General features: G+C 41.9%; 101 protein-coding genes, 1 tRNA gene and 2 pseudogenes (2 of these 104 only partly in view). 38 read left to right on the top strand and 66 right to left on the bottom strand.

From position 1 onward, the window contains the following. Positions 1 to 101, top strand: the 3' portion of a protein-coding gene (locus CYLST_RS22665) for an RtcB family protein (protein ID WP_015210075.1). The gene continues 1,081 nt to the left of window position 1, outside the view; 101 of the gene's 1,182 nt are visible here — the last part of the coding sequence; its start codon lies off the left edge, out of view; it ends in the stop codon at positions 99 to 101. Between the two features lie 42 nt (positions 102 to 143). On the opposite strand, the gene CYLST_RS22660 is transcribed toward CYLST_RS22665, so the two are convergent. From CYLST_RS22660 to CYLST_RS22645, 4 genes are all read right to left on the bottom strand, one after another. Beyond that, entirely contained in the window at positions 144 to 977 is an 834-nt protein-coding gene (locus CYLST_RS22660; protein ID WP_015210074.1) for a FecR family protein, read from the bottom strand. A gap of 57 nt (positions 978 to 1,034) precedes the next feature. Further along, positions 1,035 to 1,424, bottom strand: a complete 390-nt coding sequence (locus CYLST_RS22655) for a hypothetical protein (protein WP_041233225.1) — start codon at positions 1,422 to 1,424, stop codon at positions 1,035 to 1,037. A gap of 261 nt (positions 1,425 to 1,685) precedes the next feature. Next, positions 1,686 to 3,572, bottom strand: coding sequence for a CHASE2 domain-containing protein (locus tag CYLST_RS22650; protein WP_015210073.1), 1,887 nt, complete (start codon positions 3,570 to 3,572; stop codon positions 1,686 to 1,688). Positions 3,573 to 3,715: 143 nt separating this feature from the next. Next, a complete protein-coding gene (locus CYLST_RS22645; RefSeq protein WP_015210072.1) occupies positions 3,716 to 5,032 on the bottom strand; it encodes a dihydrolipoamide acetyltransferase family protein in 1,317 nt (438 codons plus the stop codon). Between the two features lie 480 nt (positions 5,033 to 5,512). Here CYLST_RS22645 and CYLST_RS22640 point away from each other — a divergent pair, with 480 nt between their 5' ends. After that, a complete protein-coding gene (locus CYLST_RS22640; RefSeq protein WP_015210071.1) occupies positions 5,513 to 6,046 on the top strand; it encodes a hypothetical protein in 534 nt (177 codons plus the stop codon). Positions 6,047 to 6,100: 54 nt separating this feature from the next. Here the strand turns inward: CYLST_RS22640 and CYLST_RS22635 are convergent, their stop codons facing one another. Then, entirely contained in the window at positions 6,101 to 6,550 is a 450-nt protein-coding gene (locus CYLST_RS22635; protein ID WP_015210070.1) for a YlqD family protein, read from the bottom strand. Between the two features lie 43 nt (positions 6,551 to 6,593). Further along, positions 6,594 to 8,570, bottom strand: a complete 1,977-nt coding sequence (locus tag CYLST_RS22630) for an AMP-dependent synthetase/ligase (RefSeq protein WP_015210069.1) — start codon at positions 8,568 to 8,570, stop codon at positions 6,594 to 6,596. A gap of 1,176 nt (positions 8,571 to 9,746) precedes the next feature. Here CYLST_RS22630 and CYLST_RS22625 point away from each other — a divergent pair. Continuing rightward, complete coding sequence (locus CYLST_RS22625; RefSeq protein WP_015210067.1) at positions 9,747 to 10,499, top strand: SDR family oxidoreductase; 753 nt, start codon at positions 9,747 to 9,749, stop codon at positions 10,497 to 10,499. Positions 10,500 to 10,558: 59 nt separating this feature from the next. Here CYLST_RS22625 and CYLST_RS22620 read toward each other — a convergent pair whose 3' ends face one another. Continuing rightward, positions 10,559 to 10,948, bottom strand: coding sequence for a CU044_2847 family protein (locus CYLST_RS22620; protein ID WP_015210066.1), 390 nt, complete (start codon positions 10,946 to 10,948; stop codon positions 10,559 to 10,561). A 129-nt stretch (positions 10,949 to 11,077) separates the two neighbouring features. On the opposite strand from CYLST_RS22620, the gene CYLST_RS22615 reads away from it, so the two are divergent. Then, a complete protein-coding gene (locus CYLST_RS22615) occupies positions 11,078 to 13,765 on the top strand; it encodes an nSTAND1 domain-containing NTPase (RefSeq protein WP_015210065.1) in 2,688 nt (895 codons plus the stop codon). Positions 13,766 to 13,773: 8 nt separating this feature from the next. Here the strand turns inward: CYLST_RS22615 and recQ are convergent, their stop codons facing one another. Continuing rightward, positions 13,774 to 15,945 carry a DNA helicase RecQ gene (gene recQ / locus CYLST_RS22610; protein WP_015210064.1) on the bottom strand — a complete coding sequence of 724 codons (2,172 nt, stop codon included), beginning with the start codon at positions 15,943 to 15,945 and terminating at the stop codon, positions 13,774 to 13,776. Positions 15,946 to 16,809: 864 nt separating this feature from the next. Here recQ and CYLST_RS22605 point away from each other — a divergent pair. Together CYLST_RS22605 and CYLST_RS22600 are read left to right on the top strand one after the other, a co-directional pair. Beyond that, complete coding sequence (locus tag CYLST_RS22605; RefSeq protein WP_015210063.1) at positions 16,810 to 17,496, top strand: PEP-CTERM sorting domain-containing protein; 687 nt, start codon at positions 16,810 to 16,812, stop codon at positions 17,494 to 17,496. Between the two features lie 80 nt (positions 17,497 to 17,576). Beyond that, positions 17,577 to 17,858 carry a DUF427 domain-containing protein gene (locus tag CYLST_RS22600; protein WP_015210062.1) on the top strand — a complete coding sequence of 94 codons (282 nt, stop codon included), beginning with the start codon at positions 17,577 to 17,579 and terminating at the stop codon, positions 17,856 to 17,858. A gap of 172 nt (positions 17,859 to 18,030) precedes the next feature. On the opposite strand, the gene CYLST_RS22595 is transcribed toward CYLST_RS22600, so the two are convergent. After that, complete coding sequence (locus tag CYLST_RS22595; protein WP_015210061.1) at positions 18,031 to 18,462, bottom strand: TOBE domain-containing protein; 432 nt, start codon at positions 18,460 to 18,462, stop codon at positions 18,031 to 18,033. 99 nt (positions 18,463 to 18,561) lie between these two features. Here CYLST_RS22595 and modA point away from each other — a divergent pair, with 99 nt between their 5' ends. The 4 genes from modA to CYLST_RS22575 all read left to right on the top strand — a co-directional run bounded on the left by modA (position 18,562) and on the right by CYLST_RS22575 (position 22,963). Beyond that, the gene (gene modA, locus CYLST_RS22590) at positions 18,562 to 19,359 is read left to right on the top strand and encodes a molybdate ABC transporter substrate-binding protein (RefSeq protein ID WP_015210060.1); all 798 of its coding nucleotides are present in this window, start codon (positions 18,562 to 18,564) and stop codon (positions 19,357 to 19,359) included. Positions 19,360 to 19,502: 143 nt separating this feature from the next. Beyond that, positions 19,503 to 21,308: a molybdate ABC transporter permease subunit gene (modB, locus tag CYLST_RS22585; RefSeq protein ID WP_015210059.1), complete on the top strand. Its 1,806-nt coding sequence runs from the start codon at positions 19,503 to 19,505 to the stop codon at positions 21,306 to 21,308. A gap of 169 nt (positions 21,309 to 21,477) precedes the next feature. Continuing rightward, complete coding sequence (locus tag CYLST_RS22580; RefSeq protein ID WP_015210058.1) at positions 21,478 to 22,341, top strand: DUF72 domain-containing protein; 864 nt, start codon at positions 21,478 to 21,480, stop codon at positions 22,339 to 22,341. A 181-nt stretch (positions 22,342 to 22,522) separates the two neighbouring features. Next, the gene (locus CYLST_RS22575; RefSeq protein ID WP_015210057.1) at positions 22,523 to 22,963 is read left to right on the top strand and encodes a hypothetical protein; all 441 of its coding nucleotides are present in this window, start codon (positions 22,523 to 22,525) and stop codon (positions 22,961 to 22,963) included. A gap of 153 nt (positions 22,964 to 23,116) precedes the next feature. Here CYLST_RS22575 and CYLST_RS22570 read toward each other — a convergent pair whose 3' ends face one another. From CYLST_RS22570 to CYLST_RS22565, 3 genes and pseudogenes are all read right to left on the bottom strand, one after another. Further along, positions 23,117 to 24,628 carry a hydroxysqualene dehydroxylase gene (locus CYLST_RS22570; RefSeq protein ID WP_015210056.1) on the bottom strand — a complete coding sequence of 504 codons (1,512 nt, stop codon included), beginning with the start codon at positions 24,626 to 24,628 and terminating at the stop codon, positions 23,117 to 23,119. 183 nt (positions 24,629 to 24,811) lie between these two features. Then, positions 24,812 to 24,950, bottom strand: a pseudogene (locus CYLST_RS34795) (IS4 family transposase); the annotation flags it as partial. A gap of 172 nt (positions 24,951 to 25,122) precedes the next feature. After that, a complete protein-coding gene (locus tag CYLST_RS22565; protein WP_015210054.1) occupies positions 25,123 to 26,583 on the bottom strand; it encodes a linear amide C-N hydrolase in 1,461 nt (486 codons plus the stop codon). 637 nt (positions 26,584 to 27,220) lie between these two features. Here CYLST_RS22565 and CYLST_RS22560 point away from each other — a divergent pair. The 4 genes from CYLST_RS22560 (at position 27,221) to CYLST_RS34790 (ending at position 31,550) form a co-directional block, all read left to right on the top strand. Next, positions 27,221 to 28,126, top strand: a complete 906-nt coding sequence (locus CYLST_RS22560; RefSeq protein ID WP_015210053.1) for a class I SAM-dependent methyltransferase — start codon at positions 27,221 to 27,223, stop codon at positions 28,124 to 28,126. A 122-nt stretch (positions 28,127 to 28,248) separates the two neighbouring features. After that, positions 28,249 to 28,653, top strand: a complete 405-nt coding sequence (locus CYLST_RS22555) for a hypothetical protein (RefSeq protein ID WP_015210052.1) — start codon at positions 28,249 to 28,251, stop codon at positions 28,651 to 28,653. A 78-nt stretch (positions 28,654 to 28,731) separates the two neighbouring features. Then, positions 28,732 to 31,311, top strand: a complete 2,580-nt coding sequence (locus CYLST_RS22550; RefSeq protein WP_085960673.1) for a tetratricopeptide repeat protein — start codon at positions 28,732 to 28,734, stop codon at positions 31,309 to 31,311. A 26-nt stretch (positions 31,312 to 31,337) separates the two neighbouring features. Then, complete coding sequence (locus tag CYLST_RS34790) at positions 31,338 to 31,550, top strand: hypothetical protein (RefSeq protein WP_157162629.1); 213 nt, start codon at positions 31,338 to 31,340, stop codon at positions 31,548 to 31,550. Positions 31,551 to 31,848: 298 nt separating this feature from the next. On the opposite strand, the gene CYLST_RS22545 is transcribed toward CYLST_RS34790, so the two are convergent. The 3 genes from CYLST_RS22545 to CYLST_RS22535 form a co-directional block, all read right to left on the bottom strand. Beyond that, on the bottom strand, positions 31,849 to 32,226 hold the full coding sequence (locus tag CYLST_RS22545) for a Crp/Fnr family transcriptional regulator (protein ID WP_015210050.1): 378 nt from the start codon (positions 32,224 to 32,226) through the stop codon (positions 31,849 to 31,851). 355 nt (positions 32,227 to 32,581) lie between these two features. Next, positions 32,582 to 32,654, bottom strand: a tRNA-Arg gene (locus CYLST_RS22540). 33 nt (positions 32,655 to 32,687) lie between these two features. Next, complete coding sequence (locus tag CYLST_RS22535; RefSeq protein WP_041233837.1) at positions 32,688 to 33,893, bottom strand: murein hydrolase activator EnvC family protein; 1,206 nt, start codon at positions 33,891 to 33,893, stop codon at positions 32,688 to 32,690. A gap of 296 nt (positions 33,894 to 34,189) precedes the next feature. Here CYLST_RS22535 and CYLST_RS22530 point away from each other — a divergent pair, with 296 nt between their 5' ends. Then, a complete protein-coding gene (locus tag CYLST_RS22530) occupies positions 34,190 to 34,486 on the top strand; it encodes a hypothetical protein (RefSeq protein ID WP_015210048.1) in 297 nt (98 codons plus the stop codon). Between the two features lie 31 nt (positions 34,487 to 34,517). Here the strand turns inward: CYLST_RS22530 and trmFO are convergent, their stop codons facing one another. Then, complete coding sequence (gene trmFO / locus CYLST_RS22525; protein WP_015210047.1) at positions 34,518 to 35,840, bottom strand: FADH(2)-oxidizing methylenetetrahydrofolate--tRNA-(uracil(54)-C(5))-methyltransferase TrmFO; 1,323 nt, start codon at positions 35,838 to 35,840, stop codon at positions 34,518 to 34,520. A gap of 366 nt (positions 35,841 to 36,206) precedes the next feature. Between trmFO and CYLST_RS22520 the strand changes: the two genes are divergently transcribed. Then, positions 36,207 to 36,935: a phytanoyl-CoA dioxygenase family protein gene (locus tag CYLST_RS22520; RefSeq protein WP_015210046.1), complete on the top strand. Its 729-nt coding sequence runs from the start codon at positions 36,207 to 36,209 to the stop codon at positions 36,933 to 36,935. A 416-nt stretch (positions 36,936 to 37,351) separates the two neighbouring features. On the opposite strand, the gene CYLST_RS22515 is transcribed toward CYLST_RS22520, so the two are convergent. From CYLST_RS22515 to CYLST_RS22480, 8 genes are all read right to left on the bottom strand, one after another. Further along, complete coding sequence (locus tag CYLST_RS22515; RefSeq protein ID WP_015210044.1) at positions 37,352 to 38,026, bottom strand: glutathione S-transferase family protein; 675 nt, start codon at positions 38,024 to 38,026, stop codon at positions 37,352 to 37,354. Positions 38,027 to 38,087: 61 nt separating this feature from the next. Next, positions 38,088 to 38,522: an acyl-CoA thioesterase gene (locus CYLST_RS22510; protein ID WP_015210043.1), complete on the bottom strand. Its 435-nt coding sequence runs from the start codon at positions 38,520 to 38,522 to the stop codon at positions 38,088 to 38,090. A 149-nt stretch (positions 38,523 to 38,671) separates the two neighbouring features. Next, positions 38,672 to 39,259 (bottom strand): TetR/AcrR family transcriptional regulator, encoded by a 588-nt coding sequence (locus tag CYLST_RS22505; protein WP_015210042.1) that lies wholly within the window; start codon positions 39,257 to 39,259, stop codon positions 38,672 to 38,674. Positions 39,260 to 39,364: 105 nt separating this feature from the next. Then, a complete protein-coding gene (locus tag CYLST_RS22500) occupies positions 39,365 to 40,519 on the bottom strand; it encodes an iron-containing alcohol dehydrogenase (RefSeq protein WP_015210041.1) in 1,155 nt (384 codons plus the stop codon). A 148-nt stretch (positions 40,520 to 40,667) separates the two neighbouring features. Beyond that, the gene (locus CYLST_RS22495; protein WP_015210040.1) at positions 40,668 to 41,057 is read right to left on the bottom strand and encodes a type II toxin-antitoxin system VapC family toxin; all 390 of its coding nucleotides are present in this window, start codon (positions 41,055 to 41,057) and stop codon (positions 40,668 to 40,670) included. Beyond that, positions 41,047 to 41,280, bottom strand: coding sequence for a DUF2281 domain-containing protein (locus CYLST_RS22490; protein ID WP_015210039.1), 234 nt, complete (start codon positions 41,278 to 41,280; stop codon positions 41,047 to 41,049). Before CYLST_RS22490 ends, CYLST_RS22495 begins: the two co-directional genes overlap by 11 nt. A 175-nt stretch (positions 41,281 to 41,455) precedes the next feature. Further along, positions 41,456 to 41,764 carry a P-II family nitrogen regulator gene (locus CYLST_RS22485; protein WP_015210038.1) on the bottom strand — a complete coding sequence of 103 codons (309 nt, stop codon included), beginning with the start codon at positions 41,762 to 41,764 and terminating at the stop codon, positions 41,456 to 41,458. Positions 41,765 to 41,768: 4 nt separating this feature from the next. After that, a complete protein-coding gene (locus tag CYLST_RS22480) occupies positions 41,769 to 42,740 on the bottom strand; it encodes a sodium-dependent bicarbonate transport family permease (RefSeq protein WP_015210037.1) in 972 nt (323 codons plus the stop codon). Positions 42,741 to 43,011: 271 nt separating this feature from the next. Between CYLST_RS22480 and ureA the strand changes: the two genes are divergently transcribed. The 7 genes from ureA to ureC all read left to right on the top strand — a co-directional run bounded on the left by ureA (position 43,012) and on the right by ureC (position 48,641). After that, the gene (ureA, locus tag CYLST_RS22475; RefSeq protein WP_015210036.1) at positions 43,012 to 43,341 is read left to right on the top strand and encodes an urease subunit gamma; all 330 of its coding nucleotides are present in this window, start codon (positions 43,012 to 43,014) and stop codon (positions 43,339 to 43,341) included. 56 nt (positions 43,342 to 43,397) lie between these two features. Continuing rightward, entirely contained in the window at positions 43,398 to 43,778 is a 381-nt protein-coding gene (locus CYLST_RS22470) for an urease subunit beta (protein WP_015210035.1), read from the top strand. Positions 43,779 to 43,954: 176 nt separating this feature from the next. Next, positions 43,955 to 44,587, top strand: a complete 633-nt coding sequence (gene ureG / locus CYLST_RS22465) for an urease accessory protein UreG (RefSeq protein ID WP_015210034.1) — start codon at positions 43,955 to 43,957, stop codon at positions 44,585 to 44,587. 10 nt (positions 44,588 to 44,597) lie between these two features. Further along, positions 44,598 to 45,440 (top strand): urease accessory protein UreD, encoded by an 843-nt coding sequence (locus CYLST_RS22460; protein WP_015210033.1) that lies wholly within the window; start codon positions 44,598 to 44,600, stop codon positions 45,438 to 45,440. 197 nt (positions 45,441 to 45,637) lie between these two features. Beyond that, positions 45,638 to 46,153, top strand: a complete 516-nt coding sequence (locus CYLST_RS22455) for an urease accessory protein UreE (RefSeq protein WP_015210032.1) — start codon at positions 45,638 to 45,640, stop codon at positions 46,151 to 46,153. After that, positions 46,153 to 46,851 (top strand): urease accessory protein UreF, encoded by a 699-nt coding sequence (locus CYLST_RS22450; RefSeq protein ID WP_015210031.1) that lies wholly within the window; start codon positions 46,153 to 46,155, stop codon positions 46,849 to 46,851. The genes CYLST_RS22455 and CYLST_RS22450 overlap by 1 nt, the downstream gene beginning before the upstream one ends. 38 nt (positions 46,852 to 46,889) lie before the next feature. Continuing rightward, on the top strand, positions 46,890 to 48,641 hold the full coding sequence (ureC, locus tag CYLST_RS22445) for an urease subunit alpha (protein WP_015210030.1): 1,752 nt from the start codon (positions 46,890 to 46,892) through the stop codon (positions 48,639 to 48,641). A gap of 104 nt (positions 48,642 to 48,745) precedes the next feature. On the opposite strand, the gene CYLST_RS22440 is transcribed toward ureC, so the two are convergent. The 6 genes from CYLST_RS22440 to CYLST_RS22415 all read right to left on the bottom strand — a co-directional run bounded on the left by CYLST_RS22440 (position 48,746) and on the right by CYLST_RS22415 (position 53,595). Beyond that, entirely contained in the window at positions 48,746 to 49,483 is a 738-nt protein-coding gene (locus CYLST_RS22440) for a glutathione peroxidase (protein WP_015210029.1), read from the bottom strand. A gap of 69 nt (positions 49,484 to 49,552) precedes the next feature. Beyond that, the gene (locus CYLST_RS22435; RefSeq protein ID WP_015210028.1) at positions 49,553 to 50,506 is read right to left on the bottom strand and encodes an alpha/beta fold hydrolase; all 954 of its coding nucleotides are present in this window, start codon (positions 50,504 to 50,506) and stop codon (positions 49,553 to 49,555) included. A gap of 22 nt (positions 50,507 to 50,528) precedes the next feature. After that, entirely contained in the window at positions 50,529 to 51,353 is an 825-nt protein-coding gene (locus tag CYLST_RS22430; RefSeq protein ID WP_015210027.1) for an SDR family oxidoreductase, read from the bottom strand. A gap of 170 nt (positions 51,354 to 51,523) precedes the next feature. Continuing rightward, positions 51,524 to 52,009: a glutathione peroxidase gene (locus tag CYLST_RS22425; RefSeq protein ID WP_015210026.1), complete on the bottom strand. Its 486-nt coding sequence runs from the start codon at positions 52,007 to 52,009 to the stop codon at positions 51,524 to 51,526. Positions 52,010 to 52,104: 95 nt separating this feature from the next. Beyond that, a complete protein-coding gene (locus CYLST_RS22420; RefSeq protein WP_015210025.1) occupies positions 52,105 to 52,752 on the bottom strand; it encodes a pentapeptide repeat-containing protein in 648 nt (215 codons plus the stop codon). A 351-nt stretch (positions 52,753 to 53,103) separates the two neighbouring features. Continuing rightward, entirely contained in the window at positions 53,104 to 53,595 is a 492-nt protein-coding gene (locus CYLST_RS22415; RefSeq protein ID WP_015210024.1) for a hypothetical protein, read from the bottom strand. Between the two features lie 514 nt (positions 53,596 to 54,109). On the opposite strand from CYLST_RS22415, the pseudogene CYLST_RS22410 reads away from it, so the two are divergent. Next, positions 54,110 to 54,715, top strand: a pseudogene (locus CYLST_RS22410) (N-acetylneuraminate synthase family protein); the annotation flags it as partial. Here CYLST_RS22410 and CYLST_RS36575 read toward each other — a convergent pair. Next, on the bottom strand, positions 54,642 to 56,072 hold the full coding sequence (locus CYLST_RS36575; RefSeq protein ID WP_015210022.1) for a sensor histidine kinase: 1,431 nt from the start codon (positions 56,070 to 56,072) through the stop codon (positions 54,642 to 54,644). The pseudogene CYLST_RS22410 and the gene CYLST_RS36575 sit on opposite strands and share 74 nt — an antisense overlap. A gap of 916 nt (positions 56,073 to 56,988) precedes the next feature. On the opposite strand from CYLST_RS36575, the gene CYLST_RS22400 reads away from it, so the two are divergent. The 3 genes from CYLST_RS22400 to CYLST_RS22390 all read left to right on the top strand — a co-directional run bounded on the left by CYLST_RS22400 (position 56,989) and on the right by CYLST_RS22390 (position 58,888). Continuing rightward, positions 56,989 to 57,483: a hypothetical protein gene (locus CYLST_RS22400; RefSeq protein WP_041233224.1), complete on the top strand. Its 495-nt coding sequence runs from the start codon at positions 56,989 to 56,991 to the stop codon at positions 57,481 to 57,483. 8 nt (positions 57,484 to 57,491) lie between these two features. Beyond that, complete coding sequence (locus tag CYLST_RS22395; RefSeq protein ID WP_015210020.1) at positions 57,492 to 57,866, top strand: hypothetical protein; 375 nt, start codon at positions 57,492 to 57,494, stop codon at positions 57,864 to 57,866. A 134-nt stretch (positions 57,867 to 58,000) separates the two neighbouring features. Next, on the top strand, positions 58,001 to 58,888 hold the full coding sequence (locus tag CYLST_RS22390) for a protein kinase domain-containing protein (RefSeq protein ID WP_015210019.1): 888 nt from the start codon (positions 58,001 to 58,003) through the stop codon (positions 58,886 to 58,888). Between the two features lie 173 nt (positions 58,889 to 59,061). On the opposite strand, the gene CYLST_RS22385 is transcribed toward CYLST_RS22390, so the two are convergent. From CYLST_RS22385 to ahcY, 4 genes are all read right to left on the bottom strand, one after another. Then, entirely contained in the window at positions 59,062 to 59,391 is a 330-nt protein-coding gene (locus tag CYLST_RS22385) for a XisI protein (protein WP_015210018.1), read from the bottom strand. Further along, complete coding sequence (locus CYLST_RS22380; protein ID WP_245587421.1) at positions 59,379 to 59,711, bottom strand: element excision factor XisH family protein; 333 nt, start codon at positions 59,709 to 59,711, stop codon at positions 59,379 to 59,381. The genes CYLST_RS22385 and CYLST_RS22380 overlap by 13 nt, the downstream gene beginning before the upstream one ends. Beyond that, positions 59,695 to 60,429, bottom strand: coding sequence for a restriction endonuclease (locus tag CYLST_RS22375; RefSeq protein WP_015210016.1), 735 nt, complete (start codon positions 60,427 to 60,429; stop codon positions 59,695 to 59,697). The genes CYLST_RS22380 and CYLST_RS22375 overlap by 17 nt, the downstream gene beginning before the upstream one ends. Positions 60,430 to 60,567: 138 nt before the next feature. Beyond that, positions 60,568 to 61,845, bottom strand: coding sequence for an adenosylhomocysteinase (gene ahcY, locus CYLST_RS22370; RefSeq protein ID WP_015210015.1), 1,278 nt, complete (start codon positions 61,843 to 61,845; stop codon positions 60,568 to 60,570). A 381-nt stretch (positions 61,846 to 62,226) separates the two neighbouring features. Here ahcY and CYLST_RS22365 point away from each other — a divergent pair, with 381 nt between their 5' ends. Further along, positions 62,227 to 63,936 carry a mechanosensitive ion channel family protein gene (locus CYLST_RS22365; protein ID WP_015210014.1) on the top strand — a complete coding sequence of 570 codons (1,710 nt, stop codon included), beginning with the start codon at positions 62,227 to 62,229 and terminating at the stop codon, positions 63,934 to 63,936. Positions 63,937 to 64,095: 159 nt separating this feature from the next. Beyond that, positions 64,096 to 64,359 (top strand): hypothetical protein, encoded by a 264-nt coding sequence (locus CYLST_RS22360; RefSeq protein WP_015210013.1) that lies wholly within the window; start codon positions 64,096 to 64,098, stop codon positions 64,357 to 64,359. Between the two features lie 129 nt (positions 64,360 to 64,488). Here the strand turns inward: CYLST_RS22360 and CYLST_RS22355 are convergent, their stop codons facing one another. After that, the gene (locus tag CYLST_RS22355) at positions 64,489 to 65,640 is read right to left on the bottom strand and encodes a glycosyltransferase (RefSeq protein WP_015210012.1); all 1,152 of its coding nucleotides are present in this window, start codon (positions 65,638 to 65,640) and stop codon (positions 64,489 to 64,491) included. A 299-nt stretch (positions 65,641 to 65,939) separates the two neighbouring features. Beyond that, complete coding sequence (locus CYLST_RS22350) at positions 65,940 to 67,109, bottom strand: glycosyltransferase family 4 protein (protein ID WP_015210011.1); 1,170 nt, start codon at positions 67,107 to 67,109, stop codon at positions 65,940 to 65,942. Positions 67,110 to 68,037: 928 nt separating this feature from the next. Here CYLST_RS22350 and CYLST_RS22345 point away from each other — a divergent pair. Beyond that, complete coding sequence (locus tag CYLST_RS22345) at positions 68,038 to 70,215, top strand: NHL repeat-containing protein (RefSeq protein ID WP_041233831.1); 2,178 nt, start codon at positions 68,038 to 68,040, stop codon at positions 70,213 to 70,215. Positions 70,216 to 70,682: 467 nt separating this feature from the next. Here the strand turns inward: CYLST_RS22345 and CYLST_RS22340 are convergent, their stop codons facing one another. The 14 genes from CYLST_RS22340 to CYLST_RS22275 form a co-directional block, all read right to left on the bottom strand. Beyond that, positions 70,683 to 71,564, bottom strand: a complete 882-nt coding sequence (locus CYLST_RS22340; protein ID WP_015210009.1) for an aspartoacylase — start codon at positions 71,562 to 71,564, stop codon at positions 70,683 to 70,685. Positions 71,565 to 71,974: 410 nt separating this feature from the next. Next, a complete protein-coding gene (locus tag CYLST_RS22335; protein ID WP_015210008.1) occupies positions 71,975 to 73,408 on the bottom strand; it encodes a hypothetical protein in 1,434 nt (477 codons plus the stop codon). Between the two features lie 92 nt (positions 73,409 to 73,500). Further along, a complete protein-coding gene (locus CYLST_RS22330) occupies positions 73,501 to 74,436 on the bottom strand; it encodes a glycosyltransferase family 2 protein (protein WP_015210007.1) in 936 nt (311 codons plus the stop codon). After that, on the bottom strand, positions 74,354 to 75,556 hold the full coding sequence (locus CYLST_RS22325) for a glycosyltransferase family 4 protein (protein ID WP_015210006.1): 1,203 nt from the start codon (positions 75,554 to 75,556) through the stop codon (positions 74,354 to 74,356). The genes CYLST_RS22330 and CYLST_RS22325 overlap by 83 nt, the downstream gene beginning before the upstream one ends. An 80-nt stretch (positions 75,557 to 75,636) precedes the next feature. Then, positions 75,637 to 76,641: a glycosyltransferase family 2 protein gene (locus tag CYLST_RS22320; RefSeq protein ID WP_015210005.1), complete on the bottom strand. Its 1,005-nt coding sequence runs from the start codon at positions 76,639 to 76,641 to the stop codon at positions 75,637 to 75,639. Next, a complete protein-coding gene (locus tag CYLST_RS22315) occupies positions 76,638 to 77,837 on the bottom strand; it encodes a glycosyltransferase (RefSeq protein WP_015210004.1) in 1,200 nt (399 codons plus the stop codon). Before CYLST_RS22315 ends, CYLST_RS22320 begins: the two co-directional genes overlap by 4 nt. 47 nt (positions 77,838 to 77,884) lie before the next feature. Then, a complete protein-coding gene (locus CYLST_RS22310; RefSeq protein ID WP_015210003.1) occupies positions 77,885 to 79,018 on the bottom strand; it encodes a glycosyltransferase family 4 protein in 1,134 nt (377 codons plus the stop codon). 160 nt (positions 79,019 to 79,178) lie between these two features. Further along, entirely contained in the window at positions 79,179 to 80,348 is a 1,170-nt protein-coding gene (locus tag CYLST_RS22305; RefSeq protein ID WP_015210002.1) for a glycosyltransferase family 4 protein, read from the bottom strand. A gap of 5 nt (positions 80,349 to 80,353) precedes the next feature. Further along, a complete protein-coding gene (locus CYLST_RS22300; RefSeq protein WP_157162628.1) occupies positions 80,354 to 81,829 on the bottom strand; it encodes a glycosyltransferase in 1,476 nt (491 codons plus the stop codon). Positions 81,830 to 81,958: 129 nt separating this feature from the next. Then, a complete protein-coding gene (hepA, locus tag CYLST_RS22295; RefSeq protein ID WP_015210000.1) occupies positions 81,959 to 83,809 on the bottom strand; it encodes a heterocyst formation ABC transporter subunit HepA in 1,851 nt (616 codons plus the stop codon). A gap of 303 nt (positions 83,810 to 84,112) precedes the next feature. Further along, positions 84,113 to 84,868 carry a heterocyst development glycosyltransferase HepC gene (gene hepC / locus CYLST_RS22290; RefSeq protein WP_015209999.1) on the bottom strand — a complete coding sequence of 252 codons (756 nt, stop codon included), beginning with the start codon at positions 84,866 to 84,868 and terminating at the stop codon, positions 84,113 to 84,115. A gap of 1,377 nt (positions 84,869 to 86,245) precedes the next feature. Further along, positions 86,246 to 88,474, bottom strand: coding sequence for a GumC family protein (locus CYLST_RS22285; RefSeq protein WP_015209998.1), 2,229 nt, complete (start codon positions 88,472 to 88,474; stop codon positions 86,246 to 86,248). Positions 88,475 to 88,479: 5 nt separating this feature from the next. Further along, entirely contained in the window at positions 88,480 to 89,595 is a 1,116-nt protein-coding gene (locus tag CYLST_RS22280) for a glycosyltransferase (protein ID WP_015209997.1), read from the bottom strand. Between the two features lie 96 nt (positions 89,596 to 89,691). Beyond that, positions 89,692 to 90,042: a Rossmann-fold NAD(P)-binding domain-containing protein gene (locus CYLST_RS22275; protein ID WP_015209996.1), complete on the bottom strand. Its 351-nt coding sequence runs from the start codon at positions 90,040 to 90,042 to the stop codon at positions 89,692 to 89,694. Positions 90,043 to 90,305: 263 nt separating this feature from the next. Here CYLST_RS22275 and CYLST_RS22270 point away from each other — a divergent pair, with 263 nt between their 5' ends. Continuing rightward, on the top strand, positions 90,306 to 90,503 hold the full coding sequence (locus CYLST_RS22270) for a hypothetical protein (protein ID WP_015209994.1): 198 nt from the start codon (positions 90,306 to 90,308) through the stop codon (positions 90,501 to 90,503). Between the two features lie 3 nt (positions 90,504 to 90,506). On the opposite strand, the gene CYLST_RS22265 is transcribed toward CYLST_RS22270, so the two are convergent. The 10 genes from CYLST_RS22265 to CYLST_RS22220 form a co-directional block, all read right to left on the bottom strand. Continuing rightward, the gene (locus tag CYLST_RS22265) at positions 90,507 to 91,820 is read right to left on the bottom strand and encodes an NAD(P)H-dependent oxidoreductase (RefSeq protein WP_015209993.1); all 1,314 of its coding nucleotides are present in this window, start codon (positions 91,818 to 91,820) and stop codon (positions 90,507 to 90,509) included. Positions 91,821 to 91,822: 2 nt separating this feature from the next. Further along, positions 91,823 to 92,368, bottom strand: a complete 546-nt coding sequence (gene rfbC / locus CYLST_RS22260) for a dTDP-4-dehydrorhamnose 3,5-epimerase (RefSeq protein WP_015209992.1) — start codon at positions 92,366 to 92,368, stop codon at positions 91,823 to 91,825. 37 nt (positions 92,369 to 92,405) lie between these two features. Beyond that, positions 92,406 to 93,248 (bottom strand): phytanoyl-CoA dioxygenase family protein, encoded by an 843-nt coding sequence (locus CYLST_RS22255; protein ID WP_015209991.1) that lies wholly within the window; start codon positions 93,246 to 93,248, stop codon positions 92,406 to 92,408. Positions 93,249 to 93,302: 54 nt separating this feature from the next. After that, the gene (locus tag CYLST_RS22250) at positions 93,303 to 94,307 is read right to left on the bottom strand and encodes a glycosyltransferase family 2 protein (protein ID WP_015209990.1); all 1,005 of its coding nucleotides are present in this window, start codon (positions 94,305 to 94,307) and stop codon (positions 93,303 to 93,305) included. Between the two features lie 469 nt (positions 94,308 to 94,776). Then, positions 94,777 to 95,805 (bottom strand): NAD-dependent epimerase/dehydratase family protein, encoded by a 1,029-nt coding sequence (locus CYLST_RS22245; RefSeq protein ID WP_015209989.1) that lies wholly within the window; start codon positions 95,803 to 95,805, stop codon positions 94,777 to 94,779. Between the two features lie 192 nt (positions 95,806 to 95,997). Further along, a complete protein-coding gene (gene lhgO, locus CYLST_RS22240; protein ID WP_015209988.1) occupies positions 95,998 to 97,212 on the bottom strand; it encodes an L-2-hydroxyglutarate oxidase in 1,215 nt (404 codons plus the stop codon). A 60-nt stretch (positions 97,213 to 97,272) separates the two neighbouring features. Further along, positions 97,273 to 98,046 carry a glucose-1-phosphate cytidylyltransferase gene (rfbF, locus tag CYLST_RS22235; RefSeq protein WP_015209987.1) on the bottom strand — a complete coding sequence of 258 codons (774 nt, stop codon included), beginning with the start codon at positions 98,044 to 98,046 and terminating at the stop codon, positions 97,273 to 97,275. A 355-nt stretch (positions 98,047 to 98,401) separates the two neighbouring features. Next, positions 98,402 to 100,600, bottom strand: coding sequence for a tetratricopeptide repeat protein (locus tag CYLST_RS22230; protein ID WP_015209986.1), 2,199 nt, complete (start codon positions 100,598 to 100,600; stop codon positions 98,402 to 98,404). A 59-nt stretch (positions 100,601 to 100,659) separates the two neighbouring features. Beyond that, entirely contained in the window at positions 100,660 to 101,439 is a 780-nt protein-coding gene (locus CYLST_RS22225) for a PP2C family serine/threonine-protein phosphatase (protein ID WP_015209985.1), read from the bottom strand. Positions 101,440 to 101,487: 48 nt separating this feature from the next. After that, the gene (locus tag CYLST_RS22220) at positions 101,488 to 102,162 is read right to left on the bottom strand and encodes a vWA domain-containing protein (protein ID WP_041233223.1); all 675 of its coding nucleotides are present in this window, start codon (positions 102,160 to 102,162) and stop codon (positions 101,488 to 101,490) included. A 609-nt stretch (positions 102,163 to 102,771) separates the two neighbouring features. Between CYLST_RS22220 and CYLST_RS22210 the strand changes: the two genes are divergently transcribed. After that, the gene (locus CYLST_RS22210; RefSeq protein WP_015209982.1) at positions 102,772 to 104,175 is read left to right on the top strand and encodes a response regulator; all 1,404 of its coding nucleotides are present in this window, start codon (positions 102,772 to 102,774) and stop codon (positions 104,173 to 104,175) included. Positions 104,176 to 104,602: 427 nt separating this feature from the next. Here CYLST_RS22210 and CYLST_RS22200 read toward each other — a convergent pair whose 3' ends face one another. Next, the gene (locus CYLST_RS22200; protein ID WP_085960564.1) at positions 104,603 to 105,625 is read right to left on the bottom strand and encodes an IS4 family transposase; all 1,023 of its coding nucleotides are present in this window, start codon (positions 105,623 to 105,625) and stop codon (positions 104,603 to 104,605) included. Between the two features lie 819 nt (positions 105,626 to 106,444). Here CYLST_RS22200 and CYLST_RS22190 point away from each other — a divergent pair. Together CYLST_RS22190 and pheT are read left to right on the top strand one after the other, a co-directional pair. Next, on the top strand, positions 106,445 to 106,912 hold the full coding sequence (locus CYLST_RS22190) for a GNAT family N-acetyltransferase (RefSeq protein ID WP_015209980.1): 468 nt from the start codon (positions 106,445 to 106,447) through the stop codon (positions 106,910 to 106,912). 413 nt (positions 106,913 to 107,325) lie between these two features. Continuing rightward, positions 107,326 to 109,761: a phenylalanine--tRNA ligase subunit beta gene (gene pheT, locus CYLST_RS22185; protein ID WP_015209979.1), complete on the top strand. Its 2,436-nt coding sequence runs from the start codon at positions 107,326 to 107,328 to the stop codon at positions 109,759 to 109,761. 301 nt (positions 109,762 to 110,062) lie between these two features. Here the strand turns inward: pheT and CYLST_RS22180 are convergent, their stop codons facing one another. Then, positions 110,063 to 110,434 carry a DUF5615 family PIN-like protein gene (locus tag CYLST_RS22180; protein ID WP_015209978.1) on the bottom strand — a complete coding sequence of 124 codons (372 nt, stop codon included), beginning with the start codon at positions 110,432 to 110,434 and terminating at the stop codon, positions 110,063 to 110,065. A gap of 3 nt (positions 110,435 to 110,437) precedes the next feature. Next, positions 110,438 to 110,665, bottom strand: a complete 228-nt coding sequence (locus CYLST_RS22175; RefSeq protein ID WP_015209977.1) for a DUF433 domain-containing protein — start codon at positions 110,663 to 110,665, stop codon at positions 110,438 to 110,440. Between CYLST_RS22175 and CYLST_RS33635 the strand changes: the two genes are divergently transcribed. After that, complete coding sequence (locus tag CYLST_RS33635) at positions 110,653 to 110,835, top strand: hypothetical protein (protein WP_157162627.1); 183 nt, start codon at positions 110,653 to 110,655, stop codon at positions 110,833 to 110,835. The two genes, CYLST_RS22175 and CYLST_RS33635, sit on opposite strands and share 13 nt — an antisense overlap. Here CYLST_RS33635 and CYLST_RS33630 read toward each other — a convergent pair. Beyond that, positions 110,819 to 110,956, bottom strand: a complete 138-nt coding sequence (locus tag CYLST_RS33630) for an alpha/beta hydrolase (RefSeq protein WP_172642166.1) — start codon at positions 110,954 to 110,956, stop codon at positions 110,819 to 110,821. The two genes, CYLST_RS33635 and CYLST_RS33630, sit on opposite strands and share 17 nt — an antisense overlap. 291 nt (positions 110,957 to 111,247) lie before the next feature. On the opposite strand from CYLST_RS33630, the gene CYLST_RS22170 reads away from it, so the two are divergent. Continuing rightward, positions 111,248 to 111,517: a YciI family protein gene (locus CYLST_RS22170; RefSeq protein WP_041233220.1), complete on the top strand. Its 270-nt coding sequence runs from the start codon at positions 111,248 to 111,250 to the stop codon at positions 111,515 to 111,517. A 268-nt stretch (positions 111,518 to 111,785) separates the two neighbouring features. Further along, a complete protein-coding gene (locus tag CYLST_RS22165; protein ID WP_015209975.1) occupies positions 111,786 to 112,190 on the top strand; it encodes a hypothetical protein in 405 nt (134 codons plus the stop codon). Positions 112,191 to 112,828: 638 nt separating this feature from the next. On the opposite strand, the gene CYLST_RS22160 is transcribed toward CYLST_RS22165, so the two are convergent. Next, positions 112,829 to 113,017 (bottom strand): hypothetical protein, encoded by a 189-nt coding sequence (locus tag CYLST_RS22160; protein WP_015209974.1) that lies wholly within the window; start codon positions 113,015 to 113,017, stop codon positions 112,829 to 112,831. A gap of 378 nt (positions 113,018 to 113,395) precedes the next feature. On the opposite strand from CYLST_RS22160, the gene CYLST_RS22155 reads away from it, so the two are divergent. Beyond that, on the top strand, positions 113,396 to 115,343 hold the 5' portion of the coding sequence (locus CYLST_RS22155; RefSeq protein ID WP_015209973.1) for a mannose-1-phosphate guanyltransferase. 581 nt of this gene lie beyond the right edge of the window; the window shows 1,948 of its 2,529 coding nt (coding positions 1–1,948); its start codon is at positions 113,396 to 113,398; its stop codon lies off the right edge, out of view.

Raw genomic sequence — 115,343 nt, 5'->3', positions numbered from 1 at the left:
TTCCCGGTGCATATAAACCCATAGAACAGGTGATGGAAAATCAAGCAGATTTGGTTGAAGTTGTGGCAACTCTGAAGCAAGTTCTTTGTGTCAAGGGTTAAATTTATTGGGTGGGCAATGCCCACCTACTGTAAATACCCAACTTAAGGAACTGCCAGTTCATACAATTGCTTTTTTCCTAAGGGAGTGACCACAACAGCTTCTACTCGGCGGTTAGGGAGTAGAGGGACAGTAATGTCAAAATTGCCATTCTTGTCAGTGTTTTGGGGCTGTTTAGCGATCGCCAACAGGTTCACCGGATCAACACTACCGACAATTTGCACAAGGCTAGCTTTGGCTACGAGTTTACGGATGTTCAGCCGAGTATCTTCCCGCAAAGGAACTGGGGTAGAAGGAGGCTCTCCCGGAATCGTCAGATTTTGGAACCCAGCATCTACCAGAACTGTCTGCCCTTGAGCATTGGTAGCTACGCCACCCTTCAAGGTTGCCACGCCCATTTTGCCATTCTGCTGTACACTCACACCAAACTCAGTGCCCCGGACTCCGGCAACCCCGGCAGGGGTGTGAATCTCTAAACGCGAGGCTGAATGAGTGAATGGACGAACTTGCAGACGAACTTGCCCAGTCTTTACCTGAAGTTGCGTTATCCGTTCACCTCCCCTTCCTGTCAAAAGTTTCTGGACATTTACATTTGTATTTTGTGATACATTAATTAGTCCAGTCCCTGTATCTATTGCCAGAACGGCACTAGAATTTTGCTTAGTACTGATGGCATCCCCAACTGCTTGAAGTCGCATGCCGTTACGAGCCGGTTGGGATGTCTGCCCACGGGAATACAGCACTTGCCCAATGGGACGGCGCACCTCTAGCCAGCGATTGACACTGACTTGTAATCGATCATCTGCGGCGGAGGCACGTAAGGTACCGACTAGCCCAAATAGCACAAAAATAAAGTTACAACGCCACCAAGTTTTCATTTTTTAATTTTTAATTGTTTATCAAAATAGTTTCTTCGCAATCCAGTAAATTATTTTCTACTGATTAATCTTGCTGGGGAAATAGACAACTCGCGCATCTAGCTTGTGCGATCGCAACAAAAGAGACAAGCACTCTGCCTCTTGCCTCTTGGAAAATCCTCCAGCATATACATAGGTGCCACGCCTGTGCTGTGTCAGAAATGCGTCGGAAATATAGCTCCTGACAACATTTAACACTTTATCTGATTCGCCAGGAACAACAACCACGTATGGACGGTCTGGCGCGCTGCCAATGACGATCACATCACTCTGCCGGAAACTATTGACGGAGTTGGTAACTTCAGGCAAGCTTTTAGGAATGCAATTGGGTCGCTGCGCCCAAGCCTTGCACAATAAAGTTTCCCCTAAAACAGTTGCAACTATTCCTGTAATCAGATACCTCTTCACCGTCTCACCCAATTGTCACAGTTTTTTCGAGAACCACAGGAATTGTTAAATTTCTGGGTTCTGTAATAATTATATCAACAAACTTCAGTAGAAGTAAGTACTATTATTTATCTACCACAGTTTTGATTGCAAATACGAAATTGTCAGAACTGGCGGTTCTGTGGCAAAAAGTTTTTGAGGATATAAAAACCATCTTGATGGGTTTGGCGAAGGATACCAAAAAACTGGAGAATCCAGGATGTAACATCTAGGCTGATTAAATCAGTACCGCTCAGATGAATCTAGCAATCCGGTGATCGAGTAAATCATTGTTGATTGTTGCCGTCCGCGCAGCTGCAACTGCTGTACTTTTTGGGTATGAAAATGCTGCTTGATCAGCTCAAACGTTGTTTCGCTGACTAAGATGTTATAAGGATTTTCCTCTTTCGTGTTTTTGTTGAGTTGTTCCAAACGAGCCGCAATATTCACAGCATCTCCCAAGACGGAATAATTCAATCTTTGAGAGCCGCCAATGCTGCCAGCAACCAATGGGCCTGTATGAATTCCAATGCCGATGGTAATGGTAGGTTTGCCAAGGCGTTCTAATTCTGCGTTCAATAATACTAATCGTTCCTGCATAGAGATGGCAGCAGAGACGGCATCAATAGCATCTTGCTGAATTTCCTCGGCTCGCGTGTGGGGAAAGGGAATGCCAAAAACAGCCATCACACCATCCCCAATGTATTTATCAACTACTCCATGATGCTCTTGAATGCACTCAGCCATAGCACCCAAATATGAGTTTAACCAGTCGAGCAACTCTCGTGGTTTCATCCCCTCAGAAATCGTGGTAAAGCTGCGAATATCGGTAAATAAAACCGTTGCTACCATTTCTTTAGCATCCAATTGACCGTTTTGGAAAATTTCGTCCCGATGCTGCCAGATCATTGTCGCTGTTTCCTGGGAAACATGACGAGCGAACAAACTCATCAATTGTTGTTTTTCTCTTTGTTCTTGCCACTGAACACTCAGACCGGCCAAGAAAATCGTGCCGATGGGAGCTGCGGTAGGCAACCAGAGATTGTTTAGGAACAGAGCTGACACTGATAAACTGAACCAAGTAACAGGCAGCAGCCCTAGAAGAAGAATTCGTTTGTGAAATTTCAAAGGAGCTAGTATCAGACCCGAACCAATGCCAAAACCGAATAATAGCAAGAGTTCAAATTCCTGGGGTAAGCGTTGCAACAGTCGGTTGTTGAGTAGATTATCGATGATAGCGGCGTGCAGGTAGACACCAGATGTTGGTGGTGTTTGCTCGAATGGAGTTTTTAAGGGATCGTTTGCTCCGGTCGCAGTCAGCCCGACCAGCAAAATTTTGTTCTTTAGTTTGGCTGTATCTACCTTGCCTTGGACAATATCGGCAAAGGAATAGGTGGGGATTCCCCGCTCTCCCTGAGTTGGCGCTACCCAGTTAATCCACACTGATTGTACTGTCTCTCCTGATTGGAGAGGTGGTAAGGCAATGAGCGATTTTGTGGAGTTAGTGGTATCTGCGGTAAAGGTTTGCTGCAAGCTATTGTTGTATGCTTGCAACAACGTCATGCTGAGGGAGGGAACTTGATCGATGTAGAGCCAGTATTGACGCGTTACTCCATCGAGATCGGCATTGCTGGCAATGTGCCCTTTGGCGGTAACGCGATCCAGGACTGGCACTGGACGAAGGGTCTGTTTCTGCAAACTGGGTGCGATCGCTAAGACAACCTGACCGTTGAAAGCCATTGCTTCGGCTAGTTTCGCGTCTTGACTGCTAGGCTCGGTCAGCAGAATATCAAAGCCGATAACTGCTGGAGGAGCGGCAGATAGAGTTTCCAGTAACTGAGTATAGCGATCGCGTGCCAGCGGAAACTGCCCATACTGTCGCAATGTAGCATCGTCAATCGCAATTACGGCAATCCGCGAATCCCAACTCGAATGAGGTAGATAATTGCGCGTGCGGAACAATAAATTAAATCCTAGTAGCTCTAGGGATTGCCAAGCACCTACTTGCCATAATCCTATTGAAAACAGAGCAGTCAATACGTAAGGATTCAGGAAATTGTTTTCTAGAATCGAGCGTCGTGGGTGTTTCAGTATGTCTCGAAGAGATTTTCCCCAGGCTTTAACGGTCATTTCAGGACATTATAGAGGTATTTCTATATTTGGCCGATGACATGGCCATGGAATTTATCATCCCACTTAACGTAAAAAAAGACTTGAAGTCAAAAAACTTCAAGTCTTAAACTAAATTATGCTGAGTTTCTTAACGCTTTCTTTTAAAGTGTCAAAGATTGAGGATTCGTTTCAATCAATTTCGCTAAATCTCTCAAGAATGCCGCAGCATCAGCACCGTAAATAATCCGGTGATCAGCGGTGATATTAACTTGCATTTGTTGTCGCACACCAAATAAACCGTCGGCTGTGGCTACCACTTGCGGGCGGGAGGCGCCGATCGCTAAAATTGAACCTTGTCCAGGTGGCAAAATCGCATCAAACGTATCCACACCAAACATTCCCAAGTTCGACAGAGTAAAAGTGCCGCTGTTATACTCTTGGGGTTGTAGTTGTTTAGCTCTAGCTTTTTCTACCAAAGATTTCCAAGTACGAGATAGAGAATAAATATCGACTATGTCTGCATTCTGCAACACGGGTGTAATTAATCCGCCATCATCCATCGCCACAGCTACAGAAATGTTGATGTCAGAATGATGAACAATTCCCTGGTCTGAGTAGCTAGCATTGAGCAGTGGGTGTTTTTGTAATGTCACCGCCACGGCTTTTGCCAGTAGGGCTGTCATCGTCACCCCTTTGGATTTAATCTGCTTGTAAAGCTTGTCTAGCCCATCGGTGGTAATTGTGTAACCCACACGGAAGACGGGTACAGATAGGCTAGCCACCATACTCCTGACTACTGCATTTTGCAGGGTAGTCAGAGGCACTACCTGACCAGCAACAGAACTGCTGATCGCTGGAGTGGCTGCTGGTGCTGGTGCTGGTGTTGACGGTGCTGGGGGTGCTGGCGGTGCAACTGGGATGACAGTTGGAGTGGGTACTGGTGCCGGGGTAACAGCAGCAGGTGGCTTGTCTTTTTTGACAGTTCCCTCCACGTCCTCGGCGACAATCCGACCGTAGGGGCCACTGCCTTTAAGGGTATTCAAATCAACTTTGAGTTCTTTGGCTAACTTGCGGGCGCGGGGTGAAACTACGACCCGTCCTTCCCGGTGATTAGAACCATTTTGAGAGGCTGGTGTTGCCACTGTTGCGGTGGCAGCGACGGGTGCGGGGGATGAGACAGGGGTTGCAGCGGCGTCTCCTGAGTTGGCTAGGGACTTAGCAGTGGCGATTTCAGCTTCGGTTTCTGCTATAAAGGCGATCGCTGATCCCACAGGGGCGGTTTCACCTGCTGGGACTAAAATATGGGCCAGATATCCCTCATAAAAGGATTCCACATCCATATCTGCCTTATCTGACTCGACAACCACCACTGTTTCGCCTTTTTCCACTTTGTCCCCTGGCGATTTCACCCAGGAGACAATTTTGCCTTCGGTCATGGTGGAACTCAGCGCCGGCATAAATACTTCGTTAATGCTCATAGGGTGGTTTCAGAATCAATAGTTTATGGACTTTAACAGCTTTTGCCAGATCGAATTGTATCTTGGCCCGAGACGTTTAGATTTGAGATTTTATACTTTAGATTGGGGGCGCTCTTGTGTGTGGTACTGTTGACGCTTGCCCAATCGACTGACCGATGAACCCTGGAACCTAAAGACGAACCAAATGTCTACATATATAGCAATCTTCAATGGTTAGTCAATATCCATCATATTGGCTGTTGACTGAAATTGGTAATTGGTAATTGGTAATTGGTAATTGGTAATTGGTAATTGGTAATTGGTAATTGGTAAAAACTAATACCCCTTACCCAGTAAAGAGTCCCCAAGAAAGAGTCCCATGCTCTTACTGTCAATACTGGGATTGCTATATGTAGTATTTATATTCAACACTCTTCTCCAAACACAGGAGATTCTCATAACTATTGGTAATAAACAGGTTTGTAAATTCCCTTTAATTCTATGTCGGCAAAATTAAATTTGTTTTTGATTTTGATACTCAGTATTTTTGCCACTGCTGGTGCTGGAGTTTATATGACCCAACGCCAGCCATCTGCACTGATTGTCGGCATGAAGGAGGCGAAACAGCAACAATTAACTGTGGTGCAGCAGTCTCAGGCTTTTCTAGACTACCCAGAGCGTTCTGATTATAAAACTATACCTCTAGAAAGTATAAATTCTGCTCTCCAAGGCAGCGATCCCGCTACCCTGGCTCTGAATGCCTTTGAGGGTGTGGCATCAGTGGTAGGAACAAGAAAGGTAGAGGTAGTTTATCCCCAACGCAATCAGGCTTCAGTGACGATTACGCAAATCAAGCCGGCTGATGATAAATCAAAATCAGTTGGTGCAATTAAATATCGAGTCGAGATGACAACCTTTGGGCGATCGCTTTTAGTTAGCTCACGCCCAATGTGGCAAATTATCTGGGCTGGCTCCCAGGTACAATGTTGGACCGGGAGTAGCTCTCACAAAAAGTTAACCGAAAAATGTCAGTAGTCAGTAGTCAGTAGTCAGTAGTCAGTTGCTAATGACTAATGACTAATGACTAATTTAGATATCGCCGCGAATTTCTTCTACAATGCCGTCACGTAGAACAATTTCGACCTGCATTTTGCTAATCAGGTTATCACCCGGTTCTACCCGGAAAAAGCCTTCCATTTGAAACTGGTTGACTTCCTGATCCGACTCCAGAAACTGCACTTGCTGAAGGTTTTGCAGCAATTGATTTTTCTGCTCTAAAAATTCACTTTTCTTTTGATTCACCTGAAGTTGAATATTGTCGATTTGTTGGATGGTCTGGGGTCCAGGTGGTTGTAGACTCTGCTTTTGAATTGCGGAGATCGCCCGTTGTCCTTCGATGTCTAGTTGTTGCAGTTGCTGATCAAGTTGGTTGATCTGGGTTTGCAGCTGCTGTTGTACTTCATCTTTCCAGAGGGGAGTGACGATCACTTTGACATTAACGACGCGTTTCAGAAGCAATTGAGGGTTAGAGACATCCATAAAAGGGTTCACGTTCACTCTTAATACTTTGCAGGTGGAATTATCAGGCAAACATTCCGTCAATGGTATCGCGATAGCGTTCCATGACGACGTGTCGCCGGATTTTCAGCGTTTGTGTCATTAAGCCATTTTCCATAGAAAACGGTTCCACAATTAGTTTGAATCGATTAATGCGATCATCTGCTCGATAGCCTGGACGGTTTTGCACTTCTCGATTCAATTCTTGCCGAAATAAATCCTGGATTATTGTACTCTCCAAGTTAATTTTTTGACCGGGTGAGGCAGTAATATTCTCCGACTGAATACTCAAAGTCAGATTTTGACCTTCTGCCCATTTTTCTAAAGCTTCGATATTGGGAACGATGATGGCGCCGATGCAGCGCTGATCTTGTCCCACAAGCATAATCTGATCAACGTAGGGCGATCGCAAACAAGCATCCTCTATTGGCTGCGGCTCGATATTTTCCCCATTGGTCAACACAATCGTATCCTTTGCCCTGCCAGTCAGCACCAAATCATTTTCCGGTGTCAACCAACCCAAATCACCGCTATCAAACCAACCCTCAGCGTCAATTGCTTTCGCTGTCGCTTCCGGATTTTGATAATAGCCTTGCATAATTTGTGGTCCCCTCAGCAGTACCAAGCCTCGCTCTCTAGCTGCTAGAGGCTTTCTGCTTTCAGGATCAACAATTTTAGCTTCTGTGCCGGGAATTGGCTGCCCTGCTGTTCCCCGAAAATTGCGCCAAGGACGACGCGCATGGGTAACAGGAGAAGTTTCCGTCAAGCCATAGCCGACTAAAATCTCCACACCGGTAATTTCAAAAAAGTTATCTATGTGCTTAGGAAGCGCACCACCGCCGCTAATCACATACTTGATTCTTCCTCCCGTTGCTTCCCGTACCTTGGCATAAACCAGCCGTTCTCCCAGTGCGTGGAAGGGAAACAAAGCAGATGCTAGTATCCTCGATGCTAATCGCTCGAATGTTGAGGCATCAAGATGCTCTAAACTCAAATTTTCAGCAATTCGCCCCGCTTTGATGTATTTCTCACTTATACCCAGTAAAAACTTAATCAGGCGTTGCTTGTTTGCTGGCTGTTCACGAAACTGCTTTTGCACACCTTCATAAATCGATTCCCAGAGGCGGGGTACAGCTATCATGAACCGGGGTTTAAATTTTTTCAAATCTGCTTTGACAGAGCGTAAGTTTGTGTAAATTTGCTCACAGCCTTGAGAAAGCAAGAAATACTCACCACTGCGTTCGTAGCTGTGCCAACTGGGAAGGATGCTGAGGACTTTGTCTCCCACTTGCGGTTGCACTACTGCCCCCAGTGCCTTTACTTGGTGCAGCAAATTGCCGTGAGACAGCATTACACCCTTGGGTTTGCCGGTAGTGCCAGAAGTATAAATTAAAGTTGCTAAGGTGTCGTCGTTTTGCTTAACTGGCACAAAATTATGCTTTGCCCCAACTTCCATCAACTGTGAAAAATTCAGCACTTTGATGAATTCGTCAGTCGGTGGGGTTTCATCCGAAAGTAAAATTACCAGTTGAATTGGTAGATCGTTCAGTCCCTGCTGCAGTTTATTGAGTGTCTTTAAATCTTCGACTACTAGCGCAGTACTGTCACTATTGGCAATAATAAACAGCAACTCTTCTCGTTCCGCTTGGGCGCTACGCACTGCATTCACTACCCCAGCCGTCATGATACCTTGATCGGCAATAAACCACCGGGGGCTGTTGTCAGCAATTAGGGAGATGCTATCCCCCTGTTTAAATCCCAAAGCCTGCAACCCAGCGGCAAATTGTTGCATTTGCTCTGCTAACTGAGTATAAGTAACCACTACTTCTGGTTTCGCGTGGGGGTTGCGGAGGGCAACCTGATTACCAAATGCCTTGGCTGTCACGGGCCAAACTTCTGGTAGTGACTCTACATTGGTGTAATCGACCAAACTTTGTATTGCCAGAAGTTCTCTCTTTGTGAAGTTAGATAGCACAGAAGATGCTTTTTGGGTTTTTGACATAATACGTTGCTGAATAAAATTGAAAGTTTTTCCAGTTTATTTCGAGATCGCGCTCAAATAATTGTCTTGAATATCCACATTGCCTACTGTGTATAACAATTGCGCGAATTCAACGGTTATTTTTACAAAAATTTATGATAATATTCATTTATATAAACTGCAAGCAATAGATTGCTTTCTAATCAGTTGCTAAAATTTGGTTTGCAGCTAAACACAGCGACCACCTAATTTCTACAATGGGTGATTACCTATAAGTATAATGGATGCGATCTTCCTGACACTAATCAACACTGTTGCTTGTCTGGCACTCCCCAAGCTTCTATCTATCCTTCTCGCTCCGAAAACCAAATCTCCTGAACCATCGGCAATGGGTTCTGAGTCACAAATAGCCAGAGTCGGAATTACCAGTTTTCCCTACTGTACTGTTTACGCCGTAACTGGTAGTCAATACTGTAAATTCAGCCCTAAATTCTGTGCCAGGTGTTCTCCCAGTTGACCAACTATTGAGAGGCAAAATACAGATTCGATATTTGGGGTTTTCGATGGGAAAATTATAGCCAAAATCTGCTCTCTCTGTAACAGGTAATTGGTAAGTTTAGACTGCCCATTTACCTATTACTGTTTAGCATTAATATTTTTTTACAATTCAATCTAGATATTCTGCTAGAGATCACAATGTGTAAATATATTTATTTCACTTATAACCTGTAAAAGAAATTCAAAAGCTTGGATGTAATCCTTCGCACTAACTATGCGTCAAACTTATAAATAGTCACCACAAATTATTTACCAGGGAGGGCTAAACTATGAGTTTGATAGATGGTATAGTCTTGACGTTGTTAAATACTGTTGCCTGCCTGGCATTACCTAAGCTGCTATCTATAATCATAGCTGCCAAAATTAAAAACACCGCGCAACCGCCAGAGTCTAGCTCTGAAATCCCCAGTTTCTCCTAATATAGCCTGATGAAGGCGATTGTCTTGATGGGGGCAAAACTTGACATCGCCTTCCTTGTGTTAGCATCTAACTTCTTTTTAACCTTGCAGACAGCTTGCCTATTCAGGCATCTGGCTCTCCTAGTCTAGTAGAACCTAGCAAAACTTGCTGCCAAAATTAATGTTTGATACACCACAATAAATAAGATACTTAAAAAGGTCAATTTCAAGGCATTTTAAAATGGCAGAATTTGATAACAAGGTGGCTCTAGTCACAGGTGGCAGTTCTGGCATCGGTAGAGCTGCTGCATTAGCTTTTGCCCAAAAGGGTGCAAAGGTAGTGATTGCAAGTCGCAGAATCAAAGAGAGCGAAGAAACCGTCGCACTGATTCAAGCTATTGGTGGTGAAGCTAAGTTTGTGCAAACTGATATCACTCAAGCAGTTGAAGTGGAAAACTTAATCGCTCAAACAGTTGCTACTTACGGTCGTCTCGACTATGCCTTTAATAATGCGGGTACTGAAGGAATTTTCGGACCTGGCATTGAACAAACAGAGGAAAATTGGAACCATACCATCGATACCAATCTCAAAGGGGTTTGGTTGTCGATGAAGTATCAAATCCCGCAAATGTTGAAGCAAGGTGGAGGCGCAATTGTCAATAACTCATCCATCGCCGGCTTAATTGGCTTTGCCAATATTTCCATTTACGCTGCTAGTAAGCACGGTGTAATTGGTTTGACCAAATCACTAGCCTTAGAACACGCTAAAGACAACATCAGAATTAACGCCGTCTGTCCTGGTACGATTGAGACAGATATGGTAGATCGTGGTTTTGGTGAGGAAGGCAAAATCAAAATCATGGCTTTACATCCCATTGGTCGTTTAGGTAAGTCTGAAGAGATTGCTAGCGCCGTTACCTGGCTTTGTTCAGATGGGGCCAGCTTCGTGACTGGTCAATCTCTAGCCATTGATGGTGGTTTTACCGCGCAGTAGTGCCCCCTAAAGGGGGTACAACAACTGAACCTCTCCTGAAAAGAGAGGTTTAGCAGAGACTAAGGCTTTTTCTGAGATTCGTTATTAAAGCCACACTCTACTGTAATCTTCAGGTTACTTTCCGCAGTACCTTTAGTTACATAAGGAATACCAGCTTCACCACCGATTTTTAAACCAAACTCTAAAGTTACTTTGCGGATATTACCAATTTCAATATCCTTAAAAGCTTGCAAAGATTGAGTCGTATAAGCGCGAATAGTTCCCTGAATAGCTTGGAAATTTTGTGCCATTTGCTGTTTGACAGCAACAGGATTCCATCCTTTAGCATCAAGAGATTCTTCTTCCTCTGTAGCAATTTGACTGTTAACCGAAGGTGCTGCTACTTCTTCGTTAGCCTCAATGTATATAACAGTACCATCTTCTAATTGAAACGGTGCAAGTTGAGTCATAGCTAGAATTTGGTGGGATAGGGATGCTTGAATATTTACCACAAAATTTGGAGAATTTTGTTGCTTATAAATTGAGAAAACAAATCCAAATTGCTAGAATTAAAAATAATTAATATTCAAATTTTTAATATGAGCCGGGATGCTTTAGTAGTCGGAATTAATAGTTACAGCTACGAAGGCTTAAACACTCTGCAAGCACCTGCACAGGATGCAGAAGCCATTGCCCAATTACTGGAAAAGTACGGCGACTTTAAGGTGACTCGGCTACCTGCTGTTAAAAATAAAGAAAATAACACTATTCGGGTTGGTAAACAGGCGAAGGTAGCTCATTCTGATCTCAAAAAAGCTATAGTCCAACTATTTAAACCAGAAGGTCATCCCCCAGATACGGCTCTGCTATATTTTTCAGGACATGGTTTACGGGAAGACATAGGTGTAGAAGAAGGATATTTAGCCACAAGTGATGTGAACCCCTTATCCGGCAATTGGGGATTATCTCTGCAATGGTTGCGTCGCTTACTGCAAGAGAGTTCTGTGCGCCAGCAAATCGTTGTTTTAGATTGCTGCTATAGCGGCGAGGTACTGAATTTTACCGAGGCTGACCCAGGTGATAGAGGTAAAGGACGCGATCGCTGTTTTATTGCCGCATCTCGTGCTTTTGAAGTTGCATACGAGGAAATTGGTAATCAACATAGCCTTTTAACATCGGCATTACTCAAAGGGTTGGAACCAAAATCAGAGCAATGGGTAACTAACTATACTTCAATAGAACTTTTAAGCCAGCAAAATAACAGCTTTCCCCAACGTCCAATTTTTGCTAATTCTGGTGAACCGATTCAGCTTACTCGGAGGGGGACAGCATCAACCAGTGAATCTAGGGTGACATCAGGGCAAACTACCTGTCCTTACAAGGGTTTAGAATATTTTGATTGCACCGAAGAAGATGCAAAATATTTTTATGGGCGCACAGCACTGACTGACCAATTGTTAGAAAAACTACGAGTAGGTAATTTTCTCGCAGTATTAGGGGCTTCCGGCAATGGGAAATCAAGTGTTGTCAGGGCTGGTTTATTGTATGAATTAAAGCAAGGAAGGCGACTATCTGGTAGCGATAGTTGGCAGATTAAGATTTTTCGCCCTGGACAGAACCCGTTGCAAAATTTAGCCCTAACATTTGTGGATGGGGGATTGTCAGATGTTGACCGGGCATCTCAACTAGCTAGGGCAGAAGAATTGGTAAATAGAGGTGCTGATGGGTTAAGGCAATTGATTGACGTTGCTAATACCCAACGAGTCGTACTGGTGGCAGACCAATTTGAAGAAGCTTTTACTCTCTGCCAAGATATTGAAAGAAGAAAGAAATTTTTTGAATGCTTGATGGGTGTCTTGCAACGTCATGACAACAAACTTTGTCTTGTGCTGACCATGCGGGCAGATTTCTTTGGTAAGTGTGCGGAACAAGAATATAGCGGACTAGCACGACATATTCAGGAAAATCTGGTGACAGTTACACCCATGTCCGAGCAAGAATTGAGAGAAGCAATTATTAAACCAGCCAATTTGGCTGACTTAGAAGTTGAACCGGAATTAGTTGAGCAAATTTTAAAGGATGTCCAAAACGCCCCAGGATATCTACCACTGTTGCAATATACTTTGACCGAATTGTGGAATCAGCGGAGTGATAACTGCTTGCGGGTGAACACTTATGCCAAGCTGGGTGGTGTCATGGGGACGCTGGAAAAACGTGCTACTGAGGTGTACGAATCATTTTCAGAATTGCAACAAGCAGCAGTACGGCACATTTTTTTAAGCCTGACTCAGTTGGGAGAAGGTACAGAAGACACTCGCAGACGGGTACTCCAACAGGATTTAATTAATCAAAAATATCCGGCAGAAGTTATTAACGAAGTTGTTCAGCGTTTGGCGGATGAAAAGCTGATTGTGACTACTGATATAGTGGAAAAGGGAGGAACATCTGCAAGAGTGGCAGTAGTTGATGTTGCCCATGAAGCTTTAATTCGCCATTGGGGCTTGTTGAGAAGTTGGTTAGATGCTGACAGAAAGATGTTGCTGCAAATACGGGAAATTGAAGGAGCAGCAGAAAAATGGCGAGATCATCACAAGGCTAAAGGTTATCTGCTGCAAGGTAAACCCTTAGACGACGCTATAGTTTTTCAAAAAAAGGAAGCTGTCAACTTTGGTTTGTCGAATTTAGCTGGTGAGTTGATTAAACAAAGCCGCAGATATAGACAAAATAATCGCCTCCGTTTGCTTGGTTTTGGGTTCGTTCCTTTAGTTATTCTCGCTATATATTTAGGCCGTGTTACCACTAGACAAATCCAAATTAGTCAGCAGTGGGATACGGTTGAGAAAGCTAAAGGACAAGAAAAAAGTCCAGCACGAATCTTAGCACTACAAGAACTGGTAAAACTTGGTGTTGACCTCAATAATATTCCGCTTCAAGGTACTAACCTCTATCGTGTTGACCTGTCTGGTGCCAACCTGTTTGGTGCCAACCTCGAACGTGCCAACCTCGAACGTGCCGCTTTCAAAAGTACCAATCTTTCTGGTACCAATCTTTCTGGTACCAATCTTTCTGGTGCAGTCCTCGCTGGTGCTAACCTCGCTGGTGCTGACCTCGCTGGTGCTAACCTCTATTTTGCCAAACTCTCTGGTGCCGACCTCGCTGGTGCCAAAAATCTAACACCAGAGCAAGTTAAAAACGCTGACGATTGGCAACAAGCTTGCTATGAGCCAGAATTTCGGAATACACTGGGTTTACCACCTGAGAATCCCAAGGATTGTGGTAAATGGTGATATAAGAATTACTTACGATTTTCTCGCCGCCACTTTCCCCTGACTAGGCGAATTTCATCGTAGCTATAATTATCACCAAGATATTCTTTAATTGGCGTCAGCGAGATATCACCAAGAGTTTCTAAAACTTGCCAAATTTTTTGCTGTTTTTCTGGGGGAACTAACAGATTAAAATCTACTTGTTGATTTTTCTGAATTAAATCGGAAAGGTGACGGATAACTGTAGTGGTGCGGATGTCTCGTTGTCTGGCAATTTCGGTGACGCTTAAACCTTGCTGATGTAATTGTAAAGTTTGTAATTCGGTGTATGAAGGTGAATTGTCAGATGGTGAGTGATAAGATGGTAGATATTCTACTTTTTGTTCTGGTAAACCTTGTTCCCGACGATAGGCTTTAATTTCTGCCAGAAACTTCTCGCCATATTGGGCTAATTTGTGACTACCGACGCCCGAAAGTTTGCCGAAATCAATTAAGGTTTGAGGTTGTACCTGAGACATTAATTTCAGGGTAGAATCATGAAAGATGACGTAGGGGGGGACAGATTGCTCGTCAGCCAGTTGTTTGCGGAGCGATCGCAATCTTTGCACCAAAACTTCCGCTTCCGCAGCTTTCGTACTCCCTTCTTCCCAAGTCACCTTTTGCGCTACAGGCACAGCTATCGAGACTGTCCGTTGTCGCTTCATCACTTCCCAACTGAGGGCGTTGAGCTTCAAAACCGAGTAACCATCGGCAGTTTGTTCTAGTAAACCTTGATGTAAAAGCGATCGCCCCAGCATCCGCCATTCGTCTAAAGTTTTATCTTTGCCAATACCGTAGGTAGAAAGCAAATCATGCTCATTTTGGGTAATTTTCTGGTTTTTCCCACCCCGCAACACATCAATAATGTGCAGCATGCCAAATCTTTCTTTACAACGGGCTACACAAGATAAAAACTTCATCGCTTCAATTGTCCAGTCTTGCACTGGTTTAGGATAAAGGCAATTATCACAGTTACCGCAATTCCCCGGAAACCGTTCGCCAAAATAACCTAATTGAATTGTCCGCCGACAATCTGTCCCTTCAGCATAATCAATTACCTGACGTAGTTGTTGTTTAGAAATCAACTGTTCTTGGGGGTCGGTTTTTTGGTTAATACTCCATTCAATAGTTTTAATATCACTAAAACTGAAAAAAAGCGTACATCGAGAAGGTTCATCATCCCTTCCCGCCCTACCTGATTCTTGATAATAACTTTCTAAATTACGCGGTAAATCATAGTGAATTACAAACCGCACATCTGGCTTATTAATTCCCATGCCAAAGGCGATTGTTGCCACCATCACCCGCACATCATCGCGAATAAAACGGGTTTGATTTTTTGAGCGTTCATCATCAGTTAATCCGGCATGATAAGACAAAACAGAAATTTTATCATGTTGCAATTTAAGAGTTAGTTCATCAACTTTTTTACGGGTTAAACAATAAATAATTCCTGAACCTTGATTTTCTCGAATTATTCCTAATAATTCAGCATAAGCAGTTTTAGTTTTAGTCCGAACTTCATAATAAAGGTTTTGGCGGTTAAAGCTGGCGATGTGGATACTTGGTTGCTTTAGCCCTAATTGTTGGATAATATCTGCACGGACGCGATCTGTAGCTGTGGCGGTGAGAGCGAGGGTAGGGACATCAGGATAACGCTTCCGCAGAGATTTCATTTGGCGGTATTCTGGACGAAAGTCGTGTCCCCACTCAGAGACGCAGTGCGCTTCATCGATTGCAAAGGTAGAAATGCCGATTTTTTCTTTAACTAAATCCAGCAGGGGAAGAAATCTTTCACTCAAAAGACGTTCCGGGGCGACGTAGAGGAGTTTAATTTTACCTTGGAGAAGAGCTTCTTCACGCGATCGCACTTTGAAGGCGTTCAGACTACTATTAAGGAAAGTGGCAGAGATGTTATTAGTTCGCAGTGCTTCCACTTGGTCTTGCATCAAAGCAATTAATGGGGAAACCACCACCGTTAAACCTGGTTTGAGGAGTGCAGGTAACTGAAAGCACAGAGATTTACCACCACCGGTCGGCATGATAATCAGTAAATCCCGATTTTGCAGCGCATCTTCGATAATTTGCCGTTGTCCGGGGCGGAATTGGTCATAGCCGAAGTGATATTTCAGCGCTTGTTCGAGTTTGGGATACTGAAGCATAGCGATCGCTTTTTTGGGAAAAATCTGCGAGGGGTAGTTATGAAGATACCAGGATTTTAGCTCACCTTGGGGAATGGGGAACTCTAGCTACAATGATAGACAGGGCTATTTCATTCTCAATAAGTCCAATCAAAACCTCGGAAACCTAACCCCCAAAACCTTTTTGTAACAAATTCAACGGCTCGCCTTTGTCCATATAAGAAAAAAGTATACTGAGTAAGGCTTTCACCAGACTGAAAGCTTCGCGCTTATTTATCCCATCTTGTAAAACATTGCCGAAAGCGGAAGTTGAAGACTCTGATCAAGAAAGGCTAAAACCCTTAGGACTAAGGATGTCTGATTCGTATCAAAATTGATCGAGATCCCCCCTACCCACGCCACTTGCTTTAAGCCGGGAAACCCGTCCAACGCAGTGGCTCCCCTGAACAAGGGGGGCAAAACTTCTCAAAGTCCCCCAAGTCCTGGGGAGCCAGCGCGCAGAACTGTCTTGTCTCCACGCCACAGCGCGAACAAGTCGGCTCCTCCGACGGCAGTCGCTTTATGCCTCTTAACCCTAGTCGAGCGCTGCCTCCCCAACGCAGTGGCTCCCCATGAGCGACTGGCGTGGATTTAGGGGGATCTACTACTGTTTGAGTTGTCACAAATAACTTTTCAGACATCCTCTTAGAGGAATTGAGAACAATAGAGGCTGTATCCCTCTTATACACGCCCTAGGCTCAGTAGTAAATACCGTATACTTTTGTATCTAATAAAATGGTACTATACCTTTAAAATACCGAATTTGGCGCGTTTAAAAACATAGGGCATTTATGCCATTACCTGCCCAATGCGGTTTATATAGAAATGTTTGAGGATATTTAACCAATGAAATTTCTCACTAAAGTCATCACTCTAAGCAGCCTTGCAACTTCCATCATGCTTGTAGCTAATCCTGCTCAAGCGGTGATTATTACTTATACCGATCAAGCAAGTTTTCTTAATGCCATCTACCCTGATTACTATTTAGAGACTTTTGAATCCGTGCCACTCGACACTGCCACTTTAAGCCCCATTAATTTTAGTAATGGAACTTATTCTTATAGTGCTTCAGCAGCGAACGATTTTTTCCCTGCTGGTAGTGGCAGCGATCACTGGTTATCGACCGATGAGTCTACAGATCCTATAATTTTTTCCAATTTTAGTCCTACGATTACGGCAATCGGCGGTTTCTTTTTTGGAAGTGAGATTGACGGCGCTCTAATTCCGGGTATTATAACTGCTTCAGTAAATGAAGGAAGTTCATCTCAATCTATTACAACTAATAGTACCACTAACTTTTTTGGCTTTATTTCTGATGATGGGACTCCTTTAACAAGTTTAGTTGCTTCCACAACAGAAATAAACACCGACGAGTTTGTTTGGCCTACTGTTAATAATTTAATTGTCGGTCAAGCTAGTCAAGCTAGCCAGCCTGTTCCTGAACCTGCGAACATTTTTGGACTCTCAATCGGTATTGGATTTGGATTTATCTTAAAACGTCGATTTACTAAGTCTAATAAGATAATCGGTTAATAGGGTAAATTTAGGGGGATTTCCTTCAAGCTGTAGAAGTGTCAAAATGTGAAGTGTCATGTTTATTCTCAAACTCACTTATGAAAGCAATTTGGAACGGCGCTGTTTTAGCCGAAAGCAACGATACCGTAGTCGTAGAAGGAAATCATTACTTCCCTGCTGACACCGTTAACAGACAATATTTAAGAGAAAGTGACACCCACACCACTTGTTTTTGGAAAGGTGTCGCTAGTTACTACAGTGTTGAAGTTGATGGACAAGTTAACAAAGATGCTGCTTGGTACTATCCCAGCACCAAGGAAAAAGCCAAGAATATTGAAGGTTATATTGGCTTTTGGAAAGGTGTCAAAGTTGAGTCTTAATTTGTTTTAAAAATGATTGTGTAGAGATGTTGCATACAACTTCTCTACCCATTAATTATCTCCAAAAAAGATTGTAGAGACGTTCCATGTAACGTCTCTACAAGGGTTCTGGATGAGGCATATTTAATTTTTACCAGATGTCTATTCCATCAATAACCGCCATATTTATCAACTATTCTCTAGCAATCACAATATCGTTAGATTTAATCACCGCATAAGCTTCTGTTCCCTCAGTCAGTTCTAACTCCTCAGCTGAGACTCTGGTAATCATCGAGGTTAACTCAACTCTGTGAACAATTTCTAGGGTAATCTCCGTATTCACGGCTCCTGTTGTCACTCGTTTGACGATTCCCTTCAGCACATTCCGGGAGCTAACTTTTAAAGGTTTCTTTTCACTACTAGTTTTGCTTTGAGGAATTTCCGCCGCTGACTCCGGTTCGGTTGGTAATGCTATTGGTGGTGACGAGTATTGATTAAGACCACGCACCAGTTCCCGCAAAATCTCAGTTTTGGTGCGATGTGACTGCTGGCAGAACTCTTCCAGAATCTTTCGCTCCTCTTCTGATGTTTGAAATGTGACCCATCCTTGTTCTTTTCGTGGCATAATGTTACCAATTTAATTGGTACATACTTGGTAATCTTGATACAATCCTACCAAGCGTGCATCTTCTAAAGCAGAATTTCATCTAAGCAGAGTTTTTTTATGAAAAGCAGACAAATTTTAGTCTTTTTGGGTATAGTAGTTGCTAACTTGCTTCTAGCGATTGGCTTGCCGTTGGTTACACCTTCTCCTGTATTAGCACAGTCTAATGCCAACATCCTCGTGTCCGCCGCTGCTAGTTTGAAAGAGGCGCTGAGTGAAATTAAGCCTCTCTACCAACAAAGTAAACCGAATGTCAACATTACTTATAATTTTGGCGCTTCTGGTGCTTTGCAGCAACAAATTGAGCAAGGTGCGCCGGCTGATGTTTTTATCTCTGCGGCTAAAAAGCAAGTTGATGCTTTGGAACAAAAAGGACTGTTGGTTGCGGGTACTCGTACCAATCTGGCAAATAACCGTTTGGTGTTGATTGTGCCGAAGAATGTTGTTGGCGTCTCTAGCTTCTACAATTTGACGGATGCGAAAATCAAAAAAATCGCTATTGGTGAACCTAGAAGTGTTCCCGCGGGGCAATATGGTGAGCAGGTTTTAAAGAAGTTGGGTATTTTTAATAAAGTCAAGTCTAAATTGGTTTTAGCTAATAATGTGCGTCAGGTTCTGGCGGTGGTAGAAAGTGGTAATGCTGATGCGGGTTTAGTTTACGCCACCGACGCCAAAATTTCTGACAAGGTAAAAGTTGTAGTTGCGGCTGATGATAAATATCACTCGCCAATTGTCTATCCGGTAGCTGTGATTAAACGTAGTAAAAATGTGGCGGCGGCTAAAGAGTTTGTCCAGTTTTTATCCGGTAGTCAAGCTAAGGCTGTATTGAAAAAATCTGGTTTTATTGTAGCTAAATAGTGTAGAGACCTCACCCTGGTTTTGCTATGCAAAACCTGTCCCTCTCCTTCGTAAGGAGAGGGATTTGAGGCAGGACAAGGTGAGGTTTTGAGCGCTGTAGATGCCGCAATTTCGCAATTAGTTAAATAATCATAATTTGAACAATGCCACTTGATTTATCTCCTTTGTGGATATCGCTGAAAACTGCTTCATTGGCGACATTTATCACTTTTTTTCTGGGGATTGCTGCTGCCTATTGGATGTTGGGATATGGTGGTAAAGGGAAATCGCTGATTGAGGGAATATTTGTCGCGCCGCTGATTTTACCGCCGACGGTTGTGGGTTTTTTATTGCTGCTGCTGTTTGGTAAAAATGGCCCGGTCGGTAAGCTAATGGAGCGTTTTGATTTTTCGATTGTTTTTACTTTGTATGGCGCGGTGATTGCTGCTACAGTTGTGGCTTTTCCTTTGATGTACAAGACGGCTTTGGGAGCTTTTGAACAAATTGATGGGAATTTTCTGCGGGTAGCTAGAACCCTTGGGGCTTCTGAATCAACTATTTTTTGGCAGATTAGTTTACCTTTAGCATTCCCCGGAATTGTGGCGGGAACTACTCTGGCTTTTGCCCGTGCGTTGGGTGAATTTGGCGCTACTTTGATGTTAGCTGGCAATATTCCCGGACAAACTCAAACTATCCCGATGGCGATTTACTTTGCGGTGGAAGCGGGGGAGATGAATGAAGCTTGGTTTTGGGCGATCGCAATTATGACGATTTCCCTATCTGGAATTATAGCTGTAAATTTTTGGCAAGAACTCCGCCGGCAAGGGGGAAAAGGGCGAGAAAGTGGACGGGGTGGTTCGTCTGCAACTTTCCCCCGTCAGCCTTTACCCCTGAACAATGCTGGCTTGATTGTCGAGATTAACAAAAAACTTCCTGGCTTTGAATTGCAAGTATCCTTTAACAGCGATGAGCAACCTTTGGGATTGTTGGGGGGTTCTGGGGCTGGTAAAAGTATGATTTTGCGCTGTATTGCGGGGATTGAAACTCCCACATCTGGGCGAATTGTGTTGAATGGGCGAGTATTGTTTGATGCAGATAAGAAGATTAATTTACCGTCACGCGATCGCCAAATTGGCTTTTTATTGCAGAATTACGCCCTTTTCCCTCACATGACTGTAGCCCAAAACATCGCCTTTGGTTTACCCAAGGGTTTATCTGCTGGTAGTAGGCGATTACAGGTAGAGGAGCAACTTTTCACTGTACAATTGCCAGAATTAGGCGATCGCTATCCGCACCAACTCTCAGGGGGACAACAGCAACGGGTAGCACTGGCTAGGGCTTTAGCTAGTCAACCGCAAGCACTCCTGTTAGATGAGCCATTTTCCGCACTCGATACCCACTTGCGAAGCCAACTAGAACAGCAAATGATGGCAACCCTAACAACTTATCAAGGTGCAACCCTCTTTGTCACCCATAACCTAGAAGAAGCTTATCGACTTTGCCCAAATCTGTTGGTGTTAGATCAGGGAAAAGCCGTTCATTATGGCTCGAAACAAGAAATTTTCCAGCATCCTGCCACCTATAGCGTAGCTCAATTAACAGGCTGTAAGAACTTCTCCCAAGCTATAGCTAAATCATCTGATGAAGTAGAAGCAATCGACTGGGGTTGCACTTTGCAAGTTACAGAACCAATCCCCGAATCTTTATCTTATCTAGGAATTCGCGCCCATCAAATCAGCTTCACAAATGACACAAATCGGGAAAATACCTTTAACTGCTGGCTAGCATCCACCATCGAAACGCCCCACCGAATGACGCTGTTTCTCAAATTGCATTCTCCGCCTACAAATAACCAAGATTACCACCTTCAAGCCGAGGTGTTTAAGGAAAAATGGGCAACCCTCAAAGACCAGCCTTTCCCCTGGTATCTGCGTTTAGATTCTCTACGGTTGATATTGATGGAAGATTAGATTTTTTATAACAGTCGATTTTAGGAAAAAGTTACCACAGATGAACACAAGACATCTGGTGGGAAAGAATGTAGAGACGTTGCATGCAACGTCTCCACAGTGTGCTTGTTGTATCCAAGCAAGAACCAAGTTGTACAATTAAAGAAAACACATCAAAGCGTGCAGTTTTGTGAACTTTTTTATCGGTTGTGCAGTTTGGGCATATAAAGGTTGGGTGGGCGAAATTTATCCCCAAGGCACTCGCACCACAGACTTTCTGCGTGTCTACAGTCGTCGGTTCACCACAGTTGAGGGCAATACCACTTTCTACGCCGTCCCTAATCAAGAAACTGTCAGCCGTTGGGCAAGCGTTACACCCCCAGGCTTTGAATTTTGCTTGAAATTGCCGCGAGATATTACCCATCAAGGCTTACTGCAACCATACATCCCTGATGCTTTAAAATTTCTGGAGGGAATGCGCCCTTTAGGTAAGCATCTTGGGCCGATGTTTGCCCAATTACCACCAAGCTACCCACCAACTTTGCTTGATGATTTAACCGCCTTTTTGTCAGCTTGGCCGCGCACAGATGCACCCCTAGCCCTAGAAGTTCGCCATCGCGACTGGTTCAGAGAACCTCATGCGAGTAATTTGACCGCACTTTTAGAAAAATTAGGCGTGGGCAGGGTGTTGTTAGACTCGCGTCCTGTCTATACTGGAGACGATGACCCCCAATTAGAATCAGAACGGCGTAAACCCAAAGTTCCTGTGCAGTTCAGTGTAACAGCACCTTTCACCCTGATTCGGTTTATCTCTCATCCCAATTTGTCAGTCAATCAGCCGTTTATGGAAGAGTGGGTAACGCAGATACAGCAATGGTTGCAGACGGGTGTGCGAATTTATTTCTTTGTTCATTGTCCAACAGAAGAGCGATCGCCTAGCACAGCCCTTTACTTCCAACAGCTATTAGAACAAAGTGGCGCAGCAATTCCACCTCTACCAAGTCATAACCCCGACCATCCCCCCACTCAACTCAATTTATTTGAAAATTGCTGATATTTCCTGCTGACTTATCTCAAAAAAAGCGATAATAGTTATTGCCATACTTTTCTAAAAAACTTAGTACTTTGTTAAGACAGTTTTAAGGGTTTGTAGTAACCACTAAAGTGCTTAGAAAAATCAGGACTAAAGTCCTTACTACGAACTTGCTTACCATCCATTTAAACAGGAGGTTGATATGAGTCGTCTTCTTTATGAAAACTCAGTCTCATATAAAGGATATCTCATCATTCCCTTTGTTTTTGGCACAGCAGATAATCACGAAATTTATTCGTATAAATTATTGGCAGAAATTGGACATAAAAGCCAATTCCACAAAGCAGACAATCCAGCTAAAGTTTATGGCAGTAGCATCAATAATATAGTTGATATTGCCAAAGAACATATTGAGCAACATTCAGATTTTGTCTCTCAAGGAGATAGCTTTAAATCTCGCTATGTTTACCGCCATAATTTGATTATTGTCTTCCAAGAAGGGGGTAAATATTTTTATGACCACTATCCACCAGAATTGCTAAATAATATTGCAGCGCCCAAATTATTCACATCAGAATATGAATGTCTAAACTGGATTCAGCAAGGACTTCTTGGGCGACACATCAAGCAAAAAGCCAAATAAAGCAATGTCACCCCACCCCCTCCAGGAAACAGCGGGGAGGGGAGACAAAACCTCAAAGAGTCTTAACAGACATCCCTCTCCTTCACAAGGAGAGGGACAGGTTATGCGTAGCAGAACCAGGGTGAGGTTCTTTGCCTACGGCATTTTTGCTGATTACGGCAACCAAAAGTCCGGTAAGATGGATTTGACCAAGTGTCTGGCTGTTTCGTTGAGCGATCGCGCCGCTTGAATATGCACTTCGTCCTCCTCAACTGCTAAAATCTCAGCAGGCGAACCCTTTCCTAAATAAGAAATCACCGAATTTGCCGCCTCCAAACCAGTCACATAAGCCTTTTCTTGCGACCAAGAACCGTGACGGCTAACAATCCAGTCACCACTCATAAACACATTCTCAAAACTCGTCTTTGCAGGCAACATATAACGATAACTACCCGGTGCAAAATGAGTTACCGCATTTGGTAAGCGAATCACACTACTATCTATCACCTTAGCTTCTCGAAACCCTGGTACACAAGTTGCCAAATAACCCTGAACTATCCCCACAATTTCCTCATCACTCAAACCGAGAAACTGATTTGCATGATAGAAATCAGCTTCAATCACCGTTCCCAGTTCATTTTGATATTCATCATGTAAAGCATTCAAATCAAAAAACGTCCAGCCTGTAGTTTCATCAAACCCAAAGCAAGCATTAGAAGGACGAGGAATATCGATTTTGCGGTCAAACCACAGCCGAGTTGCTAAAACATCAATAGCCCCTAAATTGCTCAAATTGCGGAATTCTTCACAGCTTTGTAGACTAGGGCTAGTTGAAACAATTTTTTTCATCCCCGTAACGCTAACTGCAAAAATCACAGCATCAGCATCAAATACTTCATCACCGCAAACAACACCTGTAGCCCGTTGTTGACTATCAACAATTACATCCGTAACTCGGCGCTTGGGTAAAACTTTCGCACCAGCTTCTTCTAAACGTTTTACCCAAGGACGAAATATTTTTTCCCCCACAGTTCCCCGACACCAAACCACATCAAAATCCGGTTGATGAGCAAGAATAAAAAAGTAAAGCATCCCTAAAGTAGCAGCAGCAGAACATTGTTCACCAGGGGCAAATAAACCCACCAATAGCATAGGTTCAAAAGCTTCTTTATAAAGCCGTGCCGAAACACCAAAATCTTTAAACAATTCACGGGCGGTTACAAAATCATAACGTCGCCAAGCCTCATCAGAATTGTCAAAATCAACCACAGCATAAAGCAAAGGTAAAGCGCTGAGACGGTCAACTAATGGCAACCGCTGAAACTGAGTATAAAGAAAAGTTCCCAGCGGCGTAGGAAGTCGCGGTAAATCTTGAAAAATTGGTGATTCAACTTCCAAACCTGCTGGCGAATATTGTGCCGAACGAGTCCAAGTAGTAAAGGGATTAATTCCTAACTCATTAATAAGAGCAAATATATTTCTGTAGGGATACCAGAAGCCATGAATACCCGCTTCTACAGACTTCCCAGCCGCAGTTTGCCACCCCGCCACCAATCCACCAGGATAAGGGCCTGCTTCTAAAAGTGTCACATCATAACCTTGTTTCGCCAAATGGTAGGTAGCCCCTAAACCAGCCCAACCGGCACCCACAACTATCACCCGTTTTTGTTGTGAACCTTCTGTCATCCCAGCCTCTCATTATTGCAGTTTCTTAACCAATGTATCTGAAACAGTCCCCCACCCCCCCATTCGTGAGAAGTTAAGATAATTGCACTAACGTCTGCGAGGGTGCGGCAAAAGGGGATAAATCCAGATTGAAGACTGGCTTTCGCAGCGCTTTAACTACTCCTAAATCTTGATTTTCTTTGGCACGGCATAAAATAACCAAGTAGCCCATACTTAATCGTTTAATCGTGTATAAAGCTTCTTCAATTCTCCATCTTCGGCGATATAAATCGGCCACGACCTATGGTAATAATATTTGTGAATCGAGGATATAAGTCCTATATTTAACCAGTCAAACACTTTGAAGATAATAATAATTAAAGCTCAGGGGAGAAGGCGAGCATTCCTCGTCTCCTCCCCTTATTCCCCATACACGATTATCATTTTTATGGAGAAATTTTTGAGTATTTTAATTGATTGACAAAAAGCGCTTTATCTTAACCCTAGTTTCTTCGTCACGACTTCTGATAGTCAAAATAAAACCATTTATTATCTTCGACCTCAACAAACTCATGATTAACCTTGCCTATCTTTATTCCTTTGTTTAGTTGATCCTCCAGTAGGTCAATCCCTTGATCACCCTTTTTTGTTGGCGACAGCAAAATATCAAGCTTTTTCACTGTCTCTAAATCCTTAAAGAATTCGTCGAGATCAACATATAGTGGACATAAACCCCTAGTTGATTCAAAGAAATAGCGATTTTTCTTATGATCTATAACAGTACGCCACAGTGTAGAAGAAAGGAATGGGTTATTATTTATTCCCTGAATATTTAAAGGCGTTGACAGATTACGAATCAACGAAAAAGCTCTAGCGACACCTTCGTTTTGTGACCACTTATCAACCCATATACTATAAGATTCGGGGTTACCAAGAACTCTGTTAGTCTCATCAATGAATGGTCTTTGATTTTGGTAATTGTTATCGATTTTGTCCATTCTATTGCTGTAGAACGAGGCGCGGAGAAATCGAATATTAGCTCCATTCATTGGCGGAGTCAGCTCAAAACCTGAATTAGACATGAGCTTATCCCAGCTAAAGGATTTATTTTTACCTGCCCAATCAAACTCTCCATCCTCATTTTGAAATCTCTTTAAAAGTTCTAATTGCTCTTCATACAGCGAGTTAGTCATGACAGAGACCGTGTCTTTGCCTTTATCTTTTTTGTCCTGTTGAAAGTGGTACACTACTAATTTAGATTTCTTGGTTTGCTCGTCGGTCACGTATTGTAAGACTGCCGAATTTCCTTGAGAATCTGAAATAGACAAATGTAAAACTATGTTTTTAGTACTTACTTTGAATTTACTGTTTTCTCTGTCTAATGTTGCTAAGGCTATGTCAGAAGTCACAATAAAAAATGGCTCCTCCTTTAACCCATCTACAGCTTCTTGGACGTTTGCATAGTTGTCCAGTACATACTGTGCCAAACCACTAATCGGTAAACGCGGCTTATTGGACTGTTCATCATGCGTGTAGTCAGCTTGTGCTAGAAAAAGCAGATTGGCAACTAAGCCCTCCTCGTTGATGCCATCAGTCGTAGACTTTCCATAATTACATACAACGAGGCTCTTATACTTAGATTCCCATGTTAACGGGTAACCCTCATCACTTTCACCAACACCTGTCCGATAGCTATTTCTAGGTGATGCCCATAAACTTATGGACATATTTGGATCAGCCCAGTCCATGCTACGCATGGTAAAAATTGATTTTGTTTCCTCGTTAGCAACATATATTGCACGGGTACAACCAAGTAATACTACTGGTATTAATCCAAGGTGCAAATCATTCATCGAGTTGCTCAGTGCTTGATGAATATTAAAGCCTTCTTGTGTGAAATCGCAGGCTACTAGTGCGGCAATTCCAACCAATAGAAACGGTATAGCCAATGAAAAACTTCTGATGTAACGTTTCATACATTTGTCACTGTAAATTTATTTACTTGTAATTGTGCTTGGTTTTTTAAATTCAAAGTTGAGTTAAATTCAGGACTTCGTAAATTATCAAATCATAGTAAATTCAGTTAATTTCAGGTATTGGCGTTTTGGTAGCAATCAACATAGCGAATGAAATATAAATGTATCTAAACGTATTACAAAGATCATATCCTTAATTTATCGTTGCTCTTTTAGATGTGCAACACGCCTATAGGAAAACTTGTAACACTTTCGCCAACAGCATCAGCAATCGCGCAGAAACTTACGCTAAGGCTGAAAGCCTTACTGGAAATGAGTTTCAGTCCACAATGCTTACAAAGAAGTATCAGAACGCAAAAGACGCATTCCCAAATTCTTCAAGGACTCAGGTAAATTAAAGTGGTAGCGCCCTAGCATATTGATATGGTCGTGTGCCAAAGGAGATAAGTGAGCCATATCTTGTATCGAGAGAGACTTGTGTGTACACCGTAGTCTGGCAAAGAGCGGATTAGGGGCAGTTATTAGACGGTCTTGATATCAGCAGTCAGCTATGTATACTTGTTAAAAGCGCTTGCTGTTAATGCTGAGTTGAGAGTATAACAGAAGACAGACTTAATTTATCGTCAGGAATAATTTTATGAGTGCAGCCGCCAATGCTCAATATAGTTTGAATAATTTTGAATTGAGAGATGGTATTTATTTTCCCAGCGATTATGCACAGTTAAATGAAACTAAGCACAAGCAAACATGGGACAGAATTGGTAAAACCTACTATGGTTCCCAAAAAATTGAGAAAGTTACGGAAGCATCGCCCATCAAACAAGATTACACTCTGTTAGGTGGCAGACCTGGCGGCACTTGGGATAAGTTTCCTCAAAATAAATCTGTTGATTCTATTTTAGAGCTTGGTTGTGGTTATGGTCGCGCTCCTTTGCATCTCTCTATAGATAAAAATCTCCGTTGTCAGAAATATTATGGAATTGATATTTCTGAACCTTTGTTGCGGCGGTTAGTCAAGGTTAAGCAAGAATATAATTTTTTCCCTGATGCGGAATTTAACTTAATTTGCAATTCTGCGGAAATTTTGCCTTTAGCAGATAATTCTATAGATTTGGTCATTTCTAACTGCGTTTTTATGCATATTCCAGATGCCCAGTTAAGAAACCTGATGGCAGAAATAGCTCGCGTTCTCAAACCCGGTGGAATTTTCGTTTTCAATCATTCTTTTCATAACAAAGATTGTCCTTCGCACCTTGTCCATAATTTTATCAGAAATATCAACGTATTTAGCAAAAACCCTGTTTATCTCAAGCAATATTCAGCGGCTGAAATTGACGAAATGTTAGCGACTGCGGGAATGAAGGCGAAGTGTCCACAATACACTGTGGAACCAACGAAAGAATATGCAATTTTTCCGGAAATAATCAAAGCGATTCCGGTGCCGTTTGCTAAATCAATTAATAGAAGTTTGAAGCCATCATCAGATGCTGAAAGAGCCAAGTTGGCTTATGGTTTTAGCGCCTACAGCACTCATTTGGAATAATTCAGTTTGTAGTAAGCACTTCAGTGCTTTCCGGTGCAGTTAAAGGTAAAAGCGCTGAAGCGCTTACTACGAACAAGGTAGAATAGATACCAGTAAAGTCCCCATTTTAACTAAATTATAATATGGAACCTGTTTCACTGACAGCATCTGCGATAGCGAAGCGCTGCTGCGAAGCGCAGATCGCCACTTTGGTCATTACCAAAGCCATTGAAAAAACTGGGGAAATCTTGGGGGAAAAGACTTTAGAGGCTGGTGGTAAGTTATTTTCTCTGTTGAAGCGCAAGCAACCAGAGACAGCGAAAGCCATAGAACAGGCACAAACCCAACCTCTAGATTACGGCCAAGCCGTGCTGATTGGGCAACAAGTTGAGGAAGCAGCGAAAAAAGACCCAGAAATTGCTCAAGCGGTGGAAACTGTAGCCACTGAAGCACAACCGCAATTAACTAAAACGATTATTGAAAATTGGCAAGGGATAAATATTAAAGGTGGAAATAATACTATTTCTGGTAATACTCTTAACTTCTGACTACAGACGCCTGAACGGGAACAGGTAAAGTCAAATTCCCACACTGGAATACCGCAAAACCTGCGCCGCAGTGGTGTAATTAAATTTGTCGGACGTGATGAAGCACTCGCAAACCTACACCAGCAGTTACAGCAGACAGAACGAGTAGCGATAACTGCTGTCGCTGGGATGAGTGGTGTAGGTAAAACAGAATTAGCGCTGCAATATGCGTTGCATCATTGGGAGCAAAGTACATATCCTGGCGGTGTTTGCTGGTTGCGGGTGCGGAATGAAGATGTGGGAATTCAGATTTTGCAGTTTGCGAGACAAGAGTTAGGTTTACAGTTACCAGAAGATTTAGATTTACCAGCTAAGATTAATTACTGCTGGCGACAATGGCCAGAGGGTGAAGTGCTGGTGGTGCTGGATGATGTTTCAACATATCAGCAAGTCGAAGCATATTTACCGCCAAGTTTGCCAAAGTTTAAGTTTAAAGTTCTCATCACCACTAGGGTTAAGTGGTTAGGCGAATCTTTTCAGCAGTTATCTTTAAAAGTTTTGGATGAAACACCAGCTTTAGATTTGCTGGTTTCTTATCTTGGGGATGAACGAATCAAGAGAGAAATAGAAGAAGCGAAACAACTTTGTGCAGACTTAGGATTTTTGCCTTTGGGTTTAGAGTTGGTGGGACGATATTTAAAACGCAAAAATAACTTGTCTCTGGCCCAAATGCGGGAAAGGTTAGGTTTAAAACATCGTTCACTCACAGAAACATCCCCAGAGATGACAGCAAAGCGGGGTGTACAAGCAGCATTTGAGTTGAGTTGGCAAGAATTAGACAAGCAAGCGCAACAATTAGCTTGTCTGCTGAGTGTTTTTGCTTTAGCGCCTATCCCTTGGAATTTGGTAGAACAGTGTCTAGCTGATGTAGAAGCAGAAGATTTAGAAGATTTGCGAGATGATTTTTTAGTGAATTTGAGTTTGCTGGAGGATATTGGTGGAGAAAGTTATCAACTACATCAACTAATTCGAGAATTTATGCGCGGTAAACGAGAAGAATTAACTGATGCTGATGAACTAAAGCGCGATTTTTGTCGAGTTGTGGTAGCAGTAGCGCAGGAAATTCCTCAAACACCCACTCAAGAACAAATCGCCTCATTCACCCTTGATATTCCTCACCTTGGTGAAGCTGCAACCGTTCAACAAAATTCGTTAAGTGATGAAGATTTAATCTGGCCTTTTGTTGGCTTAGGTAGATTATATGAAGGACAAGGAGCATATCAGCAAGCCTTACCTTGGCGTGAACAATGTTTATCAATTGCTAGAAAACGCTTGGGAGAATCACACCCCTCTGTCGCATCTAGCCTGAATAATTTAGCTGGACTCTACAAATCTCAAGGAAGGTACAGTGAAGCTGAACCTTTGTACATCCAAGCTTTAGAATTGAGTAAACGGCTGCTAGGAGAATCACACCCCGATATCGCAACTAGCCTAAATAATCTGGCTGGACTCTACTATTCTCAAGGAAAATACAGCGAAGCCGAAGTTTTGTATATCCAAACTTTGGAATTGAGTAAACGCCTGCTGGGAGAATCTCACCCCGATGTCGCATCTAGCCTAAATAATTTGGCTGCACTCTACACTTCTCAAGGAAAGTACAGTGAAGCCAAACCTTTGTACATCCAAGCTTTAGAATTAAGAAAACGGCTGCTGGGAGAATCACACCCCGACGTCGCAACTAGCCTAAATAATCTGGCTGGACTTTACGAATTCCAAGGAAAGTACAGTGAAGCTGAATTTTTGTACATTCAAGCTTTAGAATTGAGAAAACGCTTGCTGGGAGAATCACACCCCGATGTTGCATCTAGCCTGAATAATATGGCTGCACTCTACACTTCTCAAGGAAAATACAGCGAAGCCGAAGTTTTGTATATCCAAGCTTTAGAATTGAGTAAACGCCTGCTGGGAGAATCACACCCCAATGTCGCAGCTAGCCTGAATAATCTGGCATTACTCTACTATTTTCAAGGAAAGTATAGTGAAGCCGAACCTTTGTATATCCAAGCTTTGAAATTGAGTAAACGCTTGCTGGGAGAATCACACCCCGATGTTGCAACTAGCTTGAATAATCTGGCTTTTCTCTATAATTCTCAAGGAAAATACAGTGACGCCGAACCTTTGTTTATCCAAGCCTTAGAATTGAGAAAATCCCTGCTGGGAGAATCACACCCCAATATCGCAGCTAGTCTGAATAATCTGGCTAGACTCTACTATTCTCAAGGAAGGTACAGCGAAGCCGAACCTTTGTACATCCAAGCTTTGAAATTGATTAAACGCCTGCTGGTAGAAGCACACCCCGATGTTGCAACTAGCCTGAATAATTTGGCATTACTCTACAATTCTCAAGGAAGGTACAGCGAAGCCGAACCTTTGTACATCCAAGCTTTGGAATTGAAAAAACGACTGCTGGGAGAATCACACCCCTCAGTCGCAACTAGCCTAAATAATTTGGCTGGACTCTACTATTTTCAAGGAAAGTACAGTGAAGCCAAACTTTTGTACATCCAAGCTTTAGAGATTGCTGAACTACGGCTAGGGATAAATCATCCTAATACTATTACCTTCCGTAAAAGCCTGCAATATTTGCGCGATACTCATCAGCCTGATGGCAATCTTTAGATAAATAAATCATAGCAAAGTAGAGTGTGTTGTCGCGTAGTGTAACGCATCGCTATCTTAAGCTTATCGAACACCCAACAAAAGTAACGCATCGCTATCTTAAGCTTATCGAACACCCAACAAAAGCAACGCATCGCTATCTTAAGCTTATCGAACACCCAACAAAAGCAACGCATCGCTATCTTAAGCTTATCGAACGCCCAACAAAAGCAACGCATCGTTATTTTAAGCTTATCTAACACTTAACAAAAGTAACGCATCGCTATCTTAAGCTTATCGAACACCCAACAAAAGAGCCAGGGCGAATAGAATTCGCGGCTACACAAACGAAGTCCACCTCCGTGGACTAAGGAAAATTAAGTATTTGAAACCCAGGTGGGTTTTGCCTGTGTAGACGCGGTTTCTAACCGCCTTAAACATCTTTTTCTTCCTTTGTACCTTTGCGCCTTTGCGCGAGACAAAATTATTTTATTCACCCCCTAGACTGGAGGTAGAACCCCCCGGAGGCATTCCCAGCGGTCGGCTGGGAACGAGGTATTATAAACTGGAAAGCTGATGTTCCACACGGCTTAGGCGTTCAGAATAACTCTTCATCACCTTCAGCGCAAAAGTGGGTGTTTCCTGAACAGCAAAGAGAAACGCAGATTCATCAATATAAGCCAGCTTGCAGTCAGTCTTAGCAATAGCGGTATAAGTTCTATTTTTTACCCCCACCAGTACCCCCGCACCAAAAACTTCGCTGGCTGCAATTGTCTCCACAACTTGGTTATTGACAACTACCTCAACCTCTCCTTCCAAAATTCCGTACATCAAATCACCAGGTTGTCCTTCTTCAAAGATAATGTCACCTGCCGAAAAGGCTTTAGGTCCTGGTTGTTTTTGAAAGATACTCAGCGTTACTACAGGACTTAACATAAGATTAGCCCCAAAATTCCTTATTTGTAGACGAATTATTCCGATAGGCAATAAAAATGCCGATAGAAGTATACTACTTTCGCGGTGGGTGCAAGTTTAAGAATAGGGTTTTCAATTTTACGTATAAATACTAAAAGAAGATTTCCCCGCCTGTGGTGACAACCTTTTAAGGGGGTATCAAGAGAGTTAGAGGATGGTTGAAAAGTCATTAAGTTCACGGAAAGACCTCACCCTGGTTTTGCTGTGCAAAACCTGTCCCTCTCCTTGTGAAGGAGAGGGATGTCCGTTAGGACAGGGTGAGGTTTCCCCCTTTTTTAAGGGGGGTTGGGGGGATTTTTTTCGGTTGTTTAAAAAACGAGCGCGGAGGGATTCGAACCCCCGATCCACAGGACCGGAACCTGTTGCTCTATCCACTGAGCCACGCGCCCATGCACTTTTCTATTATAGCATAGTTTTTGGGATTAGAGAAAATCAGCAGGATTAACAGGTGTACCATTGCGACGCACTTCAAAATGCAGGTGGGGGCCTGTGGAAAAACCTGTGGAACCGACAGCAGCGATCGCTTGTCCCCGTTGTACAGATTGTCCTTCAGAAACGTACAACTCGCTGCTGTGTGCATAAAGTGTCGTCATGCCTCTGCCGTGATTGATAATTACAGCCCTGCCATAACCACCATACCAGCCGGCAAAAATCACTGTTCCTGAATCTGCTGCCCGAATTGTACTACCATAACCAGCAGCAAAATCCAACCCTGAATGAAAGCGACGATAACCGAGAATGGGATGAACCCGCCAACCAAAGGAACTGCTAGTGGATGCGTCGCTGGGATATGCAAACGCCCCAGTTCCGCGAATTATCACGCTTTTGCTGCCGGTTTTGGCTTGCGCTTCTGCTTCTTCTCTAGCTTTGGCTTCGGCTACCTTTTGTTGAATCACAACTTCCAGACTTTGGGAATCTTTATCTAGTTGGTTTTGCGCTGCTGTCAACGCGAGGCGATCGCTATTTAGGCGTTGAATCAATTCGGCTTGTAACTCTCCCTGAGTTTGATAATCGGCTTTTTGCACCAATAATTGCTGCCTAATCAAGGCAATTTCGTTTTTTTGCCCTTCCACATCAGTTTTCTGCTGAGTTAACAAGTTTGCTTGTTCAGTCAGTTTCACCAAAATCTTTTGATCTGCCTGATAAACCAACTTCAACTGATGACGACGGCTGATAAAATCACTGATATCTTGGCTTTGCAGCAAAACAGCCCATCCTTGAGAAGCTGGCGATCGCTGAATAAAGCGCAAACGTGCCACCGTTGCTATTTGCCGTTCTTGATATAAACTTTCCGCCGTCACTAAATCAGCTTCTAACTGCTGGAGGCGTGCATTAGCTAGGCGTAAGCGTAACTCGCTGTCTTGAATCTGGCTATTAGTCGTTTGCAGATTTTGCTGGATACCTGTGAAGTTCTTTTGCGCTTCTTGTTGCAGATTAGTTAAGCGATCGCGTTCCTTAACTACATTCTGCCGCTGCTGCTTAATTTGTTGCTGCTGTTGTCGCAGATTATCAACTGAAGCTGGAGCAGCATATACTGGCGATATTGTCAAGTTCAAGCACAGAATGCAGCACAATGCCAGATGCAACCAGTAAAAAATTCTCTTTTTTCCTAAAAATGGCGCTCTCATGCTGAGAGATTGACTAAAGCGATGGTCAAAAACACCATAAGGATTATTCCCAAAATCCGATTCACCCACTCAAACACACAAAATATCAAAGAAAGCCTGCCAAGTTGTAACACAAACAGTCCTGCTATGTCAGCACTGAGCAGATATATGAGACTTCTGGTGGAAAAGAATGTAGAGACGTTGCATGCAAAGTCTCTACAGGGGTTCTATGTCTTATATTCATCACGTGTAAATCTCGTGGTGCATCTGTGGTTCGATTTCCATAAAATTGACTTTTGCAAGAGGTAAATCAGCGGATGAATACACGTATTGGCATTCTGGTAATTTCGGTGATTACACCAGGTTTAATCGTGCTGGCTATATCGCTTTACTACTTTGGCACAGATTACAAAGCACTGATAAAAGCTGAAAGTTATGTAAAAGAGTTAGCAGAGGCAACAAATACCAATGAGAGAAAGTTAGAGTTTGCCTATCATCGCGCTTTAGCCCATCGGATCAATGTATTTGCCGATGGCACTTGGGGATTGCTGGGGGGTGCGATCGCGGCGTTGGGCATACATGGAATAGTCACGATCAAGGAGAAGGACATTTAGAGAAAATTCGTAAATCCTTCTCCTCATCCAGCTAAACGGCTAAATTGGCTGTTTTCCAACTTGCCAAATCAGCCAAAGAGCGATCGCGATATTTTCCGTATTTTTCGGGTTTACTTTTGGTTCTCACACCCAAATCTGGCACAATCCCAAAATTAGGCGGCATTGGTTGGAAATGCTTAGGCGAAGCTGAACTGATGAACTCAAACAGCGCCCCCATCATTGTTGTCGGTGGCAGACTCAATGGTTCTTTGCCCAAAGCTAGCCGTGCAGCATTAATTCCCGCCAAGCAGCCACCCGCAGCCGCTGCGGTGTAGCCTTCAGTGCCAATCAACTGCCCAGCAGCTAACAAAGTCGGACGCTGCTTAAATTGCAGAGTTGTAGACATCAGCTGCGGTGCATTCAGAAAAGTATTGCGGTGCATCACACCTAACCGCACAAATTCGGCATTTTCCAAACCGGGAATTAACTGAAATATGCGTTTTTGCTCACCCCAACGCAGATTAGTTTGAAATCCTACCATATTCCAAAGTTGACCGGCTTTGTCTTCTTGGCGCAGCTGAATCACAGCATAAGGACGCTCTCCCGTGCGGCTGTCAGACAATCCTACTGGCTTCAAGGGGCCATAACGCATGGTATCTTCTCCCCGATGCGCCAGTTCTTCTATGGGCAGACAGGCTTCAAAAAATTTCGCCGTTTCCCGTTCAAAACCCTTAAGTTCAATTTGTTCAGCTTTGCAGAGTTCTTCCCGAAAGTGCAGATATTGCTCTTTATTCATCGGGCAATTGAGATAAGCCGCTTCGCCTTTATCATAGCGAGAAGCCATGAAAGCAATATCCTGATTGATCGATTCACCGACAATAATCGGGCTAGCAGCATCAAAAAAGCTGAGATATTCCATCCCGGTGAAGCGGCGTAAATCTTCTGCTAAGTCGGGACTGGTTAAAGGGCCACTTGCCAAAACCACAATTCCTTCGGGAACAGTCGGTACTTCTCCCCGGCGAAATTCAACTAGAGGATGGCTGGAAAGTGTTTCTGTCAAATCTTGGCCAAATTGTCCTCTATCCACCGCTAACGCCCCACCAGCGGGGACTGCGTGTTCATCAGCTTTGGCAATGACGATGGAATTAAGCTGGCGTAGTTCTTCATGTAATAATCCTGCCGCGCGATCGCTTGCCATTGCCCCAAAAGAATTACTACAGACTAATTCTGCCAAATGTTCTGTATGGTGAGCGGGGCTAAAACGTTTAGGGCGCATTTCATGGAGAATTACCGGCACTCCAGCTTGGGCTATTTGCCACGCTGCTTCTGTCCCAGCTAATCCACCTCCAATCACTTGTATCGGTTGTTGTTCCATATTTCAATACTTAGTCTCACCGAATTTTACTTTGCTGGGACTGCTTACCACCAATGATAGATGAAATTTTTCTCCGTGGTATGGAAAATACTACACTTATGTAAAAGCTGATTACTGAGCTACAATTTTTTTACCTTTCTTAAATTATCAGGTAACTCTATTCAATCGAGGGCAGACCAACAGCAGCTTATATCCTAATGTAGAAAAATTGGTTGGCGATCGCCTCAAGGGTGACTTCACCGCTTTAAAAAACAGAATATCCCAGTGGTTTATCACAAGATAAGGAAAAGGCTATCCTGCAAATGTGGCAGCCATTGGCTGGTTCGGACGGACAAAGTTGAAATTTCTCATCAAGCAACAATTTCCATGACTGAGTTTGAACGTTATCTATTTGACTTACAAGGCTTCTTGATAATTGAAAATGCACTCAACATTGACCAAATTGCAGCCCTTCAGGCAATACTAGATCAGCAGATTGTCCGCAAAAATGACTCAGAAGCATCATTTTTGCGTTTCGATAGTCTGCTGCCTTGGGGCAAGCCTTTCCGAGAGTTAATAGATCAACCCCGCATCACTCCCTATTTATCAGAATTGCTGGGAGAGCAATTTCGCCTAGATCATGACTATGTTCACATCATCCGTCAAGGTATTGGCCCCATTGGCTGCCATCTGCATGGAGGTGGAACTCCCTATGATCCTTGCCAGTATTACCTGTTCAAAAATGGCAGAATCTATAATGGCTTAACTGCCGTTGCTTACGAGCTAAATGATGTGCATCCGGGAGAAGGGGGATTTGGCTGCGTTCCTGGTAGCCACAAGAGTAATCTGCCTTTCCCAAAAGAATGGTTTGACCTCCAGTCTCCTAGTGCTTGTGTACAGGCGGTAACTGTCAAGGCAGGAAGTGCCATTATATTTACTGAAGCTTTAACTCACGGTACTCTTCCCTGGCGAGGTGAAAATGAGCGCCGGACACTGTTTTATAAATATTCCCCTCAGCCATCTGCTTGGGCAAGGTATTACTATAATTCTGACGATTACCCCGATTTGACTGCATCTCAACGGCAAATTCTCCAGAAGCCTGGAGTTTATCCATGAACTACTTTTTTGGGCGGGGCTATTTCGTTCTAGACATAACCCACCCTGAACTGATAGCGAAGCGTGGCGTTAGCCATAAGACATCTCCAAACATTAAATATGCGTCATCCAGAACCCTCGTAGAGACGTTACATGGAACGTCTCTACATTCTTTGTCGGAGATATCTATAGTTTTGGGCTAATAACTAAAGTCCGTTAAAACGCACTGTAAACTTTCCTTCAATCGTCTTTAGACGACTTTTACTATTAGACTCAGAATTGATTCTGAGGCGGTTGTTGAGAAGGAAATAGCCCTACTATTTTGGGCGTTGCTGAAATCAAGGATGAATAAAGGATATTTGCGAAATTAAAACCCCTTTTGTAGAGGCAATTCATCAATTGTCTCTACAGCAATGATCCTCACAATCAGCAACGCCCTATTTTGCAGTTTTTCCCCGACTAAACTCACGTCTACGCAACTTCACCAAAACTCTTACTCGCCGCTTGAATTGTGCAAAATCTTCATCGCTCAATTTAGTTTTCTGCCATACTGGACGCTGCATCAAGCGCTGAGACCATTTATTTATCTCAGGGTAATCATCAAGAGTAAAACCCAAATTAGGTAAAGAAAGCACAGCATTGCCAGCAACAATATCTGCTAGGGTTAACTGTTCGCTACCAAAGTAAGGTGAGTTACCCAATAACTCTGTAAAAAATTTCAGTACTGTATCGATATGCTGCTTTGCTTTGGCAAATTGTGGCGAGTTTTCACTTTCACAAATTAGAGAAATTACTTGAGGAAATAATTCATTAGCTGTGAGCATTTGCACCATTTTAACTGTTGCTAATGCCTGAGGTTCTTGAGGTAACAATGCAGGTTTCGGGTGCTTGGCTTCTAAATAGTCTAGAATTGCCAAACATTCTACCAAACGAAAACCATTATCGATGACAACCGGAATATGGTGAAACGGATTAATTGCTAAAAAGTCTGGTTTTAATTGGTCTCCATCCAAGTTCATTAAAATTGGTTCAAAGGGAATCTCTTTTTCAAGTAAGGTTATCCATACACGGCGAGCATTGGGCGAAATGGGATTGTAGTAGAATTTCAGCATGGGTAATTCTTTGTAAAGTTAATTGAACGGAAATAAAATGCTAGTGAACTACTCAATTTTTCTAAATAACTTGCTGAGACTCAGCATATTTATTCTGCATTTTCATTGGAATAGGAACAGGGCGACCGTTTTCTAAACTGACAAATGCACCTTTTTGAATAGCTATCGCTGCCAATTTGTTGTTAGATAAAATTTCGGCTTGCACAGTCCACTTTAGTTGCCCTAATTTACTTAGCCATAAACGCCCAATTACTTTGTCGTTCAGCTTAATTGGTTGTTTATATTCAATTTGAGTACCTGCCAAAATCGGTGCATATCCCTGCTCTAGTTGTTGCCCAAGTTGCCAGTGTTCATCTAAAAACTTTAGGCGTAAATCCTCTAGCCATCTGATATAAACAATGTTGCTGACAATCCCCACAAAATCAATATCGTATGTCCTGACAGGTATGACTAATTCTATTTCTAATGGTCTGTGTAAGTTGTTAGTTACTAACATGATTGCTCCTGTGCAGGCAAAATATAAGACCGTTCGGTCTGTTAATTGGTAAAAAATTAAGCTGATTCAAACTTGGGAAGGTATACAGATAAAATCACGAACTGCTTTTATTGCTTATTTGATAATTAGCAGACATATAAAACCTGAAACTAAAGGTGAGTTTTTATATACTCATTTAGGTGATTAACTGCTCTTTCCATGTGAATTGTATCTCCATATAACTTGCTCATCATCATCGCTCCTTCTAGGGTGGCAATCATGATAGTTGCAACTTGATCAGCATCGACATCAGGGCGAATTTCACCTTGATCAATTCCTTTGTTAATAATTAAACAAATTAGATGCCGCCAAGAGTTCATCGCTTGTTGAGCAAGTTCTCGCAGTGCAGGATGAGTATCATCACTTTCAACAGCAGTATTTAACAGTGGACACCCTCCTTTAATCGGTGGATTATCTACAAAGCTACGAAATACATCAATGATTCCTAAAAGGCGTTCAACTGCATGGCGTTTGCTTCGCAATACTGCTCTAGTATGCTGACTGACACTGGCAACTGCAAACTCAAAAGCCTGTAGTGCTAACTCATCTTTGTTTTTGAAGTGATTGTAAATTCCTCCTTTCTGTAATCCAGTTACACGCATAATGTCAGAAATTGACGCTCCTGCATATCCCTGTTGGTTAAACAGTTCAGCCGCTTGTTGAAGAATTCTAGTTTTTGTTTCGTCACCTTTAGACATTGAAGTGTTACCGACCGATTGGTCTGATTGAGATTAGCATGATCAATAATTTACAGTCAAGGGTTTTGTAAGGGTCAGGCGAGACGCCTGACCTACAGTGAATTCCTAGGCACAGAGAGCTAAAATCTGCTCGACTACTTGAGGATTAACATCTTCGTATTCGCCTAAAGCTGTCATACCATGCTTTTCTAAATTCTTGATGATTGCTGGAATGCTATCGAGTCCAACACCATAGTCAGATAAACGAGTGCGGACACCTACAGACTCAAAGAAGTTGCGAGTTTTAGCGATCGCATCATTAACCCGTTGTTCTTGATCGCCATCGACGATGCCCCAAACCCTTTCAGCATACTGTAGCAGCTTTTGCCATTTGCGATCGCGTCTAATGGTCAGGGTGCTAGGTAACACAACCGCCAAAGTTTGAGCATGATCTAACCCATGCAACGCCGTCAACTCATGGCCAATCATGTGCGTTGTCCAATCTTGGGGTACACCTGCACCAATTAGACCATTTAGCGCCATCGTTGCCGACCACACCAAATTTGCCCGCGCATCATAATCTTGAGGATTAGCCAAGGTTTTTGGCCCTTCTTCTATCAGGGTTTTCAGTATTGACTCCGCCATCCGGTCTTGCAGTGGCGCATTTGCTGGATAAGTCAAATACTGTTCCATCACATGAGTGTAAGCATCAACAATGCCGTTGCCAATTTGCCTTGGAGGTAGGGAGTAAGTTGTCTCCGGGTCGAGAACAGAGAAGCGAGGAAACACCTGGGAACTAGCGAAAAATAACTTATCTTTGGTTTCCCACTTGGTAACAACCGAGCCGTCATTCATTTCCGAACCGGTAGCTGGGAGGGTCAACACCGCACCGAAGGGTAAAGCCGCAGTCACAGGTGCGTTCTTTGCCAAGATATCCCAAGGGTCGCCTTCAAAGAACACCGCAGCAGCAATAAATTTAGTCCCATCAACAACAGAACCGCCACCTACAGCTAATAGAAAATCGATACCTTCTTTCCGGATTAACTCAACTGCTTTTAAGAGAGTTTCTAGATGAGGATTTGGTTCAATTCCGCCAAACTCAAAGACATTCCGGCCAGCTAACGCCGATTTTACTTGGTCATAGACGCCATTGGCTTTGATGCTACCGCCGCCGTAGGTGATGAGAATTTTGGCATCTGCCGGAATTTCCGCAGCAATATTGGCGATTTGACCTTTACCAAACAGGATTTTAACTGGATTGTAAAAAGCAAAGTTTTTCATGATTGATTTACACAAGGGTATAAGTTTTCGCCTTGAGTATTTTAATCAGTTTTCCGTTGATGGGAGAAAAATGCTGTCAGGTTCTGGGGTGAGGGGCGGTTTTGTGCGATGGCGCACTCTATTGAGAGAATATAAATTAGGCTTCACCTTACCAACTTACCAAGAACAACCCGTCAATTTCGCTGAAGTGCTTATCCCGTGATACTAAAGTTAATTCATACTGCTTGGTAACAGCAGCAATCCAAATATCATTCTCAGGAATTGGTCGTCCCTTCTCTCTGAGAAAATTTTTGATTTCCCCATATTGCTGGGCTGTAACTAGGTCACACTCAAGTACAGAAGTTTTAGCAACAAATTCCTCTATGCGTGTTAAGTTAGCTGTCACTCGTCTAGACTTATAGACACCATAGTAAAGTTCACCCACCACAGTACTGGATACAAACACCTGTTCAGTTTGCGCTATGTTTTCCTGAACTGATGTATCCCTCTGAAACAGAGCAATAATGATATTAGTGTCTAACAAAAACCTACCATTCATCTAAATCAACCTTACCGCAGTCTGCCTCAATTGCCTTTGCCATCAGTTCTAAGTCATCTGCTCTAATCGACCCAGCAAATTGCAACAGTTGTTTACCTGGGACACCTACAGGCTTTTTTGGAGTCTTCTGGGTTAAAGACTCTACTAAATCCAGCACTTGAGTTAGAGCCTCTTCGGGTAGGAGTTGTATTTTTTCTACAATCTTTTCTTGAATTGATTGCACAGTGGTTTTCCTCTATATCTGTGGATAGGCTAATCAATTATATATACTCAAATTCTTCCGTTGCTCTTAGCTATTGCCTCCATAATTATACTGCAAGCAAAGAATATCGTTGATCAAGCCATTTCCCACCGATAGACTTCAATCTGTTGGGTGATATTAATATTTTCAGGTTTACTTAACTAACACACTTGGTTGTTTCCAGTTCCATGGCATCGGAAATAAAGCAAGTCCCACCAAACTTATTTAGAGTGTTTCTAATATTTACTTCCACCAGCGGTAATTTTTCAGGAGGAAAGAAAGCGATAATATAAATGTTGTCTAGCAATGTCATGGCGAAATCATCGCTGGCTGTTCCCCCCCTACCTTTGCCAGTCACATTCTTAATCACTGTATGTCCTGGTATGCCTGACTTTTCTAAAGACTCTAAAATTTTACCGAGTTCGACATAATTAGCAAAGATTTCTATCCGTTTAACTAACCGCATAATCTCAACTCCAAAATATATTGATGCCGTATAAATAAAGTGGGATACCCACAATAATATTGAAAGGGAATGTCACTGCTAAGGCAGTGGAAACATACAAACTAGGGTTGGCTTCGGGAACAGTTAGCCGCATAGCTGCGGGGACTGCGATGTAAGAAGCACTGGCACACAGCACAGCGAATAAAAGGGTATCCCCCTGAGGCATACCAATAATTTTAGCGATCGCTAGGGCAATCGCGGCGTTGACAATGGGGATGAGGATGGCAAACAAGATCAGAAAAACACCTGTTTTTTGCAAATCTTTGATTCTTTGGGCAGCCAGCAGTCCCATATCTAACAAAAAGAACGTGAGGACGCCGTAAAACATATCCTGTGTAAAGGGTTTCAACACCACCCAACCATGTTCTCCAGTCAGGAGTCCCATCACCAGGCTACCAATTAGCAGAAACACGGAACTATTGAGGAAAGCTTCTCGTAAAACTTCTGACCAAACAAACTCTCGCTTACCTTCATTAGCCGTGAAGACATTTACCAAGATCAGACCGATGATAATTGCTGGAGATTCCATCAAGGCCAGGGCTGCTACCATATAGCCATCAAAGGGTATGCCCAGTTGCGTCAGGAAGGAACTAGCCGTAATAAAGGTCACAGCACTGATTGAACCATAGGTAGATGCGATCGCGGCTGCATTATAAACGTCAAGTTTGATTTTCAGAATAAAGAACGTATAAACGGGGACAATACACGCCATGAAAACGGCTGCCAAAAGACTGAGAATCACTTCCTGACTGATGCCACTTTTAACCAGTTCCACACCGCCCTTAAACCCAATGGCAAATAATAAATAAAGGGAGAATAGCTTAGGGATTGGTGGGGGAATTTCTAGATCCGACTTGACAAAAACCGCCAGCATCCCCATGAAGAATGCCAAGACAGGTGGATTCAAGATGTTAGACACAATCAAGCTGACATCCATTCCGCCACTCCTCTAATGTTTTAATTAAAAAATTCTGTATGAATAAGTGTTGCACAAAAAGTGACAACTGCATCGATAATCATATACTGTTGTCGGTGGTCAGGCTAAAAAAGACACAGCTATGTAAAGGTATGTAATCTATAAATCAGGCTGAATTCAGGCAGATCTCAACATATTTGGCTTTCAAAGTGCCTACCTACTTAAGATTTTCAGCAATCGAACTTAAAACTTGAAGTTTGTCAAATCCAAGTGAAATTCAGGCAAGACGTCTATGCAATTATCTCCTCAAGAAAAAGATAAACTTCTGATTTTTACTGCTGCTTTAGTAGCAGAAAGACGCAGGAACAAAGGCTTAAGGCTGAATTATCCCGAAGCAATAGCCTATATCTCTGCGGCGATTTTAGAAGGGGCAAGAGAAGGAAAAACCGTAGAAGAATTGATGAGTTATGGCAAGACTCTCTTGGGAAGAGAAGATGTGATGGAAGGCATTCCGGAAATGATTCATGAAGTGCAAGTAGAAGCTACCTTTCCCGACGGGACGAAATTAGTCACCGTACACGAACCAATTTGTAAATCAATTGTTCCCTTAGTACGTTCTTAGTTTGGCAACTTAAAGAAAGCTCTATCCATCCAAAAACAAAAAAAATTGAATTAACCATGATTCCAGGCGAAATAATTACTCAACCCGGCGACATCGAACTCAATCAAGGGCGAGACATGATCAAAATTGTCGTGGCGAATAAAGGCGATCGCCCGATTCAAGTTGGTTCTCATTTCCACTTTTATGAAGTTAATTCTGATCTAGAATTTTCTCACGTAAAGTATGAACAAGGAGATAGAAAACTCGATAAAATTATTCGCTACAGCGATAACGATCCTACCCTAGGCAGACGTTTAAATATTCCCGCCGGGACAGCCGTTAGATTTGAACCGATGGATGAAGATGCAACACAAGTTGAGTTAATTCCCTTCGCTGGTGAGCGCAAAATTTATGGTTTTAATGGATTAGTTAACAACCAATTAAGTAGTGCATCGTAAATAATTAAAAGTTTGTAGTGAGGACTTTAGTCCTCAACACAGGACTAAAGTCCTTACTACGAGCTAAGTTAATTTTTCTACATTCCTTAACAAAGTTTGATCTATTTTCGCCTACTTACTTAGACACTAATTCAACATTTAGCCGTTGATCATAAACTCAGACAAGGAAATTAACTATGGCAAAATCAGTAGCTAGACTGGGAGTTGGAGGCCCGGTAGGTAGTGGGAAAACAGCGCTGCTAGAATGCATCGTCCCCTTGTTAATGAACCAAGGCATTGAAGTCGCAGTTGTCACTAATGACTTACTCACAACTGAAGATGCAGACCGTCTGAAAAGTCGCGGATTTCTGCCCCCTGAAAGGATTATTGGCGTGGAAACGGGTAGCTGTCCACATACAGCGATTCGCGAAGACCCCACGATGAACCTGCTAGCGGTGAAGGATCTAGAACTGCTTTATCCTCAATTAGACATCATTTTTATTGAAAGTGGAGGTGACAATCTGGCCTCTACCTTTAGCTATGACTTGGTAGACTCCTATATTTTTGTGATTGATGTCGGTGCGGGAGATGATATCCCCCGCAAAAAAGGCCCTGGCTTTGCACAAGCTGATTTAGTGGTAATCAATAAGATTGATATTGCTCCTTATGTAGGTGCTGACTTGGATTTAATCCGTCAACAAGCCCCTTTATACCGCCGGGGGAAACCGATTGCCTATACTAATTGCAAGACGGGAGAGGGATTAAATCAAGTGGTGAATTTCATTTTGGAGACTGTTCTGTTTCGCAGTCCGGACGCTATAGCCAGCTAGGAGGTTGTTATTGGTTGTTACCTTGGAAACTTTCAAACAAACCAAAAACTTAGAGCTAAAACTGGAGTGCGACCGCGACGGTCAGACGATAGTTACTCATCAGTATACAGCCTATCCCTTGGGCATCTCTCGCACCTTCCGCCATCAGCCAGAGAATACCCGGCAGGCTCACCTTTATATTACTAGTAGCTCTCCAGGGTTACTCGCAAATGACGAGCTAAATATTTCCTTACAACTCACTGCTGAAACTCAGCTTCACCTCACAGACCAATCTGCGACCAAAGTGCATCCTATGCCTATTGCTGGCTCAAAAGCGATCGCACATTATGATATCGAACTTCAAGCAGGAGCAAGTTTAGAGTTTGTCCCCGAACCGATCATTCTCTTTAGAGATGCCACTTTAGAGCAAACGCTCAACATCAAGTGTCATCCCACCGCCAAACTATTTTATAGCGAAATAATTGTACCGGGAAGGCTAGCCCGTGGGGAATTTTATGAATTTAACCACTATTTCAGTCGTCTACAAGTTACTTCTTTAGAAAACAAGCTCTGGTTTACCGATGCTATGCGTTTAGAAGGAAAACTCAATCCTTTCAAAAACAGCGATTTATTTGCTAGAGCATCTATCTTGTGCAATGTGATAATAATTCAACCAGAAGCAGACCTGGCGTTACTCAGTGCCAGCTTAGAAGACATAGAAGCCGCTAATTGCCATAGTACAACTGTAGCCACCTCCATTTTACCCAATCACAAAGGCTTATTAATTAGAGCCATAGCCACTGGAACTGGGGGACTCAAAGACTATTTGCAGTACGCCTTAAATTGTGTACGCCGTCTAGGTCATCAACCTTAATTATCTGATATCCCTCTTCCAAGAAACCAGATAAAAGAGAATAATTCCCTAAATTTAAAATCCAATGTAAAACTAGTAACCTCTCACCTTCCTTTCTTTACCTTGGCGTTCTACAGCCCTACGGGCATCGCTGCGCGCGGGCGTCTTGGCGATTAGTTAAAACAATAAACTTTTCACGAATCAAATAAAATTGCTATATGACTGAATTAGCAAAAACTTACCTTGGAAATTTAAAAGAGAATGCTAGCTTATTTCAAAGGATAGAAAAAGAACATTTTTTAGAAGTTTATCTCAAGCCAACCGATAGCCCCAAAGGACGAATCCACACTTGCTCCACTTCAGGAATTGATATCGGGATTATTAAAAGCCGAGATTGGCAATTGCGAGAAGGAGATGTTTTTGCGACAGAAGAGAGTAACTTATTACTAATTCATTTGCAAGAGCAAAAAGTGATGGTACTGACTTTTAACGCACCAGAGAGCGATCATCGCGCAATTGACCTAATTCATTTAGGTCACGTGCTCGGTAATCACCACTGGCCGATCCTCGTCAAAGGTCATCAGATATACATCGAGCTAGCAGCAGAAGCAGAAGTAATAGAAACCACCATCCGCCATTTTCAGATTCCTGGACTACAAATCGACTATGAATGGCGATCGCCTCACGAACAGCTTAACTTTTCCCAACACACCGAACAGCACCATCACCACTGATGAGTCAATCTCCGATTAGTCAACAACTCGCTTTCATGCAACTGTCCGATTCTTTTTTCCCCTCTGGTTCTTATACCCTATCTCACGGACTAGAATCTTTGGTGCAATTCGGTCAACTGCGCGATGCCAAAGACTTACAAATTTTTCTGCAACTACTATTGCAAAACAAAGTAGGGCCAACGGATGCAGTGGCTTTAATCCATGCCTATCGAGGAAGTGCGATGGCAGATTTAGAAGCAGTGCGAGAGGCAGATGCTCAACTATTTGCCCAAAACTTAGTCGAAAAAACTCGTGAAACCGGGCGTAAAAGCGGACGCGCCTTGCTGATGGTTGCTAGTACAACTTGGCCAGATGCTCAATTAGAAACCCTAAATCGAGAAGCGGCTGAAGGTATAATTAACTGCTTACATCCGATTATATTTGCTGTAGTTGCTAGGGCAGCAGGGTTGGAAGAACGGGATACAGTGCTAGCTTTTTTCCATAGTTTTGTGACGGGTTTATTGGGGGCTGCCATTCGCTTGAGCGTTATCGGACATCTCCAAGCGCAACAAGTCCTGCTCCAACTAGCACCAGATATTGAAGCAGCCTACTTGAGGGCGGCTGCTTTGAGATTAGACCAAATGTGGTCTTGTACACCGATGATTGATATTGCCCAAATGCGACATCAAAAATTGGATCATCGGTTATTTGCCAGTTAGTATTTTGCAATTTTTTAAGTTGTTGAGGCGGAAAAAATATGAGTTATCGGATGAATCGACGGAACTATGCAGCCATGTTTGGCCCTACCGTTGGCGATCGCGTTCGACTTGCAGATACAGAGTTATTTATTGAAGTAGAACAAGACTTCACCACCTATGGCGAAGAAGTTAAATTCGGTGGCGGTAAGGTGATTCGGGATGGGATGGGACAGTCTCCCTTAATCAATGGCACCGATATCTTAGGGAATTCTCCCAAGATTGGCGATGGTGTCAACCAAGCCGTAGATGTAGTCATTACCAACGCCTTGATTCTTGATTGGTGGGGCATCGTCAAAGCCGATATTGGCATTAGAAACGGCAAAATATTCAAAATTGGCAAAGCCGGCAATCCCTACACCCAAGACGGCGTAGATATCATCATTGGCCCAGGCACCGAAGTGATAGCGGGAGAAGGCAGAATTGTCACAGCCGGGGCCATTGATACCCACATTCACTTTATTTGTCCCCAGCAAATCGAAACTGCGATCGCCTCTGGAACTACAACCATGCTTGGCGGCGGTACAGGCCCAGCCGCTGGAACTACCGCCACCACTTGCACCCCTGGCCCTTGGAACATTCACCGGATGTTACAAGCAGCCGACGCCTTCCCCATCAACATCGGGTTTTTTGGCAAAGGCAATACCAGCAAACCCGAAGCCTTAATCGAACAAATTGAAGCTGGTGCTATGGGTTTAAAGCTACACGAAGATTGGGGATCTACTCCAGCTGCGATTGATAACTGCCTGAGTGTGGCCGAGGATTATGACGTACAAGTGGCGATTCACACCGACACCCTCAACGAAGCGGGGTTTGTCGAAGACACCATTAAAGCTTTTAAAGAACGAGTGATTCACACCTTCCATACCGAAGGCGCTGGCGGCGGTCATGCCCCTGATATACTCAGAGTCTGTAGCTATAATTACGTTCTACCAGCTTCGACGAATCCCACCCGTCCCTACACCATTAACACTCTGGCAGAACACAAAGATATGTTGATGGTGTGCCATCACCTCGACCCGAACATTGAGGAAGATGTCAAATTTGCCGATTCGAGAATACGCCCCCAAACAATTGCCGCTGAAGATATATTGCAGGATATGGGCGTGATTAGCATCATGTCTTCTGATTCCCAGGCCATGGGCAGAGTCGGGGAAGTGATTATTCGCACTTGGCAAACCGCCCATAAGATGAAAGTCCAAAGAGGCCCCCTTAATTCTGATGGTGCAAATAACGACAACTTGAGAGCCAAGCGCTACATCGCTAAATACACCATTAACCCAGCGATCGCTCATGGAATTGCCAACCATGTCGGTTCTGTCGAAGTCGGGAAGTTAGCCGATTTGTGTTTGTGGAAACCAGCCTTTTTTGGAGTCAAGCCAGAGCTTGTGATTAAGGGAGGAATGATCGCTTGGGGACAAATGGGCGATCCCAACGCCAGTATTTCCACCCCCGAACCCGTTCACATGCGTCCGATGTTTGGCTCTTTTGGCGGGGCAATTGGGGCAAATTCAATTACTTTTGTTTCCCAAGAAGCTTTGAATAGAGAAGTGCCTAAACATCTTGGCTTAACTACTCGCACAGAGGCAGTTGCTAATACACGCAGTATCAGGAAAGCAGATATGAAACATAATGACGCTACCCCCCTAATTGAAGTCGATGCCGAGACTTATGAAGTCAGGGTGGAAGGAAAATTGATCACCTGTGAACCTGCTAGCTATTTGCCCATGGCCCAGCGTTATTTCTTGTTTTAAAATAACGCGAGTTCGACAAATTCTGAGAGACATCCCTCTCCTTGTGAAGGAGAGGGACAGGTTTTGCACCGCAGAACCAGGGTGAGGTTCCGTTAAATCAACACCTATTTTTTAGCAGCCAGGTAGGCTGTTAGCGCCTCAGAACCCCCAATTAATTCACCATCAACGAAGACTTGGGGAACTGTAGTTGCACCTGTAACCGCCCGTAAAGAGCGTGTAGTGACATCCTTACCCAAAACTATTTCTTCGTAATCTATGCCACGTTCTTTCAGCAAAGCCTTAGCACGGGCACAGAAGGGACAACCCACTTTGGTAAACAGAGAAACAAGTTTGGGCTTAACTGCTGCGGGGTTAATAAATTTGAGCATAGTTTCGGCATCGGACACCTTAAAGGGGTCTCCTGGTTCTTCAGGCTCAATGAACATATTGACAACTACACTGTCTCTCACCAGCATTGAGTAGCGCCAGGAGCGTTTACCAAAGCCCAAGTCTGACTTATCCACCAACATTCCCATCCCTTCAGTAAATTCACCATTACCATCGGGAATGAGCGTGATATTTGATGCTTCTTGATCTTTTGCCCATTCGTTCATCACAAAGGCATCATTAACAGAAATACAGATAATGTCATTGACGCCATTTTCTTTAAAAACATTCGCCAATTCGTTGTAGCCAGGGAGATGAGTTGATGAACAAGTCGGAGTAAAAGCACCTGGTAAGGAGAAAACAACAACTGTTTTATCAGCAAATAGCTCATCAGTTGTCACATCTACCCACTTGTCATTTTGACGAGTACGAAAGGTAACATTAGGCACTTTTTGCCCACGGCGATTCGATAACATAAAATTTAGCTCCTGAAGAAATCAATCCAGTCTTACTATGACGCGAGAACTGTTCTGAATGCCAGTTGGCTAAGTTTTTTTAATGATGAATGGAGCGATGGGCGAAGCCCCACCATAGGCGATCGCATCAACAAAAGCAGCTGTTGATTCATAAGGTAAAACATTCCGCCCAGTTATTTTCGTCCCCCGTCCCTGCGGTAGAGTCGCGAGGTATTCAGCTAAGGTGTCATCTGGTTTGGCTTTTTTACCTTCTTTGCTGATACTTGAGGCTGTTTCCCCCATAACTACCAGTGTCGGTTGCTTAATCGATGCGATCGCACTAGTGTAATCTCGTTGCCAAAACCTAGCTAAAAAAGAAAATACCGCATGGCGACTGGCGATATTTTTAGCCCCGGTAACCAAAACATTTAACCATTCTTCATCGACAGCATCACTGGAAGCAAATAATCTTTCAGTCGAGAAAGAACGCAAAAATTTTCGCGTCCGCGCATAACGATAAAAAGCATTTCCTAAAGGCGAATTAAGCAAGCTCCAAATTAATTTTTGCTGCCTTTCTGGCGCTTGCTTCGTAATCACTGACCAAGTAGGAGGACCTGAGAGTACAAGACCAGCAATCAAATTAGATTCCAATTGCACCAATTCAATTGCTACCGGAAATAGAGCACCTTGCACCACTAAAATTACAGGTTTTTGCACCACTGTTTGTAAAAAGTGTTGCAACTGTTTTGCCCAATCAGTTGGAGTGTAAGCCCGACGTGGCATATCACTTTCACCGCATCCCATTAAATCAGGGTTATAAATGGGATTTAGGTGATTTGTGAGATACCATTCACGGCAAAACCGCTGCCAAAATTGCCGCGATAAACCCACACCAATAGGATGAATTAACAGCAAGGGGATGCTTTCTGGTATTGAATTTATGGGTTGATGAAGTTCATAAGCACAGCGATAGTTTTGCCAAGTATAAAACTGGGTAGAAGATGCCGCCGCATCTGGTGTATTAGTTAAAGTGGAAGGTCGCATAATTCAAGCTGCTAAATATCTGCTAAAAAATCATCTGAGGATGAATAAACTGGTATCCTGCATCTTTTAGCTTTTGATTCGATACCCAGGTATTATATGGACGGAGAATTTTATTATTCGTATCCCATATAACATTAGGCAAATCATGTTTTGTAAACACCGTATCCAGTAATTCTCGACTGGTGAGGTGTGCATCATCCACCAAGTTATAAATACCTTGAAAACGTTGGTGACGGGCAAACTCTATAGCACCAACAATATCATCCAAGTGAACCCAATTTGTGACATCCTCACCATTACCGGGACGGGTTGTACCAGCGGCTCGACCAAATATTTTCACCAGTTCCCTACCAGGGCCATAAATTCCCCCCAAACGCAAGATACAAACACGGAGATTTTCATTAGCTGCTGAGAGCAAAATTTCCTCAGTTTTTAGGAGAATATGGGCATTAATATTAGGAGGTGCTGGCGGTGTTTCTTCATCTACCCAAACACCATTTCTATCCCCATAAACCGAATAACTTCCCGTATAGATTAATTGGCTAATCCGGGGAAACTGCGGCAAAATGGAAACTAAACTTTTGGCAGTATGCAGATAAGTTTCTTCATAGACATTCGCACCCTTTGCACTCACACTTAACAGGACAACATCTTGATTTTGTAAAACAGATTTTAGTCCTTCTAGGTTATTCCCTTCGGTAACTATAACTTTTTGAGCTACTGCTTGGAGTGCTGGGACACGTTCAGGGGTTGTTGTGGTTGCACTGATAACAAGATTTAACTTTTGCTGCCAATATTGAGCAACTGTATAACCGACATAACCACAACCAATGATTGCAACATTCATAACAATTCTGACACAAATAAATTAAATTACTCCCCAGATTTAAGAGGCGATAGTACAAGAATTTTCAACTAATGACTATCGCTACGCTTCGAGCCAAAATTCTAAATTAAAAATTCAAAATGAAATAAACTCTTTTGAAATTTGAATTTTGAATTTCCCCTAGGGGTTGACTATTTTGCTAATTCTTCTTCAATTATGGCAATTAATTCTGGTGAATCTGGCTGGACACTGCTCTTAAATCGAGCTATGACTTCGCCCTGCTTGTTGACTAAAAATTTTTCAAAGTTCCAAGCAACTTCAACTGTTGGCTCAACTGCATTGGTAAGTCGAGCATAAAGGGGATGCTGCTGGGAACCTTTAGCATGAACTTTATCAAACATGGAAAAGGAAGCGCTAAACTTGCTCGTGCAAAATTGCACAATCTCTTCATTGCTTCCTGGTTCTTGTGCTCCAAAATCATTGCAGGGGAAGCCTAAAATGCGTAACCCTGCTTGCCGGTACTTTTGGTTTAACTTTTCTAGTCCCTCATATTGAGGGGTATAACCGCAGTAGGAAGCCACATTCACAATTAAGAGTACCTTGCCAGTGTACTCGTTTAGCTGCTTATCCTCACCGTTGATTGTCTTGACGGTGATGTCAGATATTGTGCTACTCATGTTGAAACTGAATATTTAGGTAATATTGCCAAGTTTCGCATATTGCAGGTACCGCCAACTCGGTTTTTTCGCCATTTTGCCAACTAGGGTTGAGTTCACTGATGAATTGCGCCATCAGGCATAATTGCTCCAGCCAAGTTAGCGCCAATCAGTTTCACCAGCAGGCGATCGCCTGAACGAATCCGCGCCCCCGTCAAGTCAGCCCCCCGCAAGTCGGCACCACTGAGATCGGCGCCAATCAAATTAGCAGAGCGTAAATTCACTTCTCTCATGTCAGCCAAAAGCAGATTAGCTCTAAACAAATTTGCTTCTGACAAATCCGCGCCTCTGAGATTAACTTTGTGCATAAAAGTATCGCTGAGATCTGCACCTCTCAAGTTGGCATAACTCAGATTTCTGCCAGATAAATCTTTATTGCTCAAGTTTGCTCGACTGTAGTCTTTGCCACTCAAGTCTTGGTTTTGCTTGGGCGGTGGAGAGTTTGTTGGCGTTGGTGTTTTTTGCGGCGGCGTCGTTGAGCTATGTGTTGTTTGATGCTTGATTTTTAAAGAGCGCAATTTTTCGCGAGCTTCATTAATTGCTTTGAGTTTGTCTTGTGCTTTCTGTTGTAAGCGGAGATTGTCTTTGGGAATGCGATCGGGGTGCCAAACAAAAACTAAATCTTTGTAAGCCTGGTTAACTTCTTCAAGTGTTGCCCCAGGCTCTAATTCCAAGACTCTATAGTACCGCTCCAGCTCGCTCATACAATATTTTGGTGGACAATCAAATTAATTATGAGTGATGCAGCCATCTATCGGCTTAATCATTGATATAATTCCTGTTTTATTGGGCTATTTCAGCTAAAATTAACTTTGTTTTCCGATAATTTGCCATAAATTTGGCAAGTTGGCTGGCTGAGTGGTAGCTGTTACTAAATTATAGTCAAATTTTATACTATTTTTTGTGGTGCAACAATTTTACACTGTGCAGACAAAATCAAACCAGCCAGTATGAGGAAACCACAAGGAAGGCACAGATGATTAGCAATCCCTGGAGATTTTGTGTCGAGGCGCTGTAGAACTTGGCTGGATACATATGATTAATTATTCTCCCCTTCACCTAATTAGGCCACTTCTCCAGCGAGTTATGGCTCTCAAATATGCTGTAACTGGAATTTGATAAATTTCAATAAATATCCAAATAATAATGGCTAAATGCGCCAAAAAAGTGAGTATTGTCCAGATATATGGCATCCAGGTAATAGGAGCGTTGGGAGTTGGCGGAAAATAGTAAGCTGTGATGCCAATTAAAGTAGTGGGAAGGATAATAAAAGCAATTGCTGCTAGCCCGTAACCCCAACCTAAGTCTACGCCTTCCAATTGGGCTTCTGTCCAATTAAAGCCAGTCCAACGCCAAATTAAAGGAGGTTGTCTAGAAGGCAGCTTGATTTGCTGTTGTTCTAGATTGACGGTAAAAATCTCTTGGCAAAAGTCACAAGACATAGCCTCCATCAATGGCATGGGGGAAATTTTTCCAACCCGACAAACTGGGCAAGAGTAAACTCCATGTTGGTCGAGACGTGTGGCTAAAATTTTGGAAATGGGCATAATTAAGACTGGTACTTCTAACAAGTTGATCGATTCAATAATGATTTGGAAAAAATTATTAATTGTCAGCTATTTCACCATTCATCTTGATATCCTTGCCGTTACCAATTACCTCATGGGGACTGTTTGAGGGGTAAAAGACAGACAAGGCGACAAGGTAAGGGGAAATTATGGATCAAGTCTCTTTCAAGTCTCCTCCAATTGCCCAATATGCAATCTCCACACCCCTAAGCCCCACTGTGCCGAACGTGGGGGCCGCGATTTCCCCAATCCCCAATACTGCGTAGTCTACGCAAACAGGTAAAAAGTCTTGATTTTGACATTTGTAATGAGTCTATCGTTTTTTTGGCTGTTGTGGGGCTATTGACAACGTTGACTCTTGCTAGGGAATGGGGGAGGCAGGATTAGAAATTTTGGCTAGGGTGCAATGGTGCGTATGTTGCCGAGGCTGGCTGAAAGGATGGTTGGGCAACAGCACCCGCTCCCACGATGGCGCTTTGCGCCCGCTTTCCAGCGATCGCATTACAATATCCCTGTAGTCACCGAAGTCATGTCAATTTCCCAAATTGAACTAGTCGCCGCCCATGCTGATATGCTGCAAATTGGCAGTCGCAATATGCAAAACTTCGATTTGCTCAAAGCCTTGGGACAAGCGGGAAAGCCGATTTTGCTCAAGCGTGGTTTAGCAGCGACAATTGAAGAATTCGTGATGGCGGCTGAATATATCCTCAGCCACGGAAATCCTGATGTGGTGTTGTGCGAAAGAGGTATTCGCAGCTTCGACGATTACACCCGCAATGTGCTGGATTTAGGAGATGTGGCGGCTCTCAAGCAAATCACTCACTTACCTGTGATTGTCGATCCTTCCCATGCTGTGGGTAAACGGGAACTGGTGGCTCCTGTGGCGCGAGCTGCTGTGGCTTGTGGCGCTGATGGGTTAATTATAGAGTGTCACCCTGAGCCAGAAAAATCTGTTTCTGATGCTGCTGCCTATACCTCCCCTACTGTGCAACCATTAATTACAAATCAAACGCACCTTCCACAGCTTAGTTATTCTCTTTATCACAAGGAATTTCAATCCAAAACTCCGTACCTTTCCCCGGCTTTGATAAATACTTAAAGACACCACCATGCTTATTAACCACAATCTGATAACTGATAGAAAGTCCTAAACCTGTACCCTTTCCTATTGGCTTAGTCGTAAAAAACGGGTCAAATATCCGTTTACGAATAGCCTCAGGAATACCCAATCCATTATCAGCAATCCGCACCACAACATAACCTGAGGAAGAATATACAGTACGAATCCGAATTTTCAACTCAGTCTTTTGCTCAGACTTGTTGACTAATGACTCCTCTAAAGCATCAATAGCATTACTCAAGATATTCATGAAAACTTGATTCAGATGTCCAGGATAGCAATTGACTAATGGGAGAGCGCCATACTCTTTAATAACTTGAATACCAGAATGCACTCCTTTAGCCTCCAGTCGATGCTGCAAAATTAATAGAGCGCTATCAATCCCTGTATGAATATCAACAGATTTCTTCTCGGCTTCATCTAACCGGGAAAAGTTACGCAACGACAGCACCATTTGCCGGATGCGATTAGTACCCAATTTCATAGAAGATAAGATTTTGGCAAGGTCTTCAGCCAGATAAGAAAAATCAATAGCTTCAGATTTTTGTTGAATCTCAGAATTTGGTTCCGGATAGTGTAGTTGATAAAGATGTACTAAATCGAGCAAATCTTGAACATCATCGCCAACATGATTGAGATTGCCGTAAATAAAATTGATCGGATTATTAATTTCATGGGCTATGCCAGCAACTAGCTGTCCTAGACTGGACATTTTCTCCCCATGAATCAGTTTTGCTTGAGTATGCTTTAACTTCTGTAGGGTGTGGGTAAGATTCTGATTACTCCGGCGTAAATTTTCTTCCACTTGCTGACGCTGGATAATATTGTTTTCTAAATTAACTAAATTAATTCTTAGTTCCATTTGTGTGATTACTTGACGACCTAACCTCCGTAGCGCTTCAATTTGTTCTGGACTGAGATTTCGAGGAATAGTGTCAATTGCGCATAAAGTACCGAGGGCAAAACCATCCGCTGTTACTAGAGGTGTTCCTGCATAAAAGCGAATCTTGGGGTTAGTAGTTACCAATGGGTTATCAACAAACCGCTCATCTTCTAGTGTATTTGTAACAATCAGCGGCTCATGCGGTTGCAAAATAGCATGGGCGCAGAAAGCCAACTCTTTAGGGGTTTCTGTCGCTTCTAAGCCGAATCTTGATTTGAACCATTGCCGATTTGCGTCCACTAAGCTAACTAGGGCGATGGGAGTACCGCAAATATACGCTGCCAAGGCAGTTAGATCATCAAATCCCTTTTCCGCCGCAGTATCAAGAATTTTATAACTATCGAGTGCTTTTAGCCTATCTGTTTCGTTGGGGGGTAAAGGTGCGATTTTCATAGAGTTAATATTAGTTTTTGATTGAATTACTTATCTGGAATTACAATATAATCAATCCCTATGTAACAATTATACCCTGAGAGGTGTATCTCAAATTGCTACTGGTAGATATGCGAATTATGAAGATGTGTTTAGTAAGGTTTTGAAGTTGCTTAGGGTTATTTCGTTATAAACATAACCCGCTGCATTTACAAGTTTTAGAAAAAATCAAATTGGGAATAACATTACAGAAGTCTTATTAGGTTCTGAATGGTTAAAGTTTTTGCGTTTGGTGCTGGATTTTCAAGAGGGTATTTTGACTTTGGGGTGAAGATTTTTATTTCACGCAAAGACACAAAGAAAAAACGCAAAAATTTAACCTTTGCAGTACAACCTCTCGTTTCGAGTTAAAGCATACCGCCTGAGAATGAATTCTCAGTCTAATAGCAAAAGCATACCGCCTGAGAATGAATTCTCAGTCTAATAGCAAAAGTCGGCTGAAGCCGACTAGAAGAATTTACCGAACTACAATTCATCATAATTTAGTCAGCTTTAGCTAACTTTATATATTAGCCTCAGAATGAATTCTGAGGCGGGTTTGTTGGTAATATCTACATCTCTATATAAATAATGCAAAATCTAACCCAATGCAAATAATATTTTCTGAATGATTTGGCGATAATTATCTAAGGTATCCATTGCAGGATAACCTCTCGTTTTGAGTCGAAGACAAGTAAACAAAGGCGTTGATTTTCTAATAATATTTTACCAATTGGTTCTTGAAAAAGTTCTAATTTTCGTTTCGCGCAAAGGAAAAATGAAAACCGAAACAAAGGTTTTTGTAATGTTACCTATTGACAAATGAGAATGGTTACGTATAATAGTACGTAATATCATCTTCAAATTTAAGTCAGCGTTTCTGGAAAACGCAGGTATCATGTCAATGGCAATTTTTAGCAATGCTTACTCAGATGAGTTGGTTACAGCTACTGAGTTAAATCGTCAACCTGGACGAATTCTAGACAAAGCTTATGAACATCCAATCACAATTACTCGCAATGACCAATCTTTTGCGCTATTGCGTCGTGTAGATATGGCTTATCTTGTGAAAGGGATAACACAAAGTAAGGCTGTTTTTGAGGTGTTATCGGTTGCGTTTCGGTTATTGTTAGGACAAAAAATAGGTTATGAGCATCCTTATGGATGGTTGAGCATATTTGATGCAGATGAATTGCAAGATTTTATTAAAGAGGTAAGTGAGGCTTTTCGCTTAACTGATACTTCTAATGAGGCTTGGGATTTGATTGATGCTATTATTCATGAATGGCATGAAAGTGCGATCGCAATCACCAGTCCTGATCTAGCAGCAGCCTTTAATGATGAGACTGATGAGATACCATTAACACAGCCATCTATTAGCCGTGCTGCTTGAATTTTTGTATGTCAGATAATCCTTCAGAAAATCTATTAACAGATAATGTGGAGCCGCCAGAAGTAAAACTGACGGCTTCTACATTGTCTAATACAAATAGTAATTGGCTGGTAGTTGCTAAGAATAAAAGGGTTAATCGAGAGTGGGAAGCTTTGATGCAACGTTATCCAGAAAACTGCTGTCGTTGTTATGAAGATTTATGTAATGCACCAACTACTAGACAACTCAAGCGTGTTTTTCCCTTAAAGGGTAAAGTTTACAAAGGAGCTTGGGAATATGAAGTTGCCAGCGGGGATAGAGTATTTTATATTCCTGATGAGGAGCAATTAAAGGTTATTGTCTATTATGCGGGGAAACATCCGAAAAAAGCTCCTATACCATAAACATTTGTATTTTTTGAATTTATCTCACGCGAAGGCGCAAAGATGCAAAGGAAGAGAGTTATTGAACAAATGGCCATTGACACATACTAGCCACTTTGTTATATTTTTGATAGTTTTATACATTGTTGTTATTTATGCAAAACCAATATATTTTAAAAAATCCTGATAAAGAAATAAAGTATTATTTAACAGAAGAATTAGGTGAAGGTTGTTTTGGAAAAGTATGGGGAGGAATAGATAGCAACCAAATTCCAGTTGCTATTAAGATTTGTCATTTTACTGATGATAAAAGTCTGCAAGTTTGGGCTAATGAAATTTCAAATCAAATAGGCTTTGATCATCAAAACATAGTTAAAATTTATGACTTTTTTATTGATACCGATCCTTATACTAGTACTACTAGGTTAGTAATAGTTATGGAAAAAGCTTTAATGAGTTTAGATAAATATTTGAAAATCCATAAGACTTTTCATCCAAGTCATGTTTGTTGGATAGGTTATAAATTATGCGAAGCTTTAGTTGAAATTCATAAATCTACAGTTATACATAGAGATTTAACTTTAAGAAATATTTTATTATTTCCTGATTATCATGTAAAAATTGCTGATTTTGGAATATCTAAAAAGAAGTCTAATTTATATTCTCCTATTGTATCCAATACTGGTTTTTTTAATGCTGTTCCTCCAGAAATTTTAAAACATGGCTACTCCGATTTTCAATCAGATATCTACCAGCTAGGTTTAATTCTACTTACATTACTAACAGGACAAGAACCTATCCCTCAACATTTAGACCGTCAAATAATTGATCATTTGATAAATGAAGGGCAACCAAGAAAAATAGCTGAATCATTAATTGAAAGATTTGGAAATTTAGCATATATTATTTCTTGTATGTTACGGAGAAGAGTAGAATGGCGTTATCAAAGTGCATTACAATTAAAAGTAGAGTTAGATAACGAATTACGCACAATACAGGTGAACGAAATAATTAATAACTTTAATCAAAAATTTTATCAGTAATACGTAGGGGTGCAAAAATATCATCAAAACCCCATTTACCAACAGATAACACCGAATCTCGCCTCCGCTACAAAGGCTGATATTGCTTCTACTCTATTGGTATTAGCAAGTTTCACACCACACCGTCGTAGTTTACTTAGGGTTTCCTGACATATAAACAATGAATCAAAAGTCTAAACGGATGCGAAACCAGTAAACTGTCTTACATGAGGTGATCTAAAACCTAAAACAATATCTGTTTTTGGTACACCTAACTCTACCAACTCATTAGCAACTCCTTCCTCTGTAAAATCGCACTGAATCCAGATTTTTCCATCCTTAATATCTACATGAATTACCGAACCATAAGTCCGTTTTTCACCTTCCCAACCTAGATGAATTACTAAATAGTGATTTTTTTGATTATCAAATATTAATTGTATTTCTGTTCCCTTAGCTAAATGACTTTCTGTATGTCTTGCTAATACTGTTTGTACTAATTCAGGGTAATTCATTCTTTCCATAAAACAATCTCCTCCTTGCTAACTTCAAATATCAATAATTTTAATTTATGTTCAGCAATTATTTCTTGAATCACAGGTATCAGAAAAAAAGCTGTATATATTTCATAACTAATTGCTAAATATAAAATAAGATCAGGTGCTTCTTTTCTTAAAATAAAACGGTAATTAAGTGTTTGTCCTAAAGCTGTATGAAATTCACTAATCGCTGATTTCCCCAAAAAAGATTTTATTTCAACTGCTATTTTTCTCGATGTTAGGTCTTTTGATATTAAATCAACAATTAAACCAGTTCCATCACAAGTTTTATAAAGTTTGTTCAAATAAAACGTCAGTAAGTTTGTCTGGTGGTGTCCAAACACCTGACTGTGCTTTTATGTATGTTTTACACAAAGATACGATTTTCTCTTTTCCTCCTAATCTTAACGTTTGTCGTTCTATTTTTGAAATAATCTCAAATACATTGTCACAATAACCAGAAGTAGATAAGAACAATCCTCCTTGTCTGTGTTCAAGAACAATCACATTTAGAAAATCAGAGATTGTAGAATGACCTACTCGACTTCCTGCACGCCAGTGTTTTATTTCTACTATGTAAGTCTGTTTGATTCCTGAAACCACATACTTTACAATAATGTCTTTTCCACCATCTTTACTTCCAGGAGTTAACTCTACAGAAAATCCTATTCCTTCTAATACTTCTGCCAGAGTTCTTTCTAAATCTCTCCATTCTATCTCTTCAAGAGACTGTGAATTTTGTGCTATTAATTGAGCAAATTTTCTACTAGCATCTTTGATAACTGCAATAACTGTTGCTAACGTAGGTTCAAATGTAGATAACTTTTTTCCTTGCTGAATAAAGGCTAATTCTCTATCTAATTCTCCAGTTTTTACCTTACTGAGAGGAATTTTCATACCAGGGTATATACGTTCCACTTCAGCTAATACCCTATTTTCTACTTCTAAAGGAGGAAAATCTAATATGCCATATTCATCGGTTTCTTCATTGTAACAAATATCATACGTTCCTTGATATTTCATATTTGTAAATTTTGTAAAAATAATTGAAGATTCTGAATAGAATATAATAAAAACTTCTGGTTCCTGCGCCCATTTTTATCATATAAAAAAGGGATAAGCCCAAAAGCCTATCCCCAAAAAAATCAACTAATCAATGTATCAAGTTCCTGAAGTCCAAGAATTGATGTACTCAATTTGATCTGCTGTCAAGCTATCAATGAAAATCCCCATTGCTTGCAACTTCAAGCGAGCAATTTCTTGATCTACTTCAACAGGAATAGAGTGCAAACCAGGTGTTAACTTACCTTTATTCTTCACCAGGTATTCACAAGCTAAGGCTTGGTTAGCAAAACTCATGTCCATTACTGCGCTGGGGTGTCCTTCAGCAGCAGCGAGGTTGATTAAACGTCCTTGTCCGAGTACGACAACGGATTTACCATTTGTCAATTTATACTCTTCGGTGAAAGGACGGACATCCTTGATTTCCTTAGCATTAGCAGCTAAGTATTTCAAATCTAGTTCTAAGTCAAAGTGACCTGAGTTACAAACGATCGCACCGTCTCTCATCACATCGAAGTGCTCACCCCGGACGACGTGCTTGTTTCCAGTCACAGTGATAAAGATATCACCTTGAGATGCAGCTTCCGCCATTGGCAAGACGCGGAAACCATCCATAACGGCTTCAATAGCCTTGATGGGGTCGATTTCGGTAACGATGACGTTTGCACCCATGCCACGGGCGCGGAGGGCTGTACCCTTACCACACCAGCCGTAACCGACAACTACAACACTCTTCCCAGCTAACAAAATATTTGTCGCGCGGATAATCCCATCTAAGGTAGATTGACCGGTACCGTAGCGGTTGTCAAAGAAATGCTTGGTGTCTGCGTCGTTGACGTTGACTGCGGGGAAGGTGAGAACGCCTTCTTTAAACATGGCGCGTAACCGCACAATCCCGGTGGTAGTTTCTTCGGTGCTACCAATTAAATCAGCGATTTGGTGCTGACGTTGTTGAATTAATGTTGCAACCACGTCGCTACCGTCATCAACTATGATGTTGGGACGATGATCTAAAGCGATTTGTACGTGGCGGTTATAGGTGGCGTTGTCTTCGCCTTTTTGGGCGAAAACCGGAATTTCATGATCGACGACGAGGCTGGCTGCGACGTCATCTTGAGTTGATAAGGGGTTGCTAGCAATCAATACAGCTTCAGCACCACCGGCTTTGAGGGCGATCGCTAAATGTGCTGTTTCTGTTGTAATATGGGCGCAAGCTACAAGGCGTAAACCAGCGAAGGGTTTTTCGACGGCGAAGCGATCGCGAATTTGTCGCAATACTGGCATTTCCCGTCCAGCCCATTCAATGCGTTGTCTTCCCAAGGGAGCTAGGCCGAGGTCTTTAACCTCGTGCTTTAATCGGGGAGAAGTTGCAGTCATTCAAAAATTTCCTCAAAAATTGTCTAAAAAGTAACTTACGTCTTTACGTAGTTTACTAGATTTATCTATGACTGGCGATAATTGGTTGTAATTACCAAAGAGCTAATCATATAGTCCTCTATACTAGCTTGACGTTTGATAGAGGCAATGTCAACGCCCTATCCGGCTTTTCCCTTTTTAACGTATCTCTGGTAAGACTATTAAGACGACGACTAAGGTTATCACCGCAAACATAGTGAAAGTAAAGTGTCATCTGTCTCAAGTTAGAAGAAAAAAGCCAGGTGAAGATTTAACTTTAAACAGGTATTTTTACTCAAACTATCTGTGGAGGATGATTTTAGCAGTCGGGAAGCAATAGATTTTGTTTAAGGAGGTGTTTAAATGCACTCTCAAATTTTAGCCCTTAGTCCCCAGGCTGCTGTAAAAGCCACCCAACCGACTAAAAGGCAGGTGCAAACTAAACATAAACTGATTTGGGGCACAATCGGTGCGATCGCCAGTTCAATATTCATCGCCATTGCACCTATACCCAAAGCTACAGCCCAAATTCCCTTTTTATCGCCCCTGCAAGCTCCCAGCAGCGTGAATAATGATTCAGATAACAGAATCGTTTCTGGCTGGATCTATTTGGATGGTCGCAGGTTATTTCAGATATCAGCATCAAGAACCAATTTTCCAGAACGGTTACAAAACATCCAACAAAACTTGCAGGAAATTAGCCACAATTACTTTCAAAACCCTGCAAAAGAAATCAAGATCCAAACCCGGACATTAAAAGGATTGCCGGTCATTTATGTCAACGGCCGATACCTAATGACCATCACTTCGGCAGATGCCGGACAAGGGCAAGGAAATCCCTTGACATTAACCAATCAAATCACTCAAACTTTGCAGAGAGACTTGCAACAGGCAAAGCAAGAAAGACAAAGTCAATTTTTAATTCAGCAAGGTAAAATTGCCGCAGCTAGCGCCCTAGCAATGATTATTTTGAGTTGGGGAATATCTCGTTGGCAACACCGTACTAAAAAAGATTCAGAAGGATCTATCCCCCCAACTCCAAAAAATGCTAAATCGATTACAATCCAACTGAATCAACAGCAAAAAGAACATCTCCACGAAGTTAAAAAACGACTGTTTCAACTAGCACAAACAGGCATTTGGGGCAGCGGAAGTTTCCTGATATTGGGTTTATTTCCCTACACGCGAGCCTTTCAGCTAGGAATTCTCACAGTCGCGCAAATTCCTTTGCGATTGGCTGTCGTAGCCATAGGAACTTATGTAGGCATCCGTTTCACCTATGCGCTCATTGACCGATTCACCTCCACCCTAGTTAGTAGTGGTAGTTTATTAACCCCAGAAACTTCTGAACGTTTGCAACTGCGAATATCCACATTTTCTGGTGTGACTAAAAGTATTGCTGCTATCATCTGGGTGGGAGTTGGTATTTTACTAGCCTTGATATCCTTGGGTATAGATATTGTTCCCCTGCTAGCTGGTGCCGGTTTAGTTGGTGTGGCGGTATCCCTAGCCTCGCAAAACTTAATTAAAGATGCGATTAACGGCTTTCTAATCATTCTAGAAGACCAATATGCCCTTGGTGATATTATTTCTGTGAATACCGTGGGAGGCTTAGTCGAAACTCTAAATCTGCGGATGACTCAGGTGAGGGATTCTGAAGGGCGCTTGATCACAATTCCTAACAGTGAAATCAAAACTGTTGCCAATCTTTCTAGTCGCTGGTCACGAGCCGATTTAAAGATTCCCGTCTCCTACCAAACCGACATTGACCAAGCTTTAAAATTGGTTGAAACTGTCGGCTTGGAGATGGATCAAGACGAACAATGGCAACATCAAATTCTGGAAACGCCTAGAGTTTTGGGAGTAGAAAATTTTGGCGAACAGGGTGTAATTATTCGTGTCTGGATTAAGACACAACCCCTCAAGCAATGGGAAGTAGCGCGGGAGTATCGCCGTCGTCTCAAAATTGCTTTAGACCAAGCTGGAATTTCCATGCCGGCACTTCAACAAGCGATTTACCTCAACAATGATGCTCAATTACTGAATTTTCAGGCAAACGAGAGAGCTAATTAAAGCAATTCTCAGATTCCCTCAGATCCCCGACTTCTTAGAGAAGTCGGGGATCTTGCCATTCACCTTCTCATCTTGCCAAATTAGTACATATGTACTATAATAAGTAAATAGCGTTTACGCTGTCACAGCCTACTGGAAGATGGATTCAAGGGTTAGTTCATGATTAAACATTATATTCTCAGCCTCAATCCGACTGCCAAGCACGAATGGGATCGTTGTATATTACGTGACCCGCTGACGGCAAAACGCCCAGATATAGCCAAATTAATTGCCGAAGCGGTGGGTGCTGACACAGGTAGCTATTTGGTGAGTGTAAATATTGAAGTTCAGGTATTAGAGCAAGCAGCAGTATCACCAGCCGAACAACTCTCGCTCTCATTTCCAGAAATGAGTGTCTCTACACAACTGCGGGAAGCAGCATAACCCTTGTAGAGACGTTGCATGCAACGTCTCTACATTCTTTACCACTCCAACTCTTATGGGGTAGGCCGATTTGCCCGCCCTAATTAATTTCTAACTGAATAAATTTATATCGTTAACCATAGCAGCAATTTATGAATTATTGCTAAGTACTGATTTCAGTAATTGTTCAATTTGCTGATTAATTGTTGTGACATCAAAATGCTGACTAGCGCTTGTTCTGGCATTATTCGCTATCCTCGCAATTTGTTCTCTTTCTTGAACACAAAAGCTAATAATATTTGCTAATTCCTGAGGTTCTCCTGGTGTGACTAAAAAACCATTGATTCCTGGTTCAACTAATTCTGTTGCACCCCCAGCTTTGGCTGCAACTACAGGTTTACCGCAGAGCATTCCTTCAACTATTACTCTCCCAAAAGGTTCTGGAGAAGTGGAGGTATGGGCGACTAAATCACAAGCTGCCATTAATTGAGGAATATCTGAGCGAAATCCTAAAAATTTAACCCGATTTTCTAATCCTAGTTCTGCAACTTGTTGGTGTAACTCTTGGACATAATCTTGTTCACCAAATAGTGCATCACCTACTAAAATTGCTGTCACCTGTGGCGGAGATTGAGCAAGTGCAGCGATTAAAATATGCTGTCCTTTCCAAGGTGCAAGCCGGCTAAAATGTCCAACGACAAATTTTTCTGTTAATCCTAAATCTTGCCGTAATTGTTTGACATCATCTTCGCAGGTGTGATATAATTTAGGGTTGAAGCCGTTATAGACAACCTCGACGAGTTCTGGGTGTCCTCCTGCTTGGATAAATGCTTTTTTACTAGCTTGGGAATTGGCAATTACTAATGCAGCGAAGCGATTTGCTAGGGTGACAGCTACGCGCAAGTTGGTTTTGCTAAAATGCTCTTGAGAAAGAATGTCATGTAAATGATAGACTAGAGGAAGACGGGCGAAAAAACTAGCGATCGCACCGACAACTAATGCTTTTTGGGTGTTGGCATAGATTAAATCATATTTACGGGATATTTGAACTACCCGATTAATTAGTGGCGTCAGTTGTCCTAGACTGCTTAAAGCTTGTAGCAAACTGCTTTGTTTCCGCACTTGGATAACTTGAGTCGCTAGTATTTTTACTGGGATATCATGCTGTTGGAGTAACTTTCTAAAGTCACCATCTGCAAACAAGCCAACAAGAGCGCAATCGCGATATGGTTTAGCAATATCTATTAAACATAATTCTGCACCGCCCGGTTTACCGCTTTGGTCTAAAAAAAGAATTTTCATCAAATTAAATTTTCTAGAGATAACCTATTTCAACTTTGATTCGCCTAAGTAGCTTGGCACAATTAAATATAAAACCTCACGAACATTCCTCTCCCCGACAATTCGAGAGGCTTTGACTCCCCCTTTCATGGTAGGGAAGGGGGCTGGGGGGTTAGGTCTATCTTATATTTTTTAACGCCCACCTACTTATATTCACCAACCATAATACTTACCAGTAATAGCTTTTGAATTTTGAATTTTGAATTCTTTACCCCACCAGACTGTTAAATAGTAGGGTGGAGTAATTGAATTACAGGATTTTAAGCTAATAAAACTTGCCGGATTTCCAGGGCAATTTTAGTCCAATCGTAGTTTGTAGTTGTGTATTGACGACAATCTGCTCGTGAAGGTATGGCGATTTTTTCTAGCAACGCTTGTTCTAATTTTTCGGCAATGCTGGCGGCGGTGATCGAATCAGTGATTAAATCCGGTGAAAATCCTTGTAAAATTTCTGGCATTCCCCCCACTGGAGTGCATAAAACGGGAGTGCCACAGGCTAGAGATTCTAGAATTACTAATCCAAAACCTTCAAAACATTGACTAGGCATAACAGTCAAATCAGCGGCTTGATAAGCTACAGGTAAATCTTCGTCAGGTAAAAAGCCTAAAAACTTCACGTTGTCTGCTAGTCCCAATTCTATAGCTTGTTGTTGGAGTGCAGCTTGGATATGACCTCGACCTGCAATTGCCAGCCAAACATCAGGAATTCTCGGTTTAATTATAGCTAATGCCTGCAATAATTTGTCAATTCCCATCCGATGAACTAAGCGACGGGATGTAAATAATATCCGGCGATTGCTAGGCCAGCCTAGTTGTGTACGAGCTTGTTGGCGTGATAAATTTGCTTGAAAGTGATTAATATCTACTCCGCCGGGAATAACTTGTATTTTGCTCCAGGGAATTTGATATTTTTGATGTAAAATATTTCCAAAAGCTTTACTAAGAACTATAAAGCGATCGCAGCGATTATAAGTGCTTTGTTCTATTAGCCGGCGCTTGAGAAAAAAACTAAGTTTATTATTAACACTTTCCTGCTGACTCTCCGATGCCCATGGGCCATGAAAGTTAAAAGTAATTGGTACTCCCTTGGGTAAAAGATCCAGAATAGGAAAACTATATAAGGCAAAATGTAGATTAATTGCATCAGGGTTGCCTGTTCTTGTTTTCTGGAAGTTAGTCCGAATCGACCATAGCCTTTGGCAAATACCACTATTTGGAGAAGCCAAATTAGTCAGCTTGATCGGTGAATTTGGTTCGGCTTCTGGTAGACCAACTCCACATAATTCTACTTGGTCTTGATTGGTTGCTAATTTATGAGTTAGTTCGTAAATATACCTTTCTAATCCTCCAGGGGTTTTAGGAAACCAACCTAATCCTAAGGTAAGAATAGACGCGGATGCTGAACCAAAAATTTCTTTGTTGCCTGCCACCGATATGTCTCCATGTATTGAGCGTGCGTCTGTTTGCTTCCACACCAAGCTCAAACGCTTTTTTGCTTTCAGCAGTAAATTGATGTTGCTAGTACCTATATTCTTGATATTCTATACATGCACTCTATTATTAAAGTCATCCTCTATACAGATTTAAGTCTCAAGTTTTAATTTACTAAAAGTTCAGTCTATCAATATGCAAATCCGGATAAAAATCAAAGCTAGGCGGGTTTTTGGGATATTATAGCTAAATAGCTGCTAATACAGATTAATGTCTGATTTTTAATAAATAAAATACTTACTGAACAATGGTATATACAACTTAACTGACGTTGTTACTAGATATTTTTCTCGAACAATTGTCTAAAAGTAATTCCAGATAATTTTAATTTAGTATAAAAAATTACTTTTAAAAACAAGAAAGAAAAAAGTACATTTTCTTACCTCTAACAAATGCTATCTAATTCATTTAAATTAAATTTAAAAATTTATATGCTTTTGATAAAGCTTTGATAAATTTGTTTTTTAATATAAACTTTTTGTTAGCTTATATATCTTCCCTACAGAAGAAAGACTAATTAGGTTTAAATGCTATTACTTTCAGGTAGCTATATTTAAGTAGCTTGGCGCAATTAAATCTGACATGATAGAACTAAGTGGGAGATTTAGAAAACAGCGGAAAAAAATATCCTTCATCTAAGTTTTGACGGTTTGATATAACTTTTGACATTGATTTTTCCTGATGTAGTTCATCAGATTACACACAGTTAAGAGCGAAGCATTGTGATCAGAAAGTCCCTGAGTAATATTTAGCCGGGAATTACTGACTAATATGCTGTGATCTATATCCATTGAAAGAAACCTATATTTTTTAGGAATACCCAAAAGAATGATGGAGCGAACAAAAATCACAATTTTCAAAATCTGGATGAAAAATAGATTATTGCTATCTCAAGTTAGACGTTTAGGAAAGAGAAAAACTTTCAACATTTTACTTAGTTTGACTGTCGGGTTAATTATTACTTGTCTCGGCATGGCAACGGACTGGGCGACTACGGGAACACCTGCATACACATATCAAACTTCATGGATTGGTAATACTGTTGGCAAAGGGAAACTGCGGGTACAAAACAATATAGAGGCGATGTATGTTGCTGCCAATGGCACAGTTTATACTAACAGCCACTGGGATGAAGCCGGAACAGAGGCAGGAATATATCAAGATGGCAAGGTGATTGCTGTCCTTGAGGATACTCATGGCTGGAGTCGCGGCGGCGGTAAGGCGGTGACAGCAAATAGTAAATACATTTACATTGCTATAGTTCAGGGTGCGATCGGCAAAACAGAAAAGGACTATCCCCCAGAGAAGACAACTTGGTACTGTGTCAGACGCTATGACTTATCTGGAAAACCGGCACCATTTCCTGGAGGGCGTGGCTGGGATAAAAGTATGTTGATTACTAGTAATAAAAATGAAGTTACCGGCTTGGCAACTGCGGGGAATAAGTTGTATGTGAGTAATGCTGCTGCCAACCGGATTCGGGTCTATAATACCGACACAATGCAGGAACTAGACAGCTTTGCCGTTGTCAGCCCGGGGGCAATAACTGTTGATTTACAAGGAAATCTGTGGATTATTCACGGCAAAAGTGGGAGTAATGCTGCCAAGATTGGGCATTATTCCCAGACGGGGAAAAAATTACCCCAACAGATTACAGATATTGTTGAACCAACTGCGATCGCAATTGATCATCAAGGCCGACTGTTATTGGCAGAAAATGGGCCGCGTCAGCAAGTGCTGATTTACAACATCAAAAGCCAGCTTCGGCAGGTGGGCACTTTCGGCACCAAGGGCGGTATTTATGCAGGTGTGCCTGGTGAAGTCCAAGATTTAAAACTTTACGGGATTACGGGAGTAGGCACAGATGCTGCTGGCAATATCTATATCAATAGTAATGGTTTCAACAAATCAGGGACGGATTTAAGGAAGTTTTCGCCATCAGGAAAACAGCAGTGGCGATTGCTGGGATTGATCTTTGTCGATAACGCTGATGCTGATCCTCAAACTGATGGCTTAGACTTATTCACCAAACAAGAACAATACTTGATGAAATACAGTCAGCCTGCCGGTCAACAGTGGACTTATCAAGGCTACACTATCAACGCTTTCAAATATCCCCAAGATCCGCGCCTGCACACATCGCCAGATGCCACCTTTGTTCGCCGCATTCAAGGTAAGCCTTTTTTGTTCCTTACAGATATGTATGCCAGCTTTCTGCAAATTTATCGTTTCAATTCGGCTACGGATGGCAAAATTGCTATTCCTGCTGGGATGTTTGTGGGGACTAATGGTGGAAATAAAAAATCCCTTGCCGGTAATTGGCCAAATTATCAGCCAGCAAAAGGGGAATGGATTTGGCGGGATATTAACGGCAATGGCGCTTTTGACAAAAATGAGTATGATAGCAGCCAAGATTACCCCTACTTGGGGGGTTGGTGGGTAGACAGCAAAGGAGATGTTTGGAAAACTTTGCGAACTCAAGATGGCGTTGGTATCCGGCACTATCCTTTACAGGGACTAGATGCCAAGGGTAACCCCATCTATACCTATAGTTCAATGCAAAAGCAAAAGACGCCAAAGATGTTTACTGATCTACGGCGAATCGAGTATTTCCCCAAAACAGATACGATGTATTTGTCGGGTTTTACTGTCGATCATCCGGCATTTGGCGACGATACCAAAGTTGTGGGATCGGAAATTATCCGCTTTGACAATTGGAGTAAAGGCTCACGCACTCCACGCTGGCGGGTTGTGGTTCCTTACGACACTACAGGCAAGCGTGAAGTGGCTACTTCTGCCATGAGTGTGGCTGGGGATTATCTGTTCGCTGTGACCATGAAAACCGCACAAGTATATGTTTACAACGCCAAAACGGGAGCTGCCGTAAAACAGTTAAAACCAGGGCCAGAAGTTGGTGGGGAAAGCGGCTGGATTGATATTCCCTACGGTATCCGCGCTTTTCGTCGTGCCAATGGTGAGTATCTGGTATTTGTCGAAGAAAATTGGAAAGGAAAGGTGATTATGTACCGTCTGCGACTAAGTTGAGTATCGTGACATTGCAATTATCAGCAGCTTTCTACCAGGGGGACAAGTCCTCTCCTCTTTACACCCGCCCCAAAGGAGCTTGGTAAATTTTCTGAAAATCAAACCATAGATAAATCTAGATGCAGATGTCTTGATTTATCTGTGGTTCTAAGTATTTGCCTCGGAGAAAGATTGTAGAGACGTTCCATAGAACGTCTCTACAAGGGTTCTGGCTGAGGCATATTTAATTTTTGGAGATGTCTATCTAAAACTGGCGTATCCTACTACAGCACTCCTAAATCATTCGTGAAAAATTTTATTGCCTCTTGCCTCTTGCCAGCGGGGTAAATTTAGAGTTCCCTGCCTACACAAATAATTATGGCTACGCCTCCCGTGAGGGATACAGGAATCAAATCGGATTCCTATATATGGGGTAATTCATGAATTGCCCTAGGCAAAGTTAAGGGGTTCACGTCTGTAAGCGAAAGTTATAAGTTATTAATCAATTGCTTTTGGGTCAGATGCATAGCAATTCCTTTCTCGTAGTAAGCTGCTTCATTAATGAAGACAGGATAAACAGTAGATGCTCCCTCGTAGAAAATTTCTTGGCCTTCAAAAGTGACAAATATTGGATCACCTAGATTCAGCGGTTCATAATCTCTAAACTGAAGCTGGGGATGGATCATAGCTTGAATCTCACCCTCTTCATTTCTGGGATAATCGACAACACTAAGAGCTTCATAGAGTGTCAGTGTATTGTTTGTCTGGAGCGTTTTACCTTGGTTATAGTCTTCAAAATAGTCCAAAACAGCATAAACAAGCTGCTCTGTTTGTTGGAACAATTCGGCGTTTAAAATACCCTGTGCCACAGCACCAACTTCGATAACTAAACCAAATTCGCAGATGGAACGGAGATAACCACTTCCTCTGGCTTGTTGATGACTACAGACCTTGACTAAAGGATTTATCGAACTGAGATAAGCTGCTAACCGTAATAAGAAAGGATGCATATCACCGAGGATGAGAGTTAACCCCATGTTGGCGGTCGTGGTGTGCAAATCAATAATTGCATCCACGATAGGTTGATTTGGCGGTTGTAGAATCTGTTGAATTTCTTGTGCCCGCAAATCTTCGTAACTTGAAAGTGTGGGATTTGGCAAGCCTTGATTGTGGAAGCAACGATTTAAATCTTTGTCAATGTACCGTCTGCCTTCTGCAATGGCTTTGGGATTGCCGAGTAATGCCAAAGTTTCAAAACTTGATCTGTTGATTAAATTGCTATCCTGCTGAAACTTTTTGACTAGGTATACCCCTATTAACTCATTGCCGTGGCTTCCTCCAACAATTGCCACCCGGTTGATTTGATTCATAATAACCTCATGTATAAAAAAACCTTACAAGAAAAACGGAACCATGATGACAGTAATACAGAAATGCACAGATTTTGAAAACCTGTGTTTCTGTATTTAAGGACGTTATCACCAGTATGTGATCCGTGAAATAAATTTAATTTAGTCAAAAGTGATCGGCGATCAACTGTACTCAGCTTAGTTGCCGGCGGAGTTGGGGTGACCTTATTTCCCGCCAATGCCCAAAATCTACGGTGCAAGGGAGTTGTCTACAGAACCATTCAGGGACAAAACTTAATGGGAGCAACTAGCTATGGTTTGGCGGCGCGATGATTCATCTGTAATTTTGCGCGAGTTTTTGGAAGTGACAAAGAGGGTAGCGCGAGAACAAATTTCAGGTGAATGAAACATAGACCTGAAATTCTCTCCGCCTAAACCTTGATTCCTTGATGTTGGTAGTACTTATGTGCTGCCATAGCCATAGCAAAAAATCCCCAAAGAATCATGCCTGAAACACTCAGCATCCCGCTACTGATAATTAGCTGTGCACAAGAACTGATGGCAATGGCGCGGGCAGCACTCATAAAACTATCAAAGCGAGATTCAGCATAATTGGTAACGCTGAAAATCATCAAAATGAGCGCACCCATATAAGGAATGGCACCAAACCAGCCCAGGGTGAAAAACGTATCTAAAATACCGCTGTCAATGACAAAAACTTCTATTTGACCTGTTTTTTCATTCACCTTCCAGGTATTTCCTAACCCATTACCCAAACCACTAGAGAGGGCTAACCCAAGGTTTCTGTCATAGCTTCCCGATCTATCTCTAAAACTGGTATCTTCTTGCAGATTGGAAAAACTTTCTAATCGAGCAGTAACAACCTTAGAAATTGGCTCGATAGTTACCAATGGCACAACACACATTGCCATCACCAAGATTATGGTAATTAAGCGCATTTGTACCCTGGCTTTAGCTGAACCCATAATCATAATTATCCCTAATAACCAGCCTCCCCAGTTAGTACGGACTTGCGCCAACAAAAATGATAAGTAACCAACGGCCGAGGCAGGAAAAATTAATTTTCCTGAACTGGTAAATAACAGCAGCAAACCAGTTTGCATCACCGCACCAAATGGTCCAACTGAGTGCAGTGTACTCCACACACGCATGCCAAAAGGAACAGGATCTCCCGAACTGCTATACAGTTTTGATTCAATCAGCCAGTACCTGTCCCACTCTGGCGCCACCACAAATTGATAGATACCGTAAGCTCCAATGATTAACACACCCCAGAGAAATACGCGCTGAATATGCTGGCGATAACTGGGATAATCTCGCCAGTTCATAAATAGGTGAAAACCGAAGATAATTGGACTGAGCCAGTCTAGCAGACCCCTTGCTACAGGAATCGGTGAGTTATGAATCAGTCCTACGAGAAAACCATAGAACACGCCGACAAAACCCAAAATAAAAGGTAAGCCGCCTTGGCGATAAGCGCCAGGAAGATGTCGGAAGAAAGTTATTATGGTGACAAGCACCACTAGATAGGGTGCTATAAGGATTTGCCGGGTGGGGTCCCAACCAACTCGATAGTCAACTAAGCGAGCAATTAAGGGTGTGAGAAACCAAATCCACCAGGTAAAACCGATGTAGAGAATGGGATGCCGCAAGTATAAAAATAAGGCTACCACCAAACATGTTACCGGAAACACTAGGCGCATCATGGCAGCAGCACCGGCAAAATAGCAAACTGTTGTCAATAAGGCGAAGCCCAGAATTACCGTCCAAGCTTGTGGCGATCGCTCTTTGGGGGAAAAGTTTTCTTTTAAATAACTATTGAAAAGTATCTGTTTGGAAATCACTTTGTATTAGGTAATGGGTAATGGGTAATGGGTAATGGGTAATGGGTAATGGTAATTGGTAAGAGTTTTTCCTATTGCCTAATCCCCAGTCCCTAATCCCCAGTCCCCAGTTCCTGATATGTCTGCCATCCTTGCCAACGCCCACGCCAAGACGCTAGCAGCTTTTTGCCCACAAGTTGTTTTTGACTGGGGAAAAATCTCAGCCATTGTATTAAGCCTAAACTATCTCTAGTGCCTACTAATAATGCCCAGATCAAAAAGACAACCCGACGGATAGGGGGCAAATGCTCTAGTAAAACTAGGGTTTCATTATGAACTAAATTAATTAAGGCAATTTCATTAAAGTTTTGGCGCTGATCTTCATCAAAACGTTGTGCTGGATAGTGATCTACGGCAACGCTAGGATCATAAATAATCTTCCAACCAGCCCGTTTTAGGGTGAGGGTGAATGCCATTTCAAAGTGTACCTGGGCCCCTGTACCGCGCATTCGCTGATCAAAGCGTAATGTTTCAATAGCTTTTTGGCGAAAACTCATGTTCACACCTTTGAGAACATCGACTTCACGGGGGACACCAACACCCAAGTGATGATTGCCAATTACACGCCCAAACCACTGTAACCGACCAACTACTGGGCGGGAGTCGTCTTCTAGTTTGCTGTCGTGGTGTATCCAATCACGCCCGCCAACAGCGCCAATGCAACTATCTGCGGTAAAGTGAGCGGTAATTTTCTCTAACCAATCAGGATGGGGTGCAGCATCATCATCAGTAATGGAAATAATATCTCCCTCGACAGATGCCAGTCCGGCGTTGAGAGCTGCTACTACCCCTGACTGTGTGACTGTGACAATTTGCAAGGGTAGGTTGTGGTTCGTGAATTGGGAGAGGAATTGCCAAGTTTCTGTGTCTGTGTCGCGGACAATGGCGATCGCTTGTGAAACCGGTTTAGTTTGCTTTTGTAGCGCTAAAAGGCAGCGTGATAAATCTAGCGGACGGCGATAGGTTGGGATGAGAACTGTATTCCTCATTCTGAATTAACTCCTCAAATAGATCCAGATATGTTTGCGCCATAGTTATCCAGCTATGTTGTTCAGCCACAGTACGAGCTGCTGCACCCATCCGCTGCATTCTTGAAGGTTCATTTACCAAAGACAACAACGCGGAGGCCAATGCTGCAATGTCGTCTGAGTCGGGCAAAACGATGCCACATTCTGGTGTCACCAACTCTGCACCTCCCGTCGCGGTGGCTGTAATCACGGGTAGTCCGGAAGAAAGTGCTTCTAACAATACGAGAGTACAAGCTTCGTAACGGGAAGGAAAGACAAATAAATCAACCGCCCGCATAATATCGGCAATATCACGGCGATATCCCATAAAATGCACCCGTTCAGTTAAGCCTAGTTGCGCTGCTAGCTGGGGAAAGGGGCTTCCTTGCGTACTTCCTACCACCGCCAAATGTAAATTGGGAACTTTTACCAAGGCTTGCAGCACAGTATCTAAGTTTTTCCTGGGTGTGCGGATGTCTCCAGCAAACAGTGCCAAAGTGACATTTTCGGGTAAACCTAATTTTTGCCGCCCAGCCTCACCAGGAGCAAATTCTTGTAAGTCAACACCATTCACAATTACGCGAATTGTCGAACGGGGTACACCGATGCTGACTAATTCCTGGGCTACTTTTTCTGATACGGCGACGACAACTTTCGCTTTTTGGAAAGCTTGTTTTTCCCAACGGGCATTTGCAGCAGTAAACAGCCACTGGTATAGGCCGTAAGCATCCCGGCGGTTGCGAGATATATGTACAGGCGATCGCCACCACGAACTGTGGACAAAATGCACTGCATTCACATCAGCACCTGCTGCTGTAATTGCTCCGTTGGTTTTGACTAAATCTAGGCGATCGCGATTTTGCCGCAACCAATCTGCACTTTTTCTCGCAAATAGAAAATTCCGGATAAATTCTGTGGGATATCCTTTAACGGGAATTTCCACCCAGTTAACGTTGCTACTTTCTTCTAGTTCTGGTGCTACTTCACTGGCTAATAATGTCAAGTGATGACCACGCCGAATTGCTTCCTTAGCAACCTCATAGTTTACCCGGCCTTGTCCATCGCCTTTTCTAACCTTATGGGTAACAATGCAAAGTTTCACACACCACCTCCCTTACCAATTCCCAATTACCAATTACCAATTACCAATTCCCAATTACCAATTACCAATTCCCAATTACCTTATTTCGCAGTTCCTAGCAATGGATTTGCTAAAAAACGCGGAATAAAACTAAGAATAAGTGCGGCTATAGTTCGGAAATTAAATCTTTGTTTGCTCAACGCCCGCCAAAGATAAGGACGCGCTGCTACTGTCTCTTTAGTCCGCAACAAACCAATGGCAAAAGTGGTATTAGCTGCTAACCATTGTTGTTGAAAGTGTTGTTTAAATTCCTGTAGACTATCGTCTAACATCAAGACTTGATAACAAAACATTTCGGTTTTAGCTTTGCTAATTTTTGCCTGCACATCTCGACTACCACTGAGCATAGTATCAGATTGTTCATGACAACGATAACGCGTCAGTCTTTCAGGATAATAGTAAGCACCAAAACCAGATATACAGCAGATGTAAGTTAAATATAAATCCCACATACCGCCGCTTTCTAAAGGAATGCTATCCCAATCAATAATATGATTGCGAATTACACAAGCAGCAGCAGTAGCTATACTTTTATCAACCAACCCAATTTTGGTAAAAGGTTGATGAATCCCCGCTGCTAGTTTATCTCGCTTATAATTGCGTGTATTTTCTTCAGTACCAACTTCCTTAATTTTGCCCTGGGCATCGATAATATATTGGTCGCAAAAAGCCAGAATTAACTGGGAATTTGCTTCTAGAGGCGGCACAAGCTTAGACAAAAAATCCTGATTCCACATATCATCATCATGGAGACTAGCAACATATTTGCCTCGCGCCATCTTAAAGGCTGATAGTTGATTAGCAATCATGCCCACGTTGTACTGTTGTCGCCAAAATCGAATGCGGGAATCACCAAAAGATTCAATAATAGCTTGGGGGTTTTCAGAACTACAATTATCAGAAACAATAATTTCAATGTTTTGATAAGTCTGTAGAAGGGCGCTAGCAATTGCTTGTTTGAGGTATTCTGGTCGATTATAAGTGGGAATAATCACACTGACCAGAGGTTCTTGTAATTTAGTATCTATAGACATAAGTTGAATCATTGAATAATTTTTCTATTTGCTAAAGCAGGAGATGTCAAAGGATGCTCCTGTAAAAGTCTACTTTTATCTATTGTTTCATTCCGGTAAATTGTCTCCAAAAAACGTAATGCTGTAGATCCAGGACTATAATGCTTTAGTGCCCACAGCCTGCCTTCTGTAGCAATGCTTTCGAGAATTTCTGGCTGATCAACTATTCTGTCTATTGTTGCTTGTATATTGTCTAAATCGATGCCAATATAATGCCGCCAATTCTCTGGCATCACAGGCAAAGCAATACCATATTTCTCGAAATCTACATGAAAAGTAGCACATCCTGCCGCTAAAGACTCCCAAAATCGCCAACTATCCCACTGCACAATTGTGTTGGTCTTTAATCTCAATTTGGTGAAAAAATGCTTGAGAGTACGATTAATTAAATCTCCTGGATTCTGAGGATAAGAAGGTATAAAAAATCCCCCAAAGCAAGTGCATGCAACTGAATCTTGGAGGCGTTGATAGTAAGTTGGATAGTGACGTCCACCGGTTTGCACCCATTGTAGATAATCGTAACCTTCTACTGGGTGGTTATCAGGACTATCGACAGAGGTGTCGATGGGTAGAATATTTTTAATCCGGGGGATGAATTCACTACAACTGATATTTCTGACTGGATGACCTGACTTCCAATGTCGGAAATTAATGAGAATTCGGTTTTTTCTTTCCGAAAAATTTGGTACTTCTTTAAGTTCTTGCAGTATCCGGTTACTCAGTCCAAAAGCCCAGGGATAAAAATTATGTCCATAATTTAGTTTCGAGTTAAAATGATTTCTCAAGATCAAATCAAATTGGCTGAATTCGGATTTTTTACTATAAGTTTTATCATCATCCTCTCCATCTAAGTAAACAGTTATATATTTACGCTGGGGATGAAATAATTTTTCTGGTAGAGGAATGTCTGCGTGATACCAATTATTGGTTAACACCACAATCGAACAATCATCAGGTGTAATTTCTGGATCGTGCCGAAAGAGAAAACTATTTGTTTCTAGTGAATTTTGCCAATAGTTAACATTTGAAAAGAAGAGAATTCCCAGTTCTTGAAAACCTTCTGCTAAACAAATTAACAAATGCTGGAATTTATCTCCCGCTGCAACTTTTTCTCTAGGATCACAATAGAAATATATTTTTTCGGGGAATTTGCCAAAACTATTATGCATGAGTTTTTTGTTTGTGTATTGTCTATTTACAATAAATTAAGTATTGTCTAATAAGTTTTTAAATGAAAGTCAGTAATGGTTTTGGTGTAAATCTTTTCTAGTCGTTTAGCGTGAACATCAATCGTAAATTCTTCCTGGAACCAAGCCTGACCTTTTTCACCCATCAGTCGACTTTTTTGATAGTTGGCTGCTAGTTCGTTGATGGCAGCAGCTAGCTGAGAAATATGATTTGGTGGTACAAGGATGCCTGTGACGCCATCTTGCAAATGTTCCGGAATACCGCCAACAGCACTAGCAATTACAGGGCGATAGCGGGCATAAGCCTCTAAGGTTACAAGACCCGCAGGTTCAGGCCAAAGACTAGGAAAAACTACAGCCAAGCATTGTTGATAAAGTGTTGCTAATTTGTCACTATTACACCAACCATGCCAAGTAATGCGATCGCTTAATCCCATCTTCTGGGCTAATTTTTCCATGCTTGGCTTACCCCAACCATCACCAGCAATGTCAAGATGGATACGCTCATCAGTTTTTGCCATAGCTTTTAATAGCCATTCAATGCCTTTATAAGCCACAATCCGCCCAGCAAATAAAATCCGCTGATTTTGGTGAATTTCCCGGCTCAGAGGTTCAGTGGGATTTTGGGGTGATTGCACACCACAGCGCAGAGTCACCACCCTGTCTGGTGATAGGCCACCGCGAATAATTTGCGATCGCACATAATCACTATTAGCAATCACTGGAATGGTCAGTTTTTTCAATGCATCTAGGGAATTGTTAGCATTCCCCCAGTTTTGAAGCATATTTTGCGGTCGACGACTCCCACAGCCGTCTACTACATGCCCCCAAGCGCATCCTAGGGGGTGCATATTGCGATCGCATTGTCTGCCACGATCTGCTAAAAATTTCGTACCGCTGGGACAGTAGCTAGAGTGATTGTGTAGCGTAAATACCGCTGGACATTCTTCCCGCAAGTCTACCAGCATATCTGGATCATGAATGTGCAGCAATTTGAACTGGCTTTGTTCCAGATTTCTCAAGGAATTAATAGTACATTGACTCACCCCATAAATTTGCGAATTTACCAAAGAAGCCACATAAGTTTCAATACCACCACCCCCCCTGATATCAGCAGCAGAGCAGTGAAAAATCATTTCTTGTTCAACCAACGTAAAATTCATATTTAACACCCTTATTTCTGACGGTTACTATATATAGGATTTCGGTTTTTTGAAAAACTACCATACGCCTGGACTGTCACCTATAACCCTCTGCTGATCTCTGACAAAACTGCCTGCCTTTCCTTTTTCATTTTCGTCAAATAAAATTGGTATATACAGATTAGTTAAGTAGTTCTTGGCTTCTAAATATTTGGCGTAAATTTTGCTGGTAAAGTTCTTGAGTTTGTTGTTCAGCCGTGATTCTGGCAGCCTGACCCATCTCTGTTCTAGTAGTTTCATTCTCAGCTAAAAATATGAGTTTATTCCCCAGACTTTCCACATCTCTAGGAGGAACAATAAAACCATTAACTCCCTGAGAAACAACATCAGCCGCCCCAGATTGAGAAGTCACAATTACAGGCAGTCCACAAGCCATCGCTTCTAACGCCACCAAGCCAAAGCCGTCTTCTACAGAAGGTAAAACTAAAACCGAGCATTTGCCGAAAACTGCCGTAGGGTCGGCACAACTGAAATCCCAAAACTCCTGCTTAATATTGGCATGTTTACTTAAGGCATTTTCCATTAATATTCGCAAAGCGCGGGTTGAAGTGCCACCAACTATTAACAGTTCCGAGTTAGGAATATTTGCGTTAGCAAAAGCATTAATCAAATATGGTACCCCTTTACGAGGTTCAATTGTCCCCACATAAAGCACCCGAAAAACCTGATCAAGTTTCGGAACAGGATGAAATCTGACCGTATCTACAAAAGGTGTCAGCACCGCAATTTCTTCTGGTGCAAATCCAGCTTGCACAAAAGTTTGTTTTGCCACTTCCGAAAGCACAATAATTAAATCAGCTTGCTTACACTCCCCTAAAAACCGTTGCAGCATCATCGGATTCATACTAGCCACAGTAGCTTCAGAAAGCATCCTCATCTCTTGCTGAATTTGTTCTTGCATAAAGGGAAGATAATTATTTAGGCAATATAGCCAAGCCCTTGCACCTTTGGCTTTAGCTGCCTTAAATCCCAAATTAGTTTGACCTGCTACCCCCATAATTAAATCACAGGGTTGAGATTTTAATCTTTTGCTCACCTGTTGATCAAAATATAAATCACTGAGTAACACAGCCCAATCATTGCGACGACGTAACAAAGGGGTAGAAAGTAATCGTCTGCTCCAACGAGAATGTCCCACAGGATGAACTGGAAAATCAGCTTGCGGTTTTTCCAAACCACCACAAAATACAGTTAAATCTGCAATTGTACTTAAACCTGCTGCTGCATTCGCCAAGCAAACTCCCTGCCCTCCTGTCCCCAAACCTGTATTGCAAGTGAGCGTAATTTTCATAAATTTCAATGAGCAATAGTGGATTTTAAGCAAACTGCGTCAAAGATTTTTAAATAATCTTGAACCAAGTTGATATAGCTAAGTTCTTGTTGAATCTCTGTGCGACCAAACCTCAGCGGAGAACCAGAAAAAGCAGCAGCAGCTACATAAAAGATTACCTGACTCATAACTTCTACATCCGTGGGTTCAACCAACCAAACTCCCGGTTTATCCTGCAAATAATCCCAGTTTTCTCCTTTAGGTACTGCTGCCAAAATCGGTCGATCTGTCATCAGATATTCATAGGTTTTACATGAAATACGCCCACCTGGAGTGCCATCAGGACGATTAGGCAAAGTTATAAATAAAAGGTCAGCTTGTCTTGCCAGTTGAATCGCTTGAAAATGGGGCAAAGCACCCGAAACAGAAACAACATCTGTAAGATTTTGGGTTTCTAAAACCTTTTGGACTACAAATTCTGGAAAGCTGTTACCGTAGACTGCAAGCTGAATTTTTTTCTCCCAGTCAGGATTTTGAGCTAGCACTTGCTGTACTGCTTTACCTACAAAAACTGGACTAGAACTCCGGCAGTCAATTCTTGCCCGTTTATAGTAGCCTAATTCCATCCAAGCTTTGTACAGTCTTTTCGGCAACTTCCGTTCTTCAGGATGATGATAAAATTCATACCAGCCGTTCATGCCACCAGTATATACAATCTCGAAAGATGTGTTACTATTTGTTCGCCTAGCAGACGCACCAGAGGGAATAATGGGACTAGAAAAATCCAGCGGATCAGCACCACAACGAATCAAATGAAACTTTGATTGTTGCTTTTCAGGTTGGCGTTTTTTTACCAAATTCAGATTGAATTGAGAAACGTAAACTACTGCATCAGCTTGACGCACATAAAAATTTTCTAGCCAGCGTTCGAGATAATAATGCAGCCAAGTAGTAGAAGTTGAATGCATATCAGTGCAACTAAGTGAATCATCCAAACTCAGCACTAAAGGCAAACCTGTCAGCCACTTCAGCACCACTCCCACTAAACCGGCTGAATAGGGCATCATAAATACAAAAATAGCATCAGCCTTCTGTTGCTTAATTTGCTGATAACCTTTTAGTAATGCAGGTAAAATCCAAAAAATTTCCGCATCTGGCCAAATTAATAAGGTTAATAACTTCTCCAGCCTCAGCTTACCAATCCATTCAATTATCAGTTTGGGACACCAACTTTTCACATAATGAATCGTTGCTTCTTCAGGTAAATAAGCATCCTTTGTCCCAGTTAATATATTTATTCGCCAAGTTTTCCCAAATTGTCTTAACAGCTTATTAGCTCGAATAGCAATTGGTGTTTTTAAGGGAGTGAAGTCATGGGCTATACAAAAAAGTATTGGCTGATAGGGCGATTTAGCCTCAACATTTAATGTAGATGAAGAAATCTGCTCATAATTAGCAGGTTGTAAGGGCAACCATTCTAAACGATTGATCAAATCAGCCATAAATAACTGGGTTAAAAAATTAAGTTCCTTGATTAATTTCTCAAACATTCAACCAGATATGAGTAACCAACTAAATAGATTATCATTCATGATATCTATGCTTATAGCTGTCATAATTTAGAAATTTATTTACTCTGATTGAGTGCTTTCGTACTGCATTTGGTGATATTTCCAAAGCTTACCTTTAAGCTCAAGTAGTTCTTGGTATTTACCCTGCTCAACTATCCGTCCCTGTTCTAATACCACAACCTTATCTGCTTTCGCAATAGTCGAGAGACGGTGAGCAATTGTAATTACTGTTCGACCAATAGACAGCTTTTCTAATGATTCCTGAATTAACCGCTCGGACACAGAATCTAAAGCGCTGGTAGCTTCATCCAAAATCAAAATTTCTGGGTTCCGCAGCAAAGCCCGCGCAATTGCAATTCGCTGCCTTTGTCCTCCAGATAACCGCACACCCCTATCTCCCAACTGTGTATCAAAACCTTCAGGCATTTCCAAAATAAATTCCAGTGCATTCGCCAGTTGAGCAGCTTCATGAATTTCCGCTTCAGTTACCTCTGATGCACCGTAAGCAATATTCTTTTCAACAGAAGTATTGAAAATAAATGTATCCTGGCTAACCACAGCTATCTTGCGCCGTAGAGAGTTGATTTCAAAGTGCCGCACATCAACTTCATCAATGAAAATATAGCCATCTGTAGCATCATAAAATCGAGGAATTAAATCGGCAAGTGTTGTTTTACCAGCACCAGAAGCTCCGACTAATGCTGTCATTTTTCCCCGTTCAATGGTAAGCGTAATATTATTTAGCACTGGCTGATTAGCACTATAGCTAAAATCTACAGATACTAAATCGATTGACCTTTGTAAACCCTGAAACTCAATTGGCCCATTTTGAAAATAAGTTTTATCCTTAGTTGTCAACAAGTTTTTAATATTGTCTGCTGAACCTTGGAGAGTACTGATAAATGCTCTTGTGCCATTAATATCTTGAACAAATGGTACAAGGCGGAAAAGTACAAAGAAAAAAGTGAGTAAAGAAGCAACTTGTAGCGTACCGTTCACCACAAAGTTAGTGAAGGCTAAAATAATCATCCCGACCAGTACTGTAGTAGCTACAGCTTCAGCAATTGGCCTCACAAGTGTCCAGGTTAAAACAACTTTAGTTGAAGTACTGACTACTTGATCGCTAGCTTTATAGTAACGCTGACGCTCCAATTCTTGAGTACCACAGGCATGAACTGTACGAATACCATTAATAAATTCTATGGCTGTTGATGTAAAATTACCATTAGCAACTGACATGCCAAAACTAGTTTCTCTCACTCTGGCATTTAAATTTGACAATCCGACGCCTAAAAGTGTAAATAAAAATACAGAAATTAGCGTCATTTGCCATGATAGCAAAAACATTGTGATTAAGTAGACAGTAGCTGTCAACCCTCTGGTAAATAAAAATGCCCCTCCACTAAAACCTTGTCTTATCCTCTCAATTTCTGTAGTAATTGTGTTTATCAGTTCACCAGAACGAGTTTTAGCAAAGTAACTCAGCGATAAAGATTGCAACTGTTCAAAAATTTGCTTACGTAAGCGAGCGCCAAGATGTAGTTGAGATAATTCGGTGTAGACTTGTCCAAAGTAATTGAAGGTTGCACGCATCAAAGTACTTAACAATATCAGCCCAGATACCCGATATAGGCGGCTAACTGCTGAAGTATTAACGCCCAATATCAAGTTATCGAACCAGTCTATTCCTATATGAATTGGTTCAGCATTGGGGCTAGTTAAGCTCTGCAAAAACGATAGCAAGAAACCAAGACTAACACCTTCAAATGTAGCCGCCAAAAATGAAAAGATTAAGGCAAGTATGGCAATCTGGCGAAAGTGTTTAAATTCTCGCAAAATCAAATAGTTTTCCTGCCAAAATTTAGTAGCCTTGAACAGATTGCTGATTGCTCGATAAAATTTCCGATGCATGAACATTTTCCAAAAATAATTTGTCAAGGCAAATAGACCATTAGAGACGCTAGGCAAATATTTTTATCCAGATAGAGTGCGGTAAATAAATTCAATAATTACCGCACTTTTTTCCAAAGTCATTTTTGCAGGATTGAGGAGAGAGAAAATAACTTTGCTGGGCGTGAATTTGTGTAGATAAATTGCTGGCTCTAGTATAGCTATGTGGCTGTAATCAAGACAATTTTCAGATATTACTATACCAGTAAATATGATAATTACTGTGCGATACCAACCCAATAAGCCAGAAATTAAGCACAATCTTTAGCTATCTAATTGCAAGATGTTAGACTGTTCCTCTACCTCCCATGAAGCTGTAATTCCTGGTAGTTGATTGAGTGCTCGTTGTCTTTCTGAACTTAACCGCACAGCATCTTCTAAAGTCCAAGAACGACTTCCCATTAAACTCATCTCACCCCGGATCACATTCCATAATTGGGGCAGATTTTCTAAACCATACTTACATAGCCAATGCCCTAGAGGTGTCATGTCTTGTATCACAGTTGTGCGAAACTTGATCGCTCGAAAGAGCTTACCTCGCTCTCCAACATGCCACTCACGGGAAAAAAGCAACCCTGGTGAGTACATCCGCATCAGCAAAATCAATGCCAGCATTACTGGACTTACTACTAGCAGCAAAACTAAGGCAGCAATCCAGTCAATTCGCCCCTGAAACCACCTCAAAAGTCGGCTATCTTTTCTCGGCAATTTATTGCCAGAGGGTATGCTGAGAAATATTGGCTTATTAGCTTGCTCACATGCATCTGCCCAAAACCGCAGTAAAGCCTCACCCAGCTTTGGATCGATACTCACTAAATTGACTGGGGAATGTTTTAAGCACTCTACTAACGATTGCTCTCTATCCAGTAAAGGCAGATATGGCTGTTTCACTTGCCTGGGATGCTTTACCAACAGCTGACCCCGTCGCCATTGAAGTGTGCAGTATGGGGAGCAATGATCTTGGTAGTGCTGGGGCACAGTGTAGTTATTCTCTAAACTGGGAATTATTGACGTTGTCATATGTCTGTGAATTTATACAGTAGTAGATTGCTGACCTGATATCCCAGGCGATGAATGCCAAAGATTCCGATCTGAGTGTTGTTGCTCTCAAACGCTGGAGATAACTGACTGTGAAAATATGCGCTTACAACTTGCTTTCCAGACAAATCCATATCTTGTGAAATTCCGCAAGTACAATATCTACAGAAAACAACAATACTAAGTAAGCAGGCAGCAACTAACATAACTGGGGAGCTAGCTAGGACACTTGGTATTCTCCCTAAAAATTATGCTTGGTAGGGAGGTGTACAGGGAATTTATCCCATCTCCCTATCTCCCCATCACTACATTTACTTCCACCTACTTAATTTTTAGACAACTCTAACAAAACCAGTCCACTCTTACCTTATAGCTTTTTGGGATGGGCTTCTCAATCTCTAGAATATAAGATTCTGTAGAAATATTTATTGTTCGGACAAATTCTTTATTCACTCTTTAAATAGACATTGCTTTTCTCAAAAATTTATTAAGCTATGATAAATTTGGCTAATTTTAACTGATATAAATAAAATTATATGTTGGCAATAAAAAAGCTTAAATATTACATTAATCATATTAAGTAAATTTTCTAAATATTGTAATCAACTCAACAAAATTAAACATAGCACCTCTCTTTGAGTCGCTCTACAAAAAGGAAACAGACTTTGATACTCCTTAAATAATCTCTAGGAGCACTGGGGTATTAGAACTATTTTATGTTTTTTGAGATTGACCTAGTTAATCAGTTTTTTATGCTTTTTGAATGAGTTGTAGGTAATAGATATTACTTGAATAAAAAATATGCCTGAGAAATAGTAACTATTGATAGTTGACAATTAACAATAAATGTTTAACTCGCCGCAACCCCACAATTGATATTTTATTAATCCATTCTTGCTCCAAAATTACTTAATAAAACTCTTGGATGAATATCTAATACCCCACCCTAACCCTCCGCTGAAGTTATCAGCCTTGGCGGAAGCCGCTGAGACTTCTCTGGGACAAGGAGGCTGACGAGTGTAGACTTTCTACAAGAATGCTGGAAAAATGATCAGGAAGATAAGTGAATAAATATATTTAGTATAAAACTATACTTTTCAATCAAAAGGGCGGCTTTCATCTTAGCTCTAGAAGCAATGAGATGAAAGCCGCTCCACCGTTACTTATTAGTAGCCAGTAGTGCGTAGTTTAAGAAACTGACCACCGACGCAAAATCTCACTAAAGCCCAGAACGTTGAAATAAGGGGAGACCGCAAAAATAAAATCCCAGCCGTGTTTGTAAGTGATTATTTGGTGACGAGAGATCTAGGTTTGAGGGCTGGGATTTTATTTCAGGGCAAATGCCTAAGCATAATTTAGCTATTTTTCCACAGCTTGGTGCAGCGCCAATTGTTGTTGCTTGGGATAAGGTACGTAAGCACTGTTAGAGTTTGATACTCCATTTGCCACAACCCCAATGAGGTTTAACTTACTCAACATAGCTGTAGCTTGGGTAATCTGGGTTCGTGTGACTCTGCCAATGCTGGCTACCATGACTACACTCCGACAAGATGATGCTGTGAGCATGGCATCCACCAAGCCGAGAACTGGCGGAGCATCTATGAGTACCAAATCATAGTTATCTTCAAATGCTGCCATCAATTGCATCATCCGAGGGGAACTCAAGAGATTAGCTGGGTCAGTAGGTGTTGGCCCAGCGGTCAAAATATCGATGTAGGATGAGCCTGAATATGGAACACCAATCTGATGGGGTAGGGTGACATCACTTGCTAGTAGTGTTGACAGCCCCTGTTCATTAGGAAGATTGAGTTGTGTATGTAGGCTAGGAACGCGTAAGTTGGCATCAATCAGCAGTACCCTTTTGTGTAACCGGGCAGCACTCATTGCCAGACCCAATGCCAAAGCTGACTTACCATCATCCGGCAAAGCCGAGGTGACCATTAAGGACTTTAGGTCAGATACGGTATTTAAAAGTTCAATATTTTTATAAATCAGATCCAGCGATTCCCAACGTGGTGGGGATTGTAGAACCTGAATTGTCCAGGGGGAAAGCACTTCTGGCTTACCGAAAGGCAATTTGATCACTGATTCTCTGGGCTTGGCAGGAGGCAATTTCGGAGTTGTTCCCAACAACGGCAGAGCCACTTGCTTCTCTAACTCAGCAGTGGTATGAACGGAATCATCAGCTGCTTCCCGAATAAACGCCGCAATACCTCCTAACATTAAGCCCACCACTGCACCCAACAAGAGATTCTGCTGGAGGTTTGGCCCCAACTGCTCACCTTTTTGGGGTTCTTCCACCACTTCCCAATTAAACCCACCCTTAGAAAGTTCCTGCCGCAATTGCTGCTCCGCCCTTAACAATTGCTCCAATCTTTCACGGCTAAATTGTAACTGCGGTAATATGCGATTGTAATAAGCCAACAGAGAGGGAAAGCGTTTGAGTTCCAAACGGAGGTTGTTCTCTTTCTGCGCCAAAGTTTGATCGCGAGCGCTTAAAGCAACTATATTGGTCTGGGTCTCTACTAGCTGACCTGCGAGGTTGAGGTCAATTTGACCGAGTTGTCCTTGTTCGAGAAGAGTTTCTCCAAAAGTGAATGCGCCAGCAGACTGTCCGCCTAAAGTTCTTCCTACTTCTTTTTGCAACAGTACTTTTTGGCTCTGAAGTTGTTCTTTCAGCTTTTGCACACTTGGAGTGTCATCCGTGAAACGCAAGCGTTCCTGTGCTAGAGACAGTTCTGTTTTCTGAATTTCGTTGAGTAAGCCTTGGTAGCGGCTAGACTGACTGAGACGAGAAGAAACTAGGGCATTCTGTGGCGATCGGTTCAGCTGTTCTTCCAATGATTTTTGACGTGCTAAAGCCTCTTCATATTGAGAACGAGTTGTCTGTCGCTCCTGCTCAATAGTGTTTAAAGTTGCCTCGATGGCTCTAGCCTGTGACTCAGGATCGATTAAATTCTGGTTTTTGCGAAACCGTTGGAGGTTTGCTTCAGATGCATTTACTTCGTCACTGGCCTTTCTTAACTGTTCCCTGATAATTTGCAGACCTTTCTGTAACCGCGAATCCTGCTGTTGTTTGTTATATTCCACATAAACTTGGCGGATAGCAGCCAGAACTTTTTTTGTCTTCTCTGGATCTATATCGGTATACTGAACTTGGAATATTTTTGTGGCGACGTTATCTTCTTTAGTTCTTAATTGACTTAAGACTAAAGCACTTTTAACATCACTTGTGGTGATGTCTGGATATTCAGGCTGAAGTTTATCAACTGCTTTTTGGATCAGTCCAGAACTCTGCATCAAGTTCTGCTGGGTTGCAGTGTCTATTTCAACATTAGAGTCGGTAAACTGACTTTCTACTCCCGATCCTGCTTTCTTACCTTGATAGTTAGGCTCTACTAGCAGCTGCATGGAGCTTTTATAAGTAGGATGAGTTTTAAAAGTTACTATACCTGCGATAGCAGTAGAACTCATAAATACTAGTAAAAACCAAGGAAATCTGCGGACAAGTACTGCGAACATTTGTCCATAACCTGGTTCTGTTTCTGGAACTGGAGTTATGTGTGGATTTAGACTATTTTGAATCACGTTTATTATCCTTCAACTAAGAAATCAAATGATTGATGTACACCACACACTTGATAGATAATTTGCTCGACCTTACCAAAGAATGCATGTTCAGAAAAATTCGTTACAGCATGATTACGGATATTTTCGTAATTCCAAGCAATTCCCCTGGACTCTAGTAATGCAGCTTGTAAAGATTCGGGGGTTTGTCTTTTAAAAAAGACCCCCGTTTTACCAGGTATCTGAGTATCTAATACCCCACCTGCTCCATAGGCAATGACTGGTGTTCCGCTAGCGTTTGCCTCTACTGGAACTAATCCATAGTCTTCTAAGGCGGCAACGATAATAGACTTTGCTTTAGAAAATAAGTCTTTACGTGTGCCATCACTGACATGTCCCAAAAACTCAATATTGGGTAATGCCTTGGATTTTAACCTTTCTTTTTCTGGTCCGTCACCTGATATTAATAATCGGCATCCTAGCCAATTAAAAGCTTCGACTATTATATCAAGACGCTTATAGCTGATCATCCGGGCTGAGGCGAGGTAGTATTCGTCTTTTGTATCAGAAAAGACGAAGTTGCTGGTATCAATTGGATAGTTAATCACAATAGCTTGTTTGCCATAAATATTTTGAATTCGCCTGGCAACAATACTCGAATTAGCTATATAAAAATCCGGTTCTTGAGCATATTTCAGGTCTACATTTCTCATTAGCTGAAAAACTTGCTCGATTAAAGGAGCAAAATATCGATAGTCTCCATACTCTCGTAAATATGTTTCTGTGTCCCACAAGAAACGGGTAACATTATGACAAAAACAAATGTGGCGTGCATCTGGACGTTTTCGTACTGCTTTGGCGAAGCTAGTGCTACTGCTGATGATCAGATCATAGTCTTGCAAATCTAAGGAGCGAAAGGCAGGAAAATATAAGGGAGCTATCAACCTAAAATGCTTTGCTGCTCCCGGAATCTTTTGCAAGAATGTTGTGTTAATCATCCGCTCACCTAGGTCAATAGTTTTTTGCGGATCGTATAATGAGGTAAAAATATCAGCTTCGGGGTAGCGTTTACAAAGCAATTCAAACACGCGCTCTGCGCCACCGCGCTGGGTTAAGTAATCATGGACGAGAGCAATTTTCATGGATGATCCCCTATACTTTGCTTTTTTTAATGAAGTTTTTAGCTGATTAGCCTGTAAAATCGACTTAAATCTGCTCAAATTCCTGCTTGCCGCTGGCTAGATTGGGAAGCTGATCTTGTCATAAGGAGAGGATAACAGAGGGAATAATTTTATGTATGGGTTGCCCTGGTTCATATTCCAGCCAGCAGCGCCAGTGACGTTACCGAACAAATGAAACATTTCATTCGGCTTAATTGTCAGCAACAGTTTTTTTACTGTTTCTAAATTTTCCAGCTTGCTCTGCCACCAATGCAGATTGTGCGTATTTGATGTGTGTAGTTGGCGAAATATGGTGTCCACTTGGGCGCCATTTAGGCGATCGCGATCGCCTAAATGGAAACTCAGGAATCTGCTAGCACCTGTAATCAGTATTGTTTTACTATATAATCTCTCAATCAAGTTGTTCATTTCCGCTCCTCTGACACCTTTTATGCAGAAATGCTCTCCCTAGCTTTCCTAGCAACAACCCATGTTTTAACAGGACATCGGCTGATTTTTTCTGACTTCAAATTTCCCGACTGATTTATCGGCAATATATAGCAATCTCTGCTCAAAGATCTGAAGAAATTGCTTCGCTTCAACTAATTTATGTTGTTTATTTGAATTTTGAACCATAACTTACCTTCACAAAAATCTGGAAAAATTATCTTTTCTAGATTAGGGGGTAGTAGATGAATGCACCTCTGAGACTAAGTCATTTAGATTGGCAAAATTCAGTTAGAAACTATCAGATGAAACCGGATAAATCAGAGGTGAAGATAGAATATCAGGCTAACTCAGAGAGATTAGCTCATTTTGAACAAAAAGATAAATTAGCTTTCTGGGCGCTTGAGAGTTTGGTTAACATTCTCAAGCGCCCAGAAAACTAAAATTTACTTGACCAGTGCTAAAGTTTTTGACGGAGCAAAATAAGCTGTTTGTTCAGCTCGGAGTTTGTCGCTGAGTCTGCCTTCAGGTAATTCTACGTCATCGTAGGTGAGGACTTGATCCTGGGGAATATCTCGCTTCAAGCGGCATCCTTCAGCTATACCCATTGGGAGTAAGTTTTCTTGGTGGACAATTTCTGAGTTTTCACATTCTCCATAGGTCATGTAACGACCAATGCCATCAAGGGTTTCACCAGCTTTCAAGTTGATTTTGGCAGTGGTGACGACATCGACAACGGGGCCACCTAGAGGAGACAGAACAGCATCCTGAAAGAGGACGGCACGCGCTACTGATAGGGGAACTTCAAAGTGACAAAGGTGATAAGGGGTGTAGAAGCTATAAAGGGGACCTTCACCTAGTTTATAAAGGTTGAGATAATGGCGTTGTTTAGGGTCTTCATGGGTGGCAAAGACAAATACTCCTGGGCCTGGTTTGGTGCCAACGACGTAATCGACAATACCACCTAGTTGCTGGAGTTGTTCAACATCATACATTTTGGTCATTTCATCGATATGACCTGTGTATTCGTATCCCAACATCCCGCGCTTGGCTACCTTCATGCCTGTGCCATTAGCGACGATCGCTTGTTCAAAAGAAATTTTGCTGCCATCGGCAAAGCTGGTAACCATTGTGGGATTTTGTCCCCAGCGTTTGGCAAAACCTTCTTGGGTGGTGGGATTGCGGTAGGGGTCTTGTAGTCCTTTAATATTGCCGCACAATAGGGGGGTTAAACCAATGCTTTTGACAAAGCGGTAAAGGTTCATTTCTACCCCTGGTTGGTCACCGTCGCAAGCGCTGAGAATGACGCCAGCCCGGTCTGCATAGACTTTGAGGATGGGGCCAATAGTGCCGTCGAGTTCGGCATTCATTAAGATGATGTGCTTGTGATGTGCGATCGCACTCATGACCAGATGTGCCGCAAACTCGATTGTCCCTGTGACTTCAATGATTGCATCTATACCATCTGCTTGGCACAGTAACATGGCATCTTCGGTGACTGCATATTGCCCAAGCGCGATCGCATCTTCCAAGTCGGCGACAGTCGCCACAATTTTTAAATCCTCAATTCCCGCTTCTAAATAAGCTCGTTTGGCATTGTCTATAGTCCGATTGGAAATAGCAACTATCTTCATGCCCGGAACGGAATTGATAATTTGATTGGCAATTCCTCGACCCATAAAACCAGCACCAATCATCGCCACTTTTATCGGGTTACCAGCTGCGGCTCTAGCTTTGAGAGCTTGATCTAAAATAATCATCATTAAACTCCTATCAAGATAGATTCTAATAAAGGCCAATTCCGATCTTTCTCAGATATTTCACTGACACTCAAAGGCCAAGAAATTTCTAAAAGTGGATCATCATAACGCAAACCACGCTCATATCCTGGGGTGTAAAATTCACCAACTTGATACATAACTTCTGCACCATCTGTCAGTGCTTGATAACCGTGAGCAAACATTTCTGGTACATATAAAGCGCGGTGGTTTTCCGCAGTCAATTCCACACTAATATGTGACAGGTAAGTTGGGGATTCAGGACGCATATCGATAATTACGTCATAAATAGCGCCTTGAGTACAGCGGATTAATTTCGTTTCTCCTGCTGGGAGAATTTGATAGTGCATTCCCCGCAAAGTACCTTTTTGATGATTAAAAGAAAGGTTGCATTGGGCAACAGTTGACTTTAACCCATGCTCCTCAAATTCTTTGGCGCAGAAAGTACGGGCAAAAAAACCGCGAGAGTCCGGTTTTTCTTCTAAGTCAATAATAAAAGCGCCTGAGAGATTGGTTTTTGTAAATATCATAAATGAAATAGTATGTTTGGGTTTTTACTCAGAACGACTAAACTCTGCCTTCAACTATTAACTTTTTACTTGGTTTGGTAAAAGTATCATCCTTGTATTGCCTGCAAAGTTCTGGTCTTTTTGGTGGGTTGGCTGTATATGTGAAAAATAGCGTTGACCGCTCTTGTGTCCTCACAGTACCGTGATGTAAAATATTTCTCGGATCTACAAAAATCACGGTTCCAGCTTTTCCTGGACAGGATTTCCAAGCTGATTTGGGGATAATTTTGCTTAGTTTTTCATCATTGATACCTAAATAATTTGTCTGTAAAAGCTCATAGTCAACCCGATAATCAGTCAATCTTTCTAACAAACTGTAACGCTTTGGCACATACTCAAAAGGTCCGTGTTTGTCTGTCACATCATTCAAGTAGATAATGACTTTAATCATCCGACGGTCTTCAGCATCTTTATGCCATAGCAGTGTTTGCAGTTGCTGCTCATTCGGGAAGTCTTTCCGCAAATGTACACCATGAAAAGCAATAGGTAGTCCTATGTAGTTTTCAATGATATTTTGCAGTTTTTTTTCAATTCCCCAGGCAAAGAATTCTGGTAAATCTGTAACTGTATAAATTTGCGGCAGCTTGTAATCTGCATGGCTATCACGGGGGGATACAATGCTTGATAAATGACTATTAGCAGCATACAAAAGTTGTGTGGTTGATGGTAATTCCAACTCTGCTAAAGAAGTGATGTAAGCACCATCTCGTTTTAGAGCATCAACAATCAAGCGCTCGCGTCCTAGTAATGCAGGTAAATTTCTCGCGTGCTTCACTAATGCTAGTCTATAATTTAACTCAGACTTTAGTCCAGATATTTTGCTTTGAATAGTCTCAAGCATGGCATAAATACCTCGTTAATTGGATGTTGATTTCGTCATAAGTTTAGCCGTTTATTACTCATAATTACGGATTTCTTGAGGAGATACTTCACCCAGTTCTGCAAGTTTAAATTCTTTTAGAGGGAGCACTTCAAAAACAGATATGCTTACTAAAGCCAAAAAGGGAATTACTATTTTCATGGCAGACACAGGCCATCTTCTCAAAGCACCTAAAAATACTTTTAAGTTAACTTCTCGGAAGTTCTGCAAAAGCATCCTTCGGCAAAATTGCTTAGAATATCCATTTTCTTCCAGTTTCAAAATTACTTCAGGTATGTGTTTGTATTGCATTAACAGTGCAGACTGTGGTTCTTTCTGCCAATAACTCACACCAACGATACATTCTAAAAAAGTATCTTTAGTGACAATTACACTGCCATTAGCGGCACAATACCCAGCTAAATATGCTAAGGATATCCAATTATTCGTAGCATCTTGCCAAATTTGCAAAGCACGTTTAACTAGGTCAGTTCGGTACACAGTTGCGGTCAGAAAGATAACTGCACCAACACTTTTGGAAAAACAATGTTCAAATAGTGCTTTGCCATCACCATCACCATCTTCACTATCAGCATCAAACCAGCGATTGCCAACGATAGTGGGTGGATGAACTGCTTCCCCAGTGACTTTATTTCTCCCGGAAAAATTTAAGAACAATAATGATAAATTCTCATTTTTATTGAGTTTGCTAATGACATAAGCAACGGCTCTTTCCTGAATTGGATCATCATCACCAATTGTCCAAACGTATTTTGTTGTAGCCGAACTTAGGCAATAAATAATGTTTTTCATTACGCCTAAGTTTTCAGAATGTTTATTTGATTTAAATGTGATATTACTGAGATTTTTTTGCCACTTTTTGATAATGTTCTGAGTATTGTCGGTTGAACAATTATCAGAAACCAAAATTTCACAGTCAGATTCAAAGCCTTTGATAGCCTGAGCTAGCCATGCTAACTGTTTATCAAGTAACTCGGCACGATTATAAGTAGGAATGGCAATGGTGAGTAATTTATGCATGGTAAACAAGAAAAATCCGGAGTGTGGTATATAAATTGTTAATTACTGGGAGTTAATAGCTTTGCCTACATCCTATTTATTCACTACTTAATTGACTAAGGATGTCCGCTGTTTACAAGTAGATCTTCCCACTAAACTCAAGTACCGGATGATGATTATATTTATTGTCATCAACGGCTATCGTCTGAAAGCACCTAAAATAACCTTTCAACTGTTTTGTGCATAATGCTTGATGATTTGCAGTAAAATTTTTGACTGTCCCCCTTTATTAGATTCAGATAAAGCATTAAAGCAATTATCAATTAAATACTAAAATGCTAATATCTGTAGTTATTTAGGTATCAGAAAGCAACAATTTTTACCGAAAAGATCAGACAATAAAAATAGATTGGGATGAGGCTTCCGAATGAAATATATTTCATTCGGAAGATTGTCTTAAGTCTTAATTTGCTGCTACTCTAGGAGTCGATTACTTTTTATTCCAAAAGAAATTCTTGTCAATTTGCTCGGTACGAATCAGATATTCTAGCTGCTTTAAGCGCGTAAAGCCTCTAAACAAGAAAGTATCTTCTGTCATGTCAATTTGACTGAACAAATTAAATAGTTGCTCGGCACCATTTTGAGCATTCCAATCACACTTAAACCCGGGTAGGATTGTGTTAATTTTCTCAAATGATACCCGATAGCTGCGGTTGTCTGCACCGTTATCACCAAAGGATAATTGACAACCTGGGAAAGCATCAGCAATAATTTGGGCGATGTCTTTAACTCGATAGTTGTTCGCTGTATCTCCGACGTTGAAGATTTGGTTATGTACAATGTCCCGTGGTGCTTCTAAGGCACAGACAATTGCTTTGCAAATATCCAATGCATGGACTAATGGACGCCAAGGTGTACCATCACTGGTCATTTTAATTTCTTTGGTAGTCCAAGCCAACCCAGCCAAGTTATTTAAAACGATATCAAACCGCATTCTGGGGGAAGCACCAAAGGCGGTAGCATTCCGCATAAAAGTAGGTGAGAAGTCATCATCAGCTAGTGGTCTGACATCTCGTTCTACTAGGGTTTTACATTCTGCGTAGGCTGTTTGGGGATTTATCGGCGATTCTTCTGTTACGTCACCTTCACTTGCAACGCCGTAGACACTGCACGAAGACATATATACGAAGCGACGCACACCCATTGCTTTAGCTAGGTTAGCCAAGCGAACTGAACCTTGATGATTAATTTCGTAGGTGATGTGGGGTGCTAAGTGTCCTGTGGGGTCGTTGGAGAGTTCCGCCATGTGGACTATTGCTTCTACACCTTGCAAATCTTCAGGAGCAATATTTCGGATATCTTTGTTGAGGGTTTTAGGTGTCACCTCAGTACCGTTGTACAGCCAACCAACTTTATAGAATCCGGTATCTAGTCCGATAACTTCATGACCCCGTTCGATTAACAGGGGTGGTAATAAGGAACCAAGATAGCCTTCTGTACCGGTGACAAGAATTTTCATGAATTTTTAACTTTATGCTTTTTTGCAGGTGCATGACAAACATGGCTATTGCTGATGAATAACCAAGAATGGCTGAGAAAAGTAAAGAATACTCAACTCTGATTGTGGTGTGGCTATCCTGCGTTCTAGAAAAACAAGTCTCAGTTAGTAATGGGAGACAAGAATTTATCAAGATAGCTGTGCGGCGAAAGATTAGGCGTTAATTGCTGTTAACAACTGTGCCTGTTGGGGAATTTGCGCCACGATGGCTTTGCCTATTTCTACTGAGGAAGTGGCAGCAGGGGAGGGAGCATTGCAAACATGGATGGAGTTTTGTCCTTGAACGATTAAAAAGTCGTCTACAAGGGAGCCGTTATTCATCAATGCTTGTGCGCGGACGCCTGCATGGGTGGGAATTAAATCTGCTGCTTGAACTTCGGGAATGAGTTTTTGCAAACTTCTGACGAAGGCTGCTTTACTGAAGGAACGAATGATTTCCTGAATGCCTTCATCGGCGTGTTTTGCTGCTAGCTTCCAAAAACCAGGATAGGTGATGACTTCAGCAAAGTCCCGCAAGTCAAAGTCGGTTTTCTTATAACCTTCTCGTTTGAGGCTGAGAACTGCGTTTGGCCCTGCATGGACGCTGGAATCGATCATCCGGGTAAAGTGGACACCCAGGAAGGGAAAGTCTGGGTTGGGAACTGGGTAAATGAGGGTTTTGACTAGATGGCGTTTTTCGGGAATCAGTTCGTAGTATTCACCCCGGAAGGGAATGATTTTGGCAAGGGGTGTCAGTTGTGCTAGTTTAGCGATGCGATCGCTATGCAATCCGGCACAATTGATCACAAAACGGGTTTCAAAACTGCCGTTGCTGGTTTCCAGTACCTGATTTTCACCACTTGCAGAGATTTTGGATACTTTTGTATTCAGACGCAGTTCTCCCCCCTGCTGCTGAATTAACTCGGCGTATTTCTGACAAACTTGCTTGTAATTGACGATGCCTGTGGAAAATACCCGAATTCCCCCGACACATCTAACATGGGGTTCAATTTCTTTGACTGCTTCTGGGCTAATTCTCTGGACTTCTATGCCATTGTCTAAGCCTCGTTTGTAGAGACTTTCTAAGCGTGGTAGCTCACTTTCTTCAGTGGCAACAATTACTTTACCGCAAACTTCGTGTTCAATTTCATGCTCTTGGCAAAATTCTACCATTGAGCGACTGCCATCACGGCAAAATTTAGCTTTAAAGCTTCCTGGTTTGTAGTAAATTCCTGAATGAATTACGCCGCTATTATTGCCAGTTTGATGAAATGCCCATTGACTTTCTTTTTCTAGTACTAAGATTCGGGCATGAGGATAGTTTTTTCCTAAAGCCATCCCTGTAGACAGTCCAACTATTCCCCCACCAATAATCGCAAAATCATACATTGGAACTATTGCACCAGAAAATACAGTAAATGAACGGATTTTGAAGATAACATCTGTAGCCTACCATGTCTTCCAAGGAGCTTTGCCAGTTTGCCAAAGATCCTCTAAATAGTTTTTATCTCGTAAAGTATCCATCGGTTGCCAAAAACCCTGATGTTTGTAAGCAGATAGCTGTTCCATGTCAGCTAACTTTTCTAATGGTTCTTTTTCCCACACGGTGGATTCATCAGCAATGAAGTTAATTACTTCAGGTTCGAGAACAAAATAACCGCCATTAATCCAAGCACCATCACCTTCGGGCTTTTCCCGAAAATTAGTGATTTTAGTTTGTTCCTGTCCTAGAGAAATTGCACCAAAGCGTCCTGCTGGTTGAACGGCGCTGAGTGTTGCTAATGTCTTTTGTTGTTGATGAAAATTAATGAGTTGCGTAATATTTATATCGGTAACACCATCACCATAAGTGAAGCAAAAAGTTTCATTACCAATATGCTCACTAATTTGCTTTAAGCGTCCGCCTGTCATTGTGCTATCACCTGTATTTACTAAGGTGACTCGCCAGGGTTCAGCATAACCAGAATGTATATTCATTTGGTTAAAGCGCATATCAAAAGTCACATCTGACATGTGTAAGAAGTAGTTGGCAAAATACTCCTTAATGATGTACCCTTTGTAACCGCAACAGATGATGAAGTCATTAATACCGTGGGCAGAGTAAATCTTCATTATGTGCCAGAGAATCGGCTTACCACCAATCTCAACCATCGGCTTCGGTCTGATACTAGTTTCTTCACTGAGGCGTGTACCAAGCCCTCCAGCCAAAATCACCGCTTTCATGCATTTACCTCGGAGACTTGCTTCAAATATGATTGATTATTTCACTTGATCGAGATGAAGAGGATGCACATGGAATCGACGAGAAAAATTGAACTTTTACTTTTTTTCTCTACAAACAACCTAAAGACAATTTAACTGTAAATATGTCTTAAATTATAAAGGAAAGGTAAATTAAAATACTTTATGTGTGAAATATTTATGAATATCTATAAACCTATAAATGTAGCATTAAAGTTCATAAAAATTAAACAGCATAAAATAACTAGCGTCAGATTTTGCTACCCCCAAAGGGCTGATTTTACCTTAATCAAAGGCAAAAAAACGCTAGTTATAATATTTAGTTATTTACTTGTTTTTAGTTACTTTGTTCCAACATTCTTGAACTTTGGAATAAAGCGTCACATTTATTTTCTACCACGACGCAGATATTGCTGAGAGCTTGTTGGTAATTATCCATATCCTCTTGTTCAAGAGAAATTCTGGCCGCTGTCTGTAAATCTTCAATTGCTTGGGTCTGGCTTTGTTTGGAACCACTTTCCCCGTATTGGGCAAGTTCATAATGTACCATGCCTCGTTTGAGATAAACTTTCGCCAGTTGTGGATTGATACTTAATGCTGCGTTAAAGTCAGCGATTGCTTGTTTGTATTCTTGAGCATAGTTGCTGCTATGTTGGGCAATTTGATAACGAATCATCCCCCGCTGGAAGTAAGCTTCGGCTTTTGATGAATTCAGTTTGATTGCGGAGGTAAAATCGGCGATCGCTTTTTTGTATTCTTGTTGAGAGTCATTGCGATATTTGGCAATTTGGGAGCGGACAATACCCCGTCGGATGTAAGCTTCAGCTTCTTTATCGTCAAGACGCAGGGCGTGATTAAAATCGGCGATCGCTCTTTTGTACTCTTTGTCAGGGTCGCTACTGTAGTCAGCAAGCATATAGTAGGCATTACCCCGGTTGACAAAAGCTTTGACTTCGTGAGGATTGATTTGCAGCGCTTGGTTATAGTCGATCAATGCTCCTTCATAGTCTTTGAGGTTATAGCGAGCATTGCCCCGATTGACGATCGCTTTGGTTTGTGTGGAGTCAAGGGCGATCGCTTGGCTAAAATCTTTAATTGCTCGCCCATAGTCTCGTACTTTGTAAGCAGCATCACCCTGCTGATAGTAATCAGCGAAACTAAGGTTCTGATGATCACTATTTTCCTGACGAGACATCAAGGTTTGTTGAGTGTAAGGATTTTGGGAAACAAACGGACGAGTAAATTGAATCATTAAGTCTAAATAACCCAATAAACCAAAACCCAGGACACCAAAAATCATCGGGTAAAAATTTGGCGATTTGATTTGTTTATGTGTAGACAAACTTTGGACGAATGCCGGTTGCCAATTATGTACTGGGGAGGCTGGCATAATTGGGCGTGTGAGACCGGGAATCTGGGGATAGCGCTCGCGCAGTGGTTTTTTCTGGGAGATGCTACGCGAACGTGGTTGGAGATGTTCTCTAGATGCGATCGCCTGAAGTGATGGAAAAGGATCACGTCCGCCTAATTGCAAGGCACGTTCACACCACGGGCATTTTTGCAAATGATTATTATACTGATGCTGGGGATTGACACTACAGGTAACTAGACCATCCTCAGCTTCAGCTAATGCTGACAGCCAAGTTTGAGCACTAGGGCGCATCTGTGGGTTGTTGTGACCATCTTCAAAACAACGGACAAACAAAGCCTGTAGCCTGGGATGGAGAATTTCCCAGGGGGGGGCAATGGGGGTAGGCAGGTAAGGTACTTGCCGCTTGTGAGAGTAAGTGAAATGACCAGCAACAATCCGGGCTTCGTAGGGGGGTGGTTCGAGAACACCTTGGAAAATGCCAGAAAATGGGTGTGTGCCTTCCATCAATAATTGAAAGATCAGCACTGCCAACCCAAATAAATCATGGGAATTTTCGCGATCGTACTGGGCAAAAATTTTATTCTGTAACTCTGGAGGAGTAAACTCAGGCTTCCCCACAGAGCAGCGGTAAACTATATTCTTATCTGGGTCACGCACTTGGAACGAGTCCGTATCTACCAAAGTCACCAGTGCTGTGTCACTGATCAGGATATTCGACTCATTCACATCGCCAATATAGTAATGGCTAGCGTGCAAAGCAGCAAAAGCCGCCGCCAAATTGCGGGCAGTACGCAGCAGATATTGATAATTGAATAAAGGGCAGTGTTGGCGGCGAGTTCTGGGGTTGTAAAAGTCGATAATCGGCCGCATCCCCTGAATGCGCGGCATTAAAAAGCCGATGATACTGCCGCTGCCATCCAACCCTTGCAACAGTTCCTGTGGCCAAGCGATGGAGATATGCCCCAAACTAGCCGTAGGGTTTTCCGGTGGGTTGGCAAGCATCGCCTGGAGTTTGTTGGCGTGGGTGATGGTAGGCTTGTGATAAATCTTCGCCACCAAATTGTCATTTGATGGCACTTCATAAACACAAGCTTCACCGCCACGCCCCAAACTGACAGTGAGGTTGAGAATTTCTTGCTGGGGGAGACAACGTAGTACCTGCATGGGAGAATTACGGTTAGTGGAGGTTATTTAAAATCCAAAGACAGCACAGATATTGCTCATTAGTTGCTAAATGCAGCTATGACAAGCGTCAAATCATCATCAGTGCGTTGTGTAATCCGCTCAGAGTTTAAAAACTTCACCAATTGCTCTTTTGCCGCTGTCTTATCCTCAGCATTTGCTACAAACTCGAACAGAGGAAAAAAGAATGGTTTGTGAGGTTCGCCAACAACCATATTCAAAGCCAGCATTTGTAGTCCATCCGTCAGGACAGCAACATTGACAATGTCTTCACGCCACAATTTCATCTGCGCTGTATCTACAGCACCAGATGAAGTCAAAAAAGTGGTTTCGTTGATATATTCGCCGTTGTCAGGCATGGTGAGTGCGAATAGATCGCCAATGCTATCCTTCGCCACAGCCAAACCATCACCTATCTGCGCTACAGCCACGACATTCGGCGTGGCAACCATCACAATTAAGGTGGTAGCCAAATCATGAGGCTGATTGTTACCAGTAGCTGCCTCATCCTCTACGGCTTTTCTGGCAGCTAGCATTGCCTCAGTCAAAAGTTCACGGAGGAGAGCATCATCAGCCAGCATGTCTTGGGTGACTTTTTGCATGGAGATGTATTCAATTGCTGTTTCCACAGCAACCATCGCTCCGACTTTCCCCTGGCTTGCGGAACCAGCACCATCTGCTGCCGCCACTACCAACACATTATTCGGCAATATCTGCCAGTGGTGAGCATCCTGACACAGCTGCTTATTTCTTACGTGGCTGGTGCCACATACAGACGCGGCTACTATCCGCCATTGAGGAATCTGTTTTGATGTGTTCATATTTTTTGCAACAGCTAGGGAGCGGTGAACATCAAGCTGTAATTTTGATTAAACAGACCCCCAGCCAATCGGCGGTAGTGCAACTTGTTCGTCTACCTGTGAATGGGAAACAGCTGACATACTAGCTGACAACCAGACAAACATCTCGATGAAGTTTAGTCCTTTGAGTTTGAGCGGAGTACGTACAGTTATTTGATTTAAGCGGGTCATATTTGCATTTTCTACACCAACGGTAAAAAAAGCAACACGCTTATTTGCTTCATCGCCTTGCAGACGCTCTGCTGCTTGCTCCACCACATGATCTAGCTCACCTTGCGGCTCGCCATCAGTAATCATAAATACCCAAGGGCGATAATAAGCAACGCCATTGGCACGATATTGAGATTTGCGCTCTTGTATTATGTCTAATGCTTTATGAATTCCCGCGCCCATTGTCGTCAGTCCCTGTGCTGTTAGAATGGGCGGATTGAATTGATCGGCAGTCACAAAGTCTTGCGCTACGTTGACATTACTGTCAAAAGTAATGATTGCTACCTCTACCCGTCTGGCTGCCAAGGAGTTTTTGACTAATTCATCTTTCAAACTCAGCAAGCCTTGATTTAAAGCCTCGATCCGATCTCCTTGCATTGAGCCAGATGTATCTAATAATAGCACGCAAGGACAACGTGGTTCCGGATTTTCAGCAAACTCTACGATTTCATCAAGTTTTAATGTATCAAGCATAACTTTTTGTGTTATGTTATAGTCCAAAGCCTGAATTCCCTTTTTCTCTAAAGTATATAGTTTCCGACGTTGACCAGATTAAAATTCTTGTCTTTGGTGGTTGGCAGTTTAATCTTTATTAAACAAATGATTTTCCCCAACTTCTTTACATATTTAAGAAAATCTTCATCACCACATAGTTGAGTCAAAGGGAATTTATCAAGGGTTAGCATTATCTGTTGTAGTGGATCTAGCAAAATTTGTTTTGAGCAAACCCAGATATATAATAAATATATACATTGGCTCGGATAAATTTTTAAAGATATCATGTAGAAAAATTGTCTTCTTATATGAAAACTAATTAATCATAATTAACCTCGTCAGCCTAAAAAAATACTGTGTAAGTATCAAAACTATAAATCAAATAAGTCGGTCAAATCCTCGGCTTGGTTAGAGTATTCAACCCAATGTAACATAACAGCTATGTAGATTATGTTATAGCTTGTAATGTATACATATTTTTAAGTGAATACTTTGTTCATGGAAAAATGTTAAAAATAATAAAATACCTCACTGCCGTTATTTTAGATTTACATAGATTCGGTTTGAATTCCCGGAAAACTCCCAAATATGATTAATTCTGGCACATTTACTCAACTATCTCCCCAGAGTTTGTTAAGACAGTTAATTAATTCTTCTGACAGCACTTGTTTACAAGTATTGAGCCACTCAGTTTCCTGGTTAATATTTATAGAACAGGGGAAAATCACCTATGCAACCCATTCAGTAGAACCGTTTGACCGACTAGAACGTCATTTCCGTCGTCTTAGTCAGCAACTCCCCCTACTGACTAGTGAGATTCGTGTGCAATTACGTCTGATGTTTGAACCAGCAGGGCAAACCCAGCTAATTGAACATCACAATAATTTTCGGAGCCAACCTCCTGAGTATCAAGCTATTTACTGGCTTGTTATTCAAAAATATCTGAACTCTACACAAGCAGCAGTGCTGATTCAAGAATTGGCCAAAGAAGTTATTGAATCATTTCTGCTAATCAAAGAAGGTACTTATGAATTAACAGAACTACCGGATAAAATGCCCAGAATTTGCAAACTGGATGCAGAAAAAATTATGACCCGCTGCCAAGAACGATTACAGATTTGGCAGTCTTTTGCTCCTCAAATCTCTTCTCCTTACCAGCGCCCGTATCTGTTGATTGCCAGCAAATTTCATCACAAAAATTTACCACAACTACAGCAAAGCTTAACCAACTGGATGAAGGGTTTTAGCCTACGCCATTTGGCTGTGATTATGAATCAAGATGAAGCGCAACTGGCCCGAACTTTATATCCTCATATCGTCAAGGGGTCGATTATATTGCATGAACCAGACCCTCCCTTTGATAAATTACCTAAGACATTTGAAAGCTTCTCAGATACTCCTAAACATATCACAGAATTCTTGAACAGGCAATCAGTTGATATAGGAGTATTACCAAATACCAATACAGTCTTAGAACTCCCAGATATATCTGGAGAAAATGTAGCTATTCAACAGCAATTACCAGAAATTTGTTATCCGCTTAGAGAAAATATACAACAATTAACAATACCAGATAACATAGAAACTGCTGATCAAAAAGTAACTACTGATACGGTAACTGCCAAAAAGACTTATAAAATCGTTTCTGTAGATGATAGTCCGACAATTCTCAAAGAAATTAGCCGTTTATTAGAAGATGAAAAGTTTTCTGTAGTTACGATTAATGAGCCACTAAAAGCTGTTATGTCAATTATTCGGCACAAGCCAGACTTAATTTTACTGGATCTAAATATGGCAGGAATTGACGGTTATGAATTGTGTCGGATTATCCGCAATAATTCAATATTCAAAGCAACGCCGATTATTTTTGTTACAGGCAACAAGGGGATTATAGACAAGGTTAAAGCGAGATTGGTCGGAGCATCTGGCTATCTAACTAAACCTTTTACTCGCGCTGAATTACTGAAAATGGTTTTCAATCATTTGGCTTGACTAGCTCAATAACTCTCTTTCATCAAACTGGGGGTAAAACCGTTGCTTTTTTGTGGCGCAATTTTGTCATTTTACCCCAAAGCGATGAAACAGGGAGATACTGAAAAATTAGATTTTGCTACGTACTTAGGAGAAACTAAGGAGTTAAAATCAAATTTCTTAAAGAATAGGTAGCAATAATGTCAAGTCAACTAAACGTTAAAGTAAATAATCCTGTTTCTCTGAGGGTATTAATTGAAAAAACCTACTCTGTATTAACTGAAATTAATTTAGCAGATCAACCTAAATTGAAAGTGATCTCTGATAGTCAAGAACTGTTTGATACATATTTAGGTAATTTTATTTTATATGATACCGAGCAGAAACGTTGAATGCAGCAATAAAACTTTACATACTAAGATGTAATTGTCCTATCAAGGGTTAATTGTCAACATTTCATAATATCTTCCATCCAATGTACATAACTAATTTGTTGACACATACAGGCTTGTAAATAGCGGAATTTATCTAATATTTTTTCACCCCATTGTTTAGGAACAGATACAAGTTGTAAAATCAGATAAGCAATGAGACTTGCATAGATTTGTATGGTAATACCATTAACATTTTTGGTAATTAATTTATCAAGTTTTAGGTGCATCTTTAAAAATTTCCATAACAATTCAACTCCCCACCTTAAGCGATAAATATCTCTAATATCATCATCTCTAACTGCTGCATCTCCATTAGTTGGTAAATTAGTGACTAAGCGAAATTCAGTTCTCGTTTCTAAATCACAAAAATTAATCACTCTATAAGCTTGTGCATCTGTTGATGAGCCAATTTTTACCAGTCCATTTTCTGATTCAAATTCTAACTTCCAATTATTTTTAATCCGTAACACAAAGTATTTATTTTCTTGAACTAGTTCTTGAATAAAATTTAAACCTGCAAAGCCCCTATCCATTACTCCAACAGCATCTGCTGGCAAATTAGACATCATCTTTGAGCCAAATTTATAATCATGATTATGACCAAAGTTGATGAAATTATCTTCTGGACTTCCTGTAGCAAGATTTAGGGAACTAAACAGTTTAACTTGATGATAATCCAGAATCCATAACAGCTTACTTGTCAATGTAATAATTGTTGAATCAATTGGACATATTGCATATTTATTGTGTAACTTCTTCTGGACTTTATTCTGGACTAATTGATTTAATTGATGATAAATCTTCTGGAATACTTCTTGACTTCGATGAGTGTTAGCTTTGGAAAACGTGGAAATATCTACATCAAATCCTGTATTGTTTAATCGTTTAAATAAATCCCTCATACTCGTTAAGCTATTATCCAGGGCATAAGCTAACCAACACTCGACAAAAAGACGGCTGTTCAAAACAGGATAATCATTTTTTGGTAGCCCTCCCAGGATATTTTTGACAATCTTGGGAAATGAATTTATAATCATCGTTAATCGAAATATTTTAATCCTTTGCCCAAAATCTAACATATTTTGGGCTATTCTTATCGGAATTTTCTTAACATTCAACACTTCTGGATACCGAGATAGATATAACAGTAAAAATACTAGAATACGCCCAAGTATTTATTAGTATTTTCAGCGCAGGTGAATCTGATATTTTAGGTAAAGAAGGAGGATTTTGGGCATATTTTGAAGCAGGAGAAATGCCATATCAATCAGTATTTTTGATGTTTATACTGGCACTAGCATTTGCTAAACTAACAGGAGAAAAAATTGTTGATGAGTCCTGTATTCTCACTGATGAGAGATATATATCTGTTGATAATCTTATGAATATAATAAAAATATCAACTAGAAAAGATTTCACGGATTACTCTATAAAACTTTGCCATAAGCTAGGGATATATTTTGACTGTACAAACTAATTTATAGTATTGTTCGTGAACGAGCCTGACATAATTATTATGAAAATTAACAGAAGTTGCCTTTGCTGAAGCGATAGAATCATTAAAATCTACTAAAGCCATTTAGTGCTGAATTACTGAAAATGGTTTTCAATCATTTGGGTTGAGTAGCGATATCTAACTCTCTTCCATCAAACTGGGGTAAAACCGTTGATTTTTCTTGATGCAATTTCATCATTTTACCCCAAATCCAAGAAAGAGGGAGATACTGAAGCAGCAAATTTGGCAACGTCCTTAGCAGGAAGCCAGTAATTAAGATACTTATGATCTAATATGTCACAATCTAATCATAATAAATTCTCTCCAAGCTTAACTAGTGTGGGTCTCCTAGGAGGTTTAGATGAAAGTTAGATATGCTACTCCCGATGATGTATTGCTCATTTTCTCGTTCATTCAAAAGAAATCAGAGTTTGACCGAAATATTGGTGCTTTTTCTGGTGTGCTGCAAGCATCTGTTGCTAAATTGCGCCAGGCTCTGTTTAGAGCAATCCCTTTTTCTTACGTTTTGTTTGCAGAGACTTCAGGATGTCCTATTGGATTCGCCATGTATGGATTCAGATACTCATCATTTGCCGGTCAGCCCAGCATCTGGCTTGACGATCTGTACGTGGATGAAGAGATGAGAAGTCGAGGTGCGGGAGCAGCATTAATGAATCAACTTGCTCAAATTGCTCAGGAAAATGAATGTACCCATCTGGCTTGGAATGCTGATGCTCGAAATACTCGTGGGCTGAGTTTTTATCATCGGTTGGGTGCAGAAATTAGTGAACGGCATGGTAATCGATGTTTCTTGAGGTGGGTACCGTGATTCGCTGTATAAGTCGGGTTACTGAGAATGCATAAGTTACTGTCTTTTCTACAAATCTGTATCCTTCCAAGTTACTAGCAATAAATTCCTTTTCATTAATCTGGATATGAATAATTGTGCTGATTTTATACTTAAAGGCACTCGGCACAACCAGCGGAAAATGGCGATCGCTTTTTTGATTTTTCCTCAATTCATCTAACCGATGTCTAGAGCGGGTTTCGCCTACTATTTTTGACAACCGCCCTTGATCTAAGCGATTAAGACTATAAGCAACAGTGCCGCAGAGATAAAAGTCATCCTTGATACCTCAGTCTGGTCTGGTCTCTCAGACAATTTAAAATCTTCGATTTTGAATTCCTTCGCAGACACCCTAAAATTAAAGCAAAAGACGATTTTTCAAACAATCACACTCTATGCGTATTTCTCTAAATTGGCTGCGGGAACTAGTAGAAATAAAACTTAGCCCTGAAGAATTAGCCGAAACCCTGACGATGGCTGGGTTTGAGGTAGAAGATATTGAAGATCGCCGCACTTGGGCAAATGGTGTTGTTGTGGGGAAAGTGCTTGAGCGTCAACCCCACCCTAACGCAGATAAGTTGAGTGTTTGTCAAGTAGATGTCGGTAGCGATGAGATTTTAAATATTGTTTGCGGTGCCGCTAATGTCCGCGCAGATATCTATGTGCCAGTTGCAACCACAGGGACTTACCTGCCGAATATCGATTTAAGAATTAAACCGGCAAAGTTGCGCGGTGTCCCCTCTAACGGAATGATTTGTTCTTTAAAAGAACTTGGTTTACCCACCGATGTAGACGGGATTCATATTTTTACTCAGGAAAATCTGTCTTTGGGTAGTGATGTGCGTCCGTTGTTGGGTTTAGATGATGTGATTCTAGACTTAACTGCTACGGCTAATCGCGCTGATGCCTTGAGTATGGTGGGTGTGGCTAGAGAAGTAGCAGCCTTGACTGGGGGAAAACTGTCCATTCCAGAACCAGGCGAGGTAACAATTACCAAGGGTGGAGGAAATTTAGCTTTACAAAGCATCGATTCCCAAGCAAGTCAAGCTTACATCGGCACGGTGATTGAACTCGTAAAAATTGCCCCATCTCCTGATTGGTTGCAACAGCGCTTGCGGGCGGCTGGAGTGCGACCAATTAATAATGTGGTGGATATCACTAACTATGTGTTGTTGGAATGGGGACAACCTCTGCACGCCTTTGATTGGCAGCGGTTACAATCTGTCGCTAGCAGTGAAAATGTAGCCATTGGGGTGCGCTTTGCCGATGCTGGGGAAACTCTCAAAACCTTGGATGGACAAACTCGCACTTTAACAACTCAAAATTTGTTAATCACTGCTAACAACAGACCTATTGCCCTAGGGGGGGTGATGGGTGGAGAAGAAACTGAAGTTTATGAAGGTACTCAAAGCTTAGTTTTAGAGGCGGCGCTGTTTGATTCTGTGGCAATTCGCCGTTCTTCTCGCAGTGTAGGGTTAAGAAGTGAGGCTTCTGGCAGATATGAACGGGGAGTTAATCGCGCTGAGTTGGAAACAGCTAATCGCCGCGCTTTGTTGTTGATTAGTGAGTTGGCTGGTGGGGTGATTGTCCAGCAAGAAGTTGCTGACAGCCGCCCAGCAACTTCTACTTGGTCTCATTCTATTGCCCTGCGTTTAGAGCGAATTAATCAGGTGTTGGGGCCAATTGATTTGGGTGAGGAAAGTGGAGAACTGGAAGGACAAGATGTAGCTCGGATTCTGACGGCTTTGGGATGTCAGTTAACTGCTACTGGGGAAGGTACTTGGACGGTGACGGTACCACCTTATCGTTATCGCGATTTAGAACGGGAAATTGATTTGATTGAAGAAATTGCTCGTCTTTATGGCTATGACAAGTTTTGCGATACTCTACCAGATAAGGCGGAAGCTGGCTATTTGCCTTTAGATCAGGAAATAATCCGCCAGTTACGCGCTTTTTTGCGGGCGGAAGGTTTGACGGAATTAATTCATTATTCTTTAGTTAAACCAGAAGAAGAAAGACAGATTGTTTTGACTAATCCTTTGTTTGCGGAATATTCAGCGCTGCGAACTGATTTAATTTCTGGGTTGGTTGATGCTTTTCAATATAACTTAGAGCAGGGAAATGGTTCTCTGAATGGTTTTGAAATTGGGCGCATTTTCTGGCAGGAAGAAGAGGGTTTGCTAGAAACTGATGCGTTGGCGGGGATTATTGGTGGTGATTCTAGCTTGGGTAAGTGGTCAAAAAGCGGTGGTGAGGAACCTATCACCTGGTTTGAAGCTAAAGGCATTTTAGAAAGTGTATTTCGCCAACTTGGCTTGCAGGTAGAGTTTCAACCAGATCATCGTGATTCCCGCTTGCATCCTGGACGCACTGCTTCGCTGTGGGCGCGGGGTAACAGACTGGGGACTTTTGGGCAACTCCACCCCCAATTGCGGCGGGAAAAAGGTTTACCAGATTCAGTTTACGCGTTTCAACTGAATATCGATGAGATTTTGAAGTCTTTGGATATTGATGAGATTTTGATGCCAAAGTTCCATCCTTATTCTACCTATCCAGCAAGCGATCGCGATCTGGCCTTTTTTGCCCCTGTCAAGCTAACTGTCTCGGAAATTGAAAAAGTGATTACCAAGGCGGGTAAAGGGTTGCTGGAGTCTGTAGAGTTGTTTGATGAGTATCGCGGTGAGAATGTGCCCTCAGGACAACGCAGTTTAGCCTTTCGCTTAAATTATCGCGCCAGCGATCGCACTCTCACCGAAGCAGAAGTTCAGCCAGTACACAATCAAGTCCGCGATGCCTTAGTAGAAAAATTCGGCGTTAGTCTGCGAAGTTAATTAATCGGTAATGGGGAAAAAGGTAATTGGTAAAAGTTTTTCCCGATTCCCAATTCTCATTACCATAACCACTTAACGTCAGTTCGACGGAACTAAAAAATGGCAGGAGGTAGTGCAAGCAAATCTTTTGGGTAAATGTCAATGGAAGGTTTTTTTAGATATTATTAGTCTCGGCATTTTTTAGCGGCTTTTTTGCTGATTCTCAATCAATCGTAGCGATCGCTTGGCCCTGTCCAGTTGAGCAAATTCATATCTAGCAATCTTTTTGGGCTTTCCTATCCGTCGAACTCACGTTAACCACTTAAGGTCTGCGGCGAACAGAACGAGAGAGGGCGCGACGGGCTTCGAGGGTAGTGAAGGCACCCAACAGGGAGACCGGCAAACGGTTGGCTAAAAGTTCGATAATTTTGGCATTGACGGTGCTAGCTGGAGTGTCGTCGGGAAGGTTGATGAAGATAGTTCCAGCAGTGAAGGCTTCAGACCAACTTCTAGGATCAGCAAGTCCTCTGTCGCGGGTGATGATAATAGCATCGGCATCAACCGCAGCCTCCATCACTTCACTATCAGGATGTCCGCGTAAGTCGATATCGCGCACGTCTTGCACAGCGAATCCTAATGTGGCAATTTGGGGCGCGAGAGAGCGGGGCATATTTTCATCTACAAGGAAGTTCAATGCTTACGCTCCCAGAGCAGTGACTTCGGTGTGTTTAACAAGATCAGCGGCGTAGCTGAGAGCGGCTTCGACTTGGGTTTTGGTGAGTTCGTATTCTTCCATGACTTCTTCTTTGCTCATGCCGCCTGCGAGGGAGCCGATGATAATGGAGATGGGCACGCGGGTGCCAGTGATGACGGGGGTACCGTGGTGGATGGCAGGGTCTACGCTGATGTATTGTGCGATTTCCATTTTGTGCCCTCTCGGTGTTTGCTCTTTCTCTATTTTGCTCGATAACCCATCTTTGTATCTTAGAAGAAATTGCCGATCATCGCACTCTCACCGAAGCAGAAGTCCAGCCAGTACACAATCAAGTCCGCGATGCCTTAGTAGAAAAATTCGGCGTTAGTCTGCGAAGTTAATTAATCGGTAATTGGTAATGGGTAATTGGTAATGGGTAATTGGTAATTGGTAATTGGTAATTGGTAATTGGTAATTGGTAATTGGTAAGAGTTTTTGCCAATTCCCAATTTTCATTACCATAACCCAGTTCAGCGACTTGTTATGCTATAACAATCCTATTTGAGTTGTGTATCCCTTACGGGAGCCGGAGGTATTACAGCAGTATTTTTTTAATGTAGACGCGGAGCGGCGTGCCGCAGGCTACCGCTCCAGACGCAGAGAGGAGGCAGCGCGTTGCGGGGGTTCCCCCAGTTGTAGCGACTGCCGTCGCAGAGGAAGAGAAAAATATAAAAGCATTAAAATATAAGTATCTTGTAGACTATTTATGTATGATTATTTTGTCTACATATTTATAGGGGAAAGTATTCAAATATGAGCAAATATATAATGTGGGGAAGTTACTGCGAAGACGTGTTAGAAAAACGTGACCCCTATCGCCAAGCGCATTTAGACGGATTAGCAAAACAGAAAGAATCTGGTGTATTGATTACTATCGGGCCTACCAAAGATGTGACTAAAGTTTTTGGTATTTACGAAGCGGAAGACGAAGCCACTGTGCGCCAATTGATTGAAGCTGATCCTTATTGGAAACACGGCATTTGGACTGAATACTTTGTTAAAGAGTGGATTCAGGCTTTTTAGATTACAGCGATTTCTATTTGAATAGTTTAGATTGTATGGACGATTCCTAAACTGTCCATACAATCTAAACTAAATTGCCGATAAGTATGTAGATTAACTGGGCGCTGGTTTTCCAGATTATCACTTTTAGTAGATGCGACAAAGACTTGTTTAATGTAACCATAAAAATGGTTTCATGCCAGAAAATTTTGCTGTTGACTGCATAAAAAACAGTTCATCTGCTACAGCAACAAATTCGATTTTTTGATCTTTGTGATAAGGTGTCGCTATGAATCAAATCTGGAAACGAACACTGATAAGCAGCCTGATAACTGCTTCTTTAGCCGGTGTGACTTTAGTTCCTGCTAAACCAGCCGCTGCTGATGACCAAATAATCAGAGATGTGGGTATTGGTGCTGCTGCTAGTGTGACATCTGGTGCTGTGAGAAGACGCGGTTCAGTGTTAAACAATGCTGTTAAAGGTGCTGCTGCTGGTGCCGCTGTCAATTTGGTCAATGGTACTAGAAGCCCCCGCGATCAAAGACGCCGTAATTTGCGTCAAGATATAGGGGTAGGTGCAGCAGCTAGCACAGCTGTCGGCGCGGTTACTCGTGGTCGTAAAGACACCCTTGGTGATGCCGTCGATGGTGCAGTTGCAGGTGCAGTCATCAACATCTTTACTAATAGAAATTGACACTCTCAGGTCTGAAGACACGCTCGATTCTTAGTTCATCGACGTACCTTAAAATCATCCATCCTTTCGGCAATACTTAAACCGGAAACCCGTTTATTGAACAAAGTTTCTAGCCTAATTTGGTTGACCCCAGTGGGCTTCATCTCCCTAAGCGTTAGAGAATCATTTCTCCAGTTCCCGTATGCCCTACGGTACTTTTTACAATCAATAGATAGTGTTGTTCACTGGTCTGAATGCGCGTTGGCATCCTAGCTTTGTTTATTGTGGTTTACTCGCTACCCACTATCCATTATTGTTTCCTAGCCAGTCGTTTTGGGGTTGGTTATCCATTTGTGCTAGCGGTTATTCTACCTGTGGTATAACCATATTACACCACGCCCTGTACCAAAAATTAATTTTGAATGCGGTTAAAACCGCACGAGCGATGCATTGAGCCTGCCGAAATGTCGCTTATATCTCAGCACTCTTCGTGACTGAGCTTTACGCCTATCGGCTAATTTGTAATTCTTAATTGATAATTCTTAATCGGCAGATGAATTAAGAATTATCAATTAAGATTGATTTTTGTAACTTTCTTAGTAGCCTTAGGGAGTACTGGCGAATGTACTCCTAAGCTGCTATGCAATTAATACTAATTTCTAACCTTTAAGTGCCTTTCTAAAATTACGTCGATAGGATGAATTGGCAATAAATAAAGCTGGCCATAACAAAGCTAAACCAATGCGATTAGGCAAAGTTTGCGTAAAGTTAGTCTTGGTAAACCCAGTCCAGAACTTCCAAATCCCACCGGCATAAACCACTAATAACCCAAAAGTAATTAATTCCATTCTCATCAACTCCCTTAGTAACTTATAGAATTTTAGCTAACTATTTTTTTGGTTTGTGAAAAGTCATTTTTTTAAGGAACCGCTCCAGACGCTGAGGACACAGAGAGAATTCAGCTAAATTTTCACCCATGATTGAGGATTGCTATATTTAGATGATACCAAAACAGTCTTACTTTGTTGTCAGAGTGAGATGTTGAAGCTATATATGCAACAGCAATATTTTCTACATAAGTAAAAATACTCTGTCTGCTATTTATCCTATTAGTACTCTACAGTCAGGCGTGGGGATGCTGGCAGAATTGGCTAGATTAAAGAGGTACAGAAAATATCTCACGGGTCTTGAAGCAGCATAAGCTGCAAACAGCTAAGGAGGGAATTATGCGTGCAGTACTGATGGCTGGAGGTTCGGGAACGCGGCTGCGTCCGTTAACTTGCGATTTGCCTAAACCGATGGTGCCAATTCTAAATCGACCAATTGCTGAACATATTATCAATCTTCTCAAAAAACATCAAATTACGGAAGTGATTGCCACCTTGCATTACTTACCTGATGTTTTGCGAGATTACTTTCAAGATGGCAGCGATTTTGGTGTGCAGATGACCTATGCTGTGGAAGAAGACCAGCCGCTAGGTACGGCAGGCTGTGTAAAAAATATTGCTGAACTCCTTGATGAAACTTTTTTAGTGATTAGCGGGGATAGCATCACAGATTTTGATCTTTCAGCGGCGATCGCATTTCATAAACAAAAACAGTCAAAAGCTACTCTAATTTTAACCCGCGTTCCCAACCCAATAGAATTTGGGGTGGTGATTACCGATGAAGAGGGGCAAATTCGACGATTTTTAGAAAAACCCTCTAGCAGTGAAATTTTTTCTGATACCGTCAACACTGGTACTTACATTCTCGAACCAGAAGTGTTGGACTACCTGCCAGATAACATGGAATCTGACTTTTCCAAAGACTTATTCCCCTTACTACTGGCAAAAAATGAGCCACTATATGGTTACATTGCCCAAGGTTACTGGTGCGATGTTGGTCACTTAGACGCCTATCGTCAAGCTCAGTATGATGCCTTAAATCACAAGGTAAAACTCGATTTTGCCTACAAGGAAGTTTCCACAGGGTTATGGATTGGTCAAAATACTTATATTGACTCCACGGCAATTATTGAAACTCCAGCGGTGATTGGCGATAATTGCCGCATTGGGGCGAGAGTACAGATTGAAGACGGGACTGTGATTGGGGATAATGTCACCATTGGTGCTGATGCTAATCTCAAGCGGCCGATAGTTTGGAATGGGGCGATCATTGGGGATGAAGCCCATCTGTCTGCCTGTGTAATTTCCCGTGGTACTCGTGTAAATCGCCGTGCTCATGTATTAGAAGCAGCCGTAGTTGGTTCCCTTTCCACCGTGGGAGAAGAAGCTCAAATTAGCCCTGGTGTGCGTGTTTGGCCGAGTAAAAAAATTGAGTCAGGTGCTGTTTTAAACATTAACCTGATTTGGGGAAACACCGCCCAACGGAATTTATTTGGACAACGTGGTGTGCAAGGATTAGCAAATATCGACATTACCCCAGAATTTGCGGTGAAGTTGGGGGCTGCTTATGGTTCTACCTTGAAACCTGGTTCTAAGGTAACGGTTTCTCGTGATCAGCGGAATGTTTCTCGAATGGTAACGCGATCGCTAATTGCAGGTTTAATGTCAGTCGGAATTAATATTCAAAACCTTGATGCCACAGCGATTCCCATCGCCCGCACAGTTATCCCCACAATGTCAGTAGCTGGCGGTATCCATGTCCGCGCCCACCCAGACCGCCCTGATTATATCCTGATTGAATTTATGGATAACAAGGCGATTAATATCACCAAAGCCTGGGAAAAGAAAATTGAAGGGGCTTACTTTAAAGAAGATATGCGGCGGGCGCTGGTTCATGAAATTGGCGATGTGGCATACCCCAGCCAGGTGAATGACCTTTATTGTATTGCTTTTGAGAAACTATTGAATGTTTCTACTCTGAGTAACAGTCGGGCAAAAGTGGTAATTGACTATGTTTATGCTGTGTCTGGGGCTGTTTTACCCCAAATGTTAGATAAGTTTGGGGCTGATGCCGTGGTGCTGAATGCCAGTTTGAATAAAACCTCGATGACGACAACTAACCGCGAAGGACTACTAACTCAATTAGGCCATGTGGTTGAAGCACTAAAAGCTAACTTTGGTGTTCAGGTATCAGCGAACGGGGAACAGTTGATTTTAGTTGATGAATCGGGTTATCCCATCCGGGGGGAAATACTCACAGCGCTGATGGTGGATATGATGTTAACCG

The organism is Cylindrospermum stagnale PCC 7417 (genome assembly GCF_000317535.1).
Taxonomy (GTDB): domain Bacteria; phylum Cyanobacteriota; class Cyanobacteriia; order Cyanobacteriales; family Nostocaceae; genus Cylindrospermum; species Cylindrospermum stagnale.
Note: the sequence above shows the minus strand (reverse complement) of the source record. Positions and strands in the feature narration are given on the sequence as shown.

Excerpts from the sequence above, each read along its gene's own strand:
- CYLST_RS22660 (WP_015210074.1), bottom strand. The coding sequence starts at position 977 with ATGAAAACTTGGTGGCGTTGTAACTTTATTTTTGTGCTATTTGGGCTA.
- CYLST_RS22650 (WP_015210073.1), bottom strand. The coding sequence starts at position 3,572 with ATGACCGTTAAAGCCTGGGGAAAATCTCTTCGAGACATACTGAAACAC.
- CYLST_RS22645 (WP_015210072.1), bottom strand. The coding sequence starts at position 5,032 with ATGAGCATTAACGAAGTATTTATGCCGGCGCTGAGTTCCACCATGACC.
- CYLST_RS22640 (WP_015210071.1), top strand. The coding sequence starts at position 5,513 with ATGTCGGCAAAATTAAATTTGTTTTTGATTTTGATACTCAGTATTTTT.
- CYLST_RS22635 (WP_015210070.1), bottom strand. The coding sequence starts at position 6,550 with ATGGATGTCTCTAACCCTCAATTGCTTCTGAAACGCGTCGTTAATGTC.
- CYLST_RS22630 (WP_015210069.1), bottom strand. The coding sequence starts at position 8,570 with ATGTCAAAAACCCAAAAAGCATCTTCTGTGCTATCTAACTTCACAAAG.
- CYLST_RS22625 (WP_015210067.1), top strand. The coding sequence starts at position 9,747 with ATGGCAGAATTTGATAACAAGGTGGCTCTAGTCACAGGTGGCAGTTCT.
- CYLST_RS22620 (WP_015210066.1), bottom strand. The coding sequence starts at position 10,948 with ATGACTCAACTTGCACCGTTTCAATTAGAAGATGGTACTGTTATATAC.
- CYLST_RS22615 (WP_015210065.1), top strand. The coding sequence starts at position 11,078 with ATGAGCCGGGATGCTTTAGTAGTCGGAATTAATAGTTACAGCTACGAA.
- recQ (WP_015210064.1), bottom strand. The coding sequence starts at position 15,945 with ATGCTTCAGTATCCCAAACTCGAACAAGCGCTGAAATATCACTTCGGC.
- CYLST_RS22605 (WP_015210063.1), top strand. The coding sequence starts at position 16,810 with ATGAAATTTCTCACTAAAGTCATCACTCTAAGCAGCCTTGCAACTTCC.
- CYLST_RS22600 (WP_015210062.1), top strand. The coding sequence starts at position 17,577 with ATGAAAGCAATTTGGAACGGCGCTGTTTTAGCCGAAAGCAACGATACC.
- CYLST_RS22595 (WP_015210061.1), bottom strand. The coding sequence starts at position 18,462 with ATGCCACGAAAAGAACAAGGATGGGTCACATTTCAAACATCAGAAGAG.
- modA (WP_015210060.1), top strand. The coding sequence starts at position 18,562 with ATGAAAAGCAGACAAATTTTAGTCTTTTTGGGTATAGTAGTTGCTAAC.
- modB (WP_015210059.1), top strand. The coding sequence starts at position 19,503 with ATGCCACTTGATTTATCTCCTTTGTGGATATCGCTGAAAACTGCTTCA.
- CYLST_RS22575 (WP_015210057.1), top strand. The coding sequence starts at position 22,523 with ATGAGTCGTCTTCTTTATGAAAACTCAGTCTCATATAAAGGATATCTC.
- CYLST_RS22570 (WP_015210056.1), bottom strand. The coding sequence starts at position 24,628 with ATGACAGAAGGTTCACAACAAAAACGGGTGATAGTTGTGGGTGCCGGT.
- CYLST_RS22565 (WP_015210054.1), bottom strand. The coding sequence starts at position 26,583 with ATGAAACGTTACATCAGAAGTTTTTCATTGGCTATACCGTTTCTATTG.
- CYLST_RS22560 (WP_015210053.1), top strand. The coding sequence starts at position 27,221 with ATGAGTGCAGCCGCCAATGCTCAATATAGTTTGAATAATTTTGAATTG.
- CYLST_RS22555 (WP_015210052.1), top strand. The coding sequence starts at position 28,249 with ATGGAACCTGTTTCACTGACAGCATCTGCGATAGCGAAGCGCTGCTGC.
- CYLST_RS22545 (WP_015210050.1), bottom strand. The coding sequence starts at position 32,226 with ATGTTAAGTCCTGTAGTAACGCTGAGTATCTTTCAAAAACAACCAGGA.
- CYLST_RS22535 (WP_041233837.1), bottom strand. The coding sequence starts at position 33,893 with ATGAGAGCGCCATTTTTAGGAAAAAAGAGAATTTTTTACTGGTTGCAT.
- CYLST_RS22530 (WP_015210048.1), top strand. The coding sequence starts at position 34,190 with ATGAATACACGTATTGGCATTCTGGTAATTTCGGTGATTACACCAGGT.
- trmFO (WP_015210047.1), bottom strand. The coding sequence starts at position 35,840 with ATGGAACAACAACCGATACAAGTGATTGGAGGTGGATTAGCTGGGACA.
- CYLST_RS22520 (WP_015210046.1), top strand. The coding sequence starts at position 36,207 with ATGACTGAGTTTGAACGTTATCTATTTGACTTACAAGGCTTCTTGATA.
- CYLST_RS22515 (WP_015210044.1), bottom strand. The coding sequence starts at position 38,026 with ATGCTGAAATTCTACTACAATCCCATTTCGCCCAATGCTCGCCGTGTA.
- CYLST_RS22510 (WP_015210043.1), bottom strand. The coding sequence starts at position 38,522 with ATGTTAGTAACTAACAACTTACACAGACCATTAGAAATAGAATTAGTC.
- CYLST_RS22505 (WP_015210042.1), bottom strand. The coding sequence starts at position 39,259 with ATGTCTAAAGGTGACGAAACAAAAACTAGAATTCTTCAACAAGCGGCT.
- CYLST_RS22500 (WP_015210041.1), bottom strand. The coding sequence starts at position 40,519 with ATGAAAAACTTTGCTTTTTACAATCCAGTTAAAATCCTGTTTGGTAAA.
- CYLST_RS22495 (WP_015210040.1), bottom strand. The coding sequence starts at position 41,057 with ATGAATGGTAGGTTTTTGTTAGACACTAATATCATTATTGCTCTGTTT.
- CYLST_RS22485 (WP_015210038.1), bottom strand. The coding sequence starts at position 41,764 with ATGCGGTTAGTTAAACGGATAGAAATCTTTGCTAATTATGTCGAACTC.
- CYLST_RS22480 (WP_015210037.1), bottom strand. The coding sequence starts at position 42,740 with ATGGATGTCAGCTTGATTGTGTCTAACATCTTGAATCCACCTGTCTTG.
- ureA (WP_015210036.1), top strand. The coding sequence starts at position 43,012 with ATGCAATTATCTCCTCAAGAAAAAGATAAACTTCTGATTTTTACTGCT.
- CYLST_RS22470 (WP_015210035.1), top strand. The coding sequence starts at position 43,398 with ATGATTCCAGGCGAAATAATTACTCAACCCGGCGACATCGAACTCAAT.
- ureG (WP_015210034.1), top strand. The coding sequence starts at position 43,955 with ATGGCAAAATCAGTAGCTAGACTGGGAGTTGGAGGCCCGGTAGGTAGT.
- CYLST_RS22455 (WP_015210032.1), top strand. The coding sequence starts at position 45,638 with ATGACTGAATTAGCAAAAACTTACCTTGGAAATTTAAAAGAGAATGCT.
- CYLST_RS22450 (WP_015210031.1), top strand. The coding sequence starts at position 46,153 with ATGAGTCAATCTCCGATTAGTCAACAACTCGCTTTCATGCAACTGTCC.
- ureC (WP_015210030.1), top strand. The coding sequence starts at position 46,890 with ATGAGTTATCGGATGAATCGACGGAACTATGCAGCCATGTTTGGCCCT.
- CYLST_RS22440 (WP_015210029.1), bottom strand. The coding sequence starts at position 49,483 with ATGTTATCGAATCGCCGTGGGCAAAAAGTGCCTAATGTTACCTTTCGT.
- CYLST_RS22435 (WP_015210028.1), bottom strand. The coding sequence starts at position 50,506 with ATGCGACCTTCCACTTTAACTAATACACCAGATGCGGCGGCATCTTCT.
- CYLST_RS22430 (WP_015210027.1), bottom strand. The coding sequence starts at position 51,353 with ATGAATGTTGCAATCATTGGTTGTGGTTATGTCGGTTATACAGTTGCT.
- CYLST_RS22425 (WP_015210026.1), bottom strand. The coding sequence starts at position 52,009 with ATGAGTAGCACAATATCTGACATCACCGTCAAGACAATCAACGGTGAG.
- CYLST_RS22420 (WP_015210025.1), bottom strand. The coding sequence starts at position 52,752 with ATGAGCGAGCTGGAGCGGTACTATAGAGTCTTGGAATTAGAGCCTGGG.
- CYLST_RS22415 (WP_015210024.1), bottom strand. The coding sequence starts at position 53,595 with ATGCCCATTTCCAAAATTTTAGCCACACGTCTCGACCAACATGGAGTT.
- CYLST_RS36575 (WP_015210022.1), bottom strand. The coding sequence starts at position 56,072 with ATGAAAATCGCACCTTTACCCCCCAACGAAACAGATAGGCTAAAAGCA.
- CYLST_RS22400 (WP_041233224.1), top strand. The coding sequence starts at position 56,989 with ATGTCAATGGCAATTTTTAGCAATGCTTACTCAGATGAGTTGGTTACA.
- CYLST_RS22395 (WP_015210020.1), top strand. The coding sequence starts at position 57,492 with ATGTCAGATAATCCTTCAGAAAATCTATTAACAGATAATGTGGAGCCG.
- CYLST_RS22390 (WP_015210019.1), top strand. The coding sequence starts at position 58,001 with ATGCAAAACCAATATATTTTAAAAAATCCTGATAAAGAAATAAAGTAT.
- CYLST_RS22385 (WP_015210018.1), bottom strand. The coding sequence starts at position 59,391 with ATGGAAAGAATGAATTACCCTGAATTAGTACAAACAGTATTAGCAAGA.
- CYLST_RS22375 (WP_015210016.1), bottom strand. The coding sequence starts at position 60,429 with ATGAAATATCAAGGAACGTATGATATTTGTTACAATGAAGAAACCGAT.
- ahcY (WP_015210015.1), bottom strand. The coding sequence starts at position 61,845 with ATGACTGCAACTTCTCCCCGATTAAAGCACGAGGTTAAAGACCTCGGC.
- CYLST_RS22365 (WP_015210014.1), top strand. The coding sequence starts at position 62,227 with ATGCACTCTCAAATTTTAGCCCTTAGTCCCCAGGCTGCTGTAAAAGCC.
- CYLST_RS22360 (WP_015210013.1), top strand. The coding sequence starts at position 64,096 with ATGATTAAACATTATATTCTCAGCCTCAATCCGACTGCCAAGCACGAA.
- CYLST_RS22355 (WP_015210012.1), bottom strand. The coding sequence starts at position 65,640 with ATGAAAATTCTTTTTTTAGACCAAAGCGGTAAACCGGGCGGTGCAGAA.
- CYLST_RS22345 (WP_041233831.1), top strand. The coding sequence starts at position 68,038 with ATGAAAAATAGATTATTGCTATCTCAAGTTAGACGTTTAGGAAAGAGA.
- CYLST_RS22340 (WP_015210009.1), bottom strand. The coding sequence starts at position 71,564 with ATGAATCAAATCAACCGGGTGGCAATTGTTGGAGGAAGCCACGGCAAT.
- CYLST_RS22330 (WP_015210007.1), bottom strand. The coding sequence starts at position 74,436 with ATGAGGAATACAGTTCTCATCCCAACCTATCGCCGTCCGCTAGATTTA.
- CYLST_RS22320 (WP_015210005.1), bottom strand. The coding sequence starts at position 76,641 with ATGATTCAACTTATGTCTATAGATACTAAATTACAAGAACCTCTGGTC.
- CYLST_RS22315 (WP_015210004.1), bottom strand. The coding sequence starts at position 77,837 with ATGCATAATAGTTTTGGCAAATTCCCCGAAAAAATATATTTCTATTGT.
- CYLST_RS22310 (WP_015210003.1), bottom strand. The coding sequence starts at position 79,018 with ATGAATTTTACGTTGGTTGAACAAGAAATGATTTTTCACTGCTCTGCT.
- CYLST_RS22305 (WP_015210002.1), bottom strand. The coding sequence starts at position 80,348 with ATGAAAATTACGCTCACTTGCAATACAGGTTTGGGGACAGGAGGGCAG.
- CYLST_RS22300 (WP_157162628.1), bottom strand. The coding sequence starts at position 81,829 with ATGGCTGATTTGATCAATCGTTTAGAATGGTTGCCCTTACAACCTGCT.
- hepA (WP_015210000.1), bottom strand. The coding sequence starts at position 83,809 with ATGCATCGGAAATTTTATCGAGCAATCAGCAATCTGTTCAAGGCTACT.
- hepC (WP_015209999.1), bottom strand. The coding sequence starts at position 84,868 with ATGACAACGTCAATAATTCCCAGTTTAGAGAATAACTACACTGTGCCC.
- CYLST_RS22280 (WP_015209997.1), bottom strand. The coding sequence starts at position 89,595 with ATGAAAATTGCTCTCGTCCATGATTACTTAACCCAGCGCGGTGGCGCA.
- CYLST_RS22275 (WP_015209996.1), bottom strand. The coding sequence starts at position 90,042 with ATGAACAACTTGATTGAGAGATTATATAGTAAAACAATACTGATTACA.
- CYLST_RS22270 (WP_015209994.1), top strand. The coding sequence starts at position 90,306 with ATGAATGCACCTCTGAGACTAAGTCATTTAGATTGGCAAAATTCAGTT.
- CYLST_RS22265 (WP_015209993.1), bottom strand. The coding sequence starts at position 91,820 with ATGATTATTTTAGATCAAGCTCTCAAAGCTAGAGCCGCAGCTGGTAAC.
- rfbC (WP_015209992.1), bottom strand. The coding sequence starts at position 92,368 with ATGATATTTACAAAAACCAATCTCTCAGGCGCTTTTATTATTGACTTA.
- CYLST_RS22255 (WP_015209991.1), bottom strand. The coding sequence starts at position 93,248 with ATGCTTGAGACTATTCAAAGCAAAATATCTGGACTAAAGTCTGAGTTA.
- CYLST_RS22250 (WP_015209990.1), bottom strand. The coding sequence starts at position 94,307 with ATGCATAAATTACTCACCATTGCCATTCCTACTTATAATCGTGCCGAG.
- CYLST_RS22245 (WP_015209989.1), bottom strand. The coding sequence starts at position 95,805 with ATGAAAATTCTTGTCACCGGTACAGAAGGCTATCTTGGTTCCTTATTA.
- lhgO (WP_015209988.1), bottom strand. The coding sequence starts at position 97,212 with ATGTATGATTTTGCGATTATTGGTGGGGGAATAGTTGGACTGTCTACA.
- rfbF (WP_015209987.1), bottom strand. The coding sequence starts at position 98,046 with ATGAAAGCGGTGATTTTGGCTGGAGGGCTTGGTACACGCCTCAGTGAA.
- CYLST_RS22230 (WP_015209986.1), bottom strand. The coding sequence starts at position 100,600 with ATGCAGGTACTACGTTGTCTCCCCCAGCAAGAAATTCTCAACCTCACT.
- CYLST_RS22225 (WP_015209985.1), bottom strand. The coding sequence starts at position 101,439 with ATGAACACATCAAAACAGATTCCTCAATGGCGGATAGTAGCCGCGTCT.
- CYLST_RS22220 (WP_041233223.1), bottom strand. The coding sequence starts at position 102,162 with ATGCTTGATACATTAAAACTTGATGAAATCGTAGAGTTTGCTGAAAAT.
- CYLST_RS22210 (WP_015209982.1), top strand. The coding sequence starts at position 102,772 with ATGATTAATTCTGGCACATTTACTCAACTATCTCCCCAGAGTTTGTTA.
- CYLST_RS22200 (WP_085960564.1), bottom strand. The coding sequence starts at position 105,625 with ATGATTATAAATTCATTTCCCAAGATTGTCAAAAATATCCTGGGAGGG.
- CYLST_RS22190 (WP_015209980.1), top strand. The coding sequence starts at position 106,445 with ATGAAAGTTAGATATGCTACTCCCGATGATGTATTGCTCATTTTCTCG.
- pheT (WP_015209979.1), top strand. The coding sequence starts at position 107,326 with ATGCGTATTTCTCTAAATTGGCTGCGGGAACTAGTAGAAATAAAACTT.
- CYLST_RS22175 (WP_015209977.1), bottom strand. The coding sequence starts at position 110,665 with ATGGAAATCGCACAATACATCAGCGTAGACCCTGCCATCCACCACGGT.
- CYLST_RS33630 (WP_172642166.1), bottom strand. The coding sequence starts at position 110,956 with ATGGTAATGAAAATTGGGAATTGGCAAAAACTCTTACCAATTACCAAT.
- CYLST_RS22170 (WP_041233220.1), top strand. The coding sequence starts at position 111,248 with ATGAGCAAATATATAATGTGGGGAAGTTACTGCGAAGACGTGTTAGAA.
- CYLST_RS22165 (WP_015209975.1), top strand. The coding sequence starts at position 111,786 with ATGAATCAAATCTGGAAACGAACACTGATAAGCAGCCTGATAACTGCT.
- CYLST_RS22160 (WP_015209974.1), bottom strand. The coding sequence starts at position 113,017 with ATGGAATTAATTACTTTTGGGTTATTAGTGGTTTATGCCGGTGGGATT.